At 68.0% G+C, this 114,178-nt stretch carries 110 protein-coding genes (1 of these 110 cut by a window edge); 50 read left to right on the top strand and 60 right to left on the bottom strand.

Annotation, left to right across the window (positions count from 1 at the left end; translation table 11 throughout):
- The 5 genes in view from J2754_RS00545 to J2754_RS00525 are tightly spaced (at most 59 nt apart) and all read right to left on the bottom strand, a layout consistent with a single transcriptional unit that may run on beyond the window.
- Positions 1–697, bottom strand: partial view of a GAF domain-containing protein gene (locus J2754_RS00545; RefSeq protein ID WP_211086387.1) — the beginning only. Its footprint begins 2,324 nt before the window's first position; 697 of the gene's 3,021 nt are visible here — the first part of the coding sequence; its start codon is at positions 695–697; the stop codon falls past the left edge of the window.
- A gap of 59 nt (positions 698–756) precedes the next feature.
- Positions 757–1,737: a DUF5305 family protein gene (locus J2754_RS00540; RefSeq protein WP_211086386.1), complete on the bottom strand. Its 981-nt coding sequence runs from the start codon at positions 1,735–1,737 to the stop codon at positions 757–759.
- 30 nt (positions 1,738–1,767) lie between these two features.
- Positions 1,768–2,259, bottom strand: coding sequence for a hypothetical protein (locus J2754_RS00535; RefSeq protein ID WP_211086385.1), 492 nt, complete (start codon positions 2,257–2,259; stop codon positions 1,768–1,770).
- Positions 2,256–3,257, bottom strand: coding sequence for a signal peptidase I (locus J2754_RS00530; protein ID WP_188877229.1), 1,002 nt, complete (start codon positions 3,255–3,257; stop codon positions 2,256–2,258). Before J2754_RS00530 ends, J2754_RS00535 begins: the two co-directional genes overlap by 4 nt.
- An 18-nt stretch (positions 3,258–3,275) precedes the next feature.
- Positions 3,276–3,803, bottom strand: coding sequence for a hypothetical protein (locus J2754_RS00525; protein WP_188877231.1), 528 nt, complete (start codon positions 3,801–3,803; stop codon positions 3,276–3,278).
- Between the two features lie 232 nt (positions 3,804–4,035).
- Here J2754_RS00525 and J2754_RS00520 point away from each other — a divergent pair, with 232 nt between their 5' ends.
- Together J2754_RS00520 and J2754_RS00515 are read left to right on the top strand one after the other, a co-directional pair.
- Positions 4,036–5,145: an AI-2E family transporter gene (locus J2754_RS00520; protein ID WP_188877233.1), complete on the top strand. Its 1,110-nt coding sequence runs from the start codon at positions 4,036–4,038 to the stop codon at positions 5,143–5,145.
- A gap of 171 nt (positions 5,146–5,316) precedes the next feature.
- The gene (locus J2754_RS00515) at positions 5,317–5,925 is read left to right on the top strand and encodes a DUF2238 domain-containing protein (RefSeq protein ID WP_211086384.1); all 609 of its coding nucleotides are present in this window, start codon (positions 5,317–5,319) and stop codon (positions 5,923–5,925) included.
- Between the two features lie 53 nt (positions 5,926–5,978).
- Here the strand turns inward: J2754_RS00515 and J2754_RS00510 are convergent, their stop codons facing one another.
- Both J2754_RS00510 and J2754_RS15995 read right to left on the bottom strand, forming a co-directional pair.
- The gene (locus J2754_RS00510) at positions 5,979–8,495 is read right to left on the bottom strand and encodes an efflux RND transporter permease subunit (protein ID WP_211086383.1); all 2,517 of its coding nucleotides are present in this window, start codon (positions 8,493–8,495) and stop codon (positions 5,979–5,981) included.
- A gap of 3 nt (positions 8,496–8,498) precedes the next feature.
- Positions 8,499–10,139, bottom strand: coding sequence for a COG1361 S-layer family protein (locus J2754_RS15995; protein WP_245332826.1), 1,641 nt, complete (start codon positions 10,137–10,139; stop codon positions 8,499–8,501).
- 1,275 nt (positions 10,140–11,414) lie between these two features.
- Between J2754_RS15995 and J2754_RS00500 the strand changes: the two genes are divergently transcribed.
- From J2754_RS00500 to J2754_RS00460, 9 genes are all read left to right on the top strand, one after another.
- Positions 11,415–12,299: a ParA family protein gene (locus tag J2754_RS00500; RefSeq protein WP_188877236.1), complete on the top strand. Its 885-nt coding sequence runs from the start codon at positions 11,415–11,417 to the stop codon at positions 12,297–12,299.
- Positions 12,296–12,730, top strand: coding sequence for a DUF7970 domain-containing protein (locus J2754_RS00495; protein WP_211086382.1), 435 nt, complete (start codon positions 12,296–12,298; stop codon positions 12,728–12,730). The genes J2754_RS00500 and J2754_RS00495 overlap by 4 nt, the downstream gene beginning before the upstream one ends.
- Before the next feature lie 106 nt (positions 12,731–12,836).
- Positions 12,837–13,454, top strand: coding sequence for a rod-determining factor RdfA (gene rdfA, locus J2754_RS00490; protein WP_188877240.1), 618 nt, complete (start codon positions 12,837–12,839; stop codon positions 13,452–13,454).
- 43 nt (positions 13,455–13,497) lie between these two features.
- Positions 13,498–15,462: an archaea-specific SMC-related protein gene (locus J2754_RS00485; protein WP_188877241.1), complete on the top strand. Its 1,965-nt coding sequence runs from the start codon at positions 13,498–13,500 to the stop codon at positions 15,460–15,462.
- Positions 15,463–15,935: 473 nt separating this feature from the next.
- Complete coding sequence (locus tag J2754_RS00480) at positions 15,936–16,523, top strand: helix-turn-helix domain-containing protein (RefSeq protein ID WP_188877242.1); 588 nt, start codon at positions 15,936–15,938, stop codon at positions 16,521–16,523.
- Positions 16,524–16,665: 142 nt separating this feature from the next.
- Positions 16,666–17,883 carry an FAD-dependent monooxygenase gene (locus tag J2754_RS00475; RefSeq protein ID WP_211086381.1) on the top strand — a complete coding sequence of 406 codons (1,218 nt, stop codon included), beginning with the start codon at positions 16,666–16,668 and terminating at the stop codon, positions 17,881–17,883.
- Positions 17,884–17,989: 106 nt separating this feature from the next.
- Positions 17,990–21,088 (top strand): FAD-binding and (Fe-S)-binding domain-containing protein, encoded by a 3,099-nt coding sequence (locus J2754_RS00470; protein ID WP_211086380.1) that lies wholly within the window; start codon positions 17,990–17,992, stop codon positions 21,086–21,088.
- 134 nt (positions 21,089–21,222) lie between these two features.
- Positions 21,223–22,557: a phenylacetate--CoA ligase family protein gene (locus J2754_RS00465; RefSeq protein WP_245332825.1), complete on the top strand. Its 1,335-nt coding sequence runs from the start codon at positions 21,223–21,225 to the stop codon at positions 22,555–22,557.
- On the top strand, positions 22,550–22,807 hold the full coding sequence (locus tag J2754_RS00460) for a hypothetical protein (protein ID WP_188877246.1): 258 nt from the start codon (positions 22,550–22,552) through the stop codon (positions 22,805–22,807). Before J2754_RS00465 ends, J2754_RS00460 begins: the two co-directional genes overlap by 8 nt.
- A gap of 67 nt (positions 22,808–22,874) precedes the next feature.
- Here J2754_RS00460 and J2754_RS00455 read toward each other — a convergent pair whose 3' ends face one another.
- Entirely contained in the window at positions 22,875–24,251 is a 1,377-nt protein-coding gene (locus J2754_RS00455) for an endo-1,4-beta-xylanase (protein ID WP_188877247.1), read from the bottom strand.
- A gap of 239 nt (positions 24,252–24,490) precedes the next feature.
- On the opposite strand from J2754_RS00455, the gene J2754_RS00450 reads away from it, so the two are divergent.
- Both J2754_RS00450 and J2754_RS00445 read left to right on the top strand, forming a co-directional pair.
- Entirely contained in the window at positions 24,491–25,717 is a 1,227-nt protein-coding gene (locus J2754_RS00450; RefSeq protein WP_188877249.1) for an HAD-IIA family hydrolase, read from the top strand.
- A 413-nt stretch (positions 25,718–26,130) separates the two neighbouring features.
- Positions 26,131–27,510, top strand: coding sequence for an MATE family efflux transporter (locus J2754_RS00445; RefSeq protein WP_211086379.1), 1,380 nt, complete (start codon positions 26,131–26,133; stop codon positions 27,508–27,510).
- 61 nt (positions 27,511–27,571) lie between these two features.
- Here J2754_RS00445 and J2754_RS00440 read toward each other — a convergent pair whose 3' ends face one another.
- The 5 genes from J2754_RS00440 to J2754_RS00420 form a co-directional block, all read right to left on the bottom strand.
- On the bottom strand, positions 27,572–28,657 hold the full coding sequence (locus J2754_RS00440) for a FecCD family ABC transporter permease (RefSeq protein ID WP_245332840.1): 1,086 nt from the start codon (positions 28,655–28,657) through the stop codon (positions 27,572–27,574).
- A gap of 71 nt (positions 28,658–28,728) precedes the next feature.
- Positions 28,729–29,661: an NAD(P)/FAD-dependent oxidoreductase gene (locus J2754_RS00435; protein ID WP_211086377.1), complete on the bottom strand. Its 933-nt coding sequence runs from the start codon at positions 29,659–29,661 to the stop codon at positions 28,729–28,731.
- Positions 29,662–29,765: 104 nt separating this feature from the next.
- On the bottom strand, positions 29,766–30,935 hold the full coding sequence (locus J2754_RS00430) for an ABC transporter substrate-binding protein (RefSeq protein WP_425350952.1): 1,170 nt from the start codon (positions 30,933–30,935) through the stop codon (positions 29,766–29,768).
- A 47-nt stretch (positions 30,936–30,982) separates the two neighbouring features.
- Positions 30,983–32,191, bottom strand: a complete 1,209-nt coding sequence (locus tag J2754_RS00425) for an ABC transporter substrate-binding protein (RefSeq protein ID WP_188877252.1) — start codon at positions 32,189–32,191, stop codon at positions 30,983–30,985.
- A gap of 75 nt (positions 32,192–32,266) precedes the next feature.
- Positions 32,267–33,244, bottom strand: coding sequence for a HEAT repeat domain-containing protein (locus J2754_RS00420; RefSeq protein WP_211086375.1), 978 nt, complete (start codon positions 33,242–33,244; stop codon positions 32,267–32,269).
- Positions 33,245–33,404: 160 nt separating this feature from the next.
- Between J2754_RS00420 and J2754_RS00415 the strand changes: the two genes are divergently transcribed.
- Positions 33,405–33,833 (top strand): universal stress protein, encoded by a 429-nt coding sequence (locus J2754_RS00415; protein WP_188877254.1) that lies wholly within the window; start codon positions 33,405–33,407, stop codon positions 33,831–33,833.
- A 24-nt stretch (positions 33,834–33,857) separates the two neighbouring features.
- On the opposite strand, the gene J2754_RS00410 is transcribed toward J2754_RS00415, so the two are convergent.
- The 6 genes from J2754_RS00410 to J2754_RS16380 form a co-directional block, all read right to left on the bottom strand.
- A complete protein-coding gene (locus J2754_RS00410; RefSeq protein ID WP_211086374.1) occupies positions 33,858–34,106 on the bottom strand; it encodes a hypothetical protein in 249 nt (82 codons plus the stop codon).
- 61 nt (positions 34,107–34,167) lie between these two features.
- Positions 34,168–34,923, bottom strand: a complete 756-nt coding sequence (locus tag J2754_RS00405) for a proteasome assembly chaperone family protein (protein ID WP_211086373.1) — start codon at positions 34,921–34,923, stop codon at positions 34,168–34,170.
- A gap of 212 nt (positions 34,924–35,135) precedes the next feature.
- Positions 35,136–36,449: a hydroxyacid-oxoacid transhydrogenase gene (locus tag J2754_RS00400; RefSeq protein ID WP_188877258.1), complete on the bottom strand. Its 1,314-nt coding sequence runs from the start codon at positions 36,447–36,449 to the stop codon at positions 35,136–35,138.
- Entirely contained in the window at positions 36,450–37,253 is an 804-nt protein-coding gene (locus J2754_RS00395) for an N-acyl homoserine lactonase family protein (RefSeq protein ID WP_188877259.1), read from the bottom strand. It lies immediately after the preceding gene.
- 199 nt (positions 37,254–37,452) lie between these two features.
- Positions 37,453–38,460 (bottom strand): aldo/keto reductase, encoded by a 1,008-nt coding sequence (locus J2754_RS00390; protein ID WP_188877260.1) that lies wholly within the window; start codon positions 38,458–38,460, stop codon positions 37,453–37,455.
- A gap of 47 nt (positions 38,461–38,507) precedes the next feature.
- Complete coding sequence (locus J2754_RS16380; RefSeq protein WP_268238660.1) at positions 38,508–38,636, bottom strand: hypothetical protein; 129 nt, start codon at positions 38,634–38,636, stop codon at positions 38,508–38,510.
- A 594-nt stretch (positions 38,637–39,230) separates the two neighbouring features.
- On the opposite strand from J2754_RS16380, the gene J2754_RS00385 reads away from it, so the two are divergent.
- The gene (locus J2754_RS00385) at positions 39,231–40,547 is read left to right on the top strand and encodes a phosphoribosylglycinamide synthetase C domain-containing protein (RefSeq protein WP_188877261.1); all 1,317 of its coding nucleotides are present in this window, start codon (positions 39,231–39,233) and stop codon (positions 40,545–40,547) included.
- Positions 40,548–40,669: 122 nt separating this feature from the next.
- On the opposite strand, the gene J2754_RS00380 is transcribed toward J2754_RS00385, so the two are convergent.
- From J2754_RS00380 to J2754_RS00355, 6 genes are all read right to left on the bottom strand, one after another.
- Positions 40,670–41,905, bottom strand: coding sequence for an ABC transporter substrate-binding protein (locus J2754_RS00380; protein WP_188877365.1), 1,236 nt, complete (start codon positions 41,903–41,905; stop codon positions 40,670–40,672).
- Between the two features lie 64 nt (positions 41,906–41,969).
- A complete protein-coding gene (locus tag J2754_RS00375; RefSeq protein WP_188877263.1) occupies positions 41,970–42,935 on the bottom strand; it encodes a branched-chain amino acid ABC transporter permease in 966 nt (321 codons plus the stop codon).
- Entirely contained in the window at positions 42,932–43,819 is an 888-nt protein-coding gene (locus J2754_RS00370) for a branched-chain amino acid ABC transporter permease (protein ID WP_188877264.1), read from the bottom strand. Before J2754_RS00370 ends, J2754_RS00375 begins: the two co-directional genes overlap by 4 nt.
- A gap of 186 nt (positions 43,820–44,005) precedes the next feature.
- Entirely contained in the window at positions 44,006–44,716 is a 711-nt protein-coding gene (locus J2754_RS00365; RefSeq protein ID WP_211086372.1) for an ABC transporter ATP-binding protein, read from the bottom strand.
- Positions 44,709–45,431, bottom strand: a complete 723-nt coding sequence (locus J2754_RS00360) for an ABC transporter ATP-binding protein (RefSeq protein ID WP_188877267.1) — start codon at positions 45,429–45,431, stop codon at positions 44,709–44,711. Before J2754_RS00360 ends, J2754_RS00365 begins: the two co-directional genes overlap by 8 nt.
- A 287-nt stretch (positions 45,432–45,718) precedes the next feature.
- Complete coding sequence (locus J2754_RS00355; RefSeq protein WP_211086371.1) at positions 45,719–47,284, bottom strand: class I adenylate-forming enzyme family protein; 1,566 nt, start codon at positions 47,282–47,284, stop codon at positions 45,719–45,721.
- Positions 47,285–47,472: 188 nt separating this feature from the next.
- Here J2754_RS00355 and J2754_RS00350 point away from each other — a divergent pair, with 188 nt between their 5' ends.
- On the top strand, positions 47,473–47,868 hold the full coding sequence (locus J2754_RS00350) for an acyl-CoA thioesterase (protein WP_245332824.1): 396 nt from the start codon (positions 47,473–47,475) through the stop codon (positions 47,866–47,868).
- 318 nt (positions 47,869–48,186) lie between these two features.
- Here J2754_RS00350 and J2754_RS00345 read toward each other — a convergent pair whose 3' ends face one another.
- The gene (locus J2754_RS00345) at positions 48,187–48,969 is read right to left on the bottom strand and encodes an IclR family transcriptional regulator (RefSeq protein WP_188877271.1); all 783 of its coding nucleotides are present in this window, start codon (positions 48,967–48,969) and stop codon (positions 48,187–48,189) included.
- 132 nt (positions 48,970–49,101) lie between these two features.
- Positions 49,102–50,037 carry a VOC family protein gene (locus tag J2754_RS00340; RefSeq protein ID WP_188877272.1) on the bottom strand — a complete coding sequence of 312 codons (936 nt, stop codon included), beginning with the start codon at positions 50,035–50,037 and terminating at the stop codon, positions 49,102–49,104.
- Between the two features lie 164 nt (positions 50,038–50,201).
- On the opposite strand from J2754_RS00340, the gene J2754_RS00335 reads away from it, so the two are divergent.
- Positions 50,202–51,713, top strand: coding sequence for a phosphoenolpyruvate carboxykinase (ATP) (locus J2754_RS00335; RefSeq protein ID WP_188877273.1), 1,512 nt, complete (start codon positions 50,202–50,204; stop codon positions 51,711–51,713).
- A 3-nt stretch (positions 51,714–51,716) separates the two neighbouring features.
- On the opposite strand, the gene J2754_RS00330 is transcribed toward J2754_RS00335, so the two are convergent.
- From J2754_RS00330 to J2754_RS00310, 5 genes are all read right to left on the bottom strand, one after another.
- Complete coding sequence (locus J2754_RS00330; RefSeq protein ID WP_188877274.1) at positions 51,717–52,484, bottom strand: class I SAM-dependent methyltransferase; 768 nt, start codon at positions 52,482–52,484, stop codon at positions 51,717–51,719.
- Between the two features lie 60 nt (positions 52,485–52,544).
- The gene (locus J2754_RS00325; protein ID WP_188877275.1) at positions 52,545–53,327 is read right to left on the bottom strand and encodes an HpcH/HpaI aldolase family protein; all 783 of its coding nucleotides are present in this window, start codon (positions 53,325–53,327) and stop codon (positions 52,545–52,547) included.
- Between the two features lie 109 nt (positions 53,328–53,436).
- Positions 53,437–53,805 carry a VOC family protein gene (locus tag J2754_RS00320; RefSeq protein WP_188877277.1) on the bottom strand — a complete coding sequence of 123 codons (369 nt, stop codon included), beginning with the start codon at positions 53,803–53,805 and terminating at the stop codon, positions 53,437–53,439.
- A 90-nt stretch (positions 53,806–53,895) separates the two neighbouring features.
- Entirely contained in the window at positions 53,896–54,795 is a 900-nt protein-coding gene (locus J2754_RS00315) for a tetrahydrofolate dehydrogenase/cyclohydrolase catalytic domain-containing protein (RefSeq protein WP_188877278.1), read from the bottom strand.
- Positions 54,796–55,026: 231 nt separating this feature from the next.
- On the bottom strand, positions 55,027–56,349 hold the full coding sequence (locus J2754_RS00310; protein WP_188877366.1) for an aminomethyl transferase family protein: 1,323 nt from the start codon (positions 56,347–56,349) through the stop codon (positions 55,027–55,029).
- Positions 56,350–56,914: 565 nt separating this feature from the next.
- On the opposite strand from J2754_RS00310, the gene J2754_RS00305 reads away from it, so the two are divergent.
- Complete coding sequence (locus tag J2754_RS00305; protein ID WP_188877279.1) at positions 56,915–57,766, top strand: methylenetetrahydrofolate reductase; 852 nt, start codon at positions 56,915–56,917, stop codon at positions 57,764–57,766.
- A 138-nt stretch (positions 57,767–57,904) separates the two neighbouring features.
- On the opposite strand, the gene J2754_RS00300 is transcribed toward J2754_RS00305, so the two are convergent.
- Positions 57,905–58,819, bottom strand: coding sequence for a formyltetrahydrofolate deformylase (locus tag J2754_RS00300; protein WP_211086369.1), 915 nt, complete (start codon positions 58,817–58,819; stop codon positions 57,905–57,907).
- A 141-nt stretch (positions 58,820–58,960) separates the two neighbouring features.
- On the opposite strand from J2754_RS00300, the gene J2754_RS00295 reads away from it, so the two are divergent.
- Both J2754_RS00295 and mptA read left to right on the top strand, forming a co-directional pair.
- A complete protein-coding gene (locus J2754_RS00295) occupies positions 58,961–59,914 on the top strand; it encodes an NAD(P)-dependent oxidoreductase (RefSeq protein WP_211086368.1) in 954 nt (317 codons plus the stop codon).
- A gap of 318 nt (positions 59,915–60,232) precedes the next feature.
- The gene (gene mptA / locus J2754_RS00290) at positions 60,233–61,168 is read left to right on the top strand and encodes a GTP cyclohydrolase MptA (RefSeq protein WP_211086367.1); all 936 of its coding nucleotides are present in this window, start codon (positions 60,233–60,235) and stop codon (positions 61,166–61,168) included.
- Positions 61,169–61,204: 36 nt separating this feature from the next.
- On the opposite strand, the gene J2754_RS00285 is transcribed toward mptA, so the two are convergent.
- From J2754_RS00285 to J2754_RS00270, 4 genes are all read right to left on the bottom strand, one after another.
- On the bottom strand, positions 61,205–62,056 hold the full coding sequence (locus J2754_RS00285; RefSeq protein ID WP_211086366.1) for an aminotransferase class IV: 852 nt from the start codon (positions 62,054–62,056) through the stop codon (positions 61,205–61,207).
- A 2-nt stretch (positions 62,057–62,058) separates the two neighbouring features.
- Positions 62,059–62,679, bottom strand: coding sequence for an anthranilate synthase component II (locus J2754_RS00280; RefSeq protein ID WP_211086365.1), 621 nt, complete (start codon positions 62,677–62,679; stop codon positions 62,059–62,061).
- Positions 62,676–64,181: an aminodeoxychorismate synthase, component I gene (gene pabB / locus J2754_RS00275; protein WP_211086364.1), complete on the bottom strand. Its 1,506-nt coding sequence runs from the start codon at positions 64,179–64,181 to the stop codon at positions 62,676–62,678. The genes J2754_RS00280 and pabB overlap by 4 nt, the downstream gene beginning before the upstream one ends.
- Before the next feature lie 124 nt (positions 64,182–64,305).
- Positions 64,306–64,698: a universal stress protein gene (locus tag J2754_RS00270; RefSeq protein WP_211086363.1), complete on the bottom strand. Its 393-nt coding sequence runs from the start codon at positions 64,696–64,698 to the stop codon at positions 64,306–64,308.
- 294 nt (positions 64,699–64,992) lie between these two features.
- On the opposite strand from J2754_RS00270, the gene msrA reads away from it, so the two are divergent.
- The 4 genes from msrA (at position 64,993) to J2754_RS00250 (ending at position 69,816) form a co-directional block, all read left to right on the top strand.
- Positions 64,993–65,532, top strand: coding sequence for a peptide-methionine (S)-S-oxide reductase MsrA (gene msrA, locus J2754_RS00265; RefSeq protein WP_188877286.1), 540 nt, complete (start codon positions 64,993–64,995; stop codon positions 65,530–65,532).
- 86 nt (positions 65,533–65,618) lie between these two features.
- Positions 65,619–66,578, top strand: coding sequence for a M48 family metallopeptidase (locus J2754_RS00260; protein WP_229772783.1), 960 nt, complete (start codon positions 65,619–65,621; stop codon positions 66,576–66,578).
- Positions 66,579–67,405: 827 nt separating this feature from the next.
- The gene (locus J2754_RS00255; RefSeq protein WP_188877288.1) at positions 67,406–68,728 is read left to right on the top strand and encodes an orc1/cdc6 family replication initiation protein; all 1,323 of its coding nucleotides are present in this window, start codon (positions 67,406–67,408) and stop codon (positions 68,726–68,728) included.
- Between the two features lie 254 nt (positions 68,729–68,982).
- Positions 68,983–69,816: an SDR family oxidoreductase gene (locus tag J2754_RS00250; RefSeq protein ID WP_211086362.1), complete on the top strand. Its 834-nt coding sequence runs from the start codon at positions 68,983–68,985 to the stop codon at positions 69,814–69,816.
- A gap of 1 nt (position 69,817) precedes the next feature.
- On the opposite strand, the gene J2754_RS00245 is transcribed toward J2754_RS00250, so the two are convergent.
- A complete protein-coding gene (locus J2754_RS00245) occupies positions 69,818–70,618 on the bottom strand; it encodes an aldo/keto reductase (protein WP_188877289.1) in 801 nt (266 codons plus the stop codon).
- 197 nt (positions 70,619–70,815) lie between these two features.
- Between J2754_RS00245 and J2754_RS00240 the strand changes: the two genes are divergently transcribed.
- Positions 70,816–71,262: an Hsp20/alpha crystallin family protein gene (locus J2754_RS00240; protein WP_188877290.1), complete on the top strand. Its 447-nt coding sequence runs from the start codon at positions 70,816–70,818 to the stop codon at positions 71,260–71,262.
- 37 nt (positions 71,263–71,299) lie between these two features.
- Here the strand turns inward: J2754_RS00240 and thiM are convergent, their stop codons facing one another.
- Positions 71,300–72,127: a hydroxyethylthiazole kinase gene (thiM, locus tag J2754_RS00235; RefSeq protein ID WP_188877291.1), complete on the bottom strand. Its 828-nt coding sequence runs from the start codon at positions 72,125–72,127 to the stop codon at positions 71,300–71,302.
- On the bottom strand, positions 72,124–72,768 hold the full coding sequence (thiE, locus tag J2754_RS00230; RefSeq protein ID WP_211086361.1) for a thiamine phosphate synthase: 645 nt from the start codon (positions 72,766–72,768) through the stop codon (positions 72,124–72,126). Before thiE ends, thiM begins: the two co-directional genes overlap by 4 nt.
- A gap of 60 nt (positions 72,769–72,828) precedes the next feature.
- Between thiE and J2754_RS00225 the strand changes: the two genes are divergently transcribed.
- Positions 72,829–73,683: an alpha/beta fold hydrolase gene (locus J2754_RS00225; RefSeq protein ID WP_211086360.1), complete on the top strand. Its 855-nt coding sequence runs from the start codon at positions 72,829–72,831 to the stop codon at positions 73,681–73,683.
- A 21-nt stretch (positions 73,684–73,704) separates the two neighbouring features.
- Here J2754_RS00225 and J2754_RS00220 read toward each other — a convergent pair whose 3' ends face one another.
- Positions 73,705–74,616, bottom strand: a complete 912-nt coding sequence (locus J2754_RS00220) for a TIGR03571 family LLM class oxidoreductase (RefSeq protein ID WP_211086359.1) — start codon at positions 74,614–74,616, stop codon at positions 73,705–73,707.
- 149 nt (positions 74,617–74,765) lie between these two features.
- Between J2754_RS00220 and thiD the strand changes: the two genes are divergently transcribed.
- Entirely contained in the window at positions 74,766–75,974 is a 1,209-nt protein-coding gene (gene thiD / locus J2754_RS00215; RefSeq protein ID WP_211086358.1) for a bifunctional hydroxymethylpyrimidine kinase/phosphomethylpyrimidine kinase, read from the top strand.
- Between the two features lie 12 nt (positions 75,975–75,986).
- Here thiD and J2754_RS00210 read toward each other — a convergent pair whose 3' ends face one another.
- From J2754_RS00210 to J2754_RS00175, 8 genes are read right to left on the bottom strand one after another with little or no spacing between them, the layout of a single operon-like run.
- Positions 75,987–76,370 carry a ribbon-helix-helix domain-containing protein gene (locus J2754_RS00210; RefSeq protein WP_211086357.1) on the bottom strand — a complete coding sequence of 128 codons (384 nt, stop codon included), beginning with the start codon at positions 76,368–76,370 and terminating at the stop codon, positions 75,987–75,989.
- 43 nt (positions 76,371–76,413) lie between these two features.
- On the bottom strand, positions 76,414–77,175 hold the full coding sequence (locus tag J2754_RS00205) for an urease accessory protein UreF (RefSeq protein ID WP_211086356.1): 762 nt from the start codon (positions 77,173–77,175) through the stop codon (positions 76,414–76,416).
- Positions 77,172–77,846, bottom strand: coding sequence for an urease accessory protein UreE (locus J2754_RS00200; protein WP_211086355.1), 675 nt, complete (start codon positions 77,844–77,846; stop codon positions 77,172–77,174). The genes J2754_RS00205 and J2754_RS00200 overlap by 4 nt, the downstream gene beginning before the upstream one ends.
- Before the next feature lie 12 nt (positions 77,847–77,858).
- Complete coding sequence (locus J2754_RS00195) at positions 77,859–78,917, bottom strand: urease accessory protein UreD (protein ID WP_211086354.1); 1,059 nt, start codon at positions 78,915–78,917, stop codon at positions 77,859–77,861.
- Positions 78,918–79,547, bottom strand: a complete 630-nt coding sequence (gene ureG, locus J2754_RS00190) for an urease accessory protein UreG (RefSeq protein WP_188877300.1) — start codon at positions 79,545–79,547, stop codon at positions 78,918–78,920.
- Complete coding sequence (locus J2754_RS00185) at positions 79,544–79,876, bottom strand: urease subunit gamma (protein WP_188877301.1); 333 nt, start codon at positions 79,874–79,876, stop codon at positions 79,544–79,546. The genes ureG and J2754_RS00185 overlap by 4 nt, the downstream gene beginning before the upstream one ends.
- Positions 79,873–81,573, bottom strand: a complete 1,701-nt coding sequence (ureC, locus tag J2754_RS00180) for an urease subunit alpha (protein WP_188877302.1) — start codon at positions 81,571–81,573, stop codon at positions 79,873–79,875. Before ureC ends, J2754_RS00185 begins: the two co-directional genes overlap by 4 nt.
- Complete coding sequence (locus J2754_RS00175; RefSeq protein WP_211086353.1) at positions 81,570–81,977, bottom strand: urease subunit beta; 408 nt, start codon at positions 81,975–81,977, stop codon at positions 81,570–81,572. Before J2754_RS00175 ends, ureC begins: the two co-directional genes overlap by 4 nt.
- A gap of 460 nt (positions 81,978–82,437) precedes the next feature.
- Here J2754_RS00175 and J2754_RS00170 point away from each other — a divergent pair, with 460 nt between their 5' ends.
- Genes J2754_RS00170 through J2754_RS00150 form a run of 5 tightly spaced genes read left to right on the top strand, consistent with a single transcriptional unit; the run spans position 82,438 to position 87,292 of the window.
- Complete coding sequence (locus tag J2754_RS00170) at positions 82,438–83,712, top strand: urea ABC transporter substrate-binding protein (RefSeq protein ID WP_188877305.1); 1,275 nt, start codon at positions 82,438–82,440, stop codon at positions 83,710–83,712.
- Complete coding sequence (gene urtB, locus J2754_RS00165) at positions 83,709–84,584, top strand: urea ABC transporter, permease protein UrtB (protein WP_188877306.1); 876 nt, start codon at positions 83,709–83,711, stop codon at positions 84,582–84,584. The genes J2754_RS00170 and urtB overlap by 4 nt, the downstream gene beginning before the upstream one ends.
- On the top strand, positions 84,585–85,673 hold the full coding sequence (locus J2754_RS00160; protein WP_211086352.1) for an ABC transporter permease subunit: 1,089 nt from the start codon (positions 84,585–84,587) through the stop codon (positions 85,671–85,673).
- Complete coding sequence (locus J2754_RS00155) at positions 85,670–86,581, top strand: ATP-binding cassette domain-containing protein (protein WP_211086351.1); 912 nt, start codon at positions 85,670–85,672, stop codon at positions 86,579–86,581. The genes J2754_RS00160 and J2754_RS00155 overlap by 4 nt, the downstream gene beginning before the upstream one ends.
- 3 nt (positions 86,582–86,584) lie before the next feature.
- Positions 86,585–87,292 (top strand): ABC transporter ATP-binding protein, encoded by a 708-nt coding sequence (locus J2754_RS00150; protein WP_188877310.1) that lies wholly within the window; start codon positions 86,585–86,587, stop codon positions 87,290–87,292.
- Here the strand turns inward: J2754_RS00150 and J2754_RS00145 are convergent.
- Both J2754_RS00145 and J2754_RS00140 read right to left on the bottom strand, forming a co-directional pair.
- Entirely contained in the window at positions 87,289–87,597 is a 309-nt protein-coding gene (locus J2754_RS00145; RefSeq protein ID WP_211086350.1) for a putative quinol monooxygenase, read from the bottom strand. The two genes, J2754_RS00150 and J2754_RS00145, sit on opposite strands and share 4 nt — an antisense overlap.
- Positions 87,594–88,328, bottom strand: coding sequence for an MBL fold metallo-hydrolase (locus J2754_RS00140; RefSeq protein WP_211086349.1), 735 nt, complete (start codon positions 88,326–88,328; stop codon positions 87,594–87,596). The genes J2754_RS00145 and J2754_RS00140 overlap by 4 nt, the downstream gene beginning before the upstream one ends.
- A gap of 268 nt (positions 88,329–88,596) precedes the next feature.
- Here J2754_RS00140 and J2754_RS00135 point away from each other — a divergent pair, with 268 nt between their 5' ends.
- The 8 genes from J2754_RS00135 to J2754_RS00100 all read left to right on the top strand — a co-directional run bounded on the left by J2754_RS00135 (position 88,597) and on the right by J2754_RS00100 (position 96,021).
- Complete coding sequence (locus J2754_RS00135; RefSeq protein ID WP_211086348.1) at positions 88,597–89,727, top strand: extracellular solute-binding protein; 1,131 nt, start codon at positions 88,597–88,599, stop codon at positions 89,725–89,727.
- A 1-nt stretch (position 89,728) separates the two neighbouring features.
- A complete protein-coding gene (locus J2754_RS00130) occupies positions 89,729–90,820 on the top strand; it encodes an ABC transporter ATP-binding protein (protein WP_211086347.1) in 1,092 nt (363 codons plus the stop codon).
- Positions 90,813–91,733, top strand: coding sequence for an ABC transporter permease (locus J2754_RS00125; RefSeq protein ID WP_211086346.1), 921 nt, complete (start codon positions 90,813–90,815; stop codon positions 91,731–91,733). Before J2754_RS00130 ends, J2754_RS00125 begins: the two co-directional genes overlap by 8 nt.
- A complete protein-coding gene (locus J2754_RS00120; RefSeq protein ID WP_188877317.1) occupies positions 91,730–92,527 on the top strand; it encodes an ABC transporter permease in 798 nt (265 codons plus the stop codon). The genes J2754_RS00125 and J2754_RS00120 overlap by 4 nt, the downstream gene beginning before the upstream one ends.
- 43 nt (positions 92,528–92,570) lie before the next feature.
- On the top strand, positions 92,571–93,551 hold the full coding sequence (locus J2754_RS00115; RefSeq protein ID WP_188877318.1) for an agmatinase family protein: 981 nt from the start codon (positions 92,571–92,573) through the stop codon (positions 93,549–93,551).
- A complete protein-coding gene (locus J2754_RS00110) occupies positions 93,548–94,267 on the top strand; it encodes a cysteine hydrolase family protein (RefSeq protein WP_211086345.1) in 720 nt (239 codons plus the stop codon). Before J2754_RS00115 ends, J2754_RS00110 begins: the two co-directional genes overlap by 4 nt.
- A gap of 1 nt (position 94,268) precedes the next feature.
- On the top strand, positions 94,269–95,201 hold the full coding sequence (speB, locus tag J2754_RS00105) for an agmatinase (protein WP_211086344.1): 933 nt from the start codon (positions 94,269–94,271) through the stop codon (positions 95,199–95,201).
- Positions 95,202–95,472: 271 nt separating this feature from the next.
- On the top strand, positions 95,473–96,021 hold the full coding sequence (locus J2754_RS00100; protein ID WP_188877322.1) for a GNAT family N-acetyltransferase: 549 nt from the start codon (positions 95,473–95,475) through the stop codon (positions 96,019–96,021).
- Between the two features lie 5 nt (positions 96,022–96,026).
- Here the strand turns inward: J2754_RS00100 and J2754_RS00095 are convergent, their stop codons facing one another.
- Positions 96,027–97,043: a zinc-dependent alcohol dehydrogenase family protein gene (locus tag J2754_RS00095; protein WP_211086343.1), complete on the bottom strand. Its 1,017-nt coding sequence runs from the start codon at positions 97,041–97,043 to the stop codon at positions 96,027–96,029.
- Between the two features lie 183 nt (positions 97,044–97,226).
- Here J2754_RS00095 and J2754_RS00090 point away from each other — a divergent pair, with 183 nt between their 5' ends.
- The gene (locus J2754_RS00090; protein WP_188877325.1) at positions 97,227–97,874 is read left to right on the top strand and encodes a hypothetical protein; all 648 of its coding nucleotides are present in this window, start codon (positions 97,227–97,229) and stop codon (positions 97,872–97,874) included.
- 155 nt (positions 97,875–98,029) lie between these two features.
- On the opposite strand, the gene nikR is transcribed toward J2754_RS00090, so the two are convergent.
- Together nikR and J2754_RS00080 are read right to left on the bottom strand one after the other, a co-directional pair.
- Positions 98,030–98,446 (bottom strand): nickel-responsive transcriptional regulator NikR, encoded by a 417-nt coding sequence (nikR, locus tag J2754_RS00085; protein WP_188877326.1) that lies wholly within the window; start codon positions 98,444–98,446, stop codon positions 98,030–98,032.
- Between the two features lie 55 nt (positions 98,447–98,501).
- Entirely contained in the window at positions 98,502–98,936 is a 435-nt protein-coding gene (locus tag J2754_RS00080; RefSeq protein ID WP_211086342.1) for a universal stress protein, read from the bottom strand.
- A 159-nt stretch (positions 98,937–99,095) separates the two neighbouring features.
- Here J2754_RS00080 and J2754_RS00075 point away from each other — a divergent pair, with 159 nt between their 5' ends.
- Positions 99,096–99,704 (top strand): AsnC family transcriptional regulator, encoded by a 609-nt coding sequence (locus tag J2754_RS00075; RefSeq protein WP_211086341.1) that lies wholly within the window; start codon positions 99,096–99,098, stop codon positions 99,702–99,704.
- Positions 99,705–99,737: 33 nt separating this feature from the next.
- Here J2754_RS00075 and J2754_RS00070 read toward each other — a convergent pair whose 3' ends face one another.
- The 3 genes from J2754_RS00070 to J2754_RS00060 form a co-directional block, all read right to left on the bottom strand.
- The gene (locus J2754_RS00070) at positions 99,738–100,790 is read right to left on the bottom strand and encodes a VOC family protein (protein WP_188877329.1); all 1,053 of its coding nucleotides are present in this window, start codon (positions 100,788–100,790) and stop codon (positions 99,738–99,740) included.
- A gap of 110 nt (positions 100,791–100,900) precedes the next feature.
- Complete coding sequence (locus J2754_RS00065; RefSeq protein ID WP_211086340.1) at positions 100,901–102,271, bottom strand: permease; 1,371 nt, start codon at positions 102,269–102,271, stop codon at positions 100,901–100,903.
- A 111-nt stretch (positions 102,272–102,382) separates the two neighbouring features.
- Complete coding sequence (locus tag J2754_RS00060; RefSeq protein WP_188877332.1) at positions 102,383–102,580, bottom strand: heavy-metal-associated domain-containing protein; 198 nt, start codon at positions 102,578–102,580, stop codon at positions 102,383–102,385.
- 199 nt (positions 102,581–102,779) lie between these two features.
- Here J2754_RS00060 and J2754_RS00055 point away from each other — a divergent pair, with 199 nt between their 5' ends.
- Positions 102,780–103,337 (top strand): class I SAM-dependent methyltransferase, encoded by a 558-nt coding sequence (locus tag J2754_RS00055; protein WP_188877333.1) that lies wholly within the window; start codon positions 102,780–102,782, stop codon positions 103,335–103,337.
- Positions 103,338–103,368: 31 nt separating this feature from the next.
- Here J2754_RS00055 and J2754_RS00050 read toward each other — a convergent pair whose 3' ends face one another.
- A complete protein-coding gene (locus J2754_RS00050; protein ID WP_188877334.1) occupies positions 103,369–103,839 on the bottom strand; it encodes an FKBP-type peptidyl-prolyl cis-trans isomerase in 471 nt (156 codons plus the stop codon).
- Between the two features lie 107 nt (positions 103,840–103,946).
- On the opposite strand from J2754_RS00050, the gene J2754_RS00045 reads away from it, so the two are divergent.
- Positions 103,947–104,351: a nuclear transport factor 2 family protein gene (locus J2754_RS00045; RefSeq protein ID WP_211086339.1), complete on the top strand. Its 405-nt coding sequence runs from the start codon at positions 103,947–103,949 to the stop codon at positions 104,349–104,351.
- A 554-nt stretch (positions 104,352–104,905) separates the two neighbouring features.
- On the opposite strand, the gene J2754_RS00040 is transcribed toward J2754_RS00045, so the two are convergent.
- Positions 104,906–109,042: an Eco57I restriction-modification methylase domain-containing protein gene (locus J2754_RS00040; RefSeq protein ID WP_211086338.1), complete on the bottom strand. Its 4,137-nt coding sequence runs from the start codon at positions 109,040–109,042 to the stop codon at positions 104,906–104,908.
- 106 nt (positions 109,043–109,148) lie between these two features.
- Between J2754_RS00040 and J2754_RS00035 the strand changes: the two genes are divergently transcribed.
- Positions 109,149–109,538, top strand: coding sequence for a nuclear transport factor 2 family protein (locus J2754_RS00035; protein WP_188877338.1), 390 nt, complete (start codon positions 109,149–109,151; stop codon positions 109,536–109,538).
- A gap of 8 nt (positions 109,539–109,546) precedes the next feature.
- Here J2754_RS00035 and J2754_RS00030 read toward each other — a convergent pair whose 3' ends face one another.
- Entirely contained in the window at positions 109,547–109,810 is a 264-nt protein-coding gene (locus tag J2754_RS00030; RefSeq protein ID WP_188877339.1) for a hypothetical protein, read from the bottom strand.
- Between the two features lie 281 nt (positions 109,811–110,091).
- On the opposite strand from J2754_RS00030, the gene J2754_RS00025 reads away from it, so the two are divergent.
- The 5 genes from J2754_RS00025 to dpsA (J2754_RS00005) all read left to right on the top strand — a co-directional run bounded on the left by J2754_RS00025 (position 110,092) and on the right by dpsA (J2754_RS00005) (position 114,087).
- Complete coding sequence (locus J2754_RS00025; RefSeq protein WP_211086337.1) at positions 110,092–111,429, top strand: RNase J family beta-CASP ribonuclease; 1,338 nt, start codon at positions 110,092–110,094, stop codon at positions 111,427–111,429.
- A gap of 209 nt (positions 111,430–111,638) precedes the next feature.
- On the top strand, positions 111,639–112,283 hold the full coding sequence (locus tag J2754_RS00020) for an SDR family oxidoreductase (protein ID WP_211086336.1): 645 nt from the start codon (positions 111,639–111,641) through the stop codon (positions 112,281–112,283).
- A gap of 126 nt (positions 112,284–112,409) precedes the next feature.
- Positions 112,410–112,955 carry a DNA starvation/stationary phase protection protein DpsA gene (gene dpsA / locus J2754_RS00015; RefSeq protein WP_188877343.1) on the top strand — a complete coding sequence of 182 codons (546 nt, stop codon included), beginning with the start codon at positions 112,410–112,412 and terminating at the stop codon, positions 112,953–112,955.
- Positions 112,955–113,530: a DNA starvation/stationary phase protection protein DpsA gene (dpsA, locus tag J2754_RS00010; RefSeq protein WP_188877344.1), complete on the top strand. Its 576-nt coding sequence runs from the start codon at positions 112,955–112,957 to the stop codon at positions 113,528–113,530. Before dpsA (J2754_RS00015) ends, dpsA (J2754_RS00010) begins: the two co-directional genes overlap by 1 nt.
- Positions 113,527–114,087 (top strand): DNA starvation/stationary phase protection protein DpsA, encoded by a 561-nt coding sequence (gene dpsA / locus J2754_RS00005; RefSeq protein WP_188877345.1) that lies wholly within the window; start codon positions 113,527–113,529, stop codon positions 114,085–114,087. Before dpsA (J2754_RS00010) ends, dpsA (J2754_RS00005) begins: the two co-directional genes overlap by 4 nt.
- Positions 114,088–114,178: the final 91 nt, after the last annotated feature.

The raw sequence follows: 114,178 nt of genomic DNA, 5'->3' as shown, positions 1-114,178 counted from the left end.
TGAGCTCGAAGGGCACGGGGTCGCCGTCGCGCGGGGCGAGCGGGAGGCGGACGGTGACGGACGCGCCGCCCCGGACCGTGTCGAGGGCGGCCGTCAGCGTCTCGTGTTCTCCCTCGGGAACGATGTTGTACACCGTGAGGTGCGAGAGGTCGTCGTCAGCGTAGCCGGTGACGTCGCGGAGCGCGTCGCTCCAGTAGAGCGGCGTCCCCGACGTGTCGACGACGTAGACGACGTCGTCGAGCGCGCCGAGGACGGATTCGACGAACGCGAGGTGGTCGTCGAGGGCGCGCCGCCGGTAGTACGCGCGGACGGCGTCGGTCGCGGTCTCGGCGACGCGCTCGGCGAGCGCCGCGATGGACTCCTCGGCGTGCTTCGAGAGGTAGCTGGTGACGTCGGCGTCGATGGCCTCGCTCGCGACGCGCTCGCTCCCGACGCCCGTGAGGAGGACGAAGGGGAGGCGTTCGTCGCATTCGCGGACGGCGTCGAGGAGTTCGAGGCCGCTCGACGCCGGCATCTCGTAGTCGCTCACGACGCAGTCGACCGTTCCGGCCTCGACGGCGTCGAGCACGCGCGCCGGGTCGGTCGTCGCCGTGACGTCGAGCGGCGTGTCGGTCCGTTCGAGCGCCGTTTCGAGGAGGTCGAGGTAGGCCTCGTCGTCGTCGACCACTATCAGGCGGGTCGGGGACACGTCCGTCATCCAGACCGTACTGTTCGGGCCGCGGCCTTCTATCGGTCGGTCCCGCTTCGAGCGGTGAGTCACGCGTCGTCGTCGACGCGCGCGTCGTACCGGTAGTGCGCGGCGGGCGTGACGACCACGTACCGACCGCGCTCGGGGTCGTGGATGACGCGCGCGCCCGCGTCGATCCCGACGTCGACGAGGTCTTCGAGCGTCGCCGTCTCGACGACGAGCGCGTCGCCGGGGTCGGGGACGCGGCCGGTCGAGATCCACTCGTCGTGGCGGTGTCGGTGGACGGCCTCGGCGAGACGCGGGAGCGCGGGCCGCCACGCGCGATACCACGCGGCGACGAGGAGGGCCGCGAGCGCGAGGAGTCCGCCGACGCCGGCGAGCGCCCACGGCGGCACGGGGGAGCTCCCGGGCACCGCGACGGTTCGCTCGACCGACCGATCGTGGCGTCGGGTGTCCGTGGCGGTCTCGACGTCGTACCACGCGTCGCCGAACGCGAGTGGCGCGCTCGCCGAGAGCGAGTCCGCGTAGCCCGCGACGCGGTAGGTAGCCGTGGTCCTGACGGCGATGTCGACGCTCCCGGCGTCGCCCGCGGCCGCCCGGTAGGCGGCGAGGCGTCCGCGGACGCGCTCGGTGTCGATCCGCGCGGTCGTGGTGACGTTCGCGGCGTCCGTCGTCGCGTTCGACCCGAGCGGCACGGTGCGCGTCCAGAACGTCTCGTCGTCCCGCGTCGCCGTGTAGACGAGCGTGACGTTCTGCGTGACGCGCGCGAACGACGCGTTCGCGCTCCCTGTCCGCGCCGTGAAGACGAGATCGGGCGCGGCGCGCGGGTAGACGACGGGGTTTTCGAGGACCGTCCCCGGGTCGTGGAGCGCGCCGTCGCCGGTCACGGTCGCGCGCCCGGACGTGTCGAGTGCGACGTGCTGGACGTTCGCGCGATCGGTGACGGTGGTCGTCGGGGGATGGGCGGTCGTCCACGCGGCCGCGCCGAACGCCGCGAGCGCGAGCATGGCGAGGGCGAGCGCGACGGCCGGGCCGCGCTTGGCGAGCACGTATCTGAGTCGGGGTGGGAGCACGGTGTGTCAGGTGGTAATCGTCGCGGAGCGGTCGGGTGCCGAGACGGTGACGCCGCGCTCGCCGGTCGCGCTGACGTCGAAGGCGAGCGCGTCGAGCGTCGTGTTCGAGGCGACGCGGACGTCCACGGTCTCGCTCGCGCCGGACGAGAGGGAGACCGTCGCCGAGTCGCCGACGATGGAGCCGTCGACGACGAGGTCGGCGTCGTCGCGCGCGCTCTCGTGGAGCGAGACGGTCGCGCTCGCGGGCGCGTCGAGGGAGTTCGTGACGGTGACGAGGCGGGTCGTGTCGTTCGCCGCCACGGACGCACTCACGTCGAGGCCGACGACGCCGCTCTCGTCGGCGGCGACGGGGAGCGCGGAGTCGCGGTCGACGGCGGAGGTGGCGAACGCGCCGGTCCCCGCGCCGCCGAGAGCGATGGCGACGACCACGGCGATGGCGAGCGCGGCGGTGAGGGCGCGACCGGCGGGGCCGCGCGAGCGGGTTCGGTGCCGGCTCACTCGAACCCCTCCGTGAGGAGGCGCCACCAGCGCGATCGCGACCCGCGGAGGCGTTCGCGGCCGTCGATCAACGCCGCGAGCGCGATGGCGGGCGAGAAGGCGAGGGCCGCGGAGAGGGCGGCGGCGAGCAGCGGTTCGATGGCGTCGAGGCGGGCGAGGAGCGAGTGCGGGAGCACGGCAGGGTAGCGCCGGACCGCGACCTCGACGGGCACCGCGCCGGGATCGGTCGGGGCGCGGATCCGCCCGGAGACCGTCAGTGCGGTGGCGTTCCGGGAGACGGCGACGTCGCGCAGGCCCGCGGTGTGGACGACGCGGTCGGTCCACGGCCGCGACGGGACGGCGACGGTGTAGTTCAGCGCGTGCGACGATCCGGTGGCGACGGTCGGGATCGACCCGGTGCCGGTCGGGTTCTCGACGGCGAGGACCGTCTCCGCGTGCGTCACGCCGCCGAGCGCGACGACTCCGGCCGTCCCGACTACCGCGGCGAAGAGGAGCGGGACGAGGACCGAGCGGGCACTCGCGGGTCGTGACGGGCGACCTGTCGCGCGGCCGCGGCCGAGGAGCGCGGCGAGGCCGACGAGGCCGGCGAGGAGCGCGACGTGCTCGTGGACGAAGCGGACGGCGCGCCCGAGGTGCGGAATGACGACGGGCGCATCGTTCCACGTCAGCACGCGGCCGATGACGGCGTCGCGCGGGACCGGCGGATAGCCGGCGGCCTGATCGGCGACGGGGTTGTTGTCGCCCTTCGTTCGGAAGCCGTCGGCGGTTTCGGCGACGACGCGGTGGGTCGTGTAGGCTCCGCGCGTCTCGCTCCAGAACGTCACGACGTCGCCGGAGTCGACGTCGCCGGCGGGCACGAGCACGTAACCGTCGCCGATGCCGAGCGTCGGACTCATGCTGTCCGAGTAGACGTAGGACACCTGCACCGGCGATCCGGCCGGCGCGGCGACGAGCGCGGCGACGACGAGGAACGCGGCGAGGGAGACGGTGCGGAGCACGAAAACGGGTGAGGGCGTTTAGGCCGTGACGTTCAGCGTCCCGGTGAGGGAATCGTTGCTCGTCTGGCCGGTCGAGTCGACGGTGACGACGACGTCGAGCGTCTCTTCCGCGGCGAGTTCGCCCTCGTAGCTAGTGTCCTCGCTCACGGTGGCGACGGTGCCCCCAGAGTTGTTGATGAGCTCGAACTGCACGTTGTCCGTGTTCGTGTCCGGGTCGGAGTTCATGTCGTACGTGACGTTGAACGTGTGGGCGTTCCCGAAGTTGTTCGTGATGGTGAACGCCGGCGAGGTCGCGTTCCCGATGGTCAGCGTCGAGTCCGGGTTGATGCCCGTGGCGGTACCGGTCGTGACGTCGATGGCGAGCTGGTCGCTGCTCGTCGTGACGAGGCTGGAGTCCCCGGCCTGCAGGCCGACGAGACCGCCGCTGTCCGTGGCGACGTTGAGGCTGGCGTCACGGTCCACGGTCGCGGTGGTGAACGCGCTCGCCCCGAAGGCGGAGGCGACGACGACGATTCCGAGTGCGATGGCGGCGAGTTTGAGTCGCATGACGAACGAAGAGAGTACCCACCGGCGAGAAAGACCGTCGTCTATTCACTTACCCACCCCGCGCGCGGAACCTACTATGCGAGGTTCGCGGGAGGGCGGCGGGGCGACCGGCGGCGACGCGGGTCTCGGTCGCGCCAACGGGCGCGCCTTCGAGTCCGGTGAGACGCCGTCGCGGCGGCCGACGGGCACGCTAGGCCCCACGCTTTACTACGCGCGCACGAGACGGGCGTGCATGAACGAGAAGCGACTCGTGGTCGCCTGTTTCGGCGTCCTCGTCGCCGCCGCCCTGGCCTTCCTCGCGTACCGGTTCATCGCGCCGCTGACCGTTTCGGTCTTCCTCTACTACTCGACGCGGCGCTACCACAAATCGCTCAAACGCCTCCACCTCCCCTCTCGGGCGCGCGCGGCGATCGTCCTCGCGTCGCTGGCCGTCCCGCTCGTCCTGCTGATCGGCTACGCGGTCGTCCTCCTCGTCGTCGACGCCCGCTCGTTCATCATGGAGTACGCCCTCCTCGACGTCGCCGCGGCGCGCCTCCCGTGGTTCGAGGGGATCGGCACCCTCCCGCCGCTCACCATCGACGGCCTCTACACCGCCTACCAGTCCGGCCAGCTCAGCCCGTTCATCACCTTCGCGACCGACCACGCGGCCTTCCTCACGGGACTCCTCTCGGAGTTGTTCCTCGATCTGTTCGTCATCATCATCGTCACCTACTACCTGCTCATCGACGGCGGACGCCTCCGCGAGTGGCTGTTGCGCTTCGACGACGACGCCATCGTCCGGGACTACCTGGAGGCGACGGACGTCGAACTCGAAGCCGTCCTCTTCGGGAACCTCCTGAACGTCATCGCGGTGGCGCTCATCGCCATCGCGTCGTTCACCCTCTACAACTTCGTCGCGCCCGAGGCCGTCGAGGTGCCGTATCCGGCGCTCGCCGGCGCGCTCACCGGCCTGGCGAGCCTCGTTCCCGTCGTGGGGATGAAGCTCGTCTACCTCCCGCTCGCGGCGATCACCGCGATCCCGGTCGCGCTCACGGGCCGGACCGACCTGCTCGTCTACGTCGTCGGCTTCCTCGTCGTCGCCGTCGTCGTCGTGGACACGATCCCCGACATCGTGCTCCGCCCGATCCTCAGCGGCGAGAACACGCACGTCGGGCTCTTGATGCTCGCGTACACCCTCGGACCGGTCGTCCTCGGGTTCTACGGGCTCTTCCTCGCACCGATCCTGCTCGTCGTCGGGCTGACGTTCGCCGACACCGCCCTCCCGCGGCTCCTCGGCGTCGACCCGATCGACGCCGACGACGACTCGCTCTCCGACTCGCAGCGCCGCCTCGACGACTTCTGAGGCGAACGACGGGCCGGGGGACGCTCGGGCGGCGCGGGCGACGAGGGGGGGCGGTTTACAGTGCGTCCAGGTAGTATGTGTAGGCAGTATATTTGGTCAGTAATACCACTCAATCGGTCCGACGGGCGTCGACCCGCGGAGTTAATACCGTAGCGCGCGAGGCGATCGGTGATGACTGTGGATCCGTCGACGCGCGCCGGGCGCGCGACCGACCGTGCGCTCCGCCTCGGCCTCCTCGCGGTCGCCGTCGCCGGGCTCCGGCGGCGCGACCCGGGCGCGTTCGTCAACGCGCTCGTCGGGTTCGCGGCGACGTTCCTCCCCGACGTGCTCGAGCGGCGGACGGTGCTCAGCGTCCGCCCGCGACACCGCGTCTGGGTCTCCGCGGCCTCCCTCCTCCACGCGATCGGGATGCTCGGTCCCTACGACGAGACGTGGTGGTGGGATCACCTCACGCACCTCTGCTCCGCCTCGCTTGTCGGCACGGCCGCGCACCTGTTCGCGCGACGGCGCGGCCACGACACGACCCGGACCGTGCTCGCGGCCACGCTCGGCCTCGGCGTGCTCTGGGAGGCGATGGAGTACGCCGTCCACCGGACCGCCCGCCGGTTCGGCCTCGAACCGCTCCTCGTCACGTACGGACCGCGCGACACCGCCCTCGACCTCGTCTTCGACGCGCTCGGCGGCCTCTGCGTCGTCGCGTTCGGCGATCGGCTCCTGGGCGATCGGCTCCTCGAGGACGTCGTCGAGGACGAGAAGGGCACAGCCGCGAGGGGGGACTGAGCGGCGAAGCGGGTCGGACGCCGACGGTGGCGGTCCCAGTCCGTCGCGCGCCGTCACCCCGACGCCGGTGCGTCTCCCGACGCGTCGCCCCCCGTGATCCGGGCGTCGCCGCGGTCGACGTACCGCGCCCAGACGACGATGACCGGCGGGAGCACGATCAGCGACGCGAGGTACGAGTAGAGGATCGAGAGTCCCGTGAGGAGGCCGAACTGGCCGAGCACGGGCGTGATGGCGATGGCGAGAACGCCGATGCCGGTGACGGTCGTCAGCATGCTCCCGGTCAGCGCGCCGCCGGTCCCACGGACGGTCCGCGTGAGCGCGTCGAAGACGTCCGCCGACTCGTCGTACTCCTCCGCGAAGCGGTGAACGAGGTGGGCGGAGTAGTCGATACCCAAGCCGATCCCGATGGAGAGGATCGTCCCCGTCAGGACGTTGAACGGGATGTCGAGGGAGCGCATCGTCGCCGCGATGCCGACGACGGTCACGGCGATCGGGACGAGGTTGACGATCCCGAGCGACGGACGCCCTTGAAGGAGGCCGTAGATCAGGACGAGGAACGCGGCCGTCCCGAGCAGGGCGAACACCAGACTGATGAACGCCGACTGGGCGATGACGTCCGAGACGGCCTTCAGCACGACGACGTTACCGGTCGCGGTTGCCTCGAAGCGGAAGCGGTCGGCGACGGCCTGCGTGTCGTCCGTGACGGCGGCCTGTGAGGCGTCGGCCTCGACCGCGTACTCGACGCGCGCCGCCGTGTAGTCGTCGGTGATGTAGTCGAGCGCCCGCTCGCGCGCGGGCGAGTCGAGCAGCGCGTCGTAGACCGTCTTCAGGTCGTCGTCGGGGATCCCGTTCGCGTTCCGGTCGTTGCGCGCGACCAGTCGCGCGAACGAGTCGTCCCGCTCCGCGTACGCGCGGATGACGGTGATGATGCTCGTCTCACGGGCGTGGCCGCCGTCGACGACGAAGCTGTCCGGTGGCCCGTCGCCGGCCTTCCACATCGACTCCAGCGCGCCGTCGTTCGTCAGTGATCCCTCGACGTAGACCGTCGTGAGGTCCTCCTCACCCGTCTGGAAGCGCTCTTCGAGGAAGTTCGTCGTCTCCGTCACCGTGTAGTCGCGGGGCTGGAGGGCTTCGGGGAAGTACTCCAAGTAATCGGGGTTGTCCTCGGGCGGGAGGAAGGACTCCTGCGTGAAGCGGCTGTCGACGCCGGAGCCGTACGCGCCGAGCCAGGCGGTGCTGACGAGCAGGACGGCGAGGAAGAGCCTCGGGGCGATCCGGGCGATCCGGACGCCGACGGGGAGGAGCGTGCCGAGGAGCGACTCCTCGGAACCGAGCGGTCGCGAGCCGAATCGGGGGACGCCGACGCGCTCGCGGAGGCCATCGGCGGACACCTTCGCGGCCGGGAGGAAGACCCCGAAGATGCAGAAGGTGAAGACGATCCCGACGGCGGCGACGAGCCCGAAGTCGCGGATCGGGCCGAGTTGGCTGCTCGCGTTCGCGGCGAAGCCGATGACGGTCGTCCCGGTGACGATGACGAACGCGAGGAGCAACTGATCGGTCGCCGTCCGCATCGAGTCGCGCACGCCGAACCCCTGGGCGCGCTCCTCGCGGTAGCGGTTGATCGCGTGGATGCCGAAGTCGATGCCGACGGCGAGGAGGAGCGGCGGGACGGCGATCAGCATCTGCGAGAACGCGATCCCGGCGTGCCCCATGAACCCGAACGTCCAGAGGATCGCCATGGCCAGCGAGACGATACCGAGCCCGAGGTCGATCGGATCGCGGTACGCGAACACGAGGAAGAAGAGGATGAGCACGACCGCCGCGGGGACGACGAGGGCGAGCGAGTCCCCGATCACCGCGGCGAACTCCTCGGAGAGGATGCCGCTCCCGAACACCGTGATGTCGCCGCCGACGGAGTCGACGATGAACACCGCGTGCTGTTGGATGTCGGTGAGAGGGCTGGAGCCGCTCGTCCCCGCGCCGTCCCCGGTCTCGGCGGAGAGGGAGTGCGTGACGGTCCCGACGGTCGCCGACGCGGAGGCGGAGCGGGCGTTGAAGTCCGTGCTGAGGCTCGCGGCGAACCCCGGGCTCGCCGCGGCCGCCGCGGCGACCGCGGCGTCGATCTCGCTCGGCGTCGCCCGCTCGACGGCGTCGATCTGTTCGTCGAGCGTCGTCGCGGAGGGGTCGAGCGTCCGAGCGACCGTCCGGGCGGCGCTCGTCGTGGCGGCGACCTGCATGTCGGGGTTCGACCGGAGGCGTTCCTGCGCGCGGAGCATCCGCAGGAGGGAGGGCTTCGAGAGGACGTTCGTTTCCGACTGGATCAGCTGCGTCGTTCCCGTGTCCGGCTCGAACGTCACGCGCTCGAAGTTGGCGTTGACGTCGGAGAGGGCCTCCTGTGCGGGGACGTCCTCGGTGAACTGACTGGTGCCCGAGGAGGTGTCGGAGCCGCCGAGGCCGAGGGCGAAGACGCCCGAGACGAGCAGGAAGACGACGATGACGGTCCGCGGTCGGTCCACGATCCAGTGGTCGACGGCGTCGATGTAGCGCTGAGCGTCGATCTGGAGATCCATCGATCACTCCCGTCGACGCCGCCAGAGGACGAACGCGGCGATGGCCACGACGAGCACGACGCCGCCGATCGGGGCGATCGGGGGGCCGCCGCTGGACGACTGGACGACGGTGACGGGGACCGTGTACGTCTGCGAGACCTCGGTGTCGCCGTCCGGCAGTTCGTACTGGAAGTCGAACGAGACGGGATAGCGTTTTTCGAGCGCGCTCCCGCCGGCGCTCAGGGCGATGGTGAACTCGTCGGTCTCACCGGGCGCGAGCGACGGGACGATGCCCTCGTCGTCGTCGCTTCCGAGCGGGTCCCGAACGAACGCCTTCGCCTCGACGTTCGTCAGCGGTTCGTCGCCGTTGTTCGTCACGCGGACGGTGAGCGCGCGCGATCCGCCCGCTCGGACCGTGTCGTTGGCGACCGTGACGACGAAGCGGTCCCGCTGGGCACCGATCTCCGCGTTCGTCGTCAGGCCGTCGCTCCGCTCCACGTCGCCGCGCTCGGTGCGGTATTCGACGGTGAGGTTGAACTGCTGGACGCTCGCGCTGGCGGCGTCGCTGACGGCGACGGCGTACGCCACGGGCGCACGCTCGCCGGGCGCGAGGTCACCGATCGCGTACTCGGGGGAGTCGACCTGAACGTTCGGATTACCGGACGCGAACCGAACGACCGGATCGCGGACGGGGTTGGGGCCGGTGTTGACCACGGTGCCCCGGAGCGTGCCGTCTTCGCCGACGCGCAGCGACGCCGAGACGTTCCGGAGGGCGAAGCGCTGCTCGTCGCGCGGGTCGACGCCGACGTTCAGCGTCTCCGAGGTGCGCGCGATCCCGTTGTGGTCGGTGTAATCGACCGAGAGGTCGACGGTGTACTCGCGGAGCGCGGCGTCGTCCGCGAGCCCGACCACGTAGTCGATCGTCCGGCGCTCGCCGGGCTCCCACGCGCCGAGCTGGGCGGTCGAGCTCGCCGACCCGGAGCCGAAGGTCAGTTCGTCGCTCCGCGAGGTCGCCGTCGCGCTCGCCTCGCTCGCCGCGCGGTTCCCGACGTTCTCGACCGTCACGGAGAGCGACCCCGTGGAGCCGATCTGCGCGCTCGTCGAGCGGTTCACGACCGCGAACCGGGCCTGATCGCGGACCCGGATCGTGACGTACTGGGTCTCCTCGCGCTCGAAGTCGCGGTACTCGGCGCCGTACGTGTCGTAGCTCACGCCGCGCGTGTACGCGTAGGAGAGCGTGATCGGGACGCGATACGTGCCGGGTTCGGCGTCGTCCGAGACGGTGATACCGATCGGGTCGACGGGCGACGTCCCGGTCGGGACGTTCCCGACGCCGACGGTACCGGTGTTCACCTCGACGGGCGCCGACCCGGCCCGGACGTCGACGGTGAGCCCGCGGGCCGTCGTCACGCGCTGTTCGTACTGGGAGGGACCGCCCTGGTCGACGTCGCCGCGATTCGAGATGCCGAGGCGGAGTTCGGCCTCGGTGCCGGGTTCGAACTCCTTCGTGTTCGTGAAGACATCGAGTTCGGGTTGGCCGATGACTTGCCCGGAGTTCCCCGCCTGTTGTGCACCGACGGGTGCGACTCCGACGACACTCGACCCGAGGAGGAGACAGACCAGGAACGCGCCGAGGAGGCCGGTTCGGGGAGCGCGACCCGTCATTAGGCCACCGCAGACCGACGGTCAACGTCGTCCGTGATCGTCGCTGGCGGGGACTGTGCGTTCATGAGATACGTACACAGGGATCGAGAAGTCGTATGTACTTTGTGGTGACGGAGCCGCCGGCCGGCGACGGTCGGAGCGTCGCGTCGCAGGGACGCCGCGTCGACGCCGAGGAGCCCGGGCGCGACAAAAGAAACGGGGCGGACGGGGGTCTCGATGGAGACGTCGGATGCCGAACGAGTTCGTCGAGTGTCGTCCGATCCGGACGCGTGGATGTCGGCCGGGCCGGCGAGCGGGTGTGGCGGACATCGCGGTCGAACGTTCGAGGGAGCGGTCTCCCCACTCGATGCGAGACCGCACCGCCTCGACGGCCGCCGCGAAGTCGGCGTCGGCGCGCTCGCAGGATTAGGGGAGTCCGACGGTGACGTCGGCCGAAGGGATTCTAAATTAGACGGTACCTAGTCATTCGAAGTGTATAGGGTCGGGGAGTCGCCGTAGTTCCGGCATCGTCCCTGATTTTTCAACCGACTGAACTTCTGTATTGTTCACGCGTACCGATATCGTTTCCCAATCACTAGGTACGTTTGTGCCACCGGTAAGTCGGGTGACAGAGTCGCACGTCGATCCACCGGTCGACTCATCAGATACGGATTTCCCGCTGAGGTCGGCACTGACCTCGAATCGCAGGACGTACTCGTTTCCGCTTGAATCGATCACTTCTGGTTCGACATCCTCTAATGAACTACACAAGCGGACGTCGAACGTGAGGTCTGCTGACTCTCCGTCACTGACGATATGAACCCACCCGCTAGGAGACGACGCATCGTCACGTGGAAAAGACGCATTCGAACTCTTGGCGTAGACAAGTGCGGTCGTTTCGGTATCCCTCTCTTGCTCCTGCGGGTCCGCCGTGTATCGACTGAGAGGTGCGGTTAGCCCTTGACACCCGGAGAGAACACTGACGCCTGTGGTAGAAACGAGAGCGAGCGTCTCGCGGCGGGAAAGTGGAGGGCTCATTAGGGTGCCATCGGGACTAGTACGGTATAATCGTTCGGTCGATTACGGAGTCTCGCGTGAGAAGGTATCTGTCACGCCTTCACGCAGTGTGTACTGGATTGCTAGCCCCGAATGCGAACGGATGGATCCGGGGCACCTGCTTGCAGTCGAGCATAGATATCGTTTCATACGGTTTATCGACTGTAGTTGGTAATACTGGACAGTATTACCAGCAGGGTTGGCGAAAAATACTTGCCCCGCCGCGGTGAGTGAAGGAGCATGGCGACGATCGCATACACGATCTGGAGCGAGGCGGGCGGGGTGGGGAAGACCACCTTCACCGTCACGCTCGCGGCCGCGCACGCCCGTCACGGGCAGCGCGTGCTCGTCGTGGATCTCGACCCGCAGGACGGCGGGGCGACCCACCACTTCGGCGCGACCGAGGATCGGGCGAATCCCGAGGCGGACAACCTCGTCCGACACATGATCGAGCGGCCGAAGGGCGACTTCGACGACCTCGTGACGACGGTCGCGGACGGGATCGACCTCGTGCCGAGTCACAACATGTTGGAGTCGCTCGAACGCAACCTCCTGCGCGCACAGCGGATGGAGGAGGACATGGGCGAAGAATTCGTCCCCGAGCGTCAGCTCCGGCGCGTCCTGGAGGAGAACGACGTACCCGCGGAGTACGACGTCATCCTGATCGACCCGCCGGCGACGGGCGGCCAGCACGTCTACAACGCGGTGTACGCGGCGTCGAATCTCCTGATTCCGCTGGAGCTCTCGGCGAAGGGCCGCGAGTCGGTGGAGGGGATGCGCGACACCGTCGAGGGGATCGAGTCGGAGCTCAACGACGTGGAGATCGGCGTCCTCGCCGTCGTCCCGAACCGCGTCTCGAACACGAAGAAGCAGGCGGAGTACGAAGCCGACCTCGAAGCGCAGGAGTTCCCGGTCGCGCCAGTGGAGATCCGCGAGCGCCGCGCGATGCTGGAGGGCGCGTGGGACGAGCAGGTGACCCCGTACGCGTTCGCCACGGGACGCGACCGGGTCCGCGACCGAGAGCTCGAAACGCTCGAACAGTTCGACGCGCTCGCGCGGTACGTCTCCGAGCAGTTCGGCGTGGAGATCGACGCGGACGACGTCCCGACGGAGGAGCGAGTATGAAACCCGGCGCCAGCGATCCGTTCGCCGACGACGAGGAGGCCGAGTCCGCCGCGGAGGCGGAAGCGGCCGAACAGGAGACGGCCGAGAGCGAGACCGTCGACGCCCCGACGAACGCGGAGGCGGCGACGAGCGGCTCGGCGGACGCCGACGGGAACGACGCGTCGACCGGGAGCGGGAACGAGGGGACCGACACGTCCGAGTTCCCGTACATCTACCGTCGGGACAAGGTGAAAGACGAGCGACCGGACGTCCATCAGCTGTTCGTCCGCGACGAGACGGACACGTTGGCGCGCGACGCGGAGCGCGACCTCGAGAAACTCCTCGGCGAGGACGTCTATCGACTCGACGCGCGCGAGGCGATCTACCTCGCGGGGATGCGCCATCTCGACGAAGCCGCGGACGTCCTTCGAGAGTGGGGATACGACCGGTAGACACGCCGAGACGGGCGGCTGACGCGTCCGTTATCACTTACACGTATAGGTTTGTAAACCGATGACCGATGCTACTATATACGATCTCAGCTTATGCGAGGTATAGATGAGTTCGGACGAACGGTCCTGTGACTGTAAGGTCGGGCGCGTCGCGGACGCGTACGGGCTCGACGACATCGACGGCGAGCTCGCGTCGCTGTGGCGCGGCGAGGACGGGGAGTCGTACAGCCTCCGGGATCTCAAGCAGTACTTCAATCGGCGCGTGCTGGAGGCGGCGCTACGCGCGGCGAACGTCGAGGTGCTTGACGGCGAACTGGAGAACACGTATCGGCTCCTGACGGACGACGACGTGAGCGCGGGGATGCGGACGCAAGCGATCGGCCGACTCGAACGCGACGGCGTCGACGTCGAGGCGGTGCGGCGGGATTTCGTCTCTCACCAATCGATCCACACGCACCTCCGCGAGTGTCTGGACGTCGAGAAGAACCCCGAGCCGGCGGATCGCGTCGCTTCGACGCGGAACACGGTCGGATCGCTGGAGACGCGTACGGAGAAGATCGCCGCGAACAACCTCGAACGACTCGCGGGCGAGGAGGTGGCGATCGACGGCTTCGACGTCATCGTGACGACGCACGTGACCTGCGACGAGTGCGGGCGGCGCCACGAGTTCGGCGACCTCCTCGAAGCGGGCGGCTGTGACTGCCGCCTCGACTCGACCGCCTGAGTCTGCAGTACATATAAGTCGGCGGGCGTCGTACCACGGTGGTATGCAGACGAGCCGAGAGACGGGCACGGGTGTCGACGTGCGCGTGTCCAACATCGGCGGTATCGAAGAGACCGCAGTCAGCCTCACACCCGGCGTGAACGTCCTCGTCGGACGGAACGCGACGAACCGGACGTCGTTCCTGCAGTCGCTCATGGCCGTCGCGGGCAGCGAGCGCGCCACGCTCAAGGGCGACAGCGAGGAGGGACGCGTCGAGGCCGATCTCGACGGAGAGACGTTCACGCGCGTGCTGACGCGGCGCGGGGACGGCGTCGACTTCTCCGGCGATCCGATCGTCGACGACGCCGAGGTGGCGGACCTGTTCGCCTTCCTGTTGGAGGACAACGAGGCGCGACGCGCGGTGGCGACGCAGGGCGACCTGCGCGAGCTCGTGATGCGGCCGGTCGACACCGAGGCGATCAACGATCGGATCGACGAACTGGTCGCGGAGCGCGATCGGATCGACGACGAAATCGAGAACGCGGAGGCCGCGGGACGGCGGATCCCCGACTTGGAGGAGCGCCGCGTGGAGCTGCTCGACGAGATCGAGGCGAAACGCGAGGCCCTCGAAGAGAAGCAAGCGGAGATCGACGACGCGGACGCCGACGTCGACGAGTCCCGCGAGGAGCGCGACGAATTGGAAGACGCGCTCGACGACCTCAACGATCGCCGAGCGGAGCTGGACCGGATCGCCTCCCGGCTGGAGAACGAGCGATCCAGCCTCTCGTCGGTGCGGTCGGAGCGCGAGGACGTCGCCGCGACGCTCGAGGAGTTAGAGAGCGTCTCGGAGGAGCGCGCGGACTACCTCGACGAACAGGTGTCGTCGCTTCGCGATCGAAAGCGCGAGCTCGACTCGACGATCACGCAGCTCCAGAGCCTCATCCAGTTCAACGAGGAGATGTTGGAGGGCGAGCACACCGAGGTGCTCCAGTTGCTCGCCGACGACGAGGGCGGAGACGGGTCGAACGCGGTGACGGACGCGCTCCTCGCCGGCGCGGAGAGCGCGGCGGGGCGCTGTTGGACGTGCGGTTCTGAGGTGTCGATGGAAGAGATCGAGGAGACGCTGGACACGCTCCGCGAGCTCGCTCGGGAGAAGCGACAGGAGCGATCGTCGGTGACGACCGAACTCGAGGAGGTCCAGTCGGAACGCAACGAGATCGAGACGCGCGTCGAGCGCCGCGAGGACCTCGAGGCGCGCCTCGAAGAGCTCGGCGAGGAGATCGAGACCCGCGAGGCCAACGTCGAGCGACTCACCGAAAGCCGCGAGGAGGCGGCCGACGCCGTCGAGGACTTGGAGGAGACGGTCGAGGAGCTGGAGGCGGGCCGACACAGCGCCGTGCTCGACCTCCACCGGGAGGCGAACGAACTCCAGTTCGAGTTGAACGACCTGCAGGACGACTTGGAGGACATCGAGTCCGAGATCGCGTCGCTCGAAGCCGAGGTCGATCGGAAGTCGGAGCTGACGGAGAAACGCGAGTCGATCGCGGACGAGCTCGCGGAGCTGCGGACGCGGATCGAGCGACTGGAGGCGGAGGCCGTCGAATCGTTCAACGAGCACATGGAGACGGTGCTCGACGTGCTCGACTACGGGAACGTCTCGCGGGTCTGGATCGAGCGCGCCACCGAGCAGGTCCGCGAGGGGCGCCGCAAGGTCGAGCGGACGGCCTTCCGGCTCCACGTGATCCGGACGGGGGCGGACGGCACGGCGTACGAGGACACGGTCGAGCACCTCTCGGAGTCCGAACGCGAGGTCATCGGGCTCGTCTTCGGACTGGCGGGCTACCTCGTCCACGAGGTGTACGAGGAGTGTCCGTTCATGCTCTTGGACTCGCTGGAGGCCATCGATTCGAGTCGGATCGCGGCGCTCGTCGACTACTTCCACGAGTACGCACCGTACATCGCCGTCGCGCTCCTGCCGGAGGACGCGCAGGCGCTCGACGACGACTACCGGCGCGTGACCGAGATCTGAGGGGGCGCGCCGTTCGACCGCGGATCGGTCGGATTCGAGTCGAGGGGGAGTAGGGAGCCAGGTGGTTCGGTATTCTAGTAATACTGCTCAGAATTACCGAGTGTACTTTCCGTACAGATATTCTGATCAACACTGCCAGATGGGGGTTCCATTCAGGATTGTTGGACGTGTTGTCTGAGTAGACAGAGTGTACAGCCGGTGCGGACGGTTCGCATGAGCCGCCGGGCGGTTCGAACGGTGTCGTCGGTGTCGTCGGAGGGACGAGCCAAGGGGCGAACGACCGAGGAACGGCTGTGCGTGAAAAGGGAGATCGGGATCGTCCCGCGGCGGGGTGATCGGTGAGTCGCGGCCCGGCGAGCGCGGCTCCGCGATACCGTCGACCGCAGCGCGGCGAGGCGACGACGGCGACGCACGGTCCGGGAGGGCGGAAAACAGCACGAACGTTTTCGTGAAGCGGGGGCGAAAGAGCCGCCATGAGCAGTTCGAACGGCGATCTCGACATCTCACCGCGCGACGTGGTCATCATGAAGGTGCGAGTCGAGTATCCGACGGTCTCGACGCGCGAGCTCAGCGATATCCTGAAAAACGAGTACGGGATCGAGCTCTCGCACAACCGCATCAACGAGATCCTCCGCGAGCTCTCCGAGTCGGGCGCGTTCCGCGAGACGATCTTCCCGAACCAGGAGATGTTCCGCCACTACCTCTTCCGGATCGCGTTTCACTACCCGAACTTCGCGGAGGGGTGGGAGTCGTGCTACTGGGACCTCCGGGAGGACCCGCACGTGCTCATGTTCTTCAACGCCGACAGCCGGTATCACTGGCACCTCGTCACGCAGTTCCGCAGCGACGAACAGATGGGACGGTGGGTGCACGAGTTCTTCAAGGAGCACGGCGACTTCCTCGAGGACTTCCACAACACGATGCTCCGGAACGTCCACAAGTTCCAGACGGACGCGGCCATCTTCGACGACATCCTCGTGGAGACGCCGGAGGGGCGCGCGTACCTCGAAGAGCATTACGGGGAGATCGACACGGCCACCGATACGGAGGGCACCGACTAGCGGGATCGAGTACGGACCCCCCTGACGGCTCATCGTCTGTCGTAAGAGAAATGGCGTATTTTCTCGTTCGTCGGTCATTGGATAGCCGGTCGTAGGTGGATGCGTAAACACCAAGTGGACCGAAATAGATTGATCAGGAAAGATGAGTGAGGACCAAGTCATCGTCGCGGGCGCGGGGCCGACCGGGATGGTCGCGGCGCTCGGTCTGCAGGCGCGGGGTATCCCCGTCGAGTTGTACGAGGCGGACCCAGAGGACCGCGATCGACCGGGGAGTCGCGCCATCTTCGTCCACGGTGCGACGCTGCGGACGTTGGACGCCCTCCATCCGGACCTCGGCTCGGACCTCGCCGAGCGAGGGATGGTCTGGCCGACCCGACGGACGCTGTTCCGCGGCGAGGAGGTCTTCTCGCGCACGTACGACGACCCACTCGACGCGGATGACGGGCTCCCGCCGTTCACCAGCCTCCCGCAGGTGTGGACGGAGGACGTCCTGCTCGACACGCTCGACGACGTCGGGATCGACATTCACTGGAACACGCCCGTGGAGACCGTCGAATCGCGCCCGGACGGCGTCACGGTCGACACGGGGGACGGCGAGACGCACGAGGCGTCGTACGTCGTGGGTGCGGACGGCGCGGGCTCGACCGTCCGCAAGGAGATCGGGGCGGACTTCGCGGGCGATCAGTCGGAGAACTACTTCATCATCGCGGACATCGAGGAGGTCCCGGACGATCCGCGCCCGCCCGAGCGCGTCTTCCACTACGACGCGCCCGAGCTCGGCGGTCGCAACCTCCTGATCGTCCCGTTCCAGGGCGGCTGGCGCGTCGACATCCAGTGTAAGCCGGACGACGACCCGGACCGGATCACGAGCGACGCGGTCATCTCGGAGTACGCGGCGCGCGCGCTCGGCGAGCGGTACCGCGACCGCGTGGAGTGGGTGTCGGCCTACCAGTTCAAACAGGTCAACGCCGACGCGTACGCCGACGAGCACGCTCGCGTGCTGCTCGCGGGCGAGGCTGCCCACCTCTTCGCGCCGTTCGGGGCGCGCGGGATGAACTCGGGGATCGCGGACGCGGACGCGGTCGCCTCGGCCATCGCGGGCGCGCTCGCCGCGGACGTCGACGCGGTCGCGCGCGCGGAGATCGAGAAGTGCGCCGAGCGCCGCCGGCGCGCCGGCGAGTGGAACAAGGACGCGGCGGCACAAGCGCTCGAATACCTCCAGGGCGAGCGCGTCGTGACGAAGGCGAAAAAGCGCCTCGCGGCGGCGCTCGCGGACTACTACGAGCCCGCGGGCGAGTGGCTCGACGACGCGCCCTACGGGCCACACGGGAGCCCGCCGGTCTCCATCGGCCAGTACTGATCACCGGGAGTCGCGGGCGCGCGACGAGCACGGACCGAGCCGGACCGGTCCCCGTCTCCCGACGGTGTACTTTGATAACGCTAGCGACCACTCTCACGATAACACCATGACGACGCGACAGACGGACGCCGCGCCGCCGGATCCGGCGACGGCATCGGACGCCGACTACGATTACGCGGGCGAGGACGTCGAGCGGCCCGATCTGCTCGACGCGCTCGACCGGCGCGCCGACGGCGAGGTGCGCTTCGATTCGTACTCGCGCGAACTGTACGCGACGGACGCGAGCCCGTACGAGGTGACGCCGATCGGCGTCGTCTTCCCGCGGAACACGGCGGACGTCGCGGCGGTGGTGGAGTACTGCGCGGCCGAGGACGTCCCAGTGCTCCCGCGGGGCGGCGGGACGAGCCTCGCGGGCCAGACGGTGAACGAGGCGGTCGTCCTCGACTTCACGCGCCACATGGACGGCGCGGCGGACGCCGACCCGGAGGCCCGGACGGTGCGCGTCCAGCCCGGCATCACGCTCGCGCGGCTGAACGACGGGCTCTCGGTTTACGACCTGAAGTTCGCGCCCGATCCCGCGGCGGGCGACCGGAGCGTCATCGGCGGCGCGATCGGGAACAACTCGACGGGGTCGCACTCGCTGAAGTACGGCAAGACGGACGCGTACGTCGAGGAGGTCGAGGCAGTCCTCGCGGACGGGAGCGTGACGCGCTTCGGTGAGGTGTCGATCGGCGAGATCCGCGAGCGCGCGGACGCCGAGGGCGACATCGAGGGGCGCATCCACGCGGCCGTCCTCGACGTGCTCGAAACCGAGCGCGCGGAGATCGACGCGCGCTATCCCGAGTTGAAGCGCAACGTCTCCGGCTACAACTTCGACATGCTCGTCGACGAGGCCTACGAGGGAGCGCGGGCCGCGGCGGACGCGGACGCGGGTGCGGATGCGGCCGACGAGGGGGACGCGCTTCCCGACGACGCGACGGTGAACCTCGCGCGCCTGCTCGCGGGGTCGGAGGGGACGCTCGCGATCGTCACGGAAGCGACCGTCTCACTCGAACCCATCCCGGAGACGAAGGCCGTCGCGCTCCTCACCTACGACGAGCTGACGGCGGCGGTCGAGGACGTCACGGAGGTGCTCGAACACGACCCGGCGGCCGTGGAGTTCATCGACGACACGCTGATCGATCTCGCGGGCGACACCTCGGAGTTCCACGACGTCGTCGAGATGCTTCCGGAGGGGACGCGGGCGGCGCTCCTCGTCGAGTTCTACGCCGAGAGCGACGACGAGGGGCGCGAGAAGGTGGACGCGCTCGTCGCCGACCGCGTCGGGACGGCGGCGATGGACGCGATCGAGGCGCACGGGGAGGACGAACGCGGGCGCGTGTGGAAGCTCCGGAAGGCAGGCAACCCGATCCTGCTCTCGCGGACGACGGACGAGAAGCACCTCTCGTTCATCGAGGACTGCGCGGTGCCCGCGGACGTGCTCCCGGAGTACGTCGCGGGCTTCCGGGAGATCCTCGCGGACCACGACACCTTCGGGGCGTTCTACGGCCACGCGGGGCCGGGCGTCCTGCACATCCGTCCGTTGATCACGACGAAGACGGAGGAGGGGCTCGCGGCGTACGAGAGCATCGCGGACGAGGTGACGGACCTCGTCGTCGAACTGGGCGGAAGCGTCTCCGGCGAGCACGGTGACGGGCGCGCGCGCACCCAGTGGAACGAGAAGCTCTACGGGCGCGAGCTCTGGGAGACGTTCCGGGAGCTCAAGACGGCGTACGATCCCGACTGGCTGCTCAATCCGGGACAGGTCTGTGGCTACGACCCGGACGAGACCCTGCCCGAGGGCGTCCCCGAGCGCGCGCGACGCGTCTCGATGACGGAAGACCTGCGCTACGACCCCGACTACGAGTTCGACGCGGACTTCGAACCCGAGCTCGTCTGGGAGAACGACAACGGCTTCGAGGGGATGGTCGAGCTCTGTCACGGCTGTGGCGGCTGTCGGACCGACCAGGACACCGCCGGGGGCGTGATGTGCCCGACGTACCGCGCGAGCGACGAGGAGATTCAGGCGACTCGCGGCCGCGCGAACCTCCTTCGGCAGGCGATGAGCGGCGACCTCCCCGACGAGCAGTTCGACGTCGAGTTCATGCACGAGGTGATGGACCTCTGCATCGGCTGTAAGGGCTGTTCGAACGACTGTCCGAGCGAGGTCGACATGGCGAAGATGAAGGCCGAGGTGACCCACGAGTACCACCAACGCGAGGGCGCGAGCCTGCGCGATCGGATCTTCGCCAACGTGGACACGCTCTCGAAGCTCGGGTCGATGGCCGCACCGCTCTCGAACCTCGCCGCGAAGATCCCGGGCTCCCGCGCGCTCCTCGAACGGACGCTCGGCATCACGTCGGAGCGTAGCCTCCCGTCCTTCCGCGCGCAGACGCTGCACGACTGGTTCGAGGCGCGCGGCGGCTCGCGGGTGTCGAAAGCGGAGGCCGACCGGCGCGTCGTCTTCTTCGTCGACACCTACACGAACTACAGCCACCCCGAGGTGGGGAAGGCGACCGTGGAGGTGCTGGAGGCGGCGGGCGTCCACGTCGACCTCGCGGAGCGGACGGACAGCGGCCGGCCCGCCCACTCGAAGGGCTTCCTCGACAAGTCGCGCGCGACGGCGTCGGAGAACGTCGCGGAGCTCCACCCGCGCGTCGAGGACGGGTGGGACGTCGTCCTCGTCGAGCCCTCGGACGCCGTGATGGTCCAGCACGACTACCGCGACCTGCTCTCGGGCGAGCGCGTCGAGGCCGTCGCGGAGAACACCTACGGCGTGATGGAGTACCTTGACACGCACCGACTGATCGACGGCCTCGACACCCGCGAGACGACGGAGACGTTGACCTATCACGGTCACTGCCACCAGAAGTCGGTGAAGAAGGACCACCACGCGGTCGGGGCGCTCCGGCGGGCGGGCTACGAGGTGGACCCGCTCGATTCGGGCTGTTGTGGAATGGCGGGATCCTTCGGCTACGAGGCCGAGCACACCTCGATGAGCGACGCGATCGGGGAGGTCCTCTTCGAGCAGGTCGCGGAGAGCGACGGTGACCGCGTCGTCGCGCCCGGCGCGTCCTGTCGCACCCAGCTCGGGGACCGCGACGAGGACGCCGAGCGTCCCCCGACGCCGATCGAGATGCTGGCGACCGCGGTCCGCACCGCGTAACGTCCAGAACATCGATTCCCGGCTCGCGTAATTCGTTCGCGCGACGTTGCCGAACGGTCACAAACATTATTGTTCGTGGTAGTCTCCGTCGAGGTATCGATGGGACGAGACACGGACGCGGCGGGGCGACATCGATGAGTCGGATGTGGAACCCGATGCTGGAGACGATGGACCGCGCGGACCTGCGGGCGCTTCAGGTCGATCGGTTCCGCGAGCAGGTCCGATACGCCTACGATCACTCGCCGTTCTACCGGCGGAAACTCGACGCGGCAGGGATCGACCCGGACGGCATCCAGACGTTCGAGGACGTGCGGGCGGTGCCGACGACGAAGAAGGGCGAACTGCGCGAGGCGCAGGGCGGCGAGCCCTTCCCGTACGGCGACCTGCTCGCGGCGTCTCCCGAGGGGGTGACGGAGTATCACCAGACGTCGGGGACGACGGGCGAGCCCGTTCGACAGGCCGACTCGTGGAGCGACTGGGAGTGGTGGGGTGACTGTTGGGCGACCGTGCTCTGGGCGCAGGGCATCCGCCCCGACGATCGGGTCTTCTTTCCCTTCTCGTACAACGTCTTCGTCGCCTTCTGGGCGGCGCACTACGCCTGCGAGCGCATCGGCGCCGAGGTCGTGCCGGGCGGGAACCTCTCCTCCGCACAGCGCGTGCGCAAGATGCGCGAGATCGACGTGACGGCGTTCGCCAGCACGCCGACGTACGCGCTTCGGCTGGCGGAGGTCACCCGCGAGGAGGGGTTCGAGCCGACGGACTTCGCGGTCGACACCGTCGTCTGTGCGGGCGAACCCGGCGCGAGCGTGCCGGGGACGAAAGCGCGCATCGAGGAGGCGTGGGGCGCCGACGTCTACGACCACGCGGGCGCGACAGAAGCGGGCGCGTGGGGGTTCTCCTGTGATGGCGAGAGCGTCGGCCTCCACCTCAACGAGGCCCAGTTCCTGATCGAGGTGCTCGACGAGGACGGGGAGCCCGTCGATCCCGGCGAGACGGGCGAAATCGTCATCACGCCGTTGAACCGAACCGCCCAGCCGTACATCCGCTTCGAGCTGCGCGACGAAATCGGACTGCGCGAGGGCGCGGCCGTCTGCGACTGCGGGCGGACGTTCCGGTTCGCCGAAGGCGGCGTCCTCGGGCGGCTCGACGACCTGACGAAGGTCAACGGCGTCCTGCTCGCGCCGACCGCCATCGAGGACGCCGTCCGCTCCTACGACGGCGTCTCCGACGAGTACGAGGTGATCATCGACGACCACGAGGAGAAGCCGGACCTCGACGTCGTGACCGTCGTCGCCGAGGAGAACCCGGAGACGGACGTCTCGGCCGACGAGGCGAGCGAGGAGCTACGGAAGACGCTCAAACAGACGACGAGCATCACCTGTCGGATCGACGTCGTGCCGTACGAGTCGCTGGAGCGACCCGAGCTGAAGGCCGATCGGCTGGACGACCGACGTGAGAACCATGTCTGAGGACGCACCCGACGATCTGGACGAACTGCGGGCGCTCGTCGCCGACCTCGACGCGTCGGCGGCGGCGCTCCGGGCGTACGGCGAGGCGAACGACGTCCCCGCGATCGAGCGCGGGGCGAAGCGCGTGCAGGGGACGCTCGACTCCGTGAAGCAGAACGTCCCCGGCGCGCTCGTGCGGGACGGAGCCGGTGGGGACGACGACGCCGATCCGAACGGCGAGTCGGGTGAGGGGCATGAACCGGGGCGGTAAAGGCCGAGAGGAGAGGAGAGGAGAGGAGAGGAGAGGAGAGGAGAGGAGAGGAGAGGGGACAGGTATCTCAGAGTTCGACGCGGAGGCGCGTCTCGCCGTCGGGATCGGTCATCGCCCGAACGTCGCTCACCGTCTCGGGGTCGGCGGCGACGCGCAGGTCGTAGCGGCCGAGGTCGGCGGTCGTCGAGAATTCGCCGGTCGCGTCCGTCGTCCCGCGGACGTCCGTGAACCACTGGTCGAAGACGAGGTCGACGTACGCGTGGTACCCGGGCTTCTTCGACCAGTCCGCGCGGAACAGCGGGGCGTCCCCGCGCCAGTGTTGGTCGTCCCAGTAGCCCCAGAGGCGGAAGCCGGCGCTCGCGGGGTGGCTGTAGACGGTCTTGAGCGTTCGATAGAGGTAGTCGCCGGCCGCGGTCTCGTCCGCGATCCCGGGCGTGTCGAACTCGGAGACGACGAGGTCGATATCGCCGAGGCCGGCGAAGCGATCGAGGCGGGCGTACTGCTCGGCGGGACCGATCGAACCGTCGGGCGTCGTGACGTGCGACTGAAACGCGACTTCGTCGGGTGGCGCCGCTCCGCCGAGGAGGTACGTGACGAGGTCGGCGTACCGATCGCGGTGCTCGGGACGGTCGAGCGTGAGGATGTCGTAGTCGTTGACGGCGAGCGTCGCGTCGGGAGCCGCGTCGCGCGCGATGTCGAACCAGTGGCGCAGCGGCGGTGAGCGCGTCGGCGGGGCGTCCGCGAGCGCGTCCGTGAAGTCGTGGAAGCCGAGCTGTTCGTTCAAGAGCACCCAGTCCTCGACTCCGTGATCGCCGGCATTGTGACCGACCAAGGTGCGGACGTGATCGTCGATGAGCTCCCGCAGTCGATCGATGTCGCCGTTCTCGTAAGCGGACCAGACCTCGTCGGGGAGGACGTCCTTCTCGTGGTTCTGCCAGACGACGGGCGCGCCGGCGACGGCAACGTCGTTCGCGCGCAGGAACGTGATGACGCCGTGCGTTCGCTGGTGGCCGTCGGGCGCCGTCCACTGACGCCACTTGTAGGCGTTCTCGAAGACCGCCTCGTTGAACAGCCGGGAGACCCAGCGACGGTACGGGCCGTCCGGATCGCTCGACCAGTGGCGCGCGACGTTGTACGCCGTCGAGAAGTCGTAGGCGTGTCGGCGGAGTCGGAGCCTGACGTCGGCGTCGGGGACCGGATCGCCGTCCCGACTGACCGCGACCGTCACGTCGCCGCGGCGGTGACGGTCGATGCGCCGGTCGGCCGCTCGCTCCCACTCGGGCGGGGCGTCGGCGCGCTCCCAGTCGCCCTCCGGCACCGGCTCGAACGCCGAGTCGTCGACGGCGGTCGTGTCCGTACGCGACGTGCTCGTCTCGGCGTCGTCGACGTTCGCGCACCCGGCGAGCGGGGCCAGTGCGGCGGCGAGGAAGTGCCGACGGTCCATACGGGGACGTGGCGACTTGCGACGTATAAATCATGCACCGGGCTCACTGGCCAATGGGTGCGGCCCGCCACCGCAATGTATATCGTCGCTGTCGGGGCGAGCGCGACTGCCGGCGCGGCGGGATTGAGCGGACCATCGGACGCCATGGCCGGCTTCTCGTGGCCCCTTCCTGCTACCCAAGCGTCGTATTCAGAACCACAGAAACAGATATAAGTAGGTGATACTACCACGTGATTGCAATGATCGCTGACCAATTTGAAACGTTTCTGTTCGACCTCGATGGCGTCGTCCACCTCGGCGATGAAGCGCTCCCGCACGCCGTTGACAGCGTAAATCGGCTCTACGAGCGAGAAAAGCGAATCCGGTTTCTCACGAACGATCCACGACCGACGCGGGAGACGGTCGCGTCGCGTCTTCGCGAGCTCGGAATCAGGGTGGACGAAGGGGAGATAGTAACGGCGGCTTGGGCGGCTGCAGTTCACCTTCGTCGTGAAGGAGTCGCCACGGCGGCGGCGGTAGGAAGCGAAGGGTTGCAGACGGAGCTCCGTCAGCAGGGAATCACAGTCACAGATGAGTCGCCGGACGCCGTCGTTGTTGGAGCTGATGAACAAACAACGTATGCAGACATCAGACGGGCAACGAGGCACATCGATCGAGGGGCACAGTTCATCGGGACGAGTCCGGACGGTGCATTTCCGACCCCTGACGGTCCCGCACCTGGGGCAGGGGCCATCGTTCGCGCGGTCGAAACAGCGACGGGGACATCGCCTACCGTCGTCGGCAAGCCCGAGCCGCTGATGTTTGAGGCGGCCCTCGAAGGACTCCCCGTCGGCCAGAATGGAGTCGTCATCGGCGATAATCCGGCAACGGATATCCGCGGCGCACATCGCGCGGGCCTCACGGGAGTTCTCGTCGCAGATGAAACACCAGTAGCAGCCTCGGCCCGAGATTTCGCTCACCCCGACGCAGTGATTCGATCGCTTGCGGGGTTGTTCTCACGGACAGCGACTCCCTGGAAAAGCCCCGACTACTCGTGGCCAGAGGACATCCGACCGGGGGTCGGTGCGGTCGTCCTGAATGAGTCCGGAGAGGTGTTGCTGTTAAAGCGGGCCGACAGAGAACGATGGGCACTCCCGACGGGGACGGTCGAACGGGGTGAAGCAGTCGTGGAGGCGATCTCGCGAGAGGTGCGAGAGGAGACCGGTCTTCGAGTCACGGTCGACCGACTAACGGGGGTGTATTCCCACCCGAAGCAGCAGGTGTTCTCGTATCCGTCCGGAGAGACGGTCCATTTCGTGACGAACTGCTTTCTATGTAGCGTCGACGGCGGTACGCTCGAAGCAGATCGAGATGAGGCACTCGACGTCGGATTCTTCGACACGGACCGACACCCGGGGGGAATACTACCGATGCACCCACGATGGATCACTGACGCAGTCGAGGGGACTACCGTTACGATCGCATAGGAGTCGGTATCGATCGGGTGGAGACGTACGTGAGATCCCATGGTCAGCACCCTTTCGTGACCTCGAAATGTGGGTCTCGAAGCGCCTCGTCTGCCAGATCGCCCACTCTTCCCCGGACTTGAATCGGACGTTCGCCTCGTCGCCGAACCGTGGTTCCAGCGGGGCGAACACGGAGGCGCCGAATCAGTCGTCCACGTACCGCTGTACGATCAGCGTTTGGAGAGCACGCAGATCAGTTCCCGCACACCGAATCAGTCGATCGCGAATCACGTCTCTGCGGTGATCCCGCGGTAGTCCCACCCCCACGCTCGCAGATCCCGATATATCGCATGTGCCGATACCGAGCCGCCCCCCGGCACCCGGCAGACCCCTCCCGCGAACCTATTTGTCGCTCCCGTCGAAAGCGTCGGCCGATGACCGTCGTGTCGGCCCGCGTCCGGTCGGTCTGGCGGGACGCCGTCTCGCTCGGCTGGCCGATCGCGCTCCAACAGACGCTGAACACGCTGATGCGGACCGTCGACGTCCTGATCACGGGCTTTTTCTCCCCGGCAGCGGTGGCGGCGATCGGTCTCGCGGACCTCTACTCGCGCGTCCCGCTCCGCGTCGGGATGGGGCTGGGGAGCGGCGCGATCGCCATCTCGAGTCAGGAGACCGGGCGGGCGTCGAGCGCGACGCGGGATCGCGCCATCGCTCAGGCCCTGCTCGTCGGCGCGCTCGCCGGCCTCCCGATCGCCGTCGTGGGCGTGCTCGGAAGCGAGTTCCTGATCGACGCGCTCGGGGCCGAGCGTGGGGTCGTTCTGCTCGGCGGTCAGTATCTGGCGGTCGTGCTGGCGGCCGCGCCGTTCCGGATCACGGGGTTCGTCGGCGCGCGCGCCCTACAGGGGATCGGCGACACCCGCACCCCGATGCTCGTCAACGGCGCGGCGACGGGGCTCAACATCCTGCTCTCGGTCGCGCTGGGGCTCGGGGTCGGGCCCGCGCCGCGCCTCGGTATCGTCGGCGTCGGGATCGCGACGGCGGCGAGTCGCGTGGTCGAGGCCACGCTCCTCATCGGCGCGATCCGGAGTCCGCGCACGGCGGTATCGCTCGCGCGGCCCCGCGATATCGTCGTGACCCGACAGCTCCTCGCGGTGAGCGCCCCGGACGTCGCGGGCGGCCTGAGCACCGAGGTCGCCAACTTCCCGTTCAACGCGCTCCTCCTCCTGTTCGGCACCGAGGCGACCGCGGCCTACCACATCGCCAATCGGCTCTATCAACAGCTCACCGCGCCGCTCTTCCGGGCGTTCCGGACGGTGTCGAGCATCCGCGTTGGACAGGCGCTCGGCGCCGGGGACCGCGACGAGGCGCGATACGTCGCCGGCGCGGTCTGCGCGCTCAGTCTGCTGACGCTCGGGGCAGCGGGCACGGGGCTGTTCGTCGGTGCGGAGCCGCTGGTCGGGCTGTTCACGGACGACGCCGCGACGATCGATGATGCGGTCGCGTTCACCCGGGCGTTCGCCGTCGCCATGGCCTGCATCGGCGTCTACTTCCCGCTCGCCGGGGCACTGAAGGGCGCGGGGGACACCCGGACGCCGTTCTACGGCGGCCTCGTTGGTGCGTACGGCTTTCTGCTCGGATCGTCCTACGTCCTCGCGGTCACGCTCGGCTTCGGGATCGTCGGGGTCTGCGTCGGAATCGTTCTCTCGTGGGCCGCCCGAGCCGCGATCGTCGGCGCCGGCGTCCTACGGGGCGATTGGGCCGGGCTGGCCGCCCAGCTGATCGAGGAGCGGGCGGCGCTCGACGAGAGCGAGTGACGCAGCCAATATCGAGGAGGAAAGCAGCGGTAATCGCCGCGAGCAATGGGCGACGGGTGAGTTAGATCGCACCCATGTTCTGCTGCTTGCGCATGAGGTAGAGGAAGTACGGTCCGCCGACGATGCCGGTGACGATCCCGACGGGGATCTGCGTCGGGCTGAGCGCGAGGCGCGCGCCGACATCGGCGACGACCATCAGCGCGGGACCGGCGAACAGACATCCGATGACGAGCTGCCGGTAGTCGCTCCCGACGATGTTGCGCACCATGTGCGGGACGATGAGGCCGACGAAGCCGACGATACCGGCGGCGGCGATGCTCGCGGCCGCGGCCAGCACCGCGACGCCGGAGAGCGCGAATCGGATCTTCTCGACGTCCATCCCGAGCGAGCGCGCCGTCTCCTCGCCGAGCAACAGGACGTTGAGCTGGCGGGCGCTGATCAGCGCGAGTCCCATGGCGACGATCGTCCACGGCAGCACCATCCGCACCTGCGCCCAGTCCGTCCCGGTCAGCGACCCGGTCGTCCACGAGATCGCGGACTGGACGACGCCGAGGTCGTCCGCGAAGAAGAACACGCCCGTCTGAAGCGAGCTGAAGACGGTCCCGACGATGACGCCGGCGAGCACGAGCCTGACGGGGCTCGTGCCGTTCTTCCACGCGATGACGTAAACGATGAGGAACGCGACGATGCCGCCGAGCGCGGCGATGACCGGGAGGAGCGAGGAGATCCCGAGCACGAGCGTCCCGAAGACGTACGGGATCGCGATCGTGACGCCCGAGAACACGACGAGTACGAGCAGGATCGTCAGCCCCGCGCCCGACGAGACGCCGAGGATGTACGGGCTGGCGAGTTCGTTGCGCGTGACGGCCTGAAAGATCGCGCCGGAGACCGCGAGGTTCATTCCGACGAACGCCGCGACGAACACCCGCGGGAGGCGGATGTTCCAGACGATGAGGCTCGCGCGGGACATCTCGGGGACCGGCGACCCGAAGACGAACGCCTCCCACGCGTCGAGGCTGAGGAGCACGTTCGGGTTGAAGACCGCCTGCCAGGCCTGCACGAGCGTCATCGTGTACGATCCGAAGCTCACCTGCACGAGCCCGCCTGCGACGATCGCGAGCGTGCTCGCGAGACAGAGCGTGAACAGCGCGCTGTAATCGTCGACGACGCGCCGGAGGCGCCCGGGGCGTTCGGCGTCGTGCGAGGCTCCCGCCACGCTCAGTCACCCCCGTCGTCGCGCGCCGCCTCGATCTCGCGGGCGGCGTCGAGGATGTACTCGTCGTCGACGTGATCGAGGAGGCGGCGCTGTCCGCGCTCCGCGGCGGCCTCGATCTCGTCGGCCGTGCGATAGGCGTCGAAGCGGCGGTCGATCTCCCGCTCGCGCAGTTCGACCACGCGCTCGTCGTCGAGGTCGACGTCGTCCGGGGCGCGCTCCGCGAACCACTCGCGCCAGCGCTCGCGCGTCGTCCACTCGCCGCTGCGCGAGGCCTCGCGGCGCACCCAGTCGTAGTGATCGGCGACGGCGGCCGGGTAGCCGCGCTCACGCCGGACGTCGGCGATGAGCGCCCGGGCGGTGCGCGCGCCCTGACCGGCGGCCATGATCGCCTGCGCGTCCGCCGTGCTCGTCGGCGACGCGACGTAGACGCCGTCGATCGGCGTGCGACCGTCTTCGTCGGGGTACTCCCGATCGAAGTACTCGTGGGTCTCGCCGTCGCGTTCGTGGGTCTCGAAGAGCGCGTCCGCGTCGTCGAGGCCCCGGAGATAGTCGCCGTCGTAGCGCGTCGCCGCGACGACGCGGCGCGCCGTGACGGTCCCGCCGTCCGCCGTCGTGAGCGCGAATCCCGAACCGTGGGGCTCGACCGACTCGACGAGCGCGTCGCGGCGTTCCGCGCCCGCGGTGTCGAGGTGGTCGTGCATCAGGTCATAGAAGGTCTCGATGTCGACGCCCGCGGGGAAACCGAGGTAGTTTTCGAGGTACGCACAGCGCTGTATCGAGGCGTTCCCGCGGTCGAAGACGAGCGTGTCGAGGCCGTACCGGGCGGTGAAGACGGCGGCGGAAGAGCCGGCGGGGCCGCCGCCGACGATCACGACGTCGTACGCGAGCGCGTCGGTGCCAGCGTCGGCGTCGCGCTCGCCCTCGTCGTTCGACACGGGTCAGACACCTCCGTCGCCGGTGACGATGGTGGCGGCGCGCTCGCCGCCGTACGTGGGGTAATCGCGTCGGGTCGGTCCGTCCGTTCGGCTCTCGCTCTCAGTCATCGTCGGAACTCCCCGTTGATGACGTCGGCGACGCGCTGGCGGTCGAAGAACTGCTCGCTCTCCGGGAGCTCGGGGTACGGCCCCTCGACGTACTCCGGCCACTCGCCGAAGACGTCCGGGTAGAGCTGCTTCGCCGTCATCTCCAGCTGGAAGAGATCGAGGACGGGACCCTGGTAGCGACCGCCCTGCGGGTAGATACGGCCGTTCTCGACGGCGGGGATCGTCGCGCCGACGGGGTCGTCTTCGAGCGACGAGCGGATCTCCGCCATGTCGTAGGTCGGATGGAGGCCGCCGAAGACGAGGATGACGTCCGGGTTCGCCTCCGCGAGCGACTCCATGTCCACCCGCGATCCGGACTGTACGCCGTCGCCGAACGCGTCCACCGGCTCGAACGGGCGGACGTGCGCGGTGAGGAAGCCGGGCGTGTCGACGTTGTAGACGTAGGGCGCGGCGGGGTCGCTGAACCCGCCCATGACGATGCTCGGGCGCTCCGCTTCCGCTGGGAGGGCCGACTCGACGCGGTCGAGCACGTCGTCGTGGATCGCGGCGAGCGCGTCGTACTTGTCCTCGTCCGCGAAGACCTGCGCGACCTTCTCGAACTGCTCCCAGAGCGTGTAGTACTCGTACGCGTCGGCGTAGGCCTCCGGTGGCTCGGCGTGGTCGTCGCTGAGCGTGTTCCCGAACCACGGCCCGACGTTGTCGCGGATCTCCGCGATGTCCGCGACGTCCCAGTCGTCGAGCGCGACGACGCTCGCGGGGTCGGCGAGGTGGACGTCGCTGTCGAGTTCGTAGAGTTTCTCCTTCGAGGTGGTCCACGAGGAGTAGCGGCCGGTCCAGTCGAGTTCGACGCCGGGGAGGCGCGGCGTGAACTGGTTCCAGAGCGCGTCGTAGTAGTCGGGCGCGTGCAGCGCGTTCACGTCGTCTCCGCGCCCGAGCGCGAACGCCATGCCCGCGAGGTGGGTGAGCCGCGTGAAGATCGTCTCGGGGACGGCCTCGAAGGTCACGTCGCCCATCGGGGCCATCGACACCGTGTACGGGGCGTCCGCCGTCGCGGTCGTCTCGTCGGTGGTCGTACTCGTCGCACTCGTCGTGGCCGTCGATCCGTCGCCGCCGCCCGTACAGCCGGCGAGCAGACCGCCGCCGACGAGCGCGCCGCCGGACGTCAGGTAGCTCCGACGCGTCAGGTGGGTCGTGCGAGGGTCGTCGCTCACGATCAGAACTCCCCGTTGATGACGTCAGCGAGCCGCTGGCGGTCGAACAGCCGTTCGCTCTCGGGGATCTCCGGGTACTGATCGACGGAGAAGCCCGGCCACTCGCCGAACAGGTCGGGGTAGAACTGCTTGGCGGTCATCTCCAGCTGGAAGAGGTTCATGACCGGGCCCTGACGCGGGTTCCCGGACGCGTAGAGGCGGTCGTTCTCGACGGCGATGAGCTGCGAGCCGACGCTGTGCGAGCGGATGGACGCCTTCGTCTCGGGGACGTCGTAGTACGAGGAGATCCCGTGGTTCATGATGATGACGTCCGGGTCGGCGTCGAGCATCGCCTCGTAGTCGACGAGCTTCCCGCCGTACTCGCCCGTCTGGATGTCCGCGAAGACATCGTTCGCGCCGAGCGGTCGCGTGTGTGCGAAGAAGTAGCCCGGCTGATTGAGCTTGTGGACGTAGAACGCGTCCTCGGAGAGCCGAGGGTACACCATGCCGACGGTCGGCCGCTCGCGCTCCGGCGGAAGATTCGCCTCGACGTCGCGCATGAGGCCGCGCTTGAGGCTGTGCAGTTGCTCGAAGCGCTCCCGCTCTCGGAAGACGGCCGCGTACTTCGACGCCAGCTCCCAGAGCGTGTAGTACTGATAGCTGTCCCGGTACGCTTCGGGGGGCCGTCGGTGCTTGCGGCTGTACATGTTCCCGAAGAACGGCCCGACGTTCTCCTCGACCTCGCGGAGGTCGGACTGGCTCCAGCCGTCCAGCGTGCTGAGATACGCGGGGTCGACGAAGTGGACGTCGCTGTCGAGTTCGTAGAGTTTCTCCTTCGCGTACTCGCCCGCCTTCTCCAGATCCAGCCAGTCCGTGGACACGTCGAGCGTCGAGTAGTAGTATTCGAGCGAGGGCGTCGTCGTCGACGGACTGGACGTCGACGTCGCGGCGCTCCCGTGACCGATCGCGGCCATGATGTCGAGGTAGTTCGTCGAGCCCGCCAACACGTCCTGCGGGACGGTCTCGAACGTCACGTCGCCCATCGGTGCCATCGTCACGCTGTACGACGCGTCGGCGTCGGTCGTGGTGTCCTCGGTCGTGGCGGCATCGGTCGTCGTCGACGTCGTCGACTCGGCTCCCCCGGATCCCGCACATCCGGCGAGCAGGCCGCTCCCGAGCGCCAGCCCGCCGTACGTCAGGTAGTCGCGTCGCGTCGGTTCGTTCCTTGCCATATTTTTAGGCTTGCCTAATCCTGTATAACCCCTTCGGTTTCACGGACGCGACGCGCCGGCCGTCGAGCGTGTCGCTCAGTACGGCGCGCCGCAGCGCGGGCACATCGGCGGGCCGGCGTCGGGGAGCGCGAGGCCGCAGTTCGGACACTCGCTGTCGGGGGCCGCGATCGACTCGGCGGCGTCGGCGGTCGTCCGGCGAAGGCCGTCGATCGAGCCGAGATCGTCCGCGTCGCTCGCGTCCGCGTCGCCGAGCGCGAATCGGGCGCGGGCCGCGACGCATGGGTCGTCGTCGCGGCGCGTGGCGAGGGCGTCCGGAAGCGCGTCGCCGGCGTCCGAACGCGCGAGGAGACCGAGGGCTTCGGCGGCGCGGGCGCGGACCCACGGGTCGTCGTCGTCGATCGCGTCGCCGAGCGCGTCCCGCGCGTCGGCGAGGGCGTCGGGATGCTCGCACCCGATGGCCGCGAGCGCCGTGCAGAGGTGGTAGCGAGCGAGATCGCCGTCGGCGTCGAGGTGGCGAGCGAGGCGCTCCGCGTGGTGGCGGAGCCGCGAGGGATCCCCGAGCGCGACGCGCTCGACGGCGAGCGCGAACCGCCCCGCGACGTCGTCGTCGGTGGCGTCGTCGAGGCCGAGGAGCAGGTCGGCGACGACCTCCGGCGTCACGGCGTCGGACGGGTATACGTCGGCGACGCGGCCGATCGCCTCGGCGCTCCGCGCGCGGACGTAGCGGAACTCGTCGGGGTCGGCGAGGCGCTCCGCGAGGTCGGGGACGACCGGCCGGACGTGTGCGGGAGTGGCGTCGGCGAGCGCGGCGAACAGTTTCGCGGCGATCAGTCGGACGGCGCGGTCGGTGTCAGTGAGGAAGGCGGTGAGATCGGAGACGATGGGGGCGAGCGTGTCGGGGTGGTCCGCGGCGCGATCGCGGAGAGCGCGGAGGGCGTCCTTTCGCACGTCGACGTCGGCGTCGCGGCACCGCTCGAGTGCGGCGACTGCGTCGGCCTCGTCGTCGGCGTCGAGGGCGGCGAGCAGGCGATCGGTCAGCGGTTGCGATCCCATTACCGCGATGTCCCGGACGCGTGCGCTTCGTCTCTTCGGTCGATGGCGCGCGTCGACGCGTCGGCCGTCGAGGTACCCGACCACGGCGGGTGAGTCAGCGACGGGGGTCGGCGCGGCGGTCAGGCACGGTGTTTATGCGGTGGCGCTCGTAGTGCGAATCGTGTACGACGACATACTCGTTCCGACGGACGGGAGCCCCGAGGCGGAGGCGGCCGTCGAGCACGCCGTCGACATCGCGGCGACGTACGGCGCGCGGATCCACGCGCTCTACGTCGTCGACACGAGCGCGTACGCCACGCTAGACGCGACGGAGACGGTCGTGGAGGACTTGGAGGACGAGGGTGAGGTTGCGGTCGAATACGTCACGGCGGCCGCGGAAGACGCGGGCGTCGAGGCGCAGGGGTCCGTTACGACCGGAAACGTCCACGAGTCGATCACGGCGTACGCGCGCGCCAACGACATCGACCTCATCGTCATGGGGACGCACGGTCGCCGCGGGCTCGACCGGGTGCTCGTCGGGAGCGTCACCGAGCGCGTCGTCCGGACGGCGGACGCGCCGGTGTTGACGGTGCGGAGCGGGGCGGACTGAGGCGTCCGAGAGCGCGGAACGCGGTCAGCGACGTCGGCCGTCGCCGTCGGTCCGCGTGTACGCCGACGCGACGACCAGACCTCCGAGGGCGCCCGCAGCGCCGACGACGACGCCGACGCTCGCCGCGCCGTGCGTGCCGACGAGCAGTCCGAGCGCGCAGCACTCGACGCCGAGCGCGGCGCAGAGCGCGAGCAGGGACTCGACGCCGAGCGCGGCGGCGCGCACCGGTACCGCCGGCGGATCGGGTAGCCAGTTCCGCACGGACGCTTTCATAACGGTTTATCGTTTGTATATGAGAACGTATCTCATTGGGTGGGGAGCTACAGCCGAACGGTCACATGTACATCCCGTTCTGGGTGTCGTAATCGCCGAGCGCCTCCTCGCCCTCGGCGGCGGACGCGACGCGCTCGGCGAGCTTCCCGTAGTACTCGCGGAGTTGCTCGCTCAACGCTTCGAGCTCGCTCTCGTCGACGTCGAAGCCGTAGACGGTTTCGAGGGCCGTGAGCAACCGAAGCGAGGCGTCGACGTCCGGTCCCGGCGGGTGCGTCGGGGTGATGTAGACGCCGACCTCGGGCGCGGCGCCGTCGAGGCTCCGAGTGACGAGTTCGCCGGCGACGCCGTCGAGGAAGCCGTTCGCCAGCGGGCGGAAGGCGTCGTCGGGGAGGCGCTCCGTCCGGTAGCCGTCGGTCGCGACGTGAAAGACCGCGTGTTCGTCGGGTCCGTGGGCGAACGGGACGCCGTGGAGGACCGCGATCTCGTCGACGCCCTGCGTCTCCGCCCACGCGAGGAGAGTGTCGGCGTACGAGCGCGCGGCCCCGAAGGGGACGAACAGTTCGCCGACGAGCACGGACAGCGGGGCGTCGTCGAGGGTGTACAGCCGGCTGTGGTGGCGCGGGACGCCGGCCTCGAAGGGAGCGATGGCCGGGAGGTCGTCGGTCGAGACGTGACCGGTCCGTTCCGAGTCGAGGTGGCGAACGAGGTAGTCGGCGGACGTGACACCCGCGAGCCCGGGATGCGTCTGGCCGACGACGAGGGTCGTACCGGTCTCGTGTCCCGACTTCGTCGTGACGTCGAACGAGGACTGTGGCATGTAGTAGAGGCGTCGGCGGCGACGACCGTAACTCTACCTCCCGACGCCGGGGAGATTGGCGAAATCAGACCGCGGCGATCGACGAGCGGTGAAAGACCGTCTCGCGCCGCTACGGGGTTCGACAGCCGGGTTCGCGGTGCTCACCGTCGTCCTGACGGCCTGTCGATCGCGGACGCCGCTCAACGTCGCGGGCCCGCCGAAAGAAGGAGGGATTACTCCCAGTTGTGGAGGGCGTCGCGGAAGATCGCGGCGACGTCGGCCTTCTCGACGGGCCGGGGGTTGCAGCGCAGGAGGCGCGCCTGCGTGTCGACGGTCTGGCTCGCGAGCCAGTCGATGTCCTCCTCCTCGATCCCGGCGAGTTCGTTGAGGCCGCTCGGGAGGACGTTCAGGTCTCGCTGGAGCTGGACGTACTGGGATTTGAGTTCGTCGGCGGCCTCCCGATCGGTGAGGCCGGTCGTCTCGATTCCGAACAGTTCGGCGAGGTCGGCGAAGCGAGACGGATCGCTCGCGGAGTTGTAGTCGATCGTGCTCGCGGGCGTCAACACCGCGATGGTCTCGCCGTGGTAGGTGTGGTACTTGTTTCCGACGGGGTAGGCCATCGCGTGACAGAGGCTCGCACCGGCGGTGAGGCCGGCGATGGCACCGAAGAGCGCACCTTGGAGCATGTTCGCGCGGGCGTCGAGGTCGTCCCCGTTGTGGACGACGCGCCGGACGTTCGAGGAGAGGAGATCGATGGCCTTCTCGGAGAACATCTCGGTGAGCGGCGTCCGCCCCGCGTAGACCGGCCGGTCCGCGGGGTCGTTCGGGCGGAGGAGGGAGTCGTACTCGTGGGTCGTGTACCCCTCCATGGCGTGTCCGAGAGCGTCCATCGCCGTACGCGCGGTGAGCTCGGGGGGGAGGGTCGTCGTCAGCGTCGGGTCAAGGACGGCGGCGTCGGCGCGGACGTGCGCGCTGGAGATCCCCTCCTTGATCTCCTTCTCGGGGACCGAGAGGATGGCGACGGGCGAGATCTCGGAGCCGGTCCCGGCCGTCGTCGGCATCAGGACGAGGGGCGCGCCGGACGTCTCCAGGGGCTCGCCGGAGCCGGTCGGTTCGGCGATGTAGTCGAGGGGCTCGCCGCCGTTCGCGATGACGGAGCGCGTCACCTTCGCGGTGTCCAGACAGCTCCCGCCGCCGAGACCGACGTAGAAGTCGTAGCCCGCCTCGCCCTGTTCGTCGCGGACGAAGGAGATGCAGTCCTCGGTGGCCGCGACGGACGGCTCGCGCTCGCAGTCGTCGTAGACGTCGACGTCGAGGCCGGCGTCGACGAGGACGTCGCGGACCCGGCCGGCGTGTCCGACGTCGACGAGCGTCTCGTCGGTGACGAGGAGGCCGTGTGCGCCGTCGGGGACGCCGATGTCGCGGATCTGGTGGGGGAGTTCGGCGGTGGCGTCGCGCCCGAAGCGGAGCTCGGGGAGGCGGATGTTCCAGACGCTCTCCGGCACGAGGTCGTGATCGGCCGCGGAGACGGAGCGTTCGTACGCCATCTACGACCACCCCCCGCCGATCTCCGCGTACTGCTCGGGGTCGTGGCCGTAGACGACCTCCGCGTCGTGGCGCCGCTGGAGGTCGCGGATCGTCTGGAGGCTGTCGAACCAGTGTCGACCGCTCCAGAGGAGTTGGGCGCCGAGCGGCGTCCCGTTCTCGTAGTTCTCGGCCTGATAGACCTCGTCGCCGGTGAAGATCACGGTGCCTGCGTCGTCGAGGTGAACCATCGTTCCGGTGAGTCCCGGGGTGTGGCCGGGGAAGCGGATGAACTCCACGTCCTCGAAGTGCGTCTCTCTGTCCCGATGGAGCACCTGCCAGTTCAGGTCGTGATCGAAGTCGTTGAGGATGTAAGCGCCGCTCCCCTCGTCGGTCTTCGCGGAGTAGTACGCGAACTTGATCTCCTTCTCGTGGACGTACACCGGAACGTCCGTCCCGTCAAAGTGATGGAGACCGCCGGCGTGGTCGAGGTGGAGGTGGGTTTGGAAGACGGCGTCGATGTCGTCGAGGTCGTAGCCGGCGTCCGCGAGGTCCCCCGCAAGCGTGTGCTCGCGGACGTCGTGCGGGTAGAAGGCCTGCTTCAACTCCTCCGGCCACGCGCCGTCGAGCGCCTCCTCGTGGTTGCCGGTGTCCCAGAGGATCGTCGCCTCCGGATGGTCGATGACGAGGTTGTACACCGGGATCTCGACGTAGTCCGTGTCCGGGTTCGGTTCGTCGTGGCTCCCGAGCGTGTTCCCCTCAATGAGGTAGTTGAGGTCGCATTCGAGCCCCCCGCGATCGATGACGTCGATGGTAGCATCCACCATATCGAAAGATCGTTATGGTAGGTGATCAATTTTTTGTCGACTTTCGGCGGGCGGGGGTGCGACATGCACTGAACGAGCACGGCGAAAACGGTACGCGGAGAAGCGCGAGGGGTAAGACGAAGCGAGACGTCGTCGCGGTCGGCGGGCCGGCCAGCGGGACGCGCGGCGGACGCCGTCGGGATCGCGCTCCCCGCGTGAATCAGGCCGAGGTCTCGTAGTAGTCGCCGCTCTCGTCGTAACGCGCGTCGCGGATCCGTCGGCGCTGGTCGTCGGAGAGCGAGATGTCGACGGCCCCGAGGTTCTCGGCGAGCTGGTCGGTGGTGCGCGCCCCGACGATCGGGACGCAGGTGAACGCCTCGCGCTCGACGAGCCAGCGGAGCGCGACCTGCGCGGGTGTCGCGTCGAGTTCGTCCGCGACCGCGCGGATCGCGTCGAGGACGTGCCACCCGCGCTCGGAGACGTAGTAATCGGAGAACAGCTCGTCGAGTTGGCCGCGCGATCCCTCCGGGGCCTTCACGTCGTACGTCCCCTGCCCCGCCCGCTCGTACTTGCCGGTGAGGAAGCCGCCGGCGAGCGGGGAATACGGGCAGACCGCGAGGTCCTGATCGGCGCAGACGGAGAGGTAGTCGGCGACGTCGCGCTCGTAGGCGGCGTGATAGAGCGGCTGGGTGACGTCGAAGCGCTGGTAGCCCTCGGTATCGGCCTTCCAGAGAGCCTTCGTGAGCTGCCACGCGGCCATCGTCGAGGCACCGAGGGAGTGCACTTTGCCCGCATCGACGAGAGCGGTGAGCGCGTCGAGCGTCTCGGTGATCGGCGTCTCGTCGTCCCAGCGGTGGATGTAGTAGACGTCGAGGTAGTCGGTGCCGAGGCGATCGAGCGTCCCCTCGATCTCGGCGCGGATCGTCTTCCGCGAGAGGTTCTCCTGGAAGCGCGACTCCTGCGTCCAGTAAACCTTCGAGGCGAGCACGTAATCCTCCCGGTCGCGCTCGTCGAGCCACTCGCCGATCCACGCCTCGGAGCGACCGTCGCCGTAGCCGTTCGCGGTGTCGATGAAGTTCCCGCCGGCGTCCGCGAACGCGTCGAGCAGGTCGTGGGCTTGTTCGCGGTCCGTCTCGACGACGCCGTCGGACTCCTTGCCGAATCGCCACGTGCCCAGACAGAGCCGCGAGACGTCAACGCCCGTCGCGCCGAGTTTGGTGTACTCCATGGTATCGGGTCCGCCCGGCGGGCGGATCAAATCACCGGTCGCGGCGATCAGTCGTCCGCGACGGCGAGCGCGCGACCGGTCGCGTCGTCGCAGTCGTGATCGAAGAGGTCGTCGAGAACGGCGAACTCGGTGTCGCAGACGGCACAGCGAACGTCGCCGACGGTCGCGGTCGTCATCGGGCGACCACCCCGTCGGTTCCGCGAGACCGCCACAGAGGCCGGTCGCGGACGACGGCCGGGACGGACCGGCCGAGAGTGGTGTCCGTGCGGGGCGTGGTGTCGACAGCCGTGAACGACGTCGTCACGTTCACCGCTTGGTGGGTGGGGTATGTAAGTGTATCCCACGGTTCGGGGGACGAACCCGCCGGACGCTCCGACCGACCGGTCTGCGAGAACGCACCATTCAGTAATACTGCGCAGTACACTCAGACAGTATGTCCAATGTGGATGGTTCGGGCGGCGGGACCGTCACGGGTACCGATCGTCACGCGACGAACCGACGCGGAACGAGCCGCCCGATCGATCGAGGGAAGGGGGATGGCGGGCCGGTGTGTAGCCGATGTCGACCGCGTTCCGACGGGGCGCCCGTCGAGCGAAGAGAGCCCACGCCCGACGACGGAGAGTCGCGTGCCGAAGCCCAGAATGGCCGTCCGAAACGTCCAGTGCTCTCGTCTCGCCGTCTCACCGATCGGGGGCGATCGACGCGTCGCCGGTCGGCGGCCGGAGCGATCCGGCAGCAGTTTTTATCTCTCGTCGGCCAGAGACTAGAGTATGGAAGCGAAGAAATTCCTCTTCTGCTCGCTCGACGCAGCGCTCATCACGGACGTTGCGTGGCAGGTCCACCGGGAGGGCCACGACGTCAAGTACTACATCGAGGCGGAGAGCGATCAGGAGATCGGCGACGGGTTCGTCCCGAAGACGGAGGACTGGGAGGCCGAAGTGGAGTGGGCGGACGTCATCGTCTTCGACGACATCTGGGTCGGCTCCGACATCGGGACCGGCGCGCTCGCACAAGAACTCCGCGAGCAGGGGAAAGCAGTCGTCGGTGGCACTCCCAACACCGACCACCTAGAGGAGGATCGGGGCTACGCGATGGAGATCCTCGAAGCGCACGGCGTGAACACCGTCGAACACCACATCTTCGACGACTTCGACGAGGGAATCCGGCACGTCCGGGAGAACCCCGCACCCTACGTCATCAAGCCGCTCGGCGAGGTCCAGAACGTCAAGCGCCTCCTCTACGTCGGTGACGAGGACGACGGAAGCGACGTCGTCGACGTGCTCAAGGCGTACAAGAAAGCGTGGGGGCACCGGATGAAGGGGTTCCAACTCCAGCGGAAGGTCGAAGGCGTCGAAGTCGCCATCTGCGGCTTTTTCGACGGCGATCGGTTCATCGATCAGGTCAACTTCAACTTCGAGCACAAGAAGCTCTTCCCCGGAAACATCGGCCCGTCGACGGGGGAGATGGGGACGTCAATGTTCTGGGGCGGCCGGAACAGGCTCTTCGAGGAGACGCTGGGGAAGCTCGAAGGGTGGCTCGCTGAGGAGGGGTACGTCGGGAGTATCGACGTCAACTGTATCGTGAACGAGACGGGGATCTACCCCTTAGAGTTCACGCCGCGCTTCGGGTATCCAACGATCGCCCTACAGGAAGAGTCCTTCGAATCCCCGACGGGGCAGTTCTTCTACGATCTCGCGCACGGAAACGACCCGATCCTCGAAGTACACAACGGCTACCAGGTCGGTGTGCGCATCGTCCTCCCGCCGTTCCCGTTCGACGACGAGAAGACGTACGACGAGAGCTCGCGGAACGCTGCGGTCGTCTTCGACGACGACTCGCGCGACGGCGTCCACTTGGAGGACGCGAAGAACGTCGACGGACAGTGGCGCGTCGCCGGCGAGTCCGGCATGCCCCTCGTCGTCACCGGGAAGGGGGAGACGATGCGGCGGGCCCGCGAGCAGGCCTACGAGCGCATCGACCGGATCGTGATGCCGAACATGTACTACCGCGACGACATCGGCGAGCGCTGGACGGACGGTGACGGAGATCGCCTCCAAGCGTGGGGGTACCTCGGACCGCGATCGTAGACCGGGGATCCGTCGCGGCGAAGCGAAAAAAGCCGAAGAGCGGAAACGGCGGCGACGCGCGGCGAACGGGAGACGAACGACACGTCGTCCCGCGTGGCCCCGTCAGCGAGACGGCGCGCGGATCAGCACATGTTCGGCGGAATGACGTCGCTGTACTCCTCCATCGGGGTGAACTCGGTGTTCTGACGCGTCGCGCCGATGAAGTCGACCTCGATCTGGCCGTCGCTGGCGCGGAAGGTCGTGTCGCCGAAGACGGACTGCCAGTTCAGGCCGCCGAGGGCGTTGACGACGTCGTCCCCGTCGGTGCTCCCCGCCTGCTCCATCGCCTTGGCGAGCGCGCGCAGGGTCTCGAAGCCGCTCCCACAGGGCGCGTTCGGCAGGAGGCTCGTGCTGTCCGAGGGGTAGAGCTCCTTGAACGTCTGGTTGATCTCGCTGTCGCTCGTGGGGTTGTAGAAGGTCGTCCCGTACCAGCCGTCGGCGGCGCCGCCGACGGAGGCCTGAACGATCTGGTTGACCGGCTTCCCGGAGTTGAACATGAGGATCTTCTCCTCTTTGAGGTTGTAGTCCTGCGCCTGATTGATCAGCGTGATGGCGAGGCTGGCCGGCATGACGCCCGTGATGAGTTTGGCGTCGCTGTTGAGTAGCTCGGAGATGTACGAAGAGAGGTCCTGCGTCCCGAGGGGAGCCAGCGTCGTCCCGGTTACCTCCCCGCCCTCCTCGCTGAGGCGCTCGCGCAGCAGCGAGAGGTTGTTCTGCCCGAGGGAGTAGTCGGCGGCGAAGAAGTGCATCCGCTTCGGGTCGAAGTCCCGATCGATGTGGTCCGACAGATCGTTGATGAAGTCGACGCCGGCGCTGACGGCGTGCCGGTTGCTCGGCCAGATGAAGAAGGAGTAGTCCGAACAGTTGTCGCCTTCACGCGCTTCCGTGGCGGACGCCTGGGTCGGGAGGATCGGGATCTGCGCTTCGTTCTTGATGTACGGGACGACGGACGCCGTCGAGGAGCTAAGCGAGGGGCCGATGATCGCGTCGACGTCCTCCTGCGTGACGAGCGAGCGCGCGCCTTCGAGGGCGCCCGAGGGGGTGGACTGCGTGTCGCGGACGACGAGTTCGAAATCGGAGCCGAGGATCTGCCCACCGAGGTGTTCTTTCGCCATCTCCGTCCCGCGCCGGACCTCCTGTCCGGTCGTCGGCGTCGCGCCGCTCAGCGGGGCGAGGATACCGATTTTGGCACTGTCGTTACCGCCACCACCGCCGCCACCGCCGCCGCAGCCGGCGAGGGCGGTCGCGGCGGCCGTGGCTCCCGCGGCTTTGAGGAACCGACGCCGTCGCACCGAGCTCTGTTCATTATTATTAGCCATGGTGTGGGTTACGAGTCGTGCCCCGAGTTTATAACGCTTCTGTATCCGGGAAGGCGCGGGACGGCTACTCGCCGTCGCGCCAGCGCTGCAGCAGGCCGACGAGGCCGTCCGGGAGGACGAAGACGAAGACGATGAAGAGCGCGCCCAGGATCAACAGGTACCCCTCGGGGATCACCGTCCCGAGGTAGGACTCGAAGATCGTGAGGGCGAACGCGGCGACGAACGGCCCGAAGAAGGTACCGAGGCCACCGATGACGACCCAGATCGTGACCTCACCGGTCAGGCTGAAGGCCATGAGCGACGGCGAGGCGATCCCGACCGTCGCCACGTACATCGCGCCGGCGATGGAGGACACCGTGGCGGACATGACCCACGCGATGAGCTTCTCGCGGTCCGTGTCGTAGCCGAGGTACCGCATCCGGACCTCGTTCTGCCGCGTCGCGTGGAGGACGTCGCCGTAGTCCGACGAGAGGATCCAGTAGAGCAGCCCCGCGACGACGACGACGCCGAGGAGCGCGAAGTAGTAGTAGGGGACGGTCTGCGAGAGGTCGATCCCGAACACGGTCGGCGCGGTCAGGTAGCCGAGCCCGTTCGACCCGCCGGTGAGCCACGTCGTGGTGTAGGTGAAGTCGTGGACGAGGACGCCGAACGCGAGCGTGAACAGGACGAAGTAGACGAGTCCGATCCGGCGCTTGATCGGCCCGTAGCCGATCAGGAGCGCGATCACCGCCGCGAGGACGATCGCGGCCGGGAAGCCGAGCCAGAACGACGAGCCGTAGTCGACGACGAGTTTCGCCACCGAGTACGCGCCGATCCCGAAGAATGCCGCGGGAGCGAGCGTGAACAGCCCCACGTAACCGAGCGCGATGTCGACGGAGATGGCGAACAGCCCGAGGATGATCGCCTGCGTGGCGATGCTGAGGAGGTGCTGTTCGCTGACGAGCGGGAGGATCGCCAGGAGGACGACCGGAACGAGCAGCCACCGCCTCGTCTCCGTGAAGTAACGCCGGAGTTCGGCGACGGTGCTCATTCGAACACCTCCGGCTTCCCGAAGAAGCCACGTGGCTTGTACAGGATGAACACCATCGCGGCGACGAAGACGCCGAGGCGGACGTACGTCGGTTGGAGGAACAGCCAGCCGAACGCGGTGATCTGACCCACGATGAGGCTCACGAGCAGCGACCCTTTGAAACTCCCCATACCGCCGACGATGATGACGAGGAACGCGAGGATCATGTAGCTCATGCCCATGCCGGGCGAGACGGACGTCACGGGCCCCGTGAGGCCGCCGGCGAGTGCCGCGAGTGACGCCCCGATGACGAACGTCAGGGTGTAGACGTGTGCGGAGTCGACACCGAGGATCTCGGCCGTTTCGGGCTCCGTCGCGGTCGCGTGGATCTCCATTCCGAGGCGGGTGTACGAGAGCAGGGCGCCGATGCCGATGGCGACGACGGCGCCGACGAGGATGATGAGGAGGCGATGCTTCGGGTACGACGCGCCCATGACGCTCACCGAGCCGGGGAACGGCGCGGCGATCTGTCGGGCCTGATCACCGAACCGGAAGGAGAGGAGTTCCTCGATGACGACGTACATCCCGAACGTCCCTAAGAAACCGAGAAGCGGGCGCTCGTACACCCGGTGGAGGACGCTGCGTTCGAGGACGAGACCGAGGAGGGCGACCAGTACGACCGCGCCCGCGAGGCCCGCCCAGAAACTGCCGGTCGCGTCCGCGATCAGGAGCGTCCCGTAGCCCCCGAGCGCGACGAGGGCCCCGTGGGCGAAGTTGATGAGCCCGATGAGGCCGAAGATGAGGGTCAGGCCGCTCGCGACGAGGAAGATGATCATTCCTTGGCTGATGCCGTTCAACAGGTACGTGACGAACTCGCTCGACGTGAGGAGTGGTAGCTCGTACATTACGGCGTGGGTTGTGTGTCGTTGTCCATCAGTGGTTCACGAGGGGTGGAGCGACGAGCGTCCGTGTCCCGACGTCGCCGTCCGAGGTGGTTTCGATAGTCATTATCTTTCGTATTGGGGTAGAGGTGATGCCACACCATATTATGTCTTCTGTTAACTGCCGCGATAGCGGCGTGCGGCCGTCCCTCAGACCGTTAGGTATTCGTCCTGTAGCTCCTCGTCGTCGAGGAGCGCCGCGTCGCCCTCGGCGACGATGCGGCCCGTCTCGATCATGTAGCCGCGATCGATGAGCGGGAGCATCCGCGTGATGTTCTGCTCGACGATCAGCACCGCGCGGTCGTCGGTGACGAGGTCCTCGAGGATGTCGATGACGTCGTCGATGATCGTCGGCGCGAGCCCCTCCGTCGGTTCGTCGAGGAGGAGGAGGTCCGGGTCGGTGACGAGCGCGCGACCGATGGCGAGCATCTGTTGTTCGCCACCGCTCAGCGTTCCCCCGCGCTGCGACTGGCGCTCGCCGAGGCGTTCGAACTGCTCGAAGACCTCCGCCAAGCGCTCCTCGCGCGTCGCCTTGTCGATGTCACGGGGCGCGGCGAGTTCGAGGTTCTCGCGGACGGTCAGCGCCGGATAGATCTCGCGGTCCTCGGGGACGTACGCGATCTTGTCCCGGATGATGTCGTGGGTCTCCCACTCCGAGATGTCCTCGCCATCGTACACGATCCGGCCCGTCTTGCGGTCGATGCGGTTGACGATGCTGTCGAGCAGCGTCGTCTTCCCCATGCCGTTCCGGCCGAAGATGCCGACGACGTCGTTGTCGCCGACGTCGATGGAGACGTCGAAGAGGATCTGACTCTCGCCGTAGTAGGCGTTCAACTCCTCGACGGAGAGCAGGTCACTCACCGAGGTACACCTCCTTCACCGTCTCGTTAGCGACGACGTCGTCCGGCGACCCGGTGGTGAGGATGGAACCGTTGTGGAGGACGGTGATGCGATCGGAGAGCGCGCGCACGAGGTCGATGTCGTGTTCGATGACGAGCATCGTGTAGTCGCCGCGCATCTCCTCGAAGATCTGACGGACTTCCTCGGTCTCGGACTGGTTGAGTCCGGCCGCCGGTTCGTCGAAGAGGATCACCTCGGACTCCATGGCGAGCACCATGGCGATGTCGAGGAACCGTTGTTCGCCGTGCGAGAGGTTCTTCGCGACGGTGTCGAGTTCGCCGTCCAGGTGCGCGATCTCGGCGACCTCCTCGATCTCCTCGGTGTAGTCCTCCTGGGGGGTGAACGCGCTCAGGACCGTCCGCTTCGAGTCGCGCGCCGCGAGCCGGAGGTGCTTTCTAACCGTCATCTCCGGGAAGTACTGGACGACCTGGAAGGACCGACCGATCCCCATGTTGGCGATGGCCGTCGGCGATCGACCGGCGATGTTCTCCCCCTTGTACGTGATCGTTCCGCGCGTCGGGGAGAGCTCGCCGGTGATGAGGTTGATCGTCGTCGTCTTCCCCGCGCCGTTCGGACCGATGAGCCCGTGGATCTCGCCGGGTTCGAGTTCCAGATTCAAGTCCTCGACGGCGACGAGCGAACCGAACTCCTTGGTCAGCCCCTCAATAGAGAGCACGGTACCACCGACCCAGCGGGGAGCGTTCGTCCGCCCGCCGTCCCGGAGTGGCGGACGAAAGCATCTGTGTGAGCATCACTGGTCCGTCCATTATCTTTCGGGGAGGTTAATGCTTTCGGGGTACGTTCGCTCGTGACAATATAATAATAGTGCGTGATGGTGGACGGGCGGTCGATCGAGAGAGCGACCGGAGCGGCGGCCGACACCTCGACGATGCCGGCGGCCGGGGACGACGGCGGTCGCGCGAAACGAGTGGATACCGGAAGCAGGGGAGAGAGCGTCGGGCGCTACTCGCCGTCGCCGAGTTGCTTGGCGCTGAGGCGGTCGAGTTTTCCGGTGGCGGTGCGAGGGAGGGGCTCGTCGACGAAATGGTACGTTCGCGGGCGCTCCATCCGTGAAAGGTTGTCGCTGGCGATACACCAGTCGTCGAGGTCGTCGGCGGTGACGCTCGGGTCGGAGCGGTTGACGTAGGCGGTGACCTTCTCGCCGTACTCCTCGTCTGTGACGCCGACGATCGCCGCCTCCTCGACGCCGGGGTGTTCGTTGAGGCGCTCCTCGATGGGCGCGGGGTAGACCTTGATGCCCTTCGAGAGGATCATCAGGTCGCTGCGGCCCTCCAGATAGATGAAGCCGTCCTCGCTGCGGTAGCCGAGGTCGCCCGAGTACCACCAGCCGTCCTCGAAGGACTCATCCGTCTTCGGGGTGTCGCCCCACGCCCACACCGGTGCGTCGGGCGCGTTGATCACGAGCTCCCCGACTTCGCCCTGCGGGACGATGTCGTCGTACGACCCGCCCTCCTCGACGATGCGCAGGCGAACGCCCGGGACCGGTTTCCCGACGCTCTCCACGCGTTCCTCGTTCAGCTCCGCGTTCTGCATCACCGTCGAGAACGACTCCGTCGCCGCGTACATGTTCTTCACTTCGGAGCAGAGGTTCTCGCGGAGGTTGCGGAGCGTCGTGGCGTCCAGCACCTCGCCGGCGGATGTGATCGCTTCGAGCGAGGAGACGTCGTGCTCCGCCAGCGCGTCCGAGCGCAGGATCTCGCGCCACATCGTCGGGACGAGCATCCCCGTGGTGAGTTCGTGCGTCTCGATCATGTCGAGGTAGGTCTCGGCGTCCCAGTTGCTGAGGAAATGGGTCTCGGCGCCGGAGACGAGCGCGGGGAGCATCACCGAATACCACGCGGCGAACGACGGCGTGAACGTGTTCGGCTGACGCGACGAGCGATTCACCTCCGCGACATCGACCAGCGTGCTGCCGCGGAGGTAGAGGGCGCGGTGGGTGAAACACCAGCCCTTTGGCTGGCCGGTCGTGCCGGAGGTCCAGAGAACGGCGGCGAGGTCGTCCTCAGTGACGCGAATGTCGGGTTCGGCGGCGGACTGGCCCTCGACGAGGTCGGCCTTCGATTGCTCGTAGTCGGCCTGCGGCTCCGCGAGCGTGATGACGGCGGCGAGGTCGGTGGTGATCTTCTCGCGGACGCGCTCCTCGAAGAACTCGGCAGTGCGCTCGTCGACGACGAGCACGCGCGGGCGGAGTTCGTCGATGCAGTGTTGGACCGTGTTCGGCGACGCCCGGATGTGGAGGTTCGAGACCGTACACCCCGCCTTCAGCGCCCCGTTCCACAGCGAGACGTGCTCCAGGGAGTTCTGACACAACATCGCTACCCGGTCCCCCTGCGCGACGTACTCCCGGAGTCCGTTCGCCACCCGGTTGCTCTCCCGGTCGAACTTCTCCCACGTCATCGTCCGTCCTTCGACTCCGCTCCCGAACGCCGTCCCCTTCGGGTTGTTCTCCGCTGCCATGGCCGAGAGGTCGCTAATCGGGGGAACGTCGTGCTCGGACCCGTGTTGCATATAACGATAGATAATCCTGCGATTACTTATAGTTTGAGAGTTCGGATCAACGGGAGTATCGGCGCGTCTCGCCGTCAGCGTCCAGTCGCTCGGGCGAGACACTCCGTCGGCGACGCACGACCGAACTGGTGGGGAACGCCGGCGGCGGCACCGAAAGGGATTTGTGTATAACCGTCATCTTCCGGGTGATGTTCGAGCACAAATGGAAGTGTCACTGGGGGCAGGTCGATCCGGCAGGAATCGCGTACTACCCGCGTCTCGTCGACGCGATGCACGAGGCCGGTGAGGAGTTCATGGAGAGCATCGGGATCTCCTACATGGACGTCAACGAGTTCGACATGGACCTGCCGCTCGTGGCGATGGACATGGAGTTCCGGAAGCCGGTGTTCGTCGGCGACACGATCAGCATCGAGGTCGAACCGGACATCGGCACCAAGAGCCTCGGGTTCGACTTCACGGCGCGCCACGAGGACGGCGAGATCGCCTTCGAGGGCCACGAGCAACACGTCTGCGTCGACAAGAACAAACAAAGCATGGTCATCCCCGACAAGGTGCGCGATCCGCTCGAAGAAGCGATCGAGTAACGGTTCTGCGTCGTCGTACCGCGTGCGAACCGTCAGCCGGCCGTTTTCTCCCGTCTCTCGGAACCGTGCGCCCGCGTCGCCCCGCGTAGCCACAGCCCAGCGCGTCTCCCCGGCTCAGCCGCTCGTCCGCGCCCAGCACAGTATCCGATAGTATCGGATATTGCGTGACATCTCCCGGCGTATATTTACAAATATATTCTCGTAAAGAAGTGCGTCTTTGGGGAATCTAATCAACCGCGATCGGGCGACGGTCCACCGATTCCGCCGGTACGGACGTCGACGAGAGGGATTCGAGAGCGTCCGAAATGCTCCGAGAGATCAGGGCTCGCGGGGCGTCCCCGAACCGCCGTACTGATAGTTGATGGAGATGCGATTGACCGACTCCTCGATCTTCTGACGGAGTTCCTCCTGGTACGACTCGTTCTGTACGCGTCCCGAGGGGGCAACGATGTTCAACGCGCCGTGGAGTCGCTCGTCGATGAGGATCGGGACCGCGATCATGCCCATCCCGATCACCTGCTCGTCCCAGTCGACCGCGTAGCCCCGCTCCTTGATGCGTTCGCGCTCGGCCCAGAGCGCGTCGGGGTCGGTGACGGTCCGCTCCGTGCGCTCCGCCAGCGGCCCGTCGCGCAACAGCGCTTCGGCCTCGTCGTCCGGGAGGTACGCGAGGATGACCTTCCCGGACGCGTGGGTGTGGAGGGGCGTCATCGCGCCCGGATAGGTCCCGAGATTCAGCGCCTGGGGACCCTCCTCCTGGTGGAGGATCAGCCCCCGGCCGTCGTGTTCGATCGTGAGCCCGACGAGCTCGTTCGTGTCGTTCGCCACGCGCTTCATCTCCGGTTTCGCGGTCTGAAAGAGCCGATCGCGGTGCTTCATCCGCCCGGCCATCGTGTATATCCGAGGGCTGAGTCGGTACTCCCCGTCCTCCCGCGTCACGTAGCCGGTCTCGTGGAGCGTCCGGAGGTAGTCGTACATCGTGCTGCTGGGGAGGTCCATGCGCTTTGCGAGCTCGGTCGGGCCGGCCCCGTTCGTCTCTTGGAGGACATCGAGTACTTCGAACGCCCGCCGAATCGTCGTCAGCGAACGGGGATCATCGCTCATACCCGTAACTACCGTGACTGATGCCGATATATTTTCCGGAATATTCGGATGGTCGAAGTGGGGACCGGCTCACGGAAGGGAGGCGTCGCTACGCGGGTAGCGTGCGGAAAAACCGAAGGCGGCCGTCGGGTGTCAGTACTGGACGCGCTCCGTCGACTCGATCTGGCCGATCCACTGGCGATCCTCGAGGTCGCCCTCCTGCCACGCGATGGGCTCCCAGTTGGGGTCGAAGACGAGGTAGCCGCCGGCGTTGAACTCGATGCGGTGGCCGCTCTCCTCGTCGCGCGCGTAGAGGAACTTCCCGCGGGAGATGGAGTGCTGCCCGATCCCGTCCGTGGGGACGCCGCGCTCGTTCATCGCGTCGGCGGCGTCGAAGAGGTCGTCGGCGCTATCGACCTTGTAGGCGATGTGGTGGAGTCCCGGGGGCTGTTCCGCCTCGTCGTCGATGACCGCGGCCTCGATCTTGTTGCCGTTCGAGCTCACGAACGTCCCCCAGCGCGAGCCGTCCTCGCGGTCGTAGTACTCCTGGACCGTGAAGTCGAAGGTCTCCTGAAGCCACTCGGCACAGCCCGGCGCGTCGGCGTCCCAGATCTGGACGTGGTCGATCCGACGGGGGGCGACGGGGTTCGTTGTCGTCCGGGAGTACGTCTTGTTCTTCAGCTTCGAGCGCCGTTCCGCGGGCGGATCGGGCTTCTCCATCTCGTGGTAGAACTCGAAGAGGTGACCGTGCGGCGTCGAGAAGCGGATCGCCTCGCCCTGTCCCGCCTCCTCGCCGGCGTCGACCCACGTCACGTCGATGTCCTCCTCGGTTTCGAGCAGGTCCGCGTACGCTTCGAGGTCCTCGGGATTACGGGTCTGCCAGCCGATGTGAGCGACGCCGGCTCGCTCGGCCTCCGTCAGACTGACCGAGTGGTGATCGAACTCGTCGACCGCGCGGAGGTAGACCGTTCCGTCCTCCCGTTCGACCTCTTCGAATCCGACCGCGTCCACGAAGAACTCTAAGGACGCGTCGAGGTCAGCCGTTTCGAGCGCGACGTGCCCAATACGTGCTAGTTCTGGCTCGGACATACGTGAACATCATTCGTGACTCATCATTAAGCCTTCCGTACCACTGAGACTGAATGGGAATGAGAGCGCTCGGACGACCGGGCGCGGTGAGCGATACCGAGTACCGCGGCCGCTCGGAGCGATATATAACTATTTGTTGGTGGGGACACAACGGTCGGGTAGCAATGAGTAAGCAAGACGCCGTGCCGCCGGCAGCGGAGGCGCTACCCGATCCGGCCGACGCGGACAACGTCGTGTACGACCCCAGCGAAGAGCGGTTACGGGAGTTCTCCGCGCACCTGGAGACGACGACCGAGTTCGGCTCGCCCGCGTACGTCAGCGAGCAGCGCTCGCGCTCGTCTGGCCGGACGAAGAACGACGTCGACGACGAGTTCGGAAGCGAGGACTACGGCCGAATCAGAGACGCGATCGCGTACGCGCGCGAGCACGAGATGCTCTGTATCGACCGACAGGTGGGGCGTCACCCCGAGCACACGTACTGCTATCGGTACTACGTCCCGAAGGCGTACGGCCGCATCGCGCTCGCCGTTACCCGCCTCTTCGAGCCCGCGCCGGCCGACGCTGACCCCGACTTCCTCACCGTTCAGCTGCCGGACCACGACGAGCTCGCCATTCGCGCCGTTCCGGACGCCGGCGTCACCGCCGTACTCGGAAGCGACTACACGGGCGAGGCGAAGAAGGCGGCCCTCCGCCTCTTCATGTACCGCGCGAAGCGAGCCGGCGGGCTCGGCCTCCACGCGGGGAGCAAGCGCGTGACGGTCCGCGACGACGAGGGCGACCTCCGAACGGTCGGACAGGTCTTCCTCGGGCTCTCGGGCACCGGCAAGTCGACGCTCACCGCGCACGGCCTCGGCCTCGACGATCCCGAGGACGCCGTCATGGTACAGGACGACGTCTGCGCGCTCCTACCGAACGGAACCGTCGCCGGGAGCGAGGGCAACGGGCTGTACCTCAAGACGATCGGCCTCGACGCCGACGAGCAGCCCGAGGTGTACGACGCCGTCACGCACGAGTCCGCCGTCCTGGAGAACGTCGACATCGCCGAGGACGGGACGGTCGACTTCGACAGCGATCGATACACCAGCAACGGGCGCGCCACCGTGCTCCGCGAGCACCTCGACTCCGCGGCCGAGGAGATCGACCTCGAACGCGCACAGCAGGTGTTCTTCATCACCCGGAATCCGACGATGCCCCCCGTCGCGAAGCTCCCGGCGGACGCGGCCGCGGCCGCGTTCATGCTCGGTGAGTCGGTCCAGACGAGCGCGGGCGATCCGTCGAGCGCCGGGGAGGCCATCCGCGTGGTCGGGACGAACCCCTTCATCATCGGCTCCGAGGGCGAGGAGGGCAACCGCTTCCGCGACCTCGTCGACGACCTCGACGTCGAGTGTTACGTCCTCAACACCGGCTCCCTCGGGGACGGGGTGAAGTCCATCGGCGTCGAGGAGTCGACGACGATCCTCCGCGAGATCTCGCGCGGGCGCGTCGAATGGGACGACGCCGCCGAGCGCGGGTTCGCCGTTCCGACGTCCGTCCCCGGACTGGACGTAGACGAGTACGACGTCGCCGACTACGTGATGGACTACGATCGAAAGCGCCGAGAGCTCCGTGCGGAGCGCCGTGACTACCTCGAGGGCTTCGACGACCTCGACGAGAGTATCGTCGAGAACGTCTACTGACGCTCACTCGCGCGGCGTCGCGTCGAAGATCGCCTTCAGGTTCGCGAACGACTCGACCGTGCCGTCGCTCGTCTCGATTTCGAACAGCGCGCGGGCGTCCGCGTCGGCCTCTCGGAGGACGGTCTCGACGCGCTCGCGCGTCGCGCCGTCGAGCGATTGGGCGGCTGCCCACGCATCGAAGTCGAGCGTCTTCTTGAATCGCGCCGTCCGCTCGACCTCGAACCCCGCGGCGCGAAGCCACTCGCGCCACCGCTCGACGGTGTAGGACTCGACGTGACTCGGATCCCGGAGGCGCTCGACGCGGTTGAGGAAGGCGGCGAGGTCGGCGTCCGCGGGCGCGACGTTGTCCTCGATCACGAGGCGACCGTCCGCGGTGAGGACGCGCGCCGCCTCCGCGAGGAAGGCTTCGGGATCGGGGAAGTGGTGAGCGGCGATACGACACGTCACCGCGTCGACGCTGTCATCGGCGACCGGGAGACGTTCGGCGTCACCGACGACGCCAGCGACGCCGTCGAAGGCGTCGGTCGCGGTTCGCACCATCTCCGGAGACGCGTCGAGTCCGACGACATCCGGAACGCCTCGATCGGCGACCGCGCCCGCGGCGTGGCCGGCACCCGTGGCGACGTCGAGGGCGGTCGTCGCGTCGGCGCACCAGTCCGCCAGCGTTTCGAGGTCGCGGCCCTCCCCGTGAACGTCGCTCGCCAAGTAGGCGTCCGTCGCCGAGCCGAACGACGCCGCCGTCTCTCGTTTCTGATCCGTGTGGTCCGTCATTACCTCTCCTTCGTGCCGGAAGATGAAGAAGCGTCCCGTCTCGTGACGGGCGAGCGGGCGTTATCGGAGGTCGTCGATCCGATCGAGACGCTCGCTCAGGACGGACTTCGCGGAGGAGAGGTCGCCGCCCATCCGGATGATCTGGTGGCCGTCGTCGATGGCTTCGGCGACCGCCTCGGGCTCGTTCGCGATGCACCCCATCGGGACGCCGGCGTCGAGACACTGCCGTTGGATGTCGGCGATCTGGTCTCGGACCTCGGGGTGGGACTTCTCGTTCGGATGACCCATCTGCACGGAGAGGTCCGAGGGGCCGATGAACACGAAGCCGAGTTCCGGGACGTCGAGGATGTTTTCGAGGTCGTCGACGGCGGTCGTCTTCTCGATCATGACGCCGAGACAGACCTCCTCGTCCTCGGTCTCGACGTAGTCGTCCGCGCTCCCCCACGTCCGGGAGCGCCCGCTGGCGAGGCCGCGCTCGCCGGGTTCGCCGTCGTAGACGAAGCGCGTCGCCTTCGCGGCCCGGCGGACCTCCTCGGCGGAGTCGACGCGCGGGATGAAGACGTTGCGGACGCCCGCGTCGAGGACCTTCCGGATGAGCGCGGGGTCGGCGGAGGGGAGGCGAACGAAGAGTTCGGTGCCGCCGACCTCGGCGGCACGCGTCAGGTCCTCGAAGAGCGTGCTGTCGTACGGGCTCGGGCCCTGGTGTTCGAAGTCGAGCCAGACGAAGTCGATACCGAGGTCGCCGTACACCTCGATGACCGTCGGCGAGAACGTCACGGAGCGAGCCCCGAGGACGACTTCGCCGTTCTCGATGCGCTCGCGGAACGAGTTGTGTTGATCCATACCGTCTGGTCGTGCACGGCCTCCGAAGTTATAGATTCCGATAGATCGAACGAGTGGAGCGGGTGCTACGCGGCGGTCGCGCGATAAAAGACGGGTGGTCGTGGCGGCGTTACTCGTCGTCTTCGACCATCTGGAAGCGACGGCCGTCGGGGTCGCGGAAGTTCGTGATGGTGCGACCCGTGTGCTCGACGTAATAGGGATCGGAGACCTGATCGACGTTCTCGTCCTCCTTGAGCTTCTCCGTGATCGCCTCGATGTCGTCGACGGCGTAGGCGATGTGGTTGATGCCGGGGACTTCCTCGCCCTCGACCGTGTGGATCTCGAAGAGCGGGCCGTCGCCTTCCTCGGGCACCAGTTCGAAGGACTGGCCGTGGTGGGTCGTCTCCCGGTGCTCCTCGTAGCCGAGGGACTTCAGGAACTCCGCCATCTCTTCGGCGTCACTCGCCTCGATTTCGATGTGGTCGATATCTCCAAGCACGCGCGAGAGTTCGCTCGCACCGGTAGTAAGCGTTGTGGTGTGGGTGAAACGAGCGTCAGCGCCCGGCCGCGAGGCGCGTGGGAATCCGCCTCAGGCGTCCGGGAGGTCGACGTCGACGTCGTGCTGGAGGCCCGCCGCCTTCACGGTGTTGTAGAGCAGCATGGCGATGGTCATCGGGCCGACGCCGCCGGGAACGGGCGTGATGGCGTCCGCCTTCTCCTCGGCGCTCTCGAACTCGACGTCGCCGACGAGTTCGTACCCCTTGTCCGTGTCCGCATCGACGCGGTTGACGCCCACGTCGATGACGGTCGTCCCCTCGCTGAGCATCGAGCCGTCGATGAGTTCGGGAACGCCGACGGCCGCGACGACGATGTCGGCGCGGCGTGTCTTCTCCTCGAGATCCTGCGTTTTCGAGTGGCAGACGGTCACGGTGGCGTTCGCGTTCTCGCCGGACTGGACGAGGAGGTTCGCCAGCGGCTTGCCGACGATGTTGGATCGCCCGACGATGGTGACGTCCTTTCCGGTCGTGTCGACGCCCGCGGCGCCGAGGAGGATCTGGACGCCGTGGGGCGTACAGGGCTTGAAGCGCGCGTCGCCCGCGACGAGTCGCCCGACGTTCTCCGGGTGGAAGCCGTCGACGTCCTTCATCGGGTCGATGCGCTGGAGGACCTTGCGCTCGTCGACGTGATCGGGGACGGGCATCTGGACGAGGATCCCGTGGACCTCGGGGTCGTCGTTCAGCTCGTCGACCTTGTCGAGGAGTTCCTGCTCGGGGGCCTCGGGGTCGATCTCGACGTGCACGCTGTTGATGCCGATGTTCTCGCAGGCGCGCTGTTTCATCGAGACGTACGTCTCGCTCGCGCCGTCGTCGCTCATGAGCACGGTCGCGAGCCCCGGCGTCACGTCCTCGTCGGCGAGGGCGTCGACGTTCTCGCTCAGTTCGTCCTTGATACGATCGCTTACCGCGTTCCCGTCGATGATGTCAGCCATGTCTGAGTAGCACCTTGTTGTCGCCGCGAGCCCCGGACGACGCGTCGGATCGCCGAACCGATGGCGGCGAACGTGGCCTCGGGGTCGTTACGAGAACAGAGGACGCGCAGCGCACAAAATACCTTCGATGCGCTCGGGAAACGCGGGATGGGACAAAAGCCGCGCAGGGGGCCGCGAGTTACATGCACGCCCCCTCACGAGGAGGGGAACTCGCGGGTCGGGAGGGTGGTGTTACCGCTTGTCCTCGCCGTAGGGGGCGGGGTGGACGGTCGCGGAGATCTCGGTCTGCTCGTGGCGCTCGACGACCGGGTTGCCCTCGCCGCCGTCGGGCTCGCCCCAGACGATGGTGACCTCGGTCCCGGGCTCGGTGTACTCGGTGTCGAGGACCGCGAGGGAGAGGAACTTCCGCTCGTTGTAGACGTAGCTCTTGTCGGTAGAGACGCCGACGTGCTCGCCGTCGACGAGGACCTCGTCGTACGGGCAGGCCGCGTTACGCGGGTGCGGGAAGTTCATGTACTCGTTCGTCTCGCCCTCCTCGAAGAGGGAGCCGCGGACCTTCTGGAGGTCGTCGGCGTCCCATTCGAGCGTGACCTTCTCGCGCTCGGGGTTGTCGATTTCCTCTTCGAGAGCCTCGCGGCCGACGAAGTCGTTGTCGAAGCTGACGATGTGGTCGTAGCCGAGCTCGATGGGCGTGACGTAGTAGTCCGAGATGTCGTCGGAGTCGAAGCTCCCGCCGACGGAGAGGAGGCCGTCGCGGACGTCGAGCCACTCGCGATACTCCTCCATCTCGTCGCTGAAGATGGCGGGGACGACGAGCGGGAGCCACCCGAGGATGACGTTGGCCGTCTGGTAGCTCTCGGCACCGAGGCGGCGGATGTCGTAGTCCCCACCGGCTTCGAGGATCGCGGAGCGGATCTCCTCGCGCTCCTCGTAGGGACCCCAGAACTCGAACCCGGACTCGCCCGCCATGCCGTGGCGGAGGAGGTTCGTCTCCACGCCGTCGATCGTGATCGTCTCGAAGTTGAAGAAGCCGAGATCCGGGAGCGGGTCGTCGGCGGCCTCGCGCATGACCTCGACGGCGTCGGGACCCTGAACCTGGTAGCGGTAGTCGTTGGGGTCGTTCCCCGTCGCGGCGGGGCGCGGCTGGTACTCGTACTCGACGTCGTAGTCGCCGGTCTCGATGTTGTAGCGCAGCCAGTTGTGACCGGCCTGCGCACCGACGCTCAGGAGGTTGTTCTCCTCCTCGTGGAAAAGGATGGCGTCACCGAGGAAGTTCCCGTTGGGGTTGGCGACGACGAGCTGCTTCGCCTGACCGACCTCGTAGCCCTCGAAGTTGTTGACGGCGAAGTCCGAGAGGAACTCGACGGCGTCGGGACCCTTGATACGGAGGTCCGACATGTGGTAGGACTGGTCGGCGAAGGCGACGGATTCGGCCCAGGAGCGCTGCTCTTCGATCCAGTGCGTGTACTCGTCGGGGACCTCGGTGAACTTGCCGACGCCGAGGTTGCGCATCAGGTCGAGCGGGCTTCCGGCCGCTTCGACTGCCTCTTCCATGCTGTCGCTGAATGACCACTCTCTGCTCATGGTGAGTCGTAACTCATCAGTTGTGCCTGGTCTATATAATACTTTCGTGGTTCGATTCACCACACCGCTCAGAGGCGGACGTCGCGCGCGGGTCAAACAGTTCTGTCGCCCGGCGTCACCGACGCGGGCTCGACCGTCGGTGCCACGCGATCCGCCAGCGAATCTGTCCGATATGATCGGAAAATTTGAGAGGGTGAGCGTGTGAGCGGATCGCTCCCCGAGCAGGACACGCGTTCATTTACATCGATACTCGCGTAAAACGACGGTGTTCAGACGGCAGTTAAGACCGCGAGAGCGCGCGATTCGGTGGTGGGACTGGGCACAGCTCCGTGTACGTCCGAGATACGCGGAATTCGCGTGCTCCGTCTGTTCGAGCGCTCGGCGGTTCAGCGGCGATGTTGAGGGGAAGGCTTATAGTGCTGATCGCGCATAATGTAGGTGATGTACCGTGCGTACGTTCGACCGACTCGGCTGACAGCCGCCGCACGCGACGGTGGGCCGGCGGTGGGACGACCGCGGTAGACCGGAGACAATCATGGCACAAACCACATCGACGTCCCGCGACTCCACGACACTGCTCGCAGACCCGCGCTACGAACTGATGCCGTTCGATACGTTCGGCGATCAGATCGAACACCTCCCCGACGGGGCGACGGTCACGATCACCGCCTCACCACAGCTCGGTATCGAGCGGACGATCGAGGCCGCCGAGGAAGCGGCCGAGCAGGGCTTCGAGGTCGTCCCGCACGTCTCCGCGCGATACGTCCGCGGCGACGACCACCTCGCCGAGATCGCGGAACAGCTCACAGAGATCGGCGTCGACGACATCTTCGTCCCCGGGGGCGATCGCGAAGAGCCGATCGGTGACTATGAGTCCGCGTACGACCTCCTGCAGGGGCTCGAACGCATCGACTACGACTTCGAGGAGATCGGGATCACTGGCTACCCCGAGGGTCACGACTTCCTCTCGGACGAGACGCTCGCCGAGTCGATGGACAACAAGGCGCCGTACGCGACGTACATCGCCACGCAACTCTGCTTCGATCCGAACGCGGTGCTCGAGTGGATCGAGGAGATCCGGGCGCGCGGCGTCGACCTCCCCGTCGTCGTCGGGATCCCGGGCGTCATGAAGTACTCCCGCCTCCTCTCGATCTCGCGGAAGGTCGGCGTCGGCGACTCCATTCGCTTCCTCCAGAAGACGAACGGGATCCTCGGCTTCCTCCGCCAGTTCATCGGCTCGCGCGGGAACTACACGCCCGACGCGCTGATCGACGGACTCCAGCCGCACGCCGACGACCCCGAGTACAACATCCAGTCGCTCCACATCTACACCTTCAACCAGGTGCCGGACACGGAGTCGTGGCGGAAGAGTCGGCTGGGCGAGTAACGGCCGGGGCCGACTCGACGGTCGGCGTTCGGCGACCGGGTGAGTAACAGGGAGGATACCGTCTATCGGGGGTCTTCTGAGCGGACGTCTCCGCGACTTTTCCCCGCGAGCGAGAGCGCTCGGACGCGTCCGCGTCGCTCAGTTCCGGTCGGTCGGCTCGGACGGATTGAGCTCTCGGATCTCCATGGGAAGACCGAGATCGGCGTCCGCGTCGTCGACGTACGTTCGCCCGTCCGCGACTTCGAGCGCGCCCTGAACGTGGAGCCGGACGGCTTCGATGAGCGCGTCGGCCTCGAGCGGTTGGCCCTGCTCTTTGAGGTCCGCCTCCTCGGCGTCGTCCGGGACGTTGAACGCGCGCTGCGTGATGATCGGGCCCTGATCGAGATTCGGCGTGACGTAGTGGGCGGTGACGCCCGCGATCCGCGCGCCCCCGTTGACGGCCTGTCGGTAGGCGGCCGCGCCCGGGAACGCCGGAAGGAGGCTCGGATGCACGTTGATGATCCGGTTCTCGTAGTGGAAGACGAGTTCCGGGCTGATTATCTGGATGTAGCGCGCGAGGGCGACGACGTCGACGCCGTGCTCCTCGAGCAGGCGGAGGATTTCGCTCTCGTCGGGGTTCCCGTTCTCGTCGCCGACGTCGTAGAAGGGGACATCGTGTTCCTCGGCGATATCGGCGAGCGTCGAGTGGTTCCCGATGACGACCTCCACGTCGGCGTCGAGGGCACCGCTCTCGACCGCCTCGAACATCGCCTCGAGGCAGTGGCTCTCCTTCGTGACGAGGATACCGAGCGAGTCGCCGCCCTGATCCTCGGGGAAGCGGACGCGCAGATCGACGTCGAGATCGTCGCAAGCCGCCGCGAGGTCCGCCTCGAGGGCCGACTCGTCCGCGTCGGACGTGTCGGCGAGCGCTTTGACGCGGAACACGCCCTGTTCTTCCTGCTGGTCGAGTTCTTCGAGTTCGACGTCGTGCTCGAACAGCACGGACGTGACTCGGGTGAGTACCCCGGTATCGTCGTCACCGATAACGGTGACCTCGGTTAGGTTCGGATTCATCTGTGACACCAGCACGTGACCGTGCTCGCTGTGCATCCCGATTTATCCAACGGGTGCAAAAACCTATCGGTCAAACGTCGCGCTCGGGGGAGCCGTCGGCGCAATCGGCACGCACAAGTGACGCGCCCGAGATGCACGCCTATGCGAGCGATCGTCGACCAGGACATCACGCCGAGCGGACGACTGACGAACGCGCTCCCGTCGTCGTGGGACGTCAGAATCGGGATCGAGAAGGGCGGCGGCGCGCTCCTCGACGCCGTCGAGGGAGTCGAGGTCGTCTTCGTCACCTCGCGGATCCCGATGACGCGCGAGGTCATCGAACACGCCGAGGACCTCGAGATCATCGCCAAGCTCGGTACGGGCATCGATTCGGTCGACCTGGAGGCGGCCGCCGAGCACGGGATCACCGTGACGCACACGCCGGGACACAACGCGCTCTCGGTCGCCGAGCACGCGATCTGTCTCGCGCTGGCGAGCGCGCGGCGGCTACCGACGGCGCGCTCGATCATCGAACGCGACGAGTGGCGCGACGAGTACCCGCTGGGAACGCGCCTCTCGCAATCGACCGTCGGGATCGTCGGCTTCGGCGACGTCGGCAAGCGCGTCGCCTCGTTGCTCTCGGGGTTCAACGTCGAGCTGTACGCGAGCGATCCCTACGTGCCGAGCATCGACGCCGACTTCTCCGGGGCCGAGCTCACGTCGCTCGACGAGACGCTGGCCCACAGCGACTTCGTCATCGTCACCGCCGAGCTGACCGAGGAGACGACGGGTCTCATCGGCGCGGCGGAGCTCGAGGCGATGCGAGACAGCGCGATCCTCGTCAACACGGCCCGCGGTCCCGTGGTCGACGAGGCGGCGCTGCTCGACGCGCTCGACTCGGACGCGATCGCGGGCGCGGGCCTCGACGTGTACGAGACGGAGCCGCTCCCGAGCGACTCGCCGCTCCTCGACTTCGAGAACGTCGTCACGACGCCGCACGTCGCGGCGATGACGGAAGCGAGCCGGGAAGACACGATCGACCAGCTGACGGAGAACGTCCGGAACATCGTCGAGGGCGAGCGAGTGGCCGATCGGTACATCGCCACGTCGCCCTGAGGGCCCTCGCGACACGCGTCCGATAAAATCGGATGTTTTCGACTGTCCGGCGATCGTTCGGGAGATAAGCACACGCCTCCGGATCACGTTTACACGCATAACGTCGTAAATACCCGCGCGATCGGGCGTCGATCGAGGGCGAAAGAATCACTTATTTCCGACACGAATCGGAAAATATCCGATACTCGCGGATACGTTCCGTCGGTCCGATTCGGCTGTGGCTCGCGTCGAACCGGGGGAGACGCGGTGTCGTGAGAGCGTCCGGCGACGGGAGCGAAAAGAGCAAGGAATAAACGGATGCCAGTCCACTGAACGGTAATGCCAGACGAGCTTCCGGACGTGCAGGCATCGGCACCGGACGTCTCGGTGGGGTTGAGCCACGTGGGCGTGACGGGCGTCGAGAAGCTAGTGACGCTCGAACGCTCGGAGAAGCGCCCCGTCGTCCTGATGGCGGAGTTCGAGGTCTACGTCGATCTCCCGCGGGAACGCAAGGGGATCGACATGAGCCGAAACATGGAGGTCATCGACGAGACGCTCCAGTCGGCGATCGACCAACCGACGTACCAGGTCGAGGACGTCTGTGGCGAGGTGGCCGATCGACTCCTCGAGAAGCACGACTACACCTCGCAGGCGGTGGTCTCGATGGAGGCCGCGTACATGACGCGAGAGGAGACGCCCGAGTCGGAGCGCGCGACCCAGTCGACGCTGGACATCATCGCGTCGGCGACGGCACGCGAGGGAGAGGAGACCCGAGAGGAGGTCGGCGTCCGCGTGACAGGGATGACCGTCTGTCCCTGCAGTCAGGAGATGATGTCGGCGCGCGCCGCAGAGCGGCTCGCCGACCTCGGCGTAGACGAGGACGACGTGAAGTCGTTCCTCCGCGACGTCCCGCAGGCCGGTCACTCGCAGCGGGGACACGCGACGCTGACCGTCGAGACCGCCGGAACGCCGGACGTGGATCTACGCGACCTCATCGAGATCGCGCGCGACTCGATGAGCGCGCGGATCTACAACCTCGCGAAGCGCCCAGACGAGGACCACATGACGTACGAAGCGCACGCGAACGCCCGGTTCGTCGAGGACTGCGTGCGCGCGATGGCCGAGCGGGTGGTCGACGAGTATCCGGACCTGCCGGACGGGACCGTCGTCACGATGAAGCAGTCGAACGACGAGTCCATCCACCAGCACAACGCCCACGCCGAACGCGTCGCTCCCCTCGCGCAGCTCCGTGAGGAAGTCGACGGCGGCGAATAGGGAGTCCGCGGCCGCGGCGCCGCGAGTCGCGGACCGCTAGTAGTGCGCCGCCTCGACCGCCGCGTCGAAGCGGGCCGCGAGCCGCTCGGTGAGGGGACCGACCGGGAGCGCCGTCCCGTCGACGTCGACGAGCGGTCGGATTTCCCACGTCGTGTTCGTCAGAAACGCCTCGTCGGCGCGCCGGAGAGCCGCCGGATCGTACGTTCCGGTCTCGACGTCGATCCCCTCGCGTGCGGCGAGATCGAGGACGGCGCGTCGCGTCACGCCCGGGAGAACGTCGCCGTCGAGCGTCGGCGTGTGGAGGGTGTCGTCGCGAACCCAGAAGGCGTTGCTCGTCGCGCCCTCGGCGAGTCGACCGTCGGCGTCACAGAGGAGCGCTTCGTCCTCGCCGTCGAGTTCGTTCCGCGCGAGGATGCCGTTCAGGTAGTTGTGCGTCTTCGCGGCCGCGGGGATGGCCGCGTCGGGCACGCGGCGCGTCTCGACGACGCGTGCGCTCGCCGGAGCGTCCCAGACGTCGTCGCCGGCGGTACCGCCGCGCGGGAGCGGTTTCGTGACGACGATCACGGTCGGGTCCGCGGGGCCGGGCGTGAGCGCGCCCGGCTGGGCGCCGCGCGTGACCGAGACGCGGACGTAGGCGTCGGCGAGGTCGTTCGCGGCGAGCGTCTCCCGGACGCGCGCGCGGATGTCGGCGGCGTCCGGATACCGCTCGAAGCCGAGCGCGTCGAGCGTGTTCCGGAGGCGCGCCGCGTGGTCGTCCCACCGGAAGACCGTCCCGCCGTAGGCGCGGAGGGTCTCGAAGGCCGCGTCACCGTAGCGAAAGCCCCGGTCGGAGACGCTCACGCTCGCCGCGTCGGCGTCCACGAGCGCGCCGTCGACGTGGTACTGCATCGTCACCGCTGGCGCTCCGCGCCCGTGCCCGCGAGGAAGTTCGCCACGAGCCGACGGCCGAGCGAGAGATCCGCGGGATCGTCGGGTCGGCCGGTGAGAACGCTCTCCGGGTGGAACTGGACGCCGACGTGCGGTTTCTCGCGGTCCCGCACCGCCATGACGACGTCGTCGCGCTCGCCGTCCGCCGTCCACGCGGTCTCGGCGAGTCGCGCGGGGAGCGTGTCGGCGTCGACGGCGAGCGAGTGGTACCGACCGACCGTGACGGCGTCGGGGAGGTCCGCGAAGATCCCGGTACCGTCGTGGCGGATCGCGGACGGCTTGCCGTGGACGACGGCGTCGGCGCGGACGACGTCGGCACCGCGGGCGGCGCAGAGCGCTTGGTGGCCGAGACAGACCCCGAGAATCGGATAGTCGGTGTCGAAGAGCGGCACGGAGACGCCGGCTTCCGCGGGCGTCCCGGGACCCGGGGAGACGACGACGGCGGCGGGGTCGAGCGCGCGAACGTCGTCGACGTCGATGGCGTCGTTCCGGCGGACGACGACGTCCGCGTCGCTCTCGCTCGCCACGTAGTCGACGAGGTTGTACGCGAACGAGTCGTAGTTGTCGACGACGAGGACGGTCATTTCGAGACCTCCATCCCGCCGGCGTCGGCGGCGAGCGCGCGATCGAGCGCGTCGACGAGGGCCTGGGCCTTATCGAGCGTCTCGTCGTACTCGGCGTCGGGATCCGAGTCGTGCACGACGCCGGCACCGACGCGGAGGGCGTACTCGGCGTCCGTGCGGACGAGCGTCCGGATGACGATGTTGAACGCGGCGTCGCCGTCGAACCCGATCGCCGCCATGCTGCCCGTGTACGGTCCGCGGCGGGTCGTCTCCACCGACTCGATCAGCTCCATCGTCTTCGGCTTCGGGGCACCCGTGATCGTCCCCCCGGGGAAGACGGCCGCGACGGCTTCGCCGAGCGACGTATCGGGCGCCATTCGGCCGGTGACGAGCGAGACGAGGTGCATGACCCGCGAGTAGCGATCCACCCGGCGGTACTCCTCGACGGCGACCGATCCCGGCTCCGAGACCCTGGCGAGGTCGTTGCGTTCGAGGTCGACGAGCATCGCGTGTTCGGCGCGTTCCTTCTCGTCGCCGAGGAGGTCGGCCTCGTACTCGACGTCCTCGGCGTCGCTCTCGCCGCGCGGCCGCGTCCCCGCGATCGGTTCCGTGACGAGCCGATCGCCCGCCCGTTCGAGCAGGAGCTCGGGGCTCACGGAAACGAGATCGCAGGACGGGAACTCGACGAGGCCAGCGTAGGGCGCGGGGTTCACGTCGCGGAGCGCCGTATACGCCTCGACGGGATGGACGGCGGCCGGCGCGCGGAGGCGCTGGCTGACGTTCGTCTGAAACGTATCGCCCGCGCGGATCGCCTCCTTGATCCGAGCGACGCGCCCGGCGAACGCCTCGCGGCCCGCGTCGCTCTCGAACGCCGCCGTCGTCGCGTCCGGCGCGGGCGCCGGCCCGACGGCCGGATCGCCCTCCCGGGCACGCTCGGCCAGCGCCGTCGCCCGCGACAGCGCGGCGTCGTAGGCCTCGTCGATCGAGTCGTGCGCGTCGAGGCGGAGCGCGGCGACCACGCGGAGGTCGTCGCCCGGTTCGAACGGCGCCTCCCACGCGGCGAGGCACTCGTAGGCGGCGAGTTCGAGGCGCGGGAGGGCACGGTCGTCGGCCGTCGTCTCGGGGATGGCCTCGGTCTCCCGCGCCGCGTCGTACGAGAGGTAGCCGAAGAAGCCGCCGGGATACGGGACGTCGCAGCCCCCACGAACGAGCGTCTCGTCCGCGAGGAGCGCGTCGATGGCCGCGAAGGCCCCCTCGTCTTCGGGACCGATGGTCGTCACGTCCGCGGGCGTGACACCGAAGTAGCCCCAGCCGTCGGCGTCCCCGCCCGTCTCGTAGAAGAACGACGGCTCGCGCGTCCCGACGTCCGCCACGCGCCCGCCGCGTGCTCGGCGGTAGGCCTCGAACGGGTCCTCGACGGAGAGGCGGACTTCGACCGGGACGCGCGCGCCGTCGGGTGCGTCACGCGCCGCCGCGCGGAACGTTCCCCGGTCGGTGACGGGACGAACGTACTGCTTGCTCACGCGCGTAATCGGATGCGAACGAACAAACCAGTTTCGGTGGGTGTAGCATGCCCGACAGTACCGGTCGGTAACGTCGACGATGGCGGTCCGAACCGCCCGGAGCAACGCGACCGGAACGGGTGCGCTACTCCGAGACGCTCTGGACGACGACCGGACGCTCGGCCTCGAGGATGACGCGCTGCGTCGTGCTTCCGAAGACCGCTTTGCCGGTCGGGCTCCGCGAGCGGCCGGCGAGCGCGATGAGGTCCGCGTCGAGGCCGCGGGCCGCCTCGACGATCTCGGTCGAGGGGTCCCCGCTCCGTTCGATCAGGTTCGTCTCCACGCCCGCGTCGTCGAGTAAGTCCTGCGCCTCGTGGACCGACTCGATCTGTCCGACCGACGCGCCCTCCGGGTTGTCCGTGAACACGTGGAGGAGCGTCACGCGGACCTCGTCCATCTGGAGTGGCATATCGAGGATGGACTCGATCTGTTTATCGGCGCGATCCGGGTCGTCGAGCGGCACGAGGATCTCGTACATCTACGTACGCACCCTCGACAGCCGCTCGGTTCGCAGTGTTGTCGATACGACCCGCGTCCGTTCGGTTCGGCCAGCGCGCATGTTTTCGAGTTGGATCCCATCGGTAATCATAGTTTGGTTCGTCCGCGGTCTCGATGCCGACTCGAAACGAACCCCCGATCGCACGTGGGACGGTCCGAGCCGGGAAGATACCGCCGAATGATCAGATACACACATAGTCTAGCAACGAGGTAATTCCGCCGTCGCGTCGTCGCGCGCGCTAACTACATATGTGTGGGTGGCGTACGTGGGGGTATGACTGCGACCGAGACCGCGACGTTCGGTGGCGGGTGTTTCTGGTGTATCGAGGCGGCGTTCGAGGAACTCGAAGGCGTCGTCGACGTCACGTCCGGCTACGCCGGCGGGAGCGTCGAAGATCCGACGTACGAGGCGGTGTGCAGGGGCGAGACGGGCCACGCGGAGGTCGTCCAGATCGAGTACGATCCGGGCGTCGTCTCGTACGCCGACCTGCTGGAGGTGTTCTTCACGATCCACGACCCGACGCAGGTGGACCGGCAGGGTCCCGACGTCGGCTCGCAGTACCGCTCGATCGTCCTCACCCACGACGACCGCCAGCGTGAGGAGGCGGAGGCGTACATCGAGGCGCTCGACGGGGAGTACGCGGACGACGTCGCGACGGAGATCGAACCGCTCGACGCCTTCTACCGCGCCGAAGAGTACCACCAGAACTACTTCGAGAAGAACCCGAACGACGCGTACTGCACGATGCACGCGCGCCCGAAGGTCGAGAAGGTGCGCGAGGCCTTCGAGTCGAAGGTGGAACCCTCGGCGTAGGACGCGGAGCCGAGGGCGACTCGATCGACCGGCGGGAACGGCGACCGCCGGAACGCGTTTCGGGCAGGCGACCGTAGACGCGAGCGATGAAGCGACTCGGGCTCCGACTGGCGATGGCGGCGGTCGGTGTCGCGCTCCTCGTCGGATACGTCGGCGCCGCGGCCCTCGCGTACTGGGTGCTCGCCGTCCTCTGGACGACTCGACCGGATCCGACGACGGCGCTCACGATCGTCGCCGTCGCCGTGATCGTCGTCGGCTCTCTCAGCTACGCGTTCGGGACGCGACACCTCCTGGCGCGACTCGACGCTGAGCCGATCGCACGGGAGCGCGCGCCCGGACTCTACGACCGGGCGGCGACGCTCTGCGAGCGGATGGACACGGACGTCCCGGCGTTCTACGTCGGCCGGATGGCGATGCCGAACGCGTTCGCACTCGGCGGCATCGGGACCGGCGTCGTGGTCCTCGATCGCTCGCTCTTCGGTCTCCTCACCACGACGGAGCTCGACGCCATTCTCGCGCACGAACTCGCGCACTTAGAGAGCCACGACGGGTTCGTCCGGACGCTCGCGTTCAGCGTCGGCGAGACGCTCACGGGGCTCCTGTCGATCGTGCTCTTCCCGGCCGTCCTGTCGACGACCGGGCTGGCGAAGGCCTGGGCGTGGTTCAGCGGTCGACCGGACACGTGGACGCAGAACCCGGTCGGACGGGTTCGGCGCGTCCTCGATGGGGTGATCGGGTTCGGCCTCATCGCGCTCACGTTCGCCGTCAACGCGCACTCGCGACACCGGGAGTTCGCCGCGGACGACCGCGCGGCCGACGTGACCGACGACCCGATCGCGCTGGCGCGGGCGCTACGGAAGATCGAACGCGCGAGCCGGCCCACGTGGGCGGTCCTCTCGCCGTTCTACGTGCACAGCGACGACGACGACGTGGAGAACCCGATCGAGCGGTGGTTCTCCACGCACCCGGATCTCGACGAGCGAGTCGAGCGTCTCCGGGAGAAGGCGGCCGCGTCGGACGACACCGTTCAGGTTCGTGTCGAGTGATTCGACGTTCCGATAATCTGCAACCTGAGACGGTCACGACCGACGATACTGCGGACAGAGTGGTGTCGGTCGCGCTGGGCCAAGACGGAACAGACGCACATCGATCCACCGATCCCGAACTCTATCGACGGCTATCGTCCCCGTCGACGGTGCAACAGCGAGGGACTGGATCGACGGGCAACACCACTCTGTCCGCAGTAAATCGGTCCGAGACGGAAGCAGACGGTGCAGTTGGACGATCGGTTCACGGCCGAAGAGTCGAAAGGAGTACGAGCCGACGACGTGTGTCGGTCACACGAGTCGAGAGCGAGACGGTACGACCGGGTGGCGACAACCGGCGTGATTCGAGACGATGACCGACGAGGGACACCCCACGATGTCCGCTGTTCTTCGAGCGTCCGCGATCCGCGACGACGGGACGAACCCTCCCCCCACTTTGTCCGCAGTAATCGCGTTCGGGGGCACGGACGGGGGGAGAAAGAAGAAGTGTATATTGCTGGTAAATGCGGCACGAGGATATTTTCACCGCCTCTGTCGGGATCGGTAAAGGACGACGCTGTCGGGAACTCCAACGTTTCTAATAACTAACATTTCCTTAATAACCCAGTGCGGGTACTATTTGCTATACTCCTACTTAGAACTATCGTCCATCTAGAAACTCTTCTCTCACTCCCGCCCCACTATTTTTCTCGTTACTGCGGACAAAGTGGGGGGAGGGTCGTGGCCGAAATCTTGATGTGCCATCGTTCGTCGTATATATATTCTGTAGAACTGCGGACACTGCGGACGCGGTGGTTTTATTATGCGATCCGACGAGGGGTGTTCGTATGGGACTCTTCGAGCGGGACACCGATATCTATCGGGACCGCGACGCGCTTCGGGAGGACTACCAGCCGGCCGAGCTGGTCGGGCGGGACGAGGAACTCTCCACCTACACGTCCGCCCTCCAGCCGGTCATCAACGGCGAGCAGCCGAACAACGTCTTCCTCTACGGGAAGACTGGCGTCGGGAAGACCGCCGCGACGCGCTACCTCCTCGACCACCTCCGGGAGGACGCCGAGGAGTACGACGACATCGCCCTCGACATCATTTTCCTCAACTGTGACGGGCTCTCCTCTTCCTATCAGGTCGCGACCCATCTCGTGAACGAACTGCGCGCCGAGCACAATCAGATCAGCACGACGGGCTACCCGCTCGCGACGGTGTACGAGATGCTCTGGGAGGACCTCGATTCCCACGGCGGGACCGTCCTCATAGTCCTCGACGAGATCGACAACATCGGCGACGACTCCATTCTCTATCAGCTCCCGCGCGCCCGTGCGAACGGCAAGCTCGAAGACACGCAGGTCGGCCTCATCGGCATCTCCAACGACTTCTCCTTCCGCGACGACCTCTCCCCCAAGGTCAAGTCCTCGCTCTGTGAGAACGAGATCCACTTCCCCGCCTACGACGCCACCGACCTGAAGGCCATCCTGAAACAGCGCGCGGACGTCGCGTTCCACGACGGCGTTCTCGACGACGGCGTCATCCCGCTCTGTGCGGCCTACGGCGCGAAGGACGCCGGCGACGCCCGCCAGTCGATCGACCTCCTGATGAAGGCGGGTGACGTCGCGCGCGACGACGAGGCGACCACGATTACCGAAGACCACGTCGATCGCGGCCGCACCGCGCTCGAACGCGGCCGCATCGAAGAGGGGATCAGGGGGCTCACCGAACACGGCCACCTCGTCCTCTACGCGCTCGTGACGAACGATCTAGAGGGCGAAACGCCGATCCGCTCGCGCGACGTCCGCCCGCGGTACACGCGCTTCGCCGAACTCGCGGAACGCGATCCGCTCGTCCCGCGCCGGATGCGCGATCACCTGAGCGAACTCGCCATGCTCGGGATCATCTCCGTGACCGAGCGCAACGAGGGCCGTCGCGGCGGGACGTACCGGGAGTACGAACTCGACATGCCCGTCGAGCAGGTGTTGAGCGCGCTCTCGGAGACCGTGAAACTCGTCGGCGTCCACGAGTCCGTCGTCGAACTCGCCGAGGACGCTATGCCGGATCTCACGACGGCGGTCGCCAGCACCGAGGGCGACGGATCGGATGGTGAGACACGGGCCGACCCGGATCGCTCGGACGCGTCGTTGGCGTCCTTCGAGTAGCGCTCCCCGAGCGGGGCCAGCGGCCCCGCCCGCCGTCCCTCCGCGATCGATTACTGCGGACACGGTGGGGTAGGCGGTAGCCCCGTCCGCCGTCCCGATCGGTCACGCCGACGATTACCGCGGACGCGGTGGTGTCGGTGCGGAACGGCGGACACGCCGGGGTCGTTCGTCGTCGGTCCTCGTCGCCCGTCTCGACGAGCGATCCACCGTTCCGAACCGAAAGCCCCCAGTAGCACCTCGTCCTCCGTACGTTCGTGCGCGTCCTCGTCACCGGCGCGACCGGTCGATACGGCTACGCCGCCGCGCTCGCGCTCCGTCACGCGGCCGTCGACGTCACGGCGCTCGTCCGCGACCCGGACGCCGACGCCGCCGGCGACCTCGCGGAGCGCGGCGTCCGCCTCGCCCGCGGCCGGCGTGACCAACTCGACCACGTCGAGGACGCCCTCGCGGACGCCGACGCCCTCTTCCTCGCCGTCGGCGGTCCGGGTGCGAGCGCGCGAACCGCGGCCGAACGGGCCGACACGCTCGTGCGCGCCGCCGACCGCACGGACGCTACCGTCGTCCACGCGTCGCTCCTCGCCGCCGACACGCGCCCCGGCGTCCCCCTCGTCGACGTCCGCGGTCGGATCGACGCGGACCTCGTCTCCAGGGACGTCACGCACGTCTCGTTGCGTCCCGGCGTCCCCCTCGATGCCTTCGAGCGCGTCCGCGGAACCGTCGAGACAGAGGGACGACTCCCGTTCCCGCTCGACGGACACGCGCGCGTCCCGCTGACCGACCCGCGCGACGTCGGTCGGGCCGCCGCGGCCGCGTTCACGGACGAGCGCGCGCCCGCGGGCGAACGCCTCCCCATCGTCTCCGGGACGCACTCGCTCTACGACGTCGCCGACGTCCTCGAAGCCCTCCTCGATCGATCGATCACGGCCGATCCCCGGGGACCGAGAGCCGCCCCGCGCGCGCTCACCGCCTTCTACCGGTGGGCGAACGAGGGGGCGCTCCTCGGCGCCGACACCGACGCGCTCCGGGAACGCTACGGCGTCGCCCCGTCGCCGATCCGCGACTACTTCGAACGCGCCGGGTGGGCGTAACTCACTCGTTCCACGGCGCCGCGGGGAAGTCGACGAGTCGCTCCTCGCGCTCGATTCCGTCGATGCGCGCGACGTCCCCATCATCGAGATCGAGGTCGAGCGCGCCGTAGTTCTCGACGATGTGCGCCTCGGAGGTCGCCTTCGGAATCGCCGCGACGTTCTCCTTCGAGAGGAGCCACGCGAGCGACACCTGATACGGCGTCGCGTCGTGCTTCCCGGCGATCTCGACGAGTTCGGGGACGTCCGCGACCTGCCCGCGCGCCACCGGGCAGTAGGCGACGAGCCAGTGGTCGTCGGCGAGCGCGCGCTCGTGGAGGCCGTCCTGCTGGAGGAGCGGGTGCATCTCGACTTGATGAGCGAAGACCGGGCTCTCCAGGTGCTCGATGGCCTCTTCGAGGAGGTCGGGCGTGAAGTTCGACAGCCCGACGTTGCGGATCGCGCCCTCGGTGCGCAGGGTGTCGAGCGCGGGCAGCGTCTCCGCGGGGTCGTAGCCGTCTATCGGCCAGTGGACGTAGAGGAGATCGACGTACTCCGTGTCGAGCGCTTCGAGGCTCTCCGCGGTCGTCTCGTGGACCGCGTCGCGCGCGAGGTTGTCCGTGTCGAGCTTCGTGGCGAGGAAGACCTCGTCGCGCTCGACGTCGGCGTCGGCGATACCTCCCCCGACGTACGTCTCGTTGTCGTACATCTGTGCGGTGTCGACGTGTCGGTATCCGGCTTCGAGCGCCGCTCGAACGGCGTTCCGACAGTCCGCGGGATCGGTGTTCTCGTACGTCCCGAGGCCGAGCCGGTGGAAGTCGCTCATCGCGCCGACGTACGTCCGTCGGCCCGAAAACACTACGGGCCCCGGCGCGCCTCACACGACTCGTCGCCCCCGGTTCTCGGTCCGCTTCGTCTCGTCGGCCCCCTGCCCGTCCGCCTCCCGACGACTCCGACGCGGCCGTGTCCGCTCGCCCGCACCGCCGTCACGCCTATATTCGAGACCGCCTTTCGTCCACACGTATGACACGACGCAACCCATTCGACGACATCGACCGGCTCTTCGATCGGCTGAACCGTCAGTTCGAGGACGCGGCCGAGATGTTCGACGCGGAAGGCGGCGACGCGCTCACGGGCGGTTTCGCCGCCGACGTCGAGGACGCCGGTGACGAGTTCGTCGTCACCGTCGACCTCCCCGGCTTCGAGAAGGAGGACGTCGACGTCCGCGTGCAGGACCGCGCGCTCTCCATCACCGCCGAGCGGACCACGGAGACGGGGTCGAGCGAGGGCGACGACGACGAATCGACGTACGTCCGCCGCGAACGCCACGGCCAGTCCGTCTCTCGTCGGCTGACGCTCCCCGAGCCGATCGACACGGACGACGTCGCCGCGACGATGAAAAACGGCGTGCTCACCGTCACGCTCGGAAAGGAAGACGGCTCCGGCGGCCACCGCATCGAAGTCGAGTAACGCCGCGCTCTCCCGTGTCTTCGGCTTTCGATTCCGTTCAGACGTCGACGACGCGTTCGATCCGCGCGCCGGGCTCCGGATGATCCGCGCCGTCGAGTCCGGCGACGGCGTCCATGAAGGCGACGCGATAGCTCGCCGGCCCCTCGTAGTCGCCGAACGCGCCTTCGGCCGCGACCTCGCCCGCGACGCCGAAGGAGAGCGCGCCGGCGAGCGCCGCCGTCTCCGCGTCGTCGAGCGCCGCGGCGAAGGTCGCCAGCGTCACGCCGAGCATGCAGCCGGTGCCGACGATCCGGCCGAGCATGGCGTTGCCCGCCGCGACCTCGTAGGCCGCGTCGGCCGTCGCGACGACGTCCGTCTCGCCGGACGCGACCACTACCGCGTCGGTGTCTCGCGCGAGCGCCACCGCCGTCTCCGCGACGTCGGCGTACTCGCCCACCGATTCGACGCCGCGGACGTCGGCGTCGTCGCCCGCGAGCGCCGTGATCTCGCCGTAGTTCCCCTTGACGACCGCCGGATCGAGGTCGGTGACGAGCGCGTCGGCGACGCGGTCACGGGTCGGCGTCGCGCCGACGCCGACGGGGTCGATAACGAGCGGGACGCCGTGCTCGTTCGCGGCCCGTCCCGCCGTCATCATCGCCGCCTCGCCGGCCTCGCTGACGGTCCCCATGTTGAGGAGACAGCCCTGCGCGCCCGCGACCATGTCGCCCACCTCGCGCGCGTCGTCGGACATCACGGGGAGGCCGCCCCAGTGGAGGGCGACGTTGGCGACGTCGTTGACGGTGACGGCGTTCGTCACGCAGTTGATCAGCGGCTGTTCGTCCCGGATCGTGCCGAGGCAGTCGGCGATGGTGAAGTCGGTGGTCATGGGCTTCCTCTCGCGCTCCGTACCGCCTCCGCGAGTTCGCGCGTCGCCGCCTCGGGGTCGTCCGCGGCGGTGATCGCGGAGACGACGGCGACGCCGTCCGCGCCCGCCTCGATCACGTCCGGGGCGTTCGCGGCCGTGATCCCGCCGATCCCGACGATCGGAACGTCGACCGCGTCCGCGACGGCGGCGACGGTCTCGGGTCCGATCTCCGCGTGTTCCTCGCGGACGTCCTTCGAGTCGGTCGCGTAGACGGCCCCCACGCCGAGGTAGTCCGCGCCGGCCTGCACGGCCCGTCTAGCGGCTTCCACGGAGGAAACCGAGCGGCCGACGATCGCGTCGTCACCGAGCACGTCGCGCGCGGCGGCGACCGGGAGGTCCGCGTCACCGAGGTGGACGCCGTCGGCGTCGACGGCCGCCGCGATGTCCACGCGGTCGTTGACGAGGTAGGCGACGTCCGCGTCGCGCGTCTGCTTGCGCAGCGCGCGCCCGAGGTGGTAGCGCTCGCGCGCCGTCGCGCCCTTCTCGCGCAACTGCACGGCGTCGACGCCGCCGGCGATAGCGGCCGCGACGACGTCCACGGTCGTCCGTCCACGCGATCGACTCCCCTGCGTGACGAGGTACGTGCCGAACTCGCTATTCACGGGTTGTAACCCGTAGTGGTCCGCGCGCCGAGAAAACCGTTGTGGTCAGCGCTGGCGCCGATGGGTGCGTTCGCCACCCACACGTACATGGTGATCGACGACCTCCGAACGAGTGTGTTCACTGTTACCTCGGCGGACGGCACGGCGATCGCCTACGAGCGCATCGGTGACGGGCCGCCCCTCGTGCTGGTCCACGGCACCGCCGGCCATCGAATCGACTGGCGAGCGGTCGCGCCCGCGCTCGCCGAGTCGTTCACGCTGTACGTCGTCGAGCGACGCGGACGCGGAGAGAGCGGCGACGCCGAGGGGTACGACATCGAACGGGAGTACGCGGACGTCGCCGCGGTCGTGGAACGCGCCGCGGCCGAGGCCGATCCCGACGCGCCCGTCTCCCTTCTCGGGCACTCGTACGGCGCGATCTGCGCGCTCCACGCCGTCCGCGAGACCGACGCCGTCGATCGGCTCGTCCTCTACGAACCGCCGCTCGGCGACGTCCCCGAACCGGACGGCGCGGCGGCCGACATCGAGCGCCTGCGCCGCGAGGACGGTCCCGACGCCGCGACCGCCGCGTTCCTCCGCGATGCGGTCGGTTTGAGTGACGTCGTGATCGACTCGATGCGCGGCGACGAGCTCTGGCGCGCCCGCCTCGACGCTATCTCGACGGTTCCGCGCGAGATCCGCGCGACGCAGACCGACCGCTTCGATCCGGCCGCGTTCGCCGACGTCGCGGTCCCGACGACGCCCCTCCTCGGTGGCGATAGCCCGCCCGCGATGCGACGCGCCGTGGCGTCCGTCGCCGACGCGCTCCCCGACGCCGCCGTCGTGACGGTAGAGGGGTGCGCGCACATGGCGATGCACGCCGACCCGGAGCAGTTCGTCGCGGCCGTGCTGGACGCCCTCGACGAGTCCGACTGAGCACCGATCGACCTGCGCCCCTCACAGACGGTCGAGCACCCGCTCCGCGACCCGCTCGTACGCCCGCTCGCGGTCGTCGCCGCGGACGCCGACGATCACGTGATCGACGCCCCACGCGTCGAGCTCCCGGAAGTAGTCGCGGAACCACGCCGCGCCCGCGCGAAAGCCCTGATTCACGTGCTCCGGGTCGGACTCCAGATCCCCCGCGAGATCGACGGTACAGGTCGTCACGAACGGGGCCGCCGTCCGCTCGTTCCAGTCGTCGAGATAGCTCCGCAGGGCGTCCTCGGGGAGGTGGTAGAAGAGCCAGCCGTCGCCGTGTGCGGCGATCCACTCGCGGGACTGGCGGCTGTTGCCCGTGACGAGCAGCGGGAGGTCGCCCGCGGTCGGCTTTGGTACGACGTCCAGCGTTCCGTCGAGCGTCCCCCACCGGGTCTCTACTTCGGGATGCGCGTCGCGCCACGCCGCCCGGAGGACCTCGACGCTCTCGCGGAACGCCGCACCGCGTTCGTCCTCCGCGACGCCGAACGCCTCGTACTCCGGTGGCCGGTCGCCCGACGCGACGCCGAGGACGAGTCGCCCCTCCGAGAGGTGATCGAGCGACGCCGCCTGCTTCGCCACGTGGAGCGGATGTCGGAGCGTGAGCACGACGCTCGCCGTCCCGAGCGCGACGTCGTCCGTCCGCGCGGCGACCCGGGACAGCCACGTCCACGGGTCGAAGGTCTGGCCGGTGTCGCCGAACTTCGGCCAGTCCGTCGGCACGTCGCGCGCCCACAGCGCGTCGAACCCGAGCGCTTCGAGGCGTTCGGCGAGCGCGAGCTCGCGTTCGACGTCCGGACGGGACGTCCGGGCGCTCGTCAGCGGGAACGTCGCCCCGACCGTCAACCCGTCGTCCCCGAACAGCCGCTCGTACCCCCGATTCGCGTTCTCCACGCACGCATTGGGGGACGCGACGACCAAAAACCACCGGTCCCGCGTACTGCGCCACCCGATCCGGCGTCCACTACGCTATTGTATCACCGCGTGATATCCCCGGGCATGCCGTTCACGATCCCAACGCGCGCCACCGCGGAGGTGGCCGCGTGACCCGACGCGCCGCTCCGGTCGACTACCCCGTCGCGCTCACGATCGCCGGTAGCGACTCCGGCGGGGCCGCGGGCATCCAAGCCGACGTGAAGACGATGGAAGCCTGCGGCGCGTACGGGACGAGCGTCGTCACGAGCGTCACCGCGCAGAACACCCGCGGCGTCCACGGCGTCCACCACCTTCCGCCCGAAGACGTCACCGCGCAACTCGACGCCGTCACCGACGATTACGACGTCCTCGCGGCGAAGACGGGAATGCTCGGTACGCCCGAGACCCTCGACGCGGTCGTCGACGCCGTCACCGACTTCGACGGCCCGCTCGTCGTCGATCCTGTCCTCGTCGCCACCGCGGGCGACGTGCTCGCCGACGACACCGTCGCCGCGGCCTACGACGCGCTCTTCGCGCACGCGACGCTCCTCACGCCGAACGCGGACGAGGCCGCGACGCTCACCGAGACGGCCATTCAGACCCGCGACGACGCCGTCGCCGCCGCCCGAGCCCTCCGCGAGCGAGGGGCCGACGCCGTCCTCCTCACCGGCGGCGACTCGTACACCGACGACGAGCGGGCCGTCGACGTCCTCGTCACCGACGACGCGGTTCGGACGTTCGTGGGCGAGCGCGTCGACACCGAACGCACCCACGGCTCCGGCTGTACGATCTCGAGTGCGATCACGGCCCGACTCGCGCGGGGCGACGACCTCGAAACCGCCGTCGCCCGCGGGATCGACGTCGTCGCGCGCGCCATCCGGTACCCCCACGCCGTCGGCGGCCCCACCGGAAGCGTTCATCACCTCGCCACGCTGCGCGACGACGCCACCCGGGACGACGTCGCCACCGTCGTCCGCGACCTCGCGGGGCTCGATCCCGTCGCCGACGCCGCGGGCGCGACGCCGTACGCCGAATCGCTCGCCGACGTCGCGGGCGGCGCGGGTGGTCGGTTCGGCGACGCCGGCCGCCTCGGCGAGGTGCTGCTCGCCGCGCGCGAGCGCGACCCGGCCTATCGCTACGCGCTCACGCTCGACCGCGCGGACGCGCTCGCGGCGGACGCGACGCCGGTCGACCTCGATGCCGCCGACCTGCCCGCGCAGCGCGTCGCCGAGACCGCCGTCGCCGCGGACGCCGACGGCGCGGCGGTACGCGACCCCGACGGGACGGCGACGCTCCTCGCGCCGAGCGCCGCGGCGCTCCGCGATCGCCTCGCCTGAGAACGCCGCGCGCTACTCGCGGTACTCCGCCAGGAGGTCCTCCAGGAGGAGCGCCCGGGGATCCGCCGGCGAATACCGACCGTCGAGGAGCTCGGTCGCCGTCTCGACGTCGCCGCGCATCGCCAACTGGCGGACGCGGGCGGCCGTCCGGATGAACTCGTCGTCCATCGACCCCTCCTCGGATCCGTCCTCGCCCGGCCCCTCGTCCGGGAACACCTCGGCGTACAGTTCGTCGTAGTCCAGCATCGCCGGCTCGTACTCCTCGTCGACCTGTTCGAGGACGCACTCGACGGCGAAGCGCTGGAACTCGGAGCGGTTCGTGAAGAGCCCGCGCTCGACCAGTTCCTCGGCGGCGTCGAGTACCTCCTCCGGGAACCGGACCGTCGATTTCACCATTCTCGTAGGCAGTGGGGTTCGATCGGCGTAAAACTACCCCCGCCTAGCTCAGGAAGAGCCGTCGGTCTGCGCGCTCGTGTTCCATCGCGTGCACGTCCACGAGCGGTGCGAACGCCTCCATCCGGTCGGTCCCCCGGTCTTCGTTCGCCGCGACGACGGCCGCCGCGACGGGCGCGAGGTCGTCGAGGACGCGCTGGGCGGTGACGTGCCCGAGACTCAGGAGCCGCTGGGCCGCCCCGAGCATGTCCGTGAGGAAGGAGTGGGCGTGCACCAGACAGGCCTCCCCGGCGTCGATACCGCGCCGCGCGGCCACGAGCCCGAGCGCGACCGGGTAGTTCCCCGGCGCGTCGCCGCTCGCCACCCGCTCCTCGTACGCCGCGACGACGGGATCGCCGCCGGTCTCGGCCTCGACTTCGAGGAGCCGTCGACCCGCTTTCGTCGCGCTCTCGCGGAACTCGGCGGCGAGCGTCGTCGCCCGCACCGTCTCGTCGACGTCGCGGACCGCATCGAGGTCGTCCGCGACCGCGTGCGCCGCCCGGATCGCCACCGTCTCGCAGGGGCCGACCTGTCGGCGGAGGTAGCTCTCCAACACCTCGCGTAGGTCGTCGCCGTCGGCGACGGCTCCCGATTGGACGAACTGCTCCAGCCCGTAGGAGACCGTGTTCCCGCCGACCGGGAGGAACGAATCCGCGAACCGATACGCCGCGAGTCGCGTGCGCGCGTCGGTCGCGTCCGTACTGTCCGCCGTTGTACCGCTCGTATCCGTACCACCCGCGCCCGGGTCGCTCGCGTCCCCGTCGTTCACGACGCGTCACCCTCCGGCGTCCGCACGCCACCGTGCGCGTGGTGAGCGTCTCCGTCCTCGTGGATGCGATCGTGCTCCTCCTCGCCGCGTACGTGGTCGTGATCGCTCCCGTCGTGCGCGTGGTCGCCGATCCCCCCGCCGTGCCCGCCCCCTCCCTCGTCGTGGGCGTGATCCGGCGTCGCGTCGTCGAACAGCGTCGGATCGACCTCGCGGACGTCGACCGTCGCGCCGTCGGGGAGGTGGTCCGCGACTTCCGCGCGCTGACGTTCGATCGACTCCGAGACCGCGATCAGGACGTCGCTCCCCCGCACCGCCAGATCGCGGTGGCGGTTCCCGACGACGTGGCCGAGCTTCGCCGCCAGTGCCATCGCCGTCGGCGTCGCCGTCGCCTCGTCCATCGAGACGACGAGCGCCTCGCGCGCGGCGAGGCCGACGACGAGCAGGCGCCCGTCCTCGCCCGCGAGGACGTCACCGGGTTCGAGGCCGCCCGCGTCGGTCGTCACGACGCCGACGTCCGTGCCGTCGTCCGTCTCCGTGCGGAAGCGCGAGCGCTGTCTCGTCGTCTCGTCCAGCGTGACGCGCCGGACGTCGCCGTCCTCGCTCGCCGCGACGCGCGCCGCGACGTCGTCGTCCGTCCGTTCGTTCCCGAGGTAGGTGTCGTAGAGTTCCATCGTGTCTCCGCGTCAGTATTTACGCTGGTCTGGGGCCGGGGCGTCCAGCAGGGCGCGACTCGCCTCGTCCCACGCCGCGTCGAGCGCCTCGCGCACGTCGTCCGCCCGGTCACCGAGCGCGCGGACGAACGCCCCGCCGTCGCGCGGGAGCGCCGTCGCACTCGCACGCGCCGGGCCGTCTGTGAGCCGCTCCGCCAGTCGGTCGCTCATCGCCGTCGAATCGACGTCGCGCGTCGTCACCACGTAGCACGTCCCGAGCACCGCGTAGTCGCCGAGGACGCCCGCGCGGCGCGGATCCGCGTCCCCGGTCCCTGGTGCGAGGTGCGTCGTATCGGAGAGGATCCGTCCGCCGGGACCGTCGACCGTGGTGCGCGCGTAGTAGCGCTCGAAGTCGAACGCCTCGTCGCGCGCCAGCCGACCCGGAACGACGACGTCGGTCAGGATCGCGCTCGCGTCGCGTCCGAGCGTCACGGCCGTCTCGCCGCAGTAGCGCGCGTTCGGGTGGAGGATCGTCTGCTCGGGGACGTACTCGACGTGCGCGCCGTCCCCGACGACGAACGTCGCGTCGACGCGCCCGTAGTTCGCGTCCATCGAGAGCACCTTGCTCGCGCTCCCAGTGCTGACGTGCGCGCGCGCGTCCGCCTCCGCGGTGACGACCATCCGGTTCCGGTCGCCCTGCGCGACACCGCCGGTCGGACTCTGCACGTACGCCGACGCGAAGTCGGGCCGTCCGACGTCGTGATCGAGCGTTCCGCTCAGGTGGTACGGGACGCGCGCGTAATCGGCGACGAGGTCCGTCGTCCCGTCCACGCCGACGGCGAACGTCGCCTCCAACTCCCCGGTCTTCCCCGGAGACCCCACCCCGACCTGCGGGAGCGGCTCCTCCGCGTACGGCTCGAACGCCGGCGGGAGGTCTCGCGCGTGCGCGAAGATCGCCCCGTTCTCGTCGTTCTTCGCGGCCCACCCTTCATCGCTCCTCGCGGCGTCCGCCGCCGTCGTCTCCCCACTCTCGTCGTCCTCGTCGCGCGCCGCCTCGCTCCCGCCGGTCGCGTGCGCTTCGTCCGTCGCCATCTACGCGAACAGCACCTCGGTGCGGACGTGGTCGATGACGTCCTCGACGCCCGTCTCCGCCTTGCAGTCCGTGAGGACGTGGGGCCCCTCGCGGACGGCCTCGGCGTCGCGTTCGATCTTCTCCAAGTCCGCCCCGACGTGGGGCGCGAGGTCGGTCTTGTTGACGACGAGGAGGTCGCAGTCGACGACGCCCGGCCCGCGCTTCGCGGGGATGTCGTCGCCCTCCGCGACCGAGATGACGTAGAGCGAGTAGTCCGCGAGTTCGGGATCGAACGTCGCCGCGAGGTTATCGCCCCCGCTCTCGACGATCACGAGGTCGAGCTCGGGGTGTTCGTCGACGAAGTCGTCGATCTGTCGGAGGTTCATCGAGGGGTCCTCGCGGATGCCCGTGTGAGGGCACGCGCCCGTCTCGACGCCCGCGACGAGGTCCGCGGGCACGACGCCGGCGAATCGCTCGCGCAGGGCGTCGGCGTCCGCCTGCGTCAGGATGTCGTTGGCGATGACGCCGACGTCGAGGCCCGCGTCGCGCAGCCGGGGGACGACCTCGCTGATGAGCGACGTCTTCCCGGAGCCGACGGGACCGCCGATCCCCACGGTGGCGACGTCGCGGTGCGTGAGACGCGAACTCATTCGCTCCCGACCTCGCGCGCGGTGTCGGTGCGGATCGGATCGTGCACTGTGACGAGCTTCGTCCCGTCGCGGAACATCGGCTCGACCTGCACCATGTCGATCATCTCCGGGACGCCGTCCATGACGTCCTCGCGGCCGAGGAGACCGGTCGCGCCCGCCCGCAGCTCCGCGACGTCCCTTCCCTCGCGCGCGCCCTCGAAGATCCAATCGGAGATGTACGCGACGGCCTCCGGGTGGTTGAGTTCGATGCCGCGCTCCTTGCGGTCGCGCGCGAGCTGCGCCGCCGTGTAGATCGTGAGCCGTTCGCGTTCCTTCGGCGTGAGATTCATAGCATGTAGCGTTGGGTGAGAGGCAGTTCCGCGGCCGGTTCGCAGGTGACGTGTTCGCCGTCGACGCGCACCTCGAAGGTCTCGGGGTCGATCTCGATGTCGTCCGGCCGGGTCGCGTTGCGCACCATGTCGCCCTTGTCGATAGTCCGTGTGCCGGAGACGGCGACCGTCTCCGTATCGAGGCCGTACTCGTCGCCGACGCCGCGCTCTTTCGCCGCGGGGCTGACGAAGGCGAGCGAGAGGGCGTGTTTGGCCTTTCCGACCGCGCCGGCGCGCGGGCGCTGCATGATCGGCTCGCAGGTCATCAGCGAGCCGTTCGACTCGCCCATCTCGCCGTAGACCGGGAACCCGCCCTTGAACGTCACGTGGGGCTTGCTCCCGAAGAACGCCGGGTCCCAGAGGACGAGGTCGGCGAGCTTCCCGGGTTCGAGCGTGCCGACGTGATCGTCGATCCCCGCGGTGATCGCGGGGTTGATCGTGTACTTGGCGAGATAGCGCAGCACGCGCTCGTTGTCGCCCGCGCCGTCCTCGGCGAGCGGCCCGCGCTGGCTCTTCATCTTGTGCGCCGTCTGCCACGTCCGCGAGACGACTTCGCCCATCCGCCCCATCGCTTGGGAGTCGCTCGTCATCATCGAGATCGCGCCCGTGTCGTGGAGCACGTCCTCGGCGGCGATGGTCTCCGCGCGGATGCGCGATTCGGCGAACGCCACGTCCTCGGGGACGTCCGGGTTCAGGTGGTGACAGACCATCACCATGTCGAGGTGTTCGTCGAACGTGTTCTCGGTGTACGGCATCGAGGGGTTCGTCGACGACGGCAGGACGTTCGCGTCGCCCACGGCCTCCATGATGTCCGGGGCGTGCCCGCCGCCCGCCCCCTCGATGTGGAAGAGGTGGATCGTCCGGCCGTCGATGGCCGCGACGGTGTTCTCCAGGAACCCGGTCTCGTTCAGGGTGTCCGTGTGCATGGCGACGTGGACGTCCTCCTCGTCGGCGACGGTGAGGCAGGTGTCGATGACGTCGGGCGTCGCGCCCCAGTCCTCGTGGATCTTCAGCCCGCAGGCCCCGGCCTCCAACTGCTCGCGCAGCGGTCCGGGTTCGCTCGCGTTCCCCTTCCCGTAGAAGCCGACGTTGACCGGCCACTCCTCGGCCGCCTGCAGGAACCGCTCGACGTTCACGGGCCCGGTCGTCGTCGTCGCCGCACCCCCGCCGTAGCCGCCGCCGAGCATCGTCGTCACGCCGGAGGCGAGCGCGTGCTCGTAGAGTCCGGTCGAATTGAAGTGGATGTGGACGTCGAGGCCGCCCGGCGTGACGATCTTCCCCTCCGCGGGGTAGACGTCCGTCGACGGCCCGATCACCATATCGACGTCGTCCATCGTGTCCGGGTTTCCGGCGTTTCCGATCCCCGCGATCCGGCCGTCCCGGATCCCGACGTCCGCCGCGACGACGCCGATGACGGGGTCGAGGACCGTCGCGTTCGTGATCACCCAGTCGAGCGCGCCCTCGGATTGCGTGACGCCCGGAGCCATCCCCATCCCGTCGCGGATCGTCTTCCCGCCACCGAAGACCGCCTCATCGCCCGGCGTCCGATAGTCCGCCTCGACTTCGACGCGGAGGTCCGTGTCGCCCAGCCGAACCTGCCCGCCGACGGTCGGCCCGTACAGCTCCGTGTACGCCTCGCGGGAGACGTCGCGGGTCACGACTCCTCGCCCTCCCCGACGTCGTCGACGGCCGTGTCAGCGTACCCCGCGTCGCGCAGGCGTTCGAGTGCCGCGGTCGGATCGACGGTCACGCTCCCGTTCACGAGTCCGTTCATCCCGTACGCGCGGCCCTTCCCCCCGAACGCGACGAGCTCGACGTCCTGTTCGTCTCCGGGCTCGAAGCGGACCGCCGTCCCCGCCGGGACGTTCAGCCGCATCCCGAACGCGGCCTCGCGGTCGAACGCGAGCGCGGCGTTCGCCTCGAAGAAGTGGAAGTGCGAGCCGACCTGCGCGGGCCGATCCCCGGTGTTCGACACCGTCACGCTCGTCGTCTCGCGGCCCTCGTTGATCGTCACGTCGCCCTCACCGGGGTCGATCGCCCCCGGGACGAGTCGGTCCGTCATCGGCTCGCCCTCGACACGTGATCCTGATCCGATCTCTCCATCCTATGCGGGATATTCTAGCCATATCGTAATAAGAACGGGCACAGAAGACAATATTTGCACGCAAAATACCGAGGACAGAGCGTATATAGAAAACGACCGCGTTCGGACGGCTCCGCCCAGTAGACGACGGTTTCGTGCGGCTCTGCGACCCCTCACTGATTCCGTACCTGTCCGATATAAGATCTCGTACGTGGACGAACGGGCGCGCTTTCACCGCGTCTGTACGCACACCTTAAACAATTTAATCCGGATTGGACAATGAATGCGATTCGATGGAAAAGCCTTTTCAGCCCGTCTCGAATTCGGGGTGACGTCGAGAAAACATGGACGATAGCTCAAAATATTCTGCCCACGGTGCTCGTATCACCAAACTCAACTGCAAATACTCATCTATTGACCAGGTTGTGGGGTGTCACGAATGAGCGGGAAACGCTCGGGGCTCTCGCGGCGTTCGTTCCTCGCCACCGGCGGTGCGATCGGTGGGGCGGCGCTCGCCGGCTGTCTCACCGGCGGCGGGAGCGGCGAGGAGACGGTGAAACTCGGGATCATCGAGGACCGCTCGGGCAACTTCGCGCTCAACGGCACGCCGAAGTACAACGCGAGCATGCTCGCCATCGAGGAGCTCAACGAGGAAGGCGGCATCCTCGGAAACGAGATCGAGACGTTCGCGCCCGACCCGCAGTCCGACAATCAGCGCTACCAGCAGCTCACGCGGCAGGCGATCAACGAGGAGAACGTCGACGCCCTCTGGGCGGGTTACTCCTCGGCGACGCGCGAGACGATCCGGCCGATCATCGACCAGAACGAACAGCTCTACTTCTACACGACGCAGTACGAGGGCGGCGTCTGTGACTCCTACACCTTCTGCATGGGTGCGACGGCGCGCCAGCAACTCGGCAGCGTTCTCCCGTACATGGTCGAGAACTTCGGCACCGACATCTACACCATCGCCGCCGACTACAACTTCGGTCAGCTCTCGGCGGACTGGGTCCGCGTGCTCGCCGACGAGAACGACGCGAACGTCATCGGCGAGGAGTTCATCCCGCTCTCCGTTACCGACTTCGGCTCCACGATCAACAACATCCAGGACGCCGACCCGGACTTCGTGATGGCCCTGCTCGTCGGCGCGAACCACACCTCCTTCTGGAACCAGCGGACCTCCGCGGGTCTCGACGTCCCGATGGGGACCTCGACGGTGATGGCGCAGGGCTACCAGCACAAGCGCCTCGACCCGCCCGCGATGGCGAACGTCTACGGCGGCTTCAACTACATGGAGGAGATCCCGACCGACCGCAATCAGGAGTTCGTCAGCCGGTACTACGAGAAGTTCCCGGACGCCGCGTACATCAACGAGGAGGCGGTCAACAACTACTTCTCGATCAAGATGTACGCTCGCGCCGCCGAGGCCGTCGGCTCGACGAATCAGGCCGACATCATCGAGGAACTCGAAAAGGGCATGGACGTCTCCGCGCCCGAGGGCGACATCTCGCTCCAGGGGCCGGTCCACCACATGACGCACAACATGCGCGTCTTCCGGTGCGACGAGGACCACACCATCACCGTCGAGGACGAGCAGCAGATCTCCGAGCAGTTCCTCTCGGAGACGGTCGGCTGTAACCTCCGCGAGAACGAGGAGACGACCCAGTATGTCCCCGCGGACTACTACGAGGAGGCCGACGCCACGCAAGAATGAACGCCCTCAACCTGTTGTTCCAGTTCGCCGACAACTTCGCGTTCGTCGTGCTCGCGGCGGTCGGACTCGCCGTCATCTTCGGGATGATGGGCGTCATCAACCTCGGTCACGGCGAGTTCATCATGATCGGCGCGTACGGCACGACGCTGTCCGCGAACGCGGGCGCGCCGCTCCCGGTGGCGATGGCGATCGGCGTCCTCGTCACCGCGGTCATGGGGCTCATCTTGGAGCGGACGATCATCCACCGACTGTACGATCGGCTCTTCGACTCGATGGTCGCGACGTGGGCGCTCGGGCTCATCCTCACGCAGGGGATGCGGATCCTCTTCGGGAACTCGATCCCGCAGGTCTCGACGCCGCTCGGGAACATCGCGTACGGCGAGTTCTCCTACTCGACGTACCGCGTCCTCCTGTTGCCCGTCGCGCTTCTCGTGCTCGGTGGCCTCTACGTCCTCTTCACGCGCACGGAGTTCGGTATCCGCGCCCGGGCGACGATCCAAGACCCCGACACGGCGCGCGCCCTCGGCGTCGACACCGACCGGATGTACACCGCGACGTTCGTCATCGGCTCCGCGCTCGCGGGCCTGACCGGCGCGCTCTACGCCCCGACGCTCACCGTCGTCCCCGGGATGGGGTCGTCCTTCCTCGTCGAGGCGTTCGTGGCCGTCGTCGTCGGCGGTCCTTCGGTCCTCCTCGGGACGACGCTCTCCGGCGGTCTGCTCGGCACCATCGACGCCGTGTTCACGAACCTCTTCGGGACGTTCTACGGCCAGATCGCCATGCTCCTGACGGCCATCGTCGTCATCCGCGTCCTGTCCGACGGCCTGACCGGGCTCGTCGAAACCGTCCGCAACCGCGTGGAGGGCGAGTGAATGGGCCTCGCTGACGCCCTCGACCGCCTCCGCCGGCCCTTCGAGGGCCCGAACACGCTCGGTAACGGCCGCGCGTTCTGGGTCGGCTTCCTCGTCGTCCTCGTCGGCCTCGTCGGCTACCCGATCGGCTTCGGGAGCTACGCCGCCTCCAGCGCCGCGCTCTACTTGCTCTACGCCATCCTCGCGCTCTCTCTCACCGTCATCTGGGGGTACACGGGGATCCTCAGCTTCGGACAGGTGGCGTTCTTCGGCGTCGCCGGCTACTCCTTCGCCCTGATCAGCATGAACCTGGAGAGCGCGCTGACGACGATGCTCGCGCTCCCGGTCGCCGTCGGGATCGCTGCGCTCGCCGCGCTCGTGCTCGGTTACTTCATGTTCTACGGCGAGGTTCGCGACGTCTACGTCACGATCCTGACGCTCGTCGTCGCGCTCGTCCTCAACACCTTCATGGCGCAGACCGCCGGCGCGGAGTGGACGATCGGTTCGGTCGCGCTCGGCGGCTTCAACGGTATCCCCGCCATTCCGAGCCTCACCTTCGGCGTCGGCGAGGCGGCGATCACCCTTGATGGGGCGACCTTCTACTGGTTCACGCTCGCCGCGCTCGTCGCCAGCTACCTCGGTCTCCGCGCACTCGTCAACGGCCGCTTCGGCTACGCGATGGTCGCCACGCGCGAGGACGAGGACCGCACGGAGATGCTCGGATACGACGTCCGGCGGGTCAAGCTGCTCGTCTTCGTGCTCGGCGGTGCGCTCGCCGGGCTCTCGGGCGTCCTCTACGCGACGTGGGGGAACTACATCAGCCCCTCCGTCTTCGGGATCACCTTCGCTTCCATCCCCGTCGTGTGGGTGGCCGTCGGCGGCCGCCGCTCGCTGCTCGGCGCCGTCGTCGCCACCGTCGTCATCGAGTGGTTCCGTCAACAGCTCTCCGCGACCGGAAGCCAGTACGCGCTGATCGTCGTCGGCGTCGTCCTCCTCGCCTCGATCCTCTTCGTCCCCGAAGGGGTCGTTCCGCGACTCGACGCGGTGATCCGCGGCGCGCGCGATCGCTTCGGCGCGAGCAACGACACACCGGAGGGTACGCCAGAATGACCGCGACAGACACGGACATCGACACCGACACGGAGACGACGGAGGTATCGACCGCAGGGACGACGGACGCGTCGGAGACGGCGAGACCGGACGGCGGGACCGCGGACGCCGCCGACTCAGGGACGACGGACGCGACGAGGGCGACCGACACGTCCGGTCGGCAGTCGCCCGCCGTCGCCGCCACCGGCCCGGGGACCGATACCCTCCTCCAGACGGACGGCCTCACGAAGCGCTTCGGCGGCTTCACCGCCATCGACGACGTCGACTTCAGCGTCGAGACGGGCGAGCTCCGCTGTCTCATCGGACCGAACGGGGCGGGGAAGTCCACACTGTTGAAGCTCATCACGGGCCGCCACGACGCGACGAGCGGCGCGATCTACTACGACGGCACCGACATCACGACGCGTCGCCCGAACGAGCGCGTCGACCTCGGAATCGGGATGAAGTTTCAGGTGCCCTCGGTCTTCGACGAACTCACCGCGTACGAGAACATGCGCCTCTCGGTCCAGCGGACGCACGCCGACGCGCACCTCGACGAGGCGATCCTCGACGCGCTCGAACGCATCGATCTCGCCGCGCGCGCCACCACCCCGGCGGGTGAGCTGTCACACGGCCAGCAGGGCCGCCTGGAGATCGGGATGGCCGCCGCACTCGAACCCGACCTCCTGTTGCTCGACGAACCGGTCGCCGGTCTCTCGGTCGAGGAGCGCAACGAGGTCGCGGACCTCGTCACCGACCTGAACGACGACGGCATCGCGTTCATCGTCATCGAGCACGACATCGACTTCGTCGCGGAGATCGCCCACGAGGTGACCGTCCTCCACGGCGGCGAGGTGTTCCGCGAGGGCTCGATCGAAGCGATCCGCGACGACGACGACGTCCGGCGGATCTACTTGGGGGGTGAGTGAGTCGTGCCGCCCGTCCTCGACTGCGAAGGGGTGTCCGCGGCGTACGACTCCACCCTCGTCCTCCGAGACGTCGACCTCACCGTCGAAGACGGCGAAATCGTCGGCGTCATGGGGAAGAACGGCGCGGGGAAGTCGACGCTGATGAAGACGATCATCGGCCTGCTCGAACCCGCTTCCGGCGTCGTCCGCTACGAGGGGACGGATCTCGCGGGGACGACCGCCGACGAGCGCGCGAACGCGGGCATCGGCTACATCCCGCAGGGCCGCGACGTCTTCCCCGACCTCACCGTCGAGGAGAACCTCCTCGTCGGCGAGGGCGTCAACCGCGATCGGGAACGCGACCTCTACGACGCGGTGTACGACTACTTCCCGATCCTCGACGAGCGCCGCACCCAGAAGGCCGGGACGATGAGCGGCGGCCAACAGCAGATGCTCGCCATCGGGCGCGCGCTCGTCGGCAACCCCGACCTGCTCCTCCTCGACGAGCACAGCGAGGGCGTCCAGCCCTCTATCGTCGAGGAGATCAGCGAGAACCTCCGCGAGCTCAACGCCGAGCTGGGGACGACCGTCCTCTTCGTCGAGCAGAACCTCGGCGCGATCCAGGACATGGCCGATCGGTGTTACGCCATGGAACGCGGGCGCATCGTCGACGAGGTCGGTCCCGAGGAACTGCAGGACGAGGACGCCATCGCCTCGTACTTGGCCGTCTAAGGCCCGGGGAGCACGTCCTCGCGCTCGACGGCGTACCGGTAGAGGGTGGCCTCCCCGTCGATGAGGGGGGCCATCTCGGACTGGAACGCGTCGAGGTGCGCGCTGTTCTCGTGGGCGTCGAAGGCCGCCTCGTCCTCGTAGCGCTCGACGATGTGCGCGACGTTCGGCTCCTCTACGTCGGTCGTCACGCGGTAGTCGACGACGCCGGCCTCCGCGCGCGACTCCGCGGCCATCGACGCGAGGACGTCGAGCGCGCGCTCTCGCGTCTCCGGGACGAGCGGGACCTCGGAGAGCGCGACGATCACGACACGACCCCGGGGTCGTCCCCGTCCCACTCCGGTTTGTTCGGGAACTCCACGTACGCCTCGAGGCGCTCGCGCGCCCGATCCAGTACGGACGAGCCGTGATAGACGAGCCCGACCTCGAACTCGTAGTCGAGCAGCCGCTCCAGATTCCGCTCCGCGGCGACGAGGTCGTGCGAGTAGATCGCTTCGGGGAGGAGGAAGTAGCCGGCCGGGAGGCCGCGTCGATCGGCGCCGATGACCGCGTCGCCGAGGATGCCGAGGTCGCGTCCCTCGTCGACGAACGCGTAGTTGTCCGGCTTGTGCCCGGGGACGTGGACGGCCTCGAAGCCCGCGACGTCGTCCCCGTGACCGTAGCGCACGTCCGGGGGTGTGGCGACGTCGTCCGCGACGTCCGACTCCCGCGGCACGTACGTCTCGACGTCGAACGCGTCGACGACGGCGTCGTATCCGCCCACGTGGTCGAAGTCCGCGTGCGTGACGACCAGCCGCTCAACCTCGACGCCGAGGCCTCGGAGCCGCTCGATCAGCGTCTCGTTCGTCTCGGCCGGACCGGCGTCGAAGAGCGTCGGGCGCTCGCCGGTCACGACGTACGCGCGGAAGTAATCGCTCCCGTCGGGCCCGAGCCGGAGTTCGCGGACGCCCTCGGCGGGCGAGCGCACCCCGTCGCTCCCGGTCTCGGTCGCGGATCGTCTCTGATCGGGCGCGTCGGCCGTCGGCGGTCGATCGGTCATCTTCGACCGGCGTCTCCACACGGACGCGGATAAGCGCTTTCCACGTACTGTTGGGTACTGGACCAAACAATCCGTATCCGTCCACCGTCCGGGGGTGACCTTATACAATATGTGTTGGTTATACCCGTGGTCATCGACCAAACCCGACCCCACTCCTATGCCTCCAGTTGGTGGATATAAGAGAAAAGCCTTTCAGTAGAAAACAAAAAGTATAGAATACGCCAATATGGATGGCAAAACAGAACCAAAAAAGAATATAACAAATAGAATGAGCACTTCGAGGCGGTCGTACCTGACCGGTGCGGCGGGGAGCGCGTTCGCCCTCACGGGACTCGCCGGCTGTCTCGGCGGTGGCGGCGGATCGGGCTCCTCGACCGAGACGACGGTGACGCCGACCGAGGACGACCCGCTCGTCGTCTCCGTCTTCGGGGGCGTGTTCAAGGAGGTCCTCGACGAGCACCTCATTCAGCCCTTCCGCGAGGAGACGGGGATCCCGGTGGAGTCCCAAGCGCAGGGCGGTGCGGCGAACGTCCTGCCGAAACTCGAGAGCGCCGTCCGCGGCGGGAACGCGCCCGTCGATGTCGCAGACATGTCAGCCATCGGGACGCTTCGCGGTCGTCACTCGGACCTCTGGATGTCGTGGTCCGACGACGAGTTCGACAACGTCTCGAAGGTCTCAGACGACCTCATCACCCGCGCGAGCGACAGCGACGAGATCGTCGGCGTCGGCTCACAGGCCTGGTTCATCAACCTCGTCAGCAACACGGAGGCGCTCGCCGACCCCCCGACGTCGTGGACGGCTCTCTGGGACTCGCAGTACGAGGGCCAACTCGGGCTCTTGACGCCCGCACAGACGAGCTTCCTCCTCGACATCACGGCGGCGACGCACTTCGATGGAGAGGACCTGCTCTCGACGAAAGACGGTATCACGCAGGTCTTCGAGAAGCTGGCGGCGGTCAAACCGCAGTCCAGTCTCTGGTACACGAACGAGGCGAACTTCGAGGCGCAGCTCAAGAGCGGCGACGCGCCCGCCGGCATGCTCTACAACGACGTGACGGTGGTGATGGAGGAGAACGGGGCTCCGGTCACCTCGACGTTCGTCGACGAGGGGTCGCTCCTCGACAGCGGTCGGTGGGTCGCCCCGCGGACGAGCGACAAGCGCGGCGCGATCGTCGAGTTCATCGACTACGCCTCCCGACCCGAGGTCCAGGATACGGTCTCGCGGAACCTCTACACCGCGCCGACGGTCGAGCAGCAGCACTCCTCGCTCGACGACGAGACGTTCGAGAAGATCGTCGGTCCCGGCCTCGATGCGGCGATCGTCCCCAACTACGAGATGTACATCGAGCGCGAGCAGTTCATCAACCAACAGTGGAACGAGCTGATCATCCAGTCGTGACATGACCGGAATCGTTCTCGAAGGCGTCGACAAGTGGTACAACGACGACGTGCACGCCGTCGACGGCGTCTCCCTCGTCGTCGAGGACGGCGAGTTCGTCACCCTCGTCGGCCCCTCGGGGTGCGGGAAGACGACGACGCTGCGGACCATCGCGGGGTTCGAGTCGCCGACCAGCGGGACGGTCGGCATCGACGGCCGCGACGTGACGGACGTCGCTCCGGACGACCGCAACGCCGGGATGGTGTTCCAGGATTTCGCCCTCTTCCCGCACATGACGATCGCCGAGAACGTCGCGTACGGCCTGCGCGTTCAGGACGGCCACGAGGACGTCGATGTCGACGCCCGCGTCGAGGAGATGCTGGATCTGGTCGAACTCCCCGGGACGGCCGACCGAACGCCGGAACAGCTCTCCGGCGGCCAACAACAGCGCGTCGCGCTCGCGCGTGCCCTCGCTCCCCGGCCCGACGTCCTCCTGCTCGACGAGCCGCTGGCGAGCCTCGATAAGAAACTGCGCGAGACGATGCAGGTCGAGATCAAACGCATCCAGCAGGAGACGGATATCACGACGCTGCTCGTCACGCACAACCAGACCGAGGCGCTCACGATGTCCGATCGGATCGCCGTGATGAACGACGGACACCTGGCGCAGGTCGGCCCCCCGGAGGAGATCTACAACGACCCGAACTCCCGGTTCGTCGCCGACTTCATCGGGACCGCGAACGTCCTCGAAGGGACGGTGACGCGCCTCGACGACGGCGTCGCGACCGTCGACTGCGGCGATCACGCGCTCCGGGCGACCGCCGACGAGGACGCGGGGCCGGGTGACGACGTCTCCGTCGTCGTCCGCCCAGAGCGGACCGCGCTCGACGCGACGGCCGCCGACGGCGGTGCGGACCCGGACGTGAACGCCTTCGAGGGGCGGATCGAACTCCGCCAGTTCATGGGCGATCGCGTCGAGTACCACGTCGACACCGGCGAGCGAACGCTCATCTCGGTGCGCGACGCCGAGAGTCCGGGACTCGACGTCGGCGATCCCGTCGTCGCCAGCGCCCCCGTCGACGACTGCCTACTCGTCGGGACCACGGATGACTGATACGACCCACGTCGACGCCGACGACCGCCGCGCCTTCACCGGGTCGCTCCCGTCGCCGAAGTACCTCGTCGCCTCGTACCCCGTGGCGATGCTCGTGGTGCTCTTCGGCGTCCCGTTCTGCCTCTTGCTCGTCTTCAGCTTCTACCAGAACGTCGAAGGCGGCTACTTCGCGCCGGGGTTCACCCTCGAAAACTACGCCCGCTTCCTCACGAGCGACCTCTACCTCGGTCGGACGCTGTTCACCTTCGAGGTGTCCGTCGCGACCGCCTTAGCGTGTCTCGTCCTCGGCTACCCGCTCGCGTACTACCTCGCGCGCCTCGACGGCGGCTTCCGCCGTCAAGCGTACCTGACGACGGTCGTCTCGACCCTCTGGCTGACGTTCATCATCCGCGGCTACGCGTGGCAGGTCCTGCTCGGCGAGCGCGGGATCGTCACGCGCGCGCTGGCGGCGCTCGGTTTCGTCCCGTCCGGGGAGGCGCTCACGCCCGGCCTCGGCGCGCTCCTCGTCGGGATGATCTACGTCTTCCTCCCGTTCATGGTGCTCTCGCTCTACACCACGATCAAGGACATCGACCGGAGCCTCGAGGAGGCGTCGCGGAACCTCGGCGCGGGGCCGGTCACGACGTTCCTGCGCGTGACCCTCCCGCTCTCGAAGAACGGGATCGCGAGCGGGACGACGCTCGTCTTCATCCTCTCGCTCGGCGTCTACGTCCTCCCCCGTCTCCTCGGCGGGCCGTCGCAGTGGACGCTCCCCGTCCTCATCGGCAATCAGGTCGGCGTCGAGGGGAACGTCCCCTTCGGGGCCGCGATCAGCGTCGTGTTGGTCGTCTTCATCGCCGTCGTCGTCGGCGGCGTCGCGCTCATCGTCCGCGACTCCGACCCCGACCCGAGCGACGCGGAGGTGGAGGCGTGAACACGCGTATCCGGGACGCGATCTGCCGGCTGGCGCTTCGCACGTACGTCTCCGCGGTGCTGGTGTTCATCCTCCTCCCGCTGGTGACGATCGCCGCGATGTCGTTCACCCCCGGCGAGTTCCTCCAGTTCCCGCCCCAGGGGTTCTCGCTCCGGTGGTACCACGAGCTCGCCGCGTCGTCGCAGTGGATGACGGCGCTCCGCAACAGCCTCGTCGTCGCCCTCGGCTCCGCGATCCTCGCGACCACCATCGGCGGGGCGTCGGCCTACGCGCTCTACCGGTACGACTACCGCTTCGGGGCGCTCCTCGCGGGGCTCACGACCGTCCCGACGCTCCTCCCGCCCGTCATCCTCGGCGTCGCGTTCATGACGTTCTTCGTCAGCCTCGGCGTCGTCGGCCAGGTGTCGAACCTCGTCGTCGCGCACGCCGTCTTCGTCACGCCGTTCCCCTTCGTGCTGATCTCGCAGGGGCTCGACGAGGTCGACCGGAGCTACGAGGAGGCCTCGCGGAACCTCGGCGCGTCGCGGCTGACGACGCTCCGAACCATCACGCTCCCGCTCGTCCGAGCGAACGTCTTCTCCGGCGCGCTCTTCGCGTTCATCCTCTCGCTCAACGAGTACATCATCGCGTGGCTCGTCGCCGGCTTCGCGTTCAAGACGATCCCGATCCAGATCTTCACCAGCCTGCGCTACTCCTACTCCCCGATCATCGCGGCGATCAGCGTGGTGTTCATCCTCGCGACCGTCGCCGTGATGTTCGGCATCGACCGGCTCTCCGGGGGGATCTGGGAGTGACGACACGCCCGCACAGGACCGCAACCACCCACCATCGACACACATGAGTCACGAACCCACCGACGCAGCGTACGAATCGCTTCCCGAACTCAGCTTCGCCGGCGCATCGACCTTTCTGAAGGCGCCGTCGGCCGATCCCGAAACGGTCGACGCGGACATCGCCGTCGTCGGCGCGCCCTACGACGGCGCCGTCTCGCGGCGTCCCGGAACGCGGTACGGGCCGAAGGCGCTCCGCGAAGCGAGCGCGTGGTACGAGTACTTCGTCGGCGCGCCCGACGGCGCGTACAACGTCGATACCGAGCGCACCGTCGACTACGGCGAGATCGAGATCCGCGACTGCGGCGACGTTCCCGTCGTCCCCAACGACGTCGATCGCACCCGCTCGCAGATCGAGGGGTACGTCGAGACGGTCGCGGAGCGGGCCTTCCCCGTCGTCCTCGGTGGCGATCACTACTGCACGTACCCGGCGTTCTGCGGGTACGCCGACGCCGTCGACGCCGACGTCGGACTCGTCCACCTCGACGCGCACAGCGACACGACGGACGACAGCGACCTCTACGGCGAGCACTGGCACGGGTCGCCGATGGCGCGCATCGACGACTCCGAGCACGGCGGCTACGAGAACCACGCGATGATCGGCCTCCGCGGGTACGAACGCCCCGCGTTCGCCGATCTCGTCTCGGACGGCGACGTCCACCTCGACACCGCCGCCGACGTCCGCGAGCGGGGGATCGATGCTTGCGTCGCCGACGCGATCGAGCACGCGAGCGACGGCGTCGATCACGTCTACCTCACGGTCGACATCGACGTCACCGACCCCGCCTTCGCCCCCGGGACGGGCACGCCGGAGTTCGGCGGGATCTCCGCCGCCGACCTCTTCCGCGCGATGGACCTCCTCGGCGACTGCGACGCGATCGGCGCGATGGACCTAATGGAGGTCGCCCCGGGCCTCGACGCGAACGAGATGACGCCGATGCTCGGCGCGAACGCCGTCGTCCGCTTCCTGGAGAGTCGATTCCTGTGATCCCGACGGACGGCTCCCCGATCGGCGACACGCCGGCGCTCCTCGTCATCGACCTCCAGCAGGGGGACCCCGAGACCGACGAGGCGATGGTCTCCGACGCGGGCTCCGTCGCGGGCGGCTACGACGCGATCATCGAGCACACGAACGAGCTCGTCGCGGCCGCCCGCGACGCCGACGTGCCCGTGATCTGGTTCAAGGAGCTCCACCGCCCCGACTTCGCGGACTACGGCGCGGAACTCGAGTCCTGCGAGCCGCCACACACTCTCCGCGGGTCGGCCGCCGAGCGGTTGCACCCCGACCTCGACGTCGATGCCGACGGCGACGACCTCCCGCCCGCGGAGTACGTCGTCGAGAAGCGCCGGTACAACTGCTTCCACCGGACGGAGCTCGAACACCTGCTGGCGACGTACGACGTCGATACGGTCCTCCTCGCGGGAACCATGACGAACGTCTGCGTCCACTACACCGCCCACGGCGCTCACGAGCGCGAGTACGCCTTTCGCGCCGTCGAGGAGTGCGTCGCCGCACCGACGGCGGAGCTCCACGAGATCGGCCTCCGCTGTATGCGCTACCTCCAGCCCCGCGGGGTCCGCGGGCTCGACGACGTGACGGGCGCGCTGGCCGACTACGACGGGAACCCGGTCGTTCGGCGCGTCACAGAGACGGGCCGCGTCACGGACGACGTCGGCGCGGTGTCGGCGGACGTGAGCCGGTAGGATGCGCGACCCGCTCCAAACGCCGCGTTTCGCCGGCGTCGCGACGTTCATGCGCTCGCCGCACCGCCCCGACTTGGACGGGACTGACGCCGACGTCGCCTTCCTCGGGGTCCCGTACGACGACGCGACGACGTACCGCCCCGGCGCGCGATTCGGTCCGCGCGCGATCCGCGCGGCGTCGACCCTCCTCAAACCGTACAACCCCGCCACGGACACGTCGCTCAGCGACCTCTCGATCGTCGACCACGACGACGCGCCGGTCGTCCCCGGCTACACCGAGGCGACCTTCGAGGCGGTCGAGTCGCGCGTCGCGTCCGTGCTCGCCCGCGGCGTCTTTCCGGTTCTCGCGGGCGGTGATCACTCCACGACGCTTCCCGTCCTGCGCGCCGTCGCCGCCGAGCACGGTCCGGTCTCGCTGGTGCAGTTCGACGCCCACGCCGACCTCTGGACGGAGTACTTCGGGAAGCCGTACAACCACGGCACGACCGTCCACCACGCGATCGAGGAGGGGCTGATCGACCCCGAGACGTCCATCCGGATCGGCGACCGCGGCGGCCTCTACGGCGCCGCAGACGTCGAGCGATTCGCCGACGCCGGGATCGACTACTTCACGATGGACGAGTTCGCGGCCCACGACGTCGCGTCGGTCGGCGACGCCATCGCCGCGCACGTCGACGGCCCGACGTTCGCCACGATCGACGTCGACGTCGTCGATCCGGCGTTCGCTCCCGGAACGGGGACGCCGATGCCGGGCGGAATGAGCGCGCGCGAGCTCCTGTCGCTCACGCGCGAGCTCCGGCGGGCCGACCTCGTCGGCGTCGACGTCGTCGAGGTCGCGCCGCCGTACGATCACGGCGACGTGACGGCGGTGCTCGCCGCGAACGTCCTCTTCGAGGCGCTGTGCGCGGCGCGCGAGGGCGGGTCGATCGCCTGACCGGACGCGGCCGCGCGTCACGATGGGTCGCGGAAGGGCGACCCACGGGCTTCCACGTGGGGCGTGCCGGTCCCTTCTGTCGCTTTCACGCCGACGGCGACGCGTGCGAGCGTCCGCCGACCGGGAGCCCCGGAAACGACATCCGGTCACCGTCGTCCGTGAGCCTCCCGTCGATGGGCGATTCCACGCCCACTGAGACCATATCCCTAGTGAAAATACGTATGCAAAAACCTATTTGTGTGATGCGTACGTACACAGATTCGAGAACAAGATGTCGAAAAGCCCCTCTGAATCCGAAATCGGTACCACTTCGTCAACTAACGGTGGCGTCCACGTCGCCGCCGTCACCGATCGCGCGGGGCGACAGCTCGACATCACCGGACATCGCGGTGTCCTCCCGGACGGCGACGCGGACGCCCTCGCCGGGATGTACGGGACATTCGGGTTCGAGGACCGCGCGCAGGGGCTCCCGCCGATGGGGCTCGACGCCGTCCGGTCGTGGATCGAACGCCTCGGCGACCTCGGCGCCCAACACGTCCTCGTCGAGCACGACGGCGACCCCGTCGCCCACGCCGTCCTCGTCCCGGACGGCGACGCGCACGAACTCGCCATCTTCGTCCAGCCCGACTATCAGGGCGCCCGCGTCGGGACGCACACGATGGAGGCGCTCTTCGAGTACGGCCGCGAGCGCGGCGTCGAGACGGTCTGGCTCCACGTCGAGAAATCCAACGGCCCCGCGGTATCGCTCTACCAGCACTACGACTTCGAGATCACGGAGGAGCGCGCCCTCGAATTCGAGATGGAGCGCGACCTCGCCTGATCGGATCAGACCTCGATGACGACCTTCCCGGTGTGCTCGCCGTTCCAGACGTAGCGGTACGCCGCGGTCGCGTCCTCGAAGTCGAACATCCGATCGACGACCGGCTCGATCCCGTTCGCGTCGATCGCGCGCGCCATCCGGTCGAACGCCGCCCGACTCCCGACGCTCACGCCGCGCACGCTGCTCGCGTTCTCCAGGATCGCGCGCGGCGCGATCTCCGAGTTCGGGTCCGAGAGCACGCCGATGAGGTGCACCTCGCCGTTGTACCGCACCGCTCGGAGCGAGCGTTCGAGCGTGCCCGCCCCGCCGACCTCGACGACGTGATCGACGCCGACGCCGTCCGTCGCCTCCAGGACCGCTTCGTCCCACTCCGGGGTCTCCTCGTAGTTGATCGTCACCTCGGCCCCGCGGGTCTCCGCGAGTTCGAGTTTCGCGTCGCTGGAGGACGTGACGATCGGGGTCGCGCCCGTCGCGTCCGCGAACTGCAGGGCGAACGTCGAGACCCCGCCGGTCCCGAGACAGAGGACGCTCTCGCCCGCCGTCAGGTCGCCGTGCTCTTCGAGCGCCGTCCACGCCGTCAACCCCGCGCACGTGAGCGTGCAGGCCTCCTCGTAGTCCAGCGACGCCGGCATCCGCGGCGTCGCGTCCGCCGGGAAGACCGCGTACTCCGCGAGCGTCCCCGGGCGGTTCCCGCCCGTCGCCGTGTGCGTCTTCTCCGGCGTCGCCGGGCCGTCCACCCAGTCGGGGAAGAACGGCGCGACGACCGGATCGCCGACTTCGAGGCGTTCGACGTCTTCGCCGACCTCGACGACGTCGCCCGCGCCGTCGCAGAGCGGTACCATCGGATACTCCTCGCCCGGATAGCCGAACTCCGTCGCCGCGATGGCGAGGTCGCGGTAGTTGAGCGAGGCCGCCTCGATCTCCACCAGCACCTCGTCGGGGCCGGGTTCGGGGCGTTCGCGCTCGACGATCTCCAGTCCCTGGAACTCGGGGTCGTGCTCTCGCAGTTCGTACGCGCGCATACGGGACGATGGACCGGACGGGGCTTGTAGCTCCGGGAGGTGTCGGAAACCACCGGCTCTGGTGACCCCCCCCGCAATCGCTCTCGGAGAGACGTTCGTCCTTTCACGCCCGGGCGCGTCGTACCCGGAGACTCCGAGCGCGTTTCAACAGAGCTAATGATCCGACGACGGGTGGTCTCCATGATGCCCTCCGACGATATCGAGCGGCCACCGGAAGCGCTCGACGTCGTGACGCGCTATCTCAGGCGAGAACGCCCCGTTAGCGCGCTCGTCGTCGTGCTCGCGGTGTCGCTGTTCCTCGGGACGTATCTCGCGACCTCACTGCTACCAGCGGTCGTCGTCGCGGCCGTCCTGCTCGTCACCGCACGCTCTCCAGTCCTTCAATCGAGGGGGACGTTCCGACTCCGAACGGACGCGGAGCGTGACGCGGTCGTCGATGAGTTTACCGGCCCGATCCCGCCCGTGCTCGCACTTCAGTGGGGCGCGGCCGACGAGGTAACCACGGACGACGGCGTCGCTATCTACACCGTCTCGTACCTTTTCGGACTGCGCTCCGTCGCGGTGAGCGTCCGCACGCGAACGGACGCCGCACCAAACGGCGACTGTCTGGTCGAATCAGAGGTCACGGTAAACGCTCAGCCCTGGGCCACGTACACCTCGACGATCGGTGAGACGAACGACCGTACCGTCATCGAGGTCGAATATACCTCGAATCGCCGCTTCGGCCTACGACGCATCCCCCAACAGCTCGTCGCGAACCGGTACCGCGACGACGCGCTCGCGGCGCAGGGATACACCGTCGTTGAGCGAGACGCGCACTTCGGTCTCTGAGCACGACGCCGATCGGTCATCCCTCGGTCAGCGCGACCGACCGACGGTGTGCGTGAACCGGGCGATGGTGCGCTCTCGGCGTCTGTCGGACGCTTCTTTACGGCTTCGACGGAGTCACACTATCACGATCGCCATCGACCCCGGACGAGCGTGGCTCAGCCCTCGGCGTCCACGACGGTGAGTTTGACGTGGTGAACGCCTTCGAGGGGACGGAGGCTGTCGAGGAGGGCCTCGATGCGCTCGCCGTCGCCCTCGACGGCGATGGATTCGAGGCAGAGGTGGTCGCTGAGGTGGACGTGGTGGACGGCGATGATGGTGTCCGCGAAGTCGTGCTGGAGGTCGGTCATGGCCGCGGCGACGCCGCTGTGGTCGTGATCGTAGAGGACGACGACGGTGCCGCTGAGCGCCCCGGCGAGCCCGGTCTGCCGATTGAATTCGGTGACGAACGCCCGGAGCGCGTCGCGCGTCGCCTCCGAGCGGCTCGCGTAGTCCCCCGTCTCCACCACGTCGTCGAGGGTGTCGCGGAGGTCGGACGGGACGGTGACGCTCATCCGTTCGAGGCCGTCGCTCATGACCGGTCGTTCGGTACTGGTCGGGTTAAGCGGTCCGCCTCGTCGCCGCGTGCCCCTACTCGTGGTCGGTCGCGCGGACGACGAGGACGGGGACGTCGGCGCGGCGGAGGACGCGCTCGGTCGTACTGCCGAGAACGGCGCGCGCGGCGCCCTCGCGGCCGTGCGTCCCCATCACGACGAGGTCGATCGCGTTGTCGGCGACGTAGGAGAGGATCTCGTCCGCGGGGTCGCCCTCGGTGATCTCCGATTCGGCGCCGAGGCCGGCGCGGTGGGCCGCCCCCTCGATCGACGCGACGGCGTTCTCGCCCGTGACGCGGAGGCCGTCGCCCGGGAACGCGGCGTCACCGAGGCGCCTCCGGAGGCTCCCGTTGACGACGTAGAGCGCGTGGACCGTCGCGCCGGCGCGTTCCGCGATGTCGAGCGCCTGCGTCACCGAGTCCTGCACGCCGCCGCTCCCGTCCGTCGGCACGAGCACGTTCTCGTACGTCACACCAGCTCACCCGTAGCGCTTCGTCGCACGGGCGTCCCTTCGCCGTCCCCGATGAAGTAGGTTGGGCTCGCGGCGGCGCGGCCACCGCATCGGTCCAGTCGTGTCGCCGCGCCCCGGGCACCCCGAAATCGCCTTGCCTCCGAGGGTCCTAGGCGGGGCGTGCACGACCTGGACGAGACCGATCGGGAGATCCTCCGACTCCTCCACGCGGACGCGCGTCGACCGTACAGCGAGATCGCGGACGAGGTCGGCCTCTCCGGGCCCGCCGTTTCGGATCGCGTCTCGCGGCTCCGGGAGGCGGGCGTCATCACGCGTTTCACCGTCGACGTCGACCGTTCGACGTTCGTGGACCGCGTGGCGCTCCTCGTCGACGTCGCCGTCGACCCCGGTCACGCCACGGACGTCTATGCGGGCCTGCGCGAGGCCGAGGGCACCCAACACGTCTATCGGAGCGCGGACGCGCGCGTCGTCGCGCACGTCAGCCTCCCGAACGCGGACGTCGAGTCGTGGCTGGCGGACGCGCTCGACACGGCCGTCGTCGCCGACTACGACGTCTCCGTTCTCGCGGCCAGCGACTGGACGAACGACCTCGCGGACGCGGATCTCGCCGTCGCCTGCGCGGAGTGCGGGAACACCGTCACGGACGAGGGGACGAGCGCGCGCCTCGGCGGCGAACGCTATCGGTTCTGCTGTCCGACCTGCGAGGCGCGCTTCGTCGAGCGGTACGAGGAGCTCGCGGACGGGATCGACGGATCGGGAGAACCGTAGCCCTCCCCTTTCTCCATCTTCCGGGTCGTCCCGCTAGTCGTCCGCGTCGGCCTCGACGTCGGCGTTTCGATCGTCGCCGTCCTCGTCGCCATCGCTCGATGCGTCTCCCGGCGCGTCTTCCGGCGTCGGGATCGTCACCTCCGGGAGGTTCGTTTCGATCTCCTCGCGTCGGTCCTCGAATCTCCCGGGGAGGACGAGGCGGCCGCCGAGGTCGTCGAGGGGTTCGTCGCTCGCGTAGCCCGGGTCGGACGTGGCGAGCTCGAAGAGGACGCCGTCGAACTCCCGGAAGTAGACGGAGCGGAACCAGTGGCGATCGATCTGCTGGGTGGGACGGAGCCCCATCGAGCGGACGGCGGTGCGCATCTCGTCCTGGTCGTCGTCCGTCGGCGTCTGGAAGGCGACGTGGTGGACGGTGCCGTGGCCCTGCCGGCTCGCGGCCACGGTCGGGAGGACGTCCACGTACGTGCCGACCGCGCCGGCGGCCGCGAAGCGCGTGCGCTCGTCGCCGGGGGTGTCGCTCGGGGACTGCTCGGTGCCGGCCCGTTCGAGCCCCATCGTTTCGAGGAGGTCCATCGTCCGGTCCGGATCGGTGAGCCAGAGCGTCACGGAGTGGAACCCCCGGATCGCGTGCTCGGCGGGGACGAACGCCTCCCACGGGACGGTCGGATCGTCGTCGGGGATCTCGACCGCGACGAGCTCGACCGGGAGGCCGTCCGGGTCGCGGAAGGGGAGGACGGTTTCGCCGAAGCGCTCCACCCGGTCGTCGTAGTCGACGCCGTAGTCGTCGAAGCGCGCCTCCCAGTAGTCGAGACTCCCCGCGGGGACGCGGAAGGCGGTCCGGGCGACCTGCCCGGATCCGACTTTCCCCCGTCGCATATCGCCCCACGGGAAGAACGTCATGCTCGTCCCGGGCGTCCCCTCCGCGTCCGCGAAGAAGAAGTGGTAGGTGCCCGGGTCGTCCTGATTGATCGAGCGCTTCACGAGGCGGAGGCCGAGCGTCTCCACCCAGAAGTCGAGGTTCTGCTGCGGGTCGCTCGCCACGCAGGTCACGTGGTGGATGCCCGGCGTCGGGTTCGGGTCTGCCATAGGTACCGAAAGGAGCGCGAACGCCTTCAAAGCGCGCTAACCCCCGCGTCACCGCCCCCGGGGATCGACGGCGAGTCGCCCCGTCCCACCACGCCCGGCGTCTCGACCTGTCAGTCGGCCGCGGGGTCGCCCTCGTGGCCGTGATCGTGACCGCCGCCGCCCTCGTCGTCCATCGCGTCGCCGCCCGTCCGGTGGAGCCAGTAGAGGGCGGCGAAGACGACGACGGCGAGCGCGTTCAGCGCGGCCTTGTAGTTGAGTTCGATCCGGAGTTCGCTCACGGTCACCGTCGCGGGGTCGGGGACGAAGACGATCCCCGTGAGGCCGTGGAGCGCGACGAAGGCGACGTGGATGAGGACGCCCGTGACGACCGCGGCGACGAAGATGAGGGCTGAGAGGACGGCCGCGAACGTCCCGCCGTAGTACTCCCGGTACGCCTCCACGATCGGCGGGATGACGAGATCCGCGTAGATGTAGGAGAGGACGCCGCCGAAGGGGAGCCCCTTCGTGTAGAGCAACGCGCCGAAGGGGACGTTGCCGACGGAGCAGACGAAGGTGACGACGCCGACGACCGCACCGAGGAGCGCCATCGAGACGACGGTGATCGCGGGCGAGCCGAGGACCTCGGCGCCGAAGAGCGCCGTCCAGACGGACTGGGGGACGAAGCCGGCGAGGATCCCGGCGAAGACGAAGCCGAGCGCGATCTCGTCGTAGAGCATCCCCCACTCCTTCCACTGCTTGTCGGCGAGGTCGCGCCAGCCCGCGAGCGACGTCGCGCGCTCCCGGATCGTCGTGTTCGCGGCCTCGGGGTCCCACGACTCCACGCACGAGCGCGAGCAGAAGTAGTAGGTCGTCCCCTCGACCTCGCGGGTGTACTCCGTCTCGTCGGGGTCGACGTCCATCCCGCAGTTCGGACAGCTGACGGTGTCGTCGTCGTCCGTCGCGTGCTCGCGGGCGCGTTCGAGGAGGTCGTCGGGGACGAGGTAGCGGAAGGCGAGCGCGAGGAGGACGATGAGGACGAGGCCGCCGAGGAAGTCCGCGAGGACGAACTGCCAGCCGAGCAGCAGCCAGATGACGAAGCCGATCTCGATGACGAGGTTCGTCGAGGCGAACATGAACGCGCCGAGGCTCGCGCCGGCGCTCGCGCCCTTCTTGTAGAGGTTCTTCGCGGTGGCGATCGCGGAGTAGCTACACGAGGAGGAGACGAAGCCGAAGAACGTCCCGAGCGCGAGTTCGCGCGGGCCGTCGCCCGCGAGGTGGTCGGCGATGTCGTCCGAGTCCACCCACGCCTCGACGCCGCCCGCGATGGCGAAGCCGAAGACGAGCGCCCACCACGTGATCCACACCATCGCGGCGGTCGTGCTCGCGGCCTCGATCGCCCCGTCGAGGAGGAAGGCGTCGAGCGGCTTCGTCGTCGCTATCGCGCCGACGACGACGACCAGTACGGCCATTCCGGCGAGTATCAGGTAGTCGCGCGTGTCCATCGGTGACGTTCGTGCTGGGCGGATCGGCGGTCGGTTCTCCCGTCGACGCGCGACGACGGCCGGCGCGACGGGGCGTTCTGCGGACCGGTGGCGGTCGACTCGCGGCCGGCGTTACGCCGAGGCCTCGTAGCCGGCCTCGTCGACGGCGGCGACGACTGCGTCGTCGTCCGGCTCGCCCTCGACGACGAGCGTGTCCGCCTCGTTGTCGGCCTCGGCGTCTTCGACCCCGTCGAGCTCGCCCACCGCGTCCTCGACGCTCTGCTCGCAGTGGTCACACGACATTCCCGTGACGGTGTAGGTCTTCGTCATGACGGATACTCGTAGGGTGGCCCCACTTACGCCGTTTGCGCCTTCGGAAGCGAACTCCGATCGGCGTTCGGCTTCGGATTCCCAACTCGATCGGTGCGCCGCGATGTCGTCTGTGCCGTCCGACGATCGACGATGCCGATGCACGCGGCCGTGGCTGGGCGCCCCCGCCGACTTTGACGCTGGCGCGCGAAGGCAAGTCATGGGCTTTCACACGTTCGACACCGAGAAGGCCGCGGCCCTCGAGGACGCGGCCGACCGCTACCGCTACTGTTCGCGCGAGGAGCTTCTCGGGTCGCTCGCTCCCGATCCCGGAGCCGCCGTCGCCGACCTCGGAAGCGGGACGGGGTTCTACGCGGACGACGTCGCCCCCTTCGTCGGGACGCTGCACGCGGTCGACGTCCAACCCGAGATGCATGACTACTACCGCGAGAAGGGAGTCGCCTCGAACGTCGACCTCGTCGCCGCTGCCGTCGGTGATCTGCCGTTCGCCGACGACGCCCTCGACGGCGCGTACGGCACCATGACGTTCCACGAGTTCGCGGACGAGGCGAGCGTCGCCGAGCTCGCGCGGGTCTGCCGACCCGGGGCTCGCCTCGTTGTCGTCGACTGGAGCGCCGCCGGCGCGGGGGAGACCGGCCCGCCGCTGAGCGAGCGTTACGATGCCGACGCGGCCGCGACGATGCTCGCCGACGCCGGCTTCGACGTCGAACGCGCGGACGAGCGCGTCGAGACCCTCGCCGTCACCGCGATCCGGTAGCTCCTCCGTTCCGCCGGGCTACTCGGTCCCGTCAGTCCTCGACGTCGACGACTTCGACCTCGAACGTCAGCGTCTCGCCCGCCAGCTCCGGGTTGAAGTCCACGCGGACCGTCTCCTCGTCGACGTGCACGACCTCGCCCTGCTGGCCGTTCTGCGCCTGCAGGTACGCGCCCTCCTCGGGCGTCTCGCCCAGCATCCCGCGCAGCTCGTCCGTCTCGAACTCCTGTACCGCCTCCTCGCTCCACTCGCCGTACGCCTCCTCCGGCGGGATCTCGAACGTCTCCGCGTCGCCCGCCGAAAGGCCGCGCAGGCCGTCCTCCATGCCCTCGATGACCGCGCCGGCCCCGACTTCGACCGTCAGCGGGTCGTAGTCGCGCTCCGGTTGGGCGTCCGCCAGTCCCTCCTCGGCCGCGACGTCCTCGCGCGAGGTGTCGAAGACCGTGCCGTCGTCCAGTCGTCCAGTGTACTCGAACGTGACCGTGTTGCCGTCGGTGATACTCACACTCGGGAGAGTGCCCCCACGCGGAAAAGCGATGGTATCGAGGCGCGCCGCGGGCACCGTGCGCCGCGACGCCAGTCCTTATGCCCGCGGCCGTCCCAGTCGCCGATGTGAACCACGATGACGACGTCGCCGCCATCGAGCGACTCAAACACCGGTACGCGTACCGCATCGACGACGGTGACTACGACGCGTGGGTCGCCCTCTTCACCGACGACGGCCGCTTCTGTGGCGACGACGGAACGGCCTTCGAGGGCCACGAGGAACTCCGGACGTTCGCCACCGAGGTCTTCGACGACGCGTACGTCGAGACCGCCCACACCCTGACGAACGGCGTCGTCGACGTCGAGGGCGACACGGCTACGGGCCGCTGGTACCTCGCGCTCTACCAGGAGACCGCCGACGGCGAGACCGCCGTCCAGCAGGCCACCTACGAGGACGCCTTCGAGCGCGTCGACGACACGTGGCGAATCGCCGACGTCGACCTCACCTACGGCGTCCGACTGCCGCGCTGAATCGGGATTTCAGGCGACGACGGTGTCGCGCCCACACACCCGACACCGAGTGAAAGAACGATAGTCCGAGTCGTGTCCGACCTACCTGGTCACTCGTTGTGGGGTGTGTCTGGCGGCAGTGCATCACTCCCTTCGACCCCGTCAGTCACTCGTTATGAGCTGTGTCTCCACTCACGCCTTTTCGCCTCTCAACGACGGGACACACCGGACACCGAGTGACTTCGACGACTACCGCGATTGGCTCCCCCCTTCGTGCGACGATTCCGGAGTCACTCGTTGTGGGGTGTGTCCGGTCGGTAGTACGTCCCCCTCCGATCCCGTCAGTCACTCGTTGGGCGGTGTGTCGGTCGCTCCGCTCCGTCGACGACGTGACGACCTATTCCCCCACCGCCTCTTCCACGACCGTCGACCATCTTTTTCGGGTTCGAGTCGCCTCCGGCGACCGCTCACCGCAAAAACACGGTCCGCGCGAGCAACGCGAGTGCGCGACTAGCGGGGCCGCAGGTCCCGCGAGGGTGAAAAATTCCGAGCACTTCGCGCTCGACGTTCCCGCTCTACTCGCCGACCGCTTCTTCCACGATCTCGATCTCCTCCTCGGTGAGGTCGTAGAGGTCGTAGACGATCTCGTCGATCAGCCGATCCGTCTCCTCGATCTTCTCGTCGAGCTCCGCGGCGCGCTCCCTCGTCTCCGCGTAGCGTTCGAGGTCCGCCGCGACGTCGTCGGGATCGGGGAGCGTGATCGCTTTCAGGCGGTCCACGAGCGAGTTCGTCTTCGTCGCGTTGTCCCGAAAGCCCGCGAACCCGTCCGCCTCCGCGACGGCGACGGGGACGAACGCCTCGATCAGCGTCGCTTCGACCTCGTCGAGGTCCGCGAGCGCGAACGCCTCGTGGTAGTCCGTCTCCGTGTAGCCCCAGCGGTCCGTCTCGTGTGCGTCCTCGTCCGCCGGCTTGTAGCGCGCCGTCGCCTCCACCGTCACGCGACGGCCGTCGCGGACCGTCCGCACCTCGCCGACGCGCAGTTTCTCGTACGCCTCCGTCGTCGCGTCCAACACGGTCGCGCCCGTCGGCTGATAGAGCCCGACGTCGGGCAATTTCGGGCCCTCGGCGTAGTTCCCGAGGTAGTCGAGGAGAGAGAGATTGAGGGATGCGCGGCGTTGTTTGAGATCAGTAATCGTCTCAACTTCTGTAGAAAGTTTATCCTGCTCTCCACTTGAGGTTGAAACGGGAAGATGTCGGATATCGTCCGGGTATACATTCAAACCATCACTAACTGCATACTCAAAGTAGAACTCCAAGAGAGTTGAGTTCAAGACCCCTGTGACGTATTTCAGATCAATGTCTCTGCCAAATTCAGAAACCGTCTCTATTTTCGGGATAGAACGTTGGCTTCGAATATCTTCTGAGAGCTCCGTTAAATCAGATGCTCGAACCACAAAAACCACCTTCTCATTTCCATATATACCTTCGCCATCATATGCAGATTTCAATGTAGATGATATTTCACTGAAAACTATTTTTGGATTCTCAAAGAGTTCCGGAAATGCTGGCCTATGTAACTTTTCAGGATCGTAGACAAGATACTCGCCATCTTGGTTAATCATAAACCGATCTATGTTTCTACCGCGGATGAATGACTTGAGTAGAGAATCTGGTGACGATGTGTGACCGAGGTTGCGAGCACCTTCTCTCGCGTCTGCTAGATCGTCAAATACGAATCTACTGAGTGAACCTGGCTGAGCGCCGAAGCTCACATATGCGAAATCACGAACTCGTTCTGAACCCTTCTCAATCTCCTTCAGCACGTCTGCCCGTGATTCAGTTAACCCGATTATTATTTTACATTCATATGTATCAGTAAATATAGCTTGTGGACAAGAATAGTAATTGTCATGTGTTTTGTTAGTCTTAAATTGTGTCTGCTCTCCATTTGGATTCTCATTCCTAACTTGGAAAACTACTGGGGAGTTAGAAACGCCGCCGAAGACATCCACATCGCGCAAATCCCAAATCTCATCAAGAGTATATTCATTAAGTATTTTCTCACGCAATCTTTCACCATAATCCGAAACAAGCCACTTATCGGGAACAATCATTGAGCAGTTCTTTTCGGGAGGTGTCAGCTCGATCGACTTCTCAATAAAGGCGAGATATATGTCAAATCTCCCGTATTCTGTAGAATCATACGCCTTTTTGAGATATTCTGTGATTTGATCGTCAAGGTTCTCTATCGAAATATAAGGCGGATTCCCGATCACGGCGTCGAACCCCGCGTTCGCCAGCCGTTCGCCGTCGTCGCCGTAGAAGGCGACGGGGAACTCCAGTTCCCAGTGGAAGAAGGCTTCGTCCTCGGCCATGGCTTGCGCGCTCGTGAACCAATCCTGGTCCTCGACGTCGGCCCACGAGTCGTCACGCAAGGCTTCGGCCATGCGTTCTTCGGCGTCGTCGGGGACGGAGAGGCCGAAGTCGGCGGCGGTGTGGACGTTCGCCATCGCCAGCAGGTGCTGATAGAGGTCGTCGTCGCGGACGTCCTCGTAGACGGCCTCCATCTCCTTGATGTCCGCGAGGGTCTCGTTGTCGATGCTGAGCAGGTCGGTGAAGCGCTCCATGACGTGCTCCAGGGCGCGCTGGCGCGTGTGGTCGAAGGACTGCTGGAGGGTGAGTTGCCCGCCCTCGTCGGCGTCGTCGGCGTCGCCGAGCACGGCCTCGATGTCGCTCCCGACGAGCGAGTTCCCGGTTTTGAGGTGGTGATCGAGGAAGGCGAGGGGTTGCTCGGCGGCGAGGGTGCGAAGCCAAAGGGAGACCTTGGCGAGCTCGGTGGCGAGGGGGTTGAGGTCGACGCCGTAGAGGCATTGCTGGGCGACCTTCCGGCGCGCCCAGTTGATGTCGCGGAGTTCGCCCTCCTCGGTGGTGGGGTCGCTGATCCGCGCGTCGTCGCCGGCCGCGGCGGCCTGCTGGTCCTGGCGTTCTTGGGCGTCGATGATCTCGCGCGCGAGGTAGTCGACGGCGTTCACGAGGAAGTGCCCGGAGCCCATCGCGGGGTCGAGGACCTTCAACTCGAAGACGCGCTCGGCGAACTCCGCGGCGAACTGGCCGCCACCGGCCTGCTCGAAGGGGTCTTGGGCGAGGAGGTCCTCGCGGATGTCGTCGACGAGCGGGCCGAGCGTCTCGTCGACGATGTACTCGACGACGTACTCGGGCGTGTAGTACGACCCGGTGGCCTTTCGTTCGCCGGCGTCCGTGCGGAGGTAGACCTCGCCGGTCTCGACCGCGACGGTGTCGCCCTCGTCGGCGGGGACGTACTCGCCGTCGTCGAGCGCGAGCGCCTCGTCCGCGACGTCGAGGCGGTATTCGAGGAGGCCCTCGTAGATCGAGCCGAGGTGGCGCTCGTCGAGCGAGGAGTAGTCGACGAACACCCGGCCGTCCGCGTCCGCCCCGTTCCCGCTCGCGCTCTCCTCCCCGTCCCCGTCCTCGCGCTCGCGGCGCGTGAGGAGGTCGAGGATTTCGGCGAGGTGCCGGTCGCCGACCTCGTGGGCGGCGAGGAAGCGCGCCTCCGCGCTGTCGTCCGGGTCGGGATCGGTGCGGAACAGTCCGCCGTTGTACGCGGGGACGGAGAGCGTATCGGGGTCGATGTCCTTCGCTTCGCTCCCTTGGTCGATGAGCTCGAAGAGTTCGGCGAGCGTGTCCCAGAGCGTCGTCTGCCACGGCTGGTAGTGTTGGCGCGTCTCGTCGCGCTTCGACGCGACCTCGCGTTTCAGGTCGTTGAGCGCGTAGCTCTCCGCGTAGATGTCGTTGTCCGTCGGGAGGAGGTCGCGGCCCTCGCTCTCGGCGTAGAGGACGAAGATGAGGCGATAGAGGTAGATGAGCGAGGCGTCGTGGACGAGATCGAGGTCGTCCTCGGAGAGGTCGTCGTGGCGGTCGAGGAAGCCCTCGGCGAGCACGCGGATCGCCTCGTAGATGTTGTTCTGGAGGTCCTCGCCGATGGCCTCCGCGAAGACGCTCGACTCGTCGTGGACGTCGTCGAGGAAGCAGTCGCCCGAGGCGTCCGGGAGGAAGGCCTCGTGGCGGAAGAAGCAGTAGAACTCCTTGAACGCGGCCAGCCCGGCGTCGCCCGACTCCATCGCGTCGAGGAGCGCCGGGAGGTCGATCTCGTAGTAGGAGTCGAGGCGGTGGCTCGTCGGCCCGTAGTAGAGCCGCCACTGTCGGCCGTTCGTGAGGACGGCCCACTCGGCCGGGGTCTCCTGTAAGTAGGCGTGGATCTGGTAGCTCGGGTTCTCGAAGTCGCGTTTGGCCTCGCCGCGCGTGTCGAGCTTGCGCCCCCAGCGTTTCGCGTCGGCGACGGCGACGGCCTCCTCGTAGAAGTCCTCGCGGTCGAACGCCGCGTCGGCCGCGTCGGCGCTCGGGAAGAAGCCGTAGTCGGGACGGCGCGCGGTCCGCCGGACGGTCTCCTCGATCTCGAAGGGGATCCCGAGGTCGTCGAAGATCGGCCGGATGAAGTTCCGTTCGAGCTGCGCTTCGTTGTAGTCGGCGACGCGATCACGCTTCGCCAGCCAGCGCTCGCGGATCGACTCGTAGGCGGCTCGCACGTCGTCGTCGTCCACCGACGTCCACGGTTCGGTCCCGCGGAGGTGGTCGTCGAGATAGTGGTTCGAGAAGAGGTCCCGGTTCGTTCGGTAGGTGGGTGTCGAGTGCATCGTGTGGCGCGCGCCGACTGTCAGCGGTTGGGACGATCCGACTCCCTACGGCGACTTAAGCACACCGCACCCGCGTATTATGTGGCTCGCCGAACGAACCTGGGGTGTGTCCCCATCTGACATCCGAGCCATCGAGCGCGTCAAACGGCAGTACGCGTACCGCATCGACGACCGGGAGTACGACGCCGTGGTCGACTGCTTCACGGCGGACGCCCGCTTCGACACCCCTGAGGGCGAGCGCTTCGAGGGGCGCGGGGAACTCCGCGAGTTCGCCGCGGGCATCGAGGAGGCCTTCGACGAGACCGCCCACGTCCTCACGAACCCCGTCATCGACGTCGAGGGCGACGCCGCGACCGGCCGGTGGTACCTCACGCTCCACTACGCGGTGGACGGCGAGACCGGGACGGAACAGGCGGCGTACCGCGACGAGTACCGCCGCGTCGACGGCGAGTGGCTGATCGCGCACACCGAGGTCGTGGGCGGCATCGAGCACTGAGGCGCGCTTTAGTCGACGACAGCGGCCTCGGCGGTCTCCGCCCAGCCGTCGGTCGGGAGCCGGGTGACTTCGTCGTCGGCGAGGATGCGCTCCTCGGCGTCGGCGACGGCCTCGTGCTTCCTGATCGCGCGGGCGCTCTCGCCGAGCGAGTGGTTACGGAGGTGATCGGCAGTCGCGTCGAGCAGTTCCGCCTTCTCGTGGTCGTCTCGGTCGCCGCGGAACGCGTGCGTCGCGTCACAGACCGGACACCGCAAGAGGAGTGCGCGTGACATACGGTCGAATCGGACGGGCGGCGCGTCCAAGAAACCCGATACCGAGGGCTATTGCGGCCTCGATAGACGTATCGAGACGCTCGACTCCGTCCCCCGCGGCGGTGGGAACCCGGAAGCTCTTAAGCCCCGGACCCCACAGTTCACGTATCCGAAAGACGTGCGGTCCGCGACGACGCGTTCGTCCGGGACGCACCGCCATGCTCGACCGTACGGGTCGGGTGGGCGCTGCGTCGTCGACGGTTGCGGGCGTCGTCGCAGGAACGCATTGATCGGCTATACATATGGAAATCGAAATTGCGACAATCGGCGGCTACGAGGAAGTCGGCCGCAACATGACGGCCGTCCGTGTGGGCGACGACATCGTCGTCTTCGACATGGGGCTCAACCTCTCGCAGGTCCTCATCCACGACGACGTCCGCACGGAGCAGATGCACAGCCTCGACCTGATCGACATGGGCGCCATCCCCGACGATCGCGTCATGTCCGAACTCGAGGGCGACGTGAAGGCCATCGTGCCGACGCACGGCCACCTCGACCACATCGGCGCCATCGGGAAGCTGGCCCACCGCTACGACGCGCCCGTCGTCGGCTCCCCGTTCACCATCGAACTCGTCCGTCAGGAGATCGACGACGAGTCGAAGTTCGACGTCGACAACGACCTCGTGAAGATGGAGGCCGGCGAGACGATGGAGATCGGCGACGAGGTCGACATGGAGTTCGTCCACGTGACGCACTCGATCGTCGGCGCGGTCAGCCCCGTCCTCCACACGCCAGAGGGCGCGATCGTCTACGGTCTCGACAAGCGCATCGACCACAACCCGGTCCTCGAGGACCCCTTCGACATGGAGCGCTTCGAGGAACTCGGCGACGAGGGCGTCCTCTGCTACATCGAGGACTGCACGAACGCGGGTCGAAAGGGCCGCACGCCCAGCGAGTCGCTCGCCCGCGAGCACCTCCGCGACACCCTCACGAGCTTCGAGGACTACACGGGCGGGATCGTCGCGACGACGTTCTCCAGCCACGTCGAGCGCGTCTACAGCCTCGTCGAGTTCGCGAAGGAGATCGGCCGGAAGCCCATCCTCCTCGGGCGCTCGATGGAGAAGTACACGAACACGGCGCGCGATCTCGGCTATCCGATCCCGGACGACCTCGAGATCTACGGGCATCGCCGCTCGCGCGAACGCGCATTCAAGCGTATCATGAACGAGGGGAAGGGTAACTTCCTCCCGGTCGTCACCGGCCATCAGGGCGAACCGCGCGCGATGCTCACCCGGATGGCGCGCGACGAGACGCCGTTCCAGTTCGACGAGGGGGACAAGGTCGTCTTCTCCGCCCGCGTCATCCCCGAGCCCACCAACGAGGGGCAGCGCTACGCGGCCGAGAAGCTCCTGAAGATGCAGGGCGCGCGCATCTACGACGAGGTCCACGTCTCCGGTCACCTCCGCGAGGAGGGCCACTACCAGATGCTGGAGGCCGTCCGCCCGGACAACATCATCCCCGCCCACCAGTCGCTCTCCGGCGTCGCGCCGTACGTCGATCTGGCGGAGTCCCAGGGGTACACAACGGGCGAGGACCTTCACATCTCGCGCAACGGTAACGTCGTCCAGCTGACCGAGTAGTCCGACGCCTCTGCGTCGGACGAACACACGAGCGCTGAACGTCGTGAGGCGCGAGTAAACGCGGATTCGCTGACGCTCGGCTCCGCGCGTGTGCGTGACTCTCCCGTTCTCCGTTCTTTTCGGCCGGCTAGCCGCGGCCGGATGCCGCCCGCGCGCTCGGCGCCTCGCCGGGCACAGCGCTCTTGGGCGGCGCGCACCCACGGGTCCGTATGGACGTACTCGTCGCGGGTGCGCACGGCGCGGTCGGTCAGCACGTCACCCGTCTGCTCGCGGAACACGACGACCACACGGCGTACGGGATGGTGCGAACGGACGCGTACGAGGACGACGTCGCGGCGCTCGGCGCGACGCCGGTGCGCGGCGACGTGACGGATCGTACCTCGCTCGACGACGCGTTCGCCGGCGTCGATGCCGTGATCTTCGCCGCGGGATCGAGCGGCGCGGACGTGTGGGGCGTCGACCGGGACGGTGCGGAGAACTGCGTGGACGCCTGCGAGGACGCGGGCGTCGAGCGCTTCGTCATGCTGAGCGCGATGAACGCCGACGCGCCCGCGGAGAGCCCCGAGGAACTCCGGGAGTACCTGCGCGCGAAGGCTGACGCGGACGCGTACCTCCGGGAGAGCGCGCTGACGTTCACGATCGTGCGACCCGGGGCGTTGACGGACGAGCCGGGCACGGGACGGATCCGGACCGGCTCCGATCTCGATCGGTCGGACGCGACGATCCCCCGCGAGGACGTCGCCGCGACGCTCGTCGCGTCCCTGCCGATGGCGAGCACCCACGATCTGACCTTCGAACTGCTTTCGGGTGAGACGCCGATCGAGCGGGCGCTTCGATCGCCGCTCGACGCGTGAGGTGCGGCGTGGCTACCGATCGGCGGCGATGGTTTTGTTTTAGGTAACCCTAATTTTTTGATGGGACAAGAATTGTTCCCGTTGGCGGAAAGCCTTAAGTGGGGAGGGCGCATAGTAGGTAATACGATGAACACCCAGAAGACGATCCGTCGTGAAGCGGGTACCGTCGAGGAGAACGCGCTGCGACTCGATCGAGGGAAGGCCGAACAGATCATCGAGGCGCTGAACCGCGACCTCGCGGCGTCGTACGTCCTCTACCACCAGCTCCGCAAGCACCACTGGAACGTCGAGGGTGCCGAGTTCAACGACCTCCACGAGTTCCTCGGCGAGCGCGCCGAGGAGGCCGAGGACGCCGCGGACGACATCGCGGAGCGCGCGCAGGCGCTCGGCGGCGTCCCCGTGAGCGGTCCCGCGGCTCTCGAAGAGCACGCGCCCGTCGACTTCGAGGGCGAGGACGTCTACGACATCCGCACGTCGCTCGAGAACGACCGCGAGATGTACGGCGACGTCATCGAGTCGGTCCGCGACCACGTCGGGCTCGCGGAGGACCTCGGCGACTACGCGACGAGCGAGCTCCTGCGCGACGTCCTCGAAGACCTCGAAGACGCGGCGCACGAGGTCGATCACTACCTCGAAGACGACACCCTCGTCCTCGAAAGCGCGACCAACTAATGGCTGAACCACGGACCGGGCGTCTGGTTCGCGAGCTCGACGGCGCGTCCGTCCGCCAACAGTGGGGGACGATCACGGAGAACGCCGTCCGGCTCGATCGGGACGACGCCGCACGGATGGTCGAGGCGCTCAACGCCGACCACGCCGGCGCGTTCAACCTCTTCTACGTACTGCGAAAGCACTACTGGACCGCGGAAGGGGCCGAACACGAGGACGTCGCGGACGTGCTCAAGGAGCAGTACGAACGCGCCCGCGACCTGAACGACGACCTCGCCGAGCGAATCACGATGCTCGGCGGCGTTCCGGCGAGCACGCCCCCGAACCTCCAGGAGTACGCGCCGGTCCACTTGGAGGCCGAACACCACTTCGACCTTCGAGCCTCCCTCGAGGGCGACTTGGAGGCCTACGCGACGCTCGTCGCCAGCATGCGCGAGCACGTCGGCCTCGCGAAGGAACTGGGCGACGAGGCCACGGTCGAACTCCTGCAGGATCGCCTCGAAGTCCTCGAAGACGACGCGAGCGACATCGAGGACTTCCTCGCGGACGACGCGCTCGTCACGGAGGGATCCCGATGAGCGCGCCGCACCTCCGCAACCCCGGCGACGACGCGCTCCGCCAGGAGTGGGACACCGTCGTCGACAACGAACTCCGCCTCAATCGGGAGGCCGCCGCGCGCGTCGTCGAGGCGCTCAACGCCGATCTCTCCGGCCTCTACATCCTCTTCAATCAGCTGCGCAAGCACTACTGGACTCTCGAAGGTCGGGAGGTCCGTCCCGTCGTCGAGTTCCTGGAGGACGCCGCGGATCGCCTCTCCGAGGCGACGGACGAGATCGCCATTCGCGTCCACGCCCTCGGCGGCGTCCCGGTCAACGGCCCGATGGGGATCCGCCAGCACGCCCCGATGACCATCGAGGGCGCGGACGTCTACGCGCTCCGTCCGTCCCTCGAACACGACCTGGAGGCGTACGCGACTCTCGTCGCGCAGCTCCGCGACCACGTCGCCCTCGCCCACGAGCTCGGCGACGAGACCACCGTCGAGATCCTCCGCGGGCACCTCCGCACGATCGAGACGGACGCGCACGACGTGGAGAAGTTCCTCGCGGACGACACCCTCGTCCGCACCGACGAGTAAACTACCCCGCCCTACTCGCTCCCTCGGGCCTTGCGGCCCTCGGTCACTGCTTGAGGACGGGGCTTTACCGCACCGATATTGTGCCCCGCGA

It is taken from the genome of Halarchaeum nitratireducens, from assembly GCF_017874695.1.
In the GTDB taxonomy this organism is placed as follows: domain Archaea; phylum Halobacteriota; class Halobacteria; order Halobacteriales; family Halobacteriaceae; genus Halarchaeum; species Halarchaeum nitratireducens.
This window is presented reverse-complemented; position numbering and strand designations above follow the sequence as displayed.

Bases quoted from the DNA above. Each gene is read 5' to 3' on its own strand.
- J2754_RS00525 (WP_188877231.1), bottom strand. From the start codon at position 3,803: ATGCGACTCAAACTCGCCGCCATCGCACTCGGAATCGTCGTCGTCGCC.
- J2754_RS00520 (WP_188877233.1), top strand. From the start codon at position 4,036: ATGAACGAGAAGCGACTCGTGGTCGCCTGTTTCGGCGTCCTCGTCGCC.
- J2754_RS00515 (WP_211086384.1), top strand. From the start codon at position 5,317: ATGACTGTGGATCCGTCGACGCGCGCCGGGCGCGCGACCGACCGTGCG.
- J2754_RS00510 (WP_211086383.1), bottom strand. From the start codon at position 8,495: ATGGATCTCCAGATCGACGCTCAGCGCTACATCGACGCCGTCGACCAC.
- J2754_RS15995 (WP_245332826.1), bottom strand. From the start codon at position 10,139: ATGACGGGTCGCGCTCCCCGAACCGGCCTCCTCGGCGCGTTCCTGGTC.
- J2754_RS00500 (WP_188877236.1), top strand. From the start codon at position 11,415: ATGGCGACGATCGCATACACGATCTGGAGCGAGGCGGGCGGGGTGGGG.
- J2754_RS00495 (WP_211086382.1), top strand. From the start codon at position 12,296: ATGAAACCCGGCGCCAGCGATCCGTTCGCCGACGACGAGGAGGCCGAG.
- rdfA (WP_188877240.1), top strand. From the start codon at position 12,837: ATGAGTTCGGACGAACGGTCCTGTGACTGTAAGGTCGGGCGCGTCGCG.
- J2754_RS00485 (WP_188877241.1), top strand. From the start codon at position 13,498: ATGCAGACGAGCCGAGAGACGGGCACGGGTGTCGACGTGCGCGTGTCC.
- J2754_RS00480 (WP_188877242.1), top strand. From the start codon at position 15,936: ATGAGCAGTTCGAACGGCGATCTCGACATCTCACCGCGCGACGTGGTC.
- J2754_RS00475 (WP_211086381.1), top strand. From the start codon at position 16,666: ATGAGTGAGGACCAAGTCATCGTCGCGGGCGCGGGGCCGACCGGGATG.
- J2754_RS00470 (WP_211086380.1), top strand. From the start codon at position 17,990: ATGACGACGCGACAGACGGACGCCGCGCCGCCGGATCCGGCGACGGCA.
- J2754_RS00465 (WP_245332825.1), top strand. From the start codon at position 21,223: ATGAGTCGGATGTGGAACCCGATGCTGGAGACGATGGACCGCGCGGAC.
- J2754_RS00460 (WP_188877246.1), top strand. From the start codon at position 22,550: ATGTCTGAGGACGCACCCGACGATCTGGACGAACTGCGGGCGCTCGTC.
- J2754_RS00455 (WP_188877247.1), bottom strand. From the start codon at position 24,251: ATGGACCGTCGGCACTTCCTCGCCGCCGCACTGGCCCCGCTCGCCGGG.
- J2754_RS00450 (WP_188877249.1), top strand. From the start codon at position 24,491: ATGATCGCTGACCAATTTGAAACGTTTCTGTTCGACCTCGATGGCGTC.
- J2754_RS00445 (WP_211086379.1), top strand. From the start codon at position 26,131: ATGACCGTCGTGTCGGCCCGCGTCCGGTCGGTCTGGCGGGACGCCGTC.
- J2754_RS00425 (WP_188877252.1), bottom strand. From the start codon at position 32,191: ATGGCAAGGAACGAACCGACGCGACGCGACTACCTGACGTACGGCGGG.
- J2754_RS00420 (WP_211086375.1), bottom strand. From the start codon at position 33,244: ATGGGATCGCAACCGCTGACCGATCGCCTGCTCGCCGCCCTCGACGCC.
- J2754_RS00410 (WP_211086374.1), bottom strand. From the start codon at position 34,106: ATGAAAGCGTCCGTGCGGAACTGGCTACCCGATCCGCCGGCGGTACCG.
- J2754_RS00405 (WP_211086373.1), bottom strand. From the start codon at position 34,923: ATGCCACAGTCCTCGTTCGACGTCACGACGAAGTCGGGACACGAGACC.
- J2754_RS00400 (WP_188877258.1), bottom strand. From the start codon at position 36,449: ATGGCGTACGAACGCTCCGTCTCCGCGGCCGATCACGACCTCGTGCCG.
- J2754_RS00395 (WP_188877259.1), bottom strand. From the start codon at position 37,253: ATGGTGGATGCTACCATCGACGTCATCGATCGCGGGGGGCTCGAATGC.
- J2754_RS00390 (WP_188877260.1), bottom strand. From the start codon at position 38,460: ATGGAGTACACCAAACTCGGCGCGACGGGCGTTGACGTCTCGCGGCTC.
- J2754_RS16380 (WP_268238660.1), bottom strand. From the start codon at position 38,636: ATGACGACCGCGACCGTCGGCGACGTTCGCTGTGCCGTCTGCGACACC.
- J2754_RS00385 (WP_188877261.1), top strand. From the start codon at position 39,231: ATGGAAGCGAAGAAATTCCTCTTCTGCTCGCTCGACGCAGCGCTCATC.
- J2754_RS00380 (WP_188877365.1), bottom strand. From the start codon at position 41,905: ATGGCTAATAATAATGAACAGAGCTCGGTGCGACGGCGTCGGTTCCTC.
- J2754_RS00375 (WP_188877263.1), bottom strand. From the start codon at position 42,935: ATGAGCACCGTCGCCGAACTCCGGCGTTACTTCACGGAGACGAGGCGG.
- J2754_RS00370 (WP_188877264.1), bottom strand. From the start codon at position 43,819: ATGTACGAGCTACCACTCCTCACGTCGAGCGAGTTCGTCACGTACCTG.
- J2754_RS00355 (WP_211086371.1), bottom strand. From the start codon at position 47,284: ATGCAACACGGGTCCGAGCACGACGTTCCCCCGATTAGCGACCTCTCG.
- J2754_RS00350 (WP_245332824.1), top strand. From the start codon at position 47,473: ATGTTCGAGCACAAATGGAAGTGTCACTGGGGGCAGGTCGATCCGGCA.
- J2754_RS00345 (WP_188877271.1), bottom strand. From the start codon at position 48,969: ATGAGCGATGATCCCCGTTCGCTGACGACGATTCGGCGGGCGTTCGAA.
- J2754_RS00340 (WP_188877272.1), bottom strand. From the start codon at position 50,037: ATGTCCGAGCCAGAACTAGCACGTATTGGGCACGTCGCGCTCGAAACG.
- J2754_RS00335 (WP_188877273.1), top strand. From the start codon at position 50,202: ATGAGTAAGCAAGACGCCGTGCCGCCGGCAGCGGAGGCGCTACCCGAT.
- J2754_RS00330 (WP_188877274.1), bottom strand. From the start codon at position 52,484: ATGACGGACCACACGGATCAGAAACGAGAGACGGCGGCGTCGTTCGGC.
- J2754_RS00325 (WP_188877275.1), bottom strand. From the start codon at position 53,327: ATGGATCAACACAACTCGTTCCGCGAGCGCATCGAGAACGGCGAAGTC.
- J2754_RS00315 (WP_188877278.1), bottom strand. From the start codon at position 54,795: ATGGCTGACATCATCGACGGGAACGCGGTAAGCGATCGTATCAAGGAC.
- J2754_RS00310 (WP_188877366.1), bottom strand. From the start codon at position 56,349: ATGGAAGAGGCAGTCGAAGCGGCCGGAAGCCCGCTCGACCTGATGCGC.
- J2754_RS00305 (WP_188877279.1), top strand. From the start codon at position 56,915: ATGGCACAAACCACATCGACGTCCCGCGACTCCACGACACTGCTCGCA.
- J2754_RS00300 (WP_211086369.1), bottom strand. From the start codon at position 58,819: ATGAATCCGAACCTAACCGAGGTCACCGTTATCGGTGACGACGATACC.
- J2754_RS00295 (WP_211086368.1), top strand. From the start codon at position 58,961: ATGCGAGCGATCGTCGACCAGGACATCACGCCGAGCGGACGACTGACG.
- mptA (WP_211086367.1), top strand. From the start codon at position 60,233: ATGCCAGACGAGCTTCCGGACGTGCAGGCATCGGCACCGGACGTCTCG.
- J2754_RS00285 (WP_211086366.1), bottom strand. From the start codon at position 62,056: ATGCAGTACCACGTCGACGGCGCGCTCGTGGACGCCGACGCGGCGAGC.
- J2754_RS00280 (WP_211086365.1), bottom strand. From the start codon at position 62,679: ATGACCGTCCTCGTCGTCGACAACTACGACTCGTTCGCGTACAACCTC.
- J2754_RS00270 (WP_211086363.1), bottom strand. From the start codon at position 64,698: ATGTACGAGATCCTCGTGCCGCTCGACGACCCGGATCGCGCCGATAAA.
- msrA (WP_188877286.1), top strand. From the start codon at position 64,993: ATGACTGCGACCGAGACCGCGACGTTCGGTGGCGGGTGTTTCTGGTGT.
- J2754_RS00260 (WP_229772783.1), top strand. From the start codon at position 65,619: ATGAAGCGACTCGGGCTCCGACTGGCGATGGCGGCGGTCGGTGTCGCG.
- J2754_RS00255 (WP_188877288.1), top strand. From the start codon at position 67,406: ATGGGACTCTTCGAGCGGGACACCGATATCTATCGGGACCGCGACGCG.
- J2754_RS00245 (WP_188877289.1), bottom strand. From the start codon at position 70,618: ATGAGCGACTTCCACCGGCTCGGCCTCGGGACGTACGAGAACACCGAT.
- J2754_RS00240 (WP_188877290.1), top strand. From the start codon at position 70,816: ATGACACGACGCAACCCATTCGACGACATCGACCGGCTCTTCGATCGG.
- thiM (WP_188877291.1), bottom strand. From the start codon at position 72,127: ATGACCACCGACTTCACCATCGCCGACTGCCTCGGCACGATCCGGGAC.
- J2754_RS00225 (WP_211086360.1), top strand. From the start codon at position 72,829: ATGGGTGCGTTCGCCACCCACACGTACATGGTGATCGACGACCTCCGA.
- J2754_RS00210 (WP_211086357.1), bottom strand. From the start codon at position 76,370: ATGGTGAAATCGACGGTCCGGTTCCCGGAGGAGGTACTCGACGCCGCC.
- J2754_RS00200 (WP_211086355.1), bottom strand. From the start codon at position 77,846: ATGGAACTCTACGACACCTACCTCGGGAACGAACGGACGGACGACGAC.
- J2754_RS00195 (WP_211086354.1), bottom strand. From the start codon at position 78,917: ATGGCGACGGACGAAGCGCACGCGACCGGCGGGAGCGAGGCGGCGCGC.
- ureG (WP_188877300.1), bottom strand. From the start codon at position 79,547: ATGAGTTCGCGTCTCACGCACCGCGACGTCGCCACCGTGGGGATCGGC.
- J2754_RS00185 (WP_188877301.1), bottom strand. From the start codon at position 79,876: ATGAATCTCACGCCGAAGGAACGCGAACGGCTCACGATCTACACGGCG.
- J2754_RS00175 (WP_211086353.1), bottom strand. From the start codon at position 81,977: ATGACGGACCGACTCGTCCCGGGGGCGATCGACCCCGGTGAGGGCGAC.
- J2754_RS00170 (WP_188877305.1), top strand. From the start codon at position 82,438: ATGAGCGGGAAACGCTCGGGGCTCTCGCGGCGTTCGTTCCTCGCCACC.
- urtB (WP_188877306.1), top strand. From the start codon at position 83,709: ATGAACGCCCTCAACCTGTTGTTCCAGTTCGCCGACAACTTCGCGTTC.
- J2754_RS00160 (WP_211086352.1), top strand. From the start codon at position 84,585: ATGGGCCTCGCTGACGCCCTCGACCGCCTCCGCCGGCCCTTCGAGGGC.
- J2754_RS00155 (WP_211086351.1), top strand. From the start codon at position 85,670: ATGACCGCGACAGACACGGACATCGACACCGACACGGAGACGACGGAG.
- J2754_RS00140 (WP_211086349.1), bottom strand. From the start codon at position 88,328: ATGACCGATCGACCGCCGACGGCCGACGCGCCCGATCAGAGACGATCC.
- J2754_RS00135 (WP_211086348.1), top strand. From the start codon at position 88,597: ATGAGCACTTCGAGGCGGTCGTACCTGACCGGTGCGGCGGGGAGCGCG.
- J2754_RS00130 (WP_211086347.1), top strand. From the start codon at position 89,729: ATGACCGGAATCGTTCTCGAAGGCGTCGACAAGTGGTACAACGACGAC.
- J2754_RS00125 (WP_211086346.1), top strand. From the start codon at position 90,813: ATGACTGATACGACCCACGTCGACGCCGACGACCGCCGCGCCTTCACC.
- J2754_RS00115 (WP_188877318.1), top strand. From the start codon at position 92,571: ATGAGTCACGAACCCACCGACGCAGCGTACGAATCGCTTCCCGAACTC.
- speB (WP_211086344.1), top strand. From the start codon at position 94,269: ATGCGCGACCCGCTCCAAACGCCGCGTTTCGCCGGCGTCGCGACGTTC.
- J2754_RS00100 (WP_188877322.1), top strand. From the start codon at position 95,473: ATGTCGAAAAGCCCCTCTGAATCCGAAATCGGTACCACTTCGTCAACT.
- J2754_RS00095 (WP_211086343.1), bottom strand. From the start codon at position 97,043: ATGCGCGCGTACGAACTGCGAGAGCACGACCCCGAGTTCCAGGGACTG.
- J2754_RS00090 (WP_188877325.1), top strand. From the start codon at position 97,227: ATGCCCTCCGACGATATCGAGCGGCCACCGGAAGCGCTCGACGTCGTG.
- nikR (WP_188877326.1), bottom strand. From the start codon at position 98,446: ATGAGCGACGGCCTCGAACGGATGAGCGTCACCGTCCCGTCCGACCTC.
- J2754_RS00070 (WP_188877329.1), bottom strand. From the start codon at position 100,790: ATGGCAGACCCGAACCCGACGCCGGGCATCCACCACGTGACCTGCGTG.
- J2754_RS00065 (WP_211086340.1), bottom strand. From the start codon at position 102,271: ATGGACACGCGCGACTACCTGATACTCGCCGGAATGGCCGTACTGGTC.
- J2754_RS00060 (WP_188877332.1), bottom strand. From the start codon at position 102,580: ATGACGAAGACCTACACCGTCACGGGAATGTCGTGTGACCACTGCGAG.
- J2754_RS00055 (WP_188877333.1), top strand. From the start codon at position 102,780: ATGGGCTTTCACACGTTCGACACCGAGAAGGCCGCGGCCCTCGAGGAC.
- J2754_RS00040 (WP_211086338.1), bottom strand. From the start codon at position 109,042: ATGCACTCGACACCCACCTACCGAACGAACCGGGACCTCTTCTCGAAC.
- J2754_RS00030 (WP_188877339.1), bottom strand. From the start codon at position 109,810: ATGTCACGCGCACTCCTCTTGCGGTGTCCGGTCTGTGACGCGACGCAC.
- J2754_RS00025 (WP_211086337.1), top strand. From the start codon at position 110,092: ATGGAAATCGAAATTGCGACAATCGGCGGCTACGAGGAAGTCGGCCGC.
- J2754_RS00020 (WP_211086336.1), top strand. From the start codon at position 111,639: ATGGACGTACTCGTCGCGGGTGCGCACGGCGCGGTCGGTCAGCACGTC.
- dpsA (WP_188877343.1), top strand. From the start codon at position 112,410: ATGAACACCCAGAAGACGATCCGTCGTGAAGCGGGTACCGTCGAGGAG.
- dpsA (WP_188877344.1), top strand. From the start codon at position 112,955: ATGGCTGAACCACGGACCGGGCGTCTGGTTCGCGAGCTCGACGGCGCG.
- dpsA (WP_188877345.1), top strand. From the start codon at position 113,527: ATGAGCGCGCCGCACCTCCGCAACCCCGGCGACGACGCGCTCCGCCAG.